Origin of the sequence: Brevundimonas sp. (assembly GCF_029946145.1) — a bacterium.
GTDB lineage: Bacteria > Pseudomonadota > Alphaproteobacteria > Caulobacterales > Caulobacteraceae > Brevundimonas.
Genome location: NZ_JAQSDY010000017.1, coordinates 110,415 through 222,327 on the forward strand (window position 1 = coordinate 110,415; position 111,913 = coordinate 222,327).

Consider the following 111,913-nt stretch of genomic DNA (forward strand, 5'->3'; position numbering starts at 1 on the left):
TCGCGTCGAGGCCCTGCCGGCGAACGCCGCGATGCTGAACCCCGGCCTGCCGGTGGACGTGGCGCCGCTGGGAGACGACCGGTGACGGATCGGCGGAGATCGACTCCCCTTCCCCTCGAGGGGGAAGGGGTCGGGGGATGGGGTGGAGGCACGTCGTCACCGGGTGAGGCGCGGGAGACGTCGTCCAATGACGGCCGGAGTCCACCGGAGGTCCCCGACCACCCGCCTGCCTCCACCCCCTCCCAACCCTCCGCCCTCGAGGGGGAGGGCTCTGAAAAGGTCATCGACGTGCGCGGGCTGAACAAGTCGTTCGGAGCGCTGCATGCGGTCAAGGATTTCGGCATCACCGTGAACCGGGGCCGCATCTGCGGCTTCCTCGGCCCCAACGGCGCGGGCAAGACCACGACCCTGCGCATGCTGTGCGGCCTGCTGACGCCCGACAGCGGCGAGGGGACGGTGCTGGGCTATGACGTCATGCGCCAGTCGCGGCTGATCAAGCAGCGCGTCGGCTATATGACGCAGAAATTCTCGCTCTACGAAGACCTGTCGATCGAGCAGAACCTGACCTTCATGGCCCGGGTGCACGAGCTGGACCGGCGGCGCGAGCGGGTGCAGGCGGCGCTGGACGGGCTGGGGCTGACGGCCCGGCGGGCGCAGCTGGCGGGGCATTTGTCCGGCGGCTGGAAGCAGCGGCTGGCGCTGGCGGCGGCGACCCTGCACGAACCCGACCTGCTGCTGCTGGACGAGCCGACGGCGGGGGTCGACCCGGAGGCGCGGCGCACCTTCTGGGATGAGATCCATGCCCTGGCGGCGGCCGGCATGACGGTGCTGGTTTCCACCCACTACATGGACGAGGCCGAGCGCTGTCACGAGATCGCCTATATCGCCGGCGGCCGGACGCTGGCGCGCGGCACGGCCGACGAGGTGATCGAGGCGTCGGGCCTGGTCACCTTCCACGCCGAAGGGCCGGGCGCAGATCGGCTGGCGGCGGAGCTGCGCGGCAAGCCGGGGGTGGAGATGGCGGCGCCGTTCGGCACGACCCTGCACGTCTCCGGCCGCGACCGGGCGGCGCTGGAGGCGGCGATCACACCGTACCGCAGGGCGCCGCTCGAATGGTCCGAGACGCGCCCGACGCTGGAGGATGTCTTCATCCAGCTGATCCACGACATCGAGACCGAGAAAAAGGCGGCCTGAGATGCTGTCCCTGACGCGCACCTGGGCCGTCATGGCCAAGGAGTTCACCCAGCTGACGCGCGACCGGCTGACCTATGCGATGATCCTGCTGCTGCCGATCATCCAGCTGCTGCTGTTCGGCTACGCCATCAACGACGACCCGCGCAGCCTGCCGACGGCGGTGCTGGTGCAGGACAACGGCGGCTTCTCGCGCTCGATCCTGACCGCGATGAACAACAGCGGCTATTTCGACATCACCGTGCAGGCCCGCAGCCAGTCCGAGCTGGACCGGGCGCTGGCGCGGGGCGAGGTGCAGTTCGCGGTGATCATCCCGGCCGATTTCACCAGGCGGGTGGTGCGGGGGGACGCCGCGCAGATCCTGGTCGAGGCGGACGCCACCGACCCGTCGGCGACCTCGGGCGCGGTGGCTGCGCTGGCCAGTCTGCCGTCACAGGCGCTGACGCGGGAGCTGACCGGACCGCTGGCCATCCGCGCGCAGGGCAGGCCGCCGTTCGAGGTCGTGGTGCACCGGCGCTACAATCCGGAGGCCATCACCGCCTACAATATCGTGCCGGGCCTGCTGGGCGTGATCCTGTCGATGACGCTGGTGATGATGACCTCGCTGGGCATGGCGCGCGAGCGCGAGCGGGGCACGATGGAGAGCCTGCTGGCGACGCCGGTGCGGCCGCTGGAGGTCATGGTGGGCAAGCTGACGCCCTATGTGCTGGTCGGGCTGATCCAGGCGGTGGTGATTCTGGTGCTGGCGCGGCTGCTGTTCCAGGTGCCGATGAGCGGAGGTTGGATCGCGCTGGGGGCGGGGCTGATGCTGTTCATCATCGGCTCCCTGTCGCTGGGCTTCCTGATCTCGACGGTGTCGAAGACGCAGCTGCAGGCGATGCAGATGAGCGTCTTCTACATGCTGCCATCGATCCTGCTGTCGGGCTTCATGTTCCCGTTCAGGGGCATGCCGGAGTGGGCCCAGGCGATCGGCCTGCTTATCCCCGTCACCCATTTCCTGCGGGTGGTGCGGGGATCGTTACTGAAGGGCGTGGGGCTCGAGAACGCCGGGCCCAGCCTGTTCGCCCTCGCCCTGTTCGTACTGGTGGTCGGCGGGCTGGCGATGTTGCGTTACCGGACGACGCTGGACTAGGCGTCGGCCCGACGGCCCGATCTCAGGACGGCGGCGACCGGAAAGCGGCTTCGCGCCCCAGTGCGACGGCGAGATGAACAACGCCGTTCACCACGCCAGAGATATCGAATGTCTGTAGATCAGCATAGCAGGTCGAAGACCAATGTCCTGCGTTGCCCGGCACAGGATATATATTCAGATCATTATTTATCGACATTATTTCACGCGCTCCTGTACGCCATGAAATACTATAACAGCGCCAAGCAATATTAGTTGCTAGAGCGCGGTGATCTATCCCGCCTGAGACAACGATCGGCCGGCTCGCCGCCAGCGCCACAACGATATGCCGCGCCTGGCGGGCGCCCGGCGCGTTAGCCCGCCAGTCCGGCCTTTTTCAGCGTCTTGTAGGCCTTGATGACGCTTTGCAGCTTGGCCTCGGCGCCGCGGTCGCCCTGGTTCAGGTCGGGGTGAAAGCGTTTCAGCATCTCGTGATAGCGCGCCTTGACCCCGGCCTTGTCGGTGCGGGCGTCGAGGTCGAGGACCGTCAGGGCCGCGCGCTCCAGCTTGCCGAGACGGAACGTGTCCTCGCCCGCCGGGCCGGCCTGCTCCCGGGTGCGGCGGCCGAACAGGCCGAAACTGTCCTGCCAGGTGCCGGCGCCCCTGGTGTTGGCCGTGCCCATCTTCGAGGCGAAGGCGGCCGCCTCGCGGCTGAATTTGCCCGCCTTCATCTCCCAGGTCGGACGGCCGCCGGTCATGGCCTCGTTTTCCTTGGCCGCGCGGACCTCGCCGTCGCTCATGCCGGCGTAGAAATTCCAGCCCTTGTTGTATTCGCCGGCGTGGCGCTGGCAGAAATCATAGAAGTCGTTGAGCCGCTCGCGCGACTTGGGAGCGCGGGCCGTGGCGGGCGCCCGGCAGTCCGGCCAGTTGCAGGCCTTTTCGCCGGGCTTCAGATGCAGGACATCGGCCTCCGCCGCCTCCTCTTCGGGGCGCGGCGGCTTGATCCGCATATCCTTGAAGCGGGGCTTGTATTCAAACTCGGATGACATCGGTGCAAGTGTAGGGTCGAATTGGTCACCAACAAGGACACAACCCATGCCGGAAGGCCCGATTGCGAAGATTATCCGGGAAAAACTGACGGCGGGCCTGTCTCCGGACCGGCTTGTGATCGAGGACGACAGCGCCCGGCACGCCGGCCACCATCACGAAGGTGGTCTGGACGGCCGGCCCGGCGGCGAGAGCCATTTCAATCTGACCGTGGTCGCGGCGGCCTTCGAGGGGCAGGGGCGGGTGCAGCGGCAGCGGGCGGTCAATGATCTGCTGCGAGCCGAACTGGCGGGGCCGGTGCATGCCCTGTCGATCCGGGCGCTGACGCCGGCGGAAGCGGACGGCTGACGTTCGTCGAACATCGACCTTGCAGAAATGTCATCGTTCATCTCGTCTTAGAGACTTGGCCATAGCGTTCGGCCCCGGGACTTAACGGGGCTGGGCGCGCGCATGGTGGAATCCGACGGCATCGGCAAGTCGAACAACGGCGAACCGGGCGCCGGCGAGGCCGCGCAGGCGCTTCGCGCGATTCTGCAGACCCAATACCTTCGCTACATGATCATCGGCACGTGGGCCCTGGGCCTGCTGGCCACGGTCGGCCTGGCCATCGCCGCCCTCTGGTTCGTGGGCACGGTGGCCGCCGGCGCCGTCCGGGGCGCGGTCGAGAAACGCATCAGCGACCGGGTCGGCGCGGGCTGGGGACTGGTGTTCCCCGCCGTGGCGACCGCGACCACGGCGGCCTGGGCCACGGCGCCCTTGCTGGCCTGGTTCTCCGGGGCCGAGTTCGGCCATGCCCTGGCCCTGGCCCTGCTGGTGTCGGGCTATGTGCTGGTGTTCGCCCAGCTGCGCAGCTCGCCCCGTCAGGCCATTGTGATTTCCTCACCCTATGGCGTCGCCGCCGTGATCATCGCGGCCAGCCTGTGGGGCACGCCGACGTTCTGGCAATTCCTGGCCGTGGTGCCGTTCACCGGCGCGGGCCTGGTGGTGCTGGTCATGATGACCATGCTGCGGGAAGAGCGCATCCGCGCCTTCCAGGAGCATCAGTCGCATCTGATCGAGGAGCTGGAAACCGCCCGCGACCGGGCCAACGCCGCCAATGACGCCAAGTCCAGCTTCCTGGGCGTCATCTCGCACGAACTGCGCACGCCGATGAATGGCGTCCTCGGCGCCGCCCAGCTGCTTGGCGCCACCCGTCTGGAGCCGACGCAGCGGGAATATCTGTCGATCATCCGCAACTCGGGCGACAATCTGCTGAGCCTGCTGAACGACATCCTGGACATGACCAAGATCGAAGCCGGCAAGATGACCTTCGAGGTCGTGGATGTGTCCATCGAAGACCTGCACAAGCGCGTCACGGGGCCGTTCCAGGCCCAGGCCGAAGCCAAGGGCCTGACTTTCTCGACCCGATTCGAGGGTGATGTCCCCTCCGTGGTCCGCGGCGACCCCCTGAGGGTCTGCCAGGTCATCCACAATCTGCTGTCCAACGCCGTGAAGTTCACGGACCGGGGCGAAGTCACCTACGTCGTTCGTGGCGAGCGCCTGGCCGGGGACAGGGTCCGGTTCGATTTCGCCGTGACCGACTCCGGCGCCGGCATTTCGCCCGAGGATCTGGCGCGGCTGTTCCAGCCGTTCACCCAGGTCGACGGCTCCTCGACGCGCCGCTTCGGCGGCACCGGTCTGGGCCTGACGATCGCCCGCCGCATGGCCAACATCATGAACGGCGACATCAATGTGACCTCGACCGTGGGCGAGGGCTCGACCTTCACCTTCTCGGTCGAGACCGACGTGGTCGAATGGGCGCGCCAGGAGGCGGCGGAGCCTATCGATGCCGAGGTGAGCGACGGTCAGGCGCTGAACGTGTTGGTGGTCGAGGATCACCCGGTCAACCGCATGATCCTGGAAGCCTGGCTGGGCTCGGCCGGGCACGCCTCGGTCAGCGCCGAGAACGGCCAGATCGCCATCGACATGGCCCAGGACCAGACCTTCGACCTGATCATCATGGACGTGAACATGCCGGTGATGGACGGCCTGACCGCCACCCGCGCGATCCGGGCCGGTCAGGGCGCCAACCGGGAGACGCCGATCGTGGTGCTGTCCGCCTCGGCGCGCAGCGAGGATCACGCCGCGGGCCTGGACGCCGGGGCCGACGCCTATCTGAACAAGCCGATCGATTTCGCCGCGCTGGCCCATCTGATGAACCGGGTCGGCCTGGGCCGGGCGGGCGTTCGCAGCTGTATCGAGAATTCCCAGGCCGCCGCGGCCTGACCGGGATCGGCGAATGGCGTCCGAAAGGCGACCCCCGTCTGAACGGGGGATGACCCGCGGTGTTCACACCCGGCTCAAGGGCGGGGGACCAGAGTGAGGCCAAGTCGAAATCTTTCGGCCTCGTCTGGAGACGTCTCATGAAGAAGCTTCTCACCGCCGCCATCGCCGCGACGCTCGCCATGAGCTCGCTGGGCGTGGCCTCCGCCGCCGAAGCCCAGTCGCGCGGCCAGCACGAACATCGCCAGAACGGTCACGATGATCGCCGGGATGATCGCAACGACCGTCGCGAAGACCGCCGTGAAGACCGCCGTGACGACCGCAACGATCGCCGCGAATGGCGTCAGGAGGCCCGCGAGGACCGCCGGGACGCCCGTCAGCAACAGCGCGCCTATGCCCGCTGGCAGCGGGCGGAACGCCGCTACAGCGCCGGCCGATATCAGGCGCCGCGCGGCTATCAGACCCGCCCGTGGGCCTATGGACAAAGCATGCCGTCTTCCTACCGCTCCAGCCAGTATGTGGTGAATGACTACGGCCGCTACGGCCTGCGCGCGCCGCCCCGCGGCTATCAGTACGTCCGCAGCGGCAATGACGTGATCCTGTCCAACTCGAACAACGGCCTGATCGCCGCCGTGATCGCGAGCCTGTTCAACTAACCGGCCCGCGCCGGCAGGAACGACGCCCCGGAGGGAAACCTTCGGGGCGTTTTTCGTTTGGGCCCTGGGCACTTACATGAGGTCCGATGCGCGCCTTCGCCGAATTGCTGGACCGACTGTCGCTGACGGCGTCGCGCAATGCGAAGCTGGTGCTGCTGCGGGACTATCTGCGGGTCACACCCGATCCGGACCGGGGCTGGGCGCTGGCGGCCCTGACCGGCGACCTGACCTTCGACGCCGCCAAGCCGGCGATGATCCGCAAGGCGGTCGAGGCGCGTGTGGATTCGGTGCTGTTCGGCTGGTCGTACGACTACGTCGGCGACCTGGCCGAGACCGTGGCGCTGATCTGGCCGCCGGATCCGGACCACCGGCCCAACCGCGAACCCGAACTCGCCGAGGTGGTCGAGGCCCTGCGCACCGCCGCGCGAGGCGAGGTGAAGGCCCTGCTGGAGGAGTGGCTGGACGCGCTCGAGCCCAAGGGGCGGTGGGCGCTGCTGAAGCTGATGACCGGCGGACTGCGTGTCGGCCTGTCGGCGCGTCTGGCCAGGACGGCGGCGGCGATGATGCGTCCCGAGGCGGTCAGCGAGCCGCCCGATCCTGAAGGCCATGAGGCCAGGACTCGGCTGGAGCCGGTCGACGTCTCGGAGATCGAGGAAATCTGGCACGCACTTGAGCCGCCCTACGCCGATCTGTTCGCCTGGCTGGAAGGCCGGTCCGACCGCCCCAACGGCGACGCCCCGGGGCGATTCCGGCCCGTCATGCTGGCGGTCGCCATCGACGAGGCCGTCGATTTCGCGCGCCTGGCGCCCTCGGACTACGCCGCGGAATGGAAATGGGACGGCATCCGCGTCCAGGCCGTGCGCGAGGGCGGGGTCCGGAAACTCTATTCCCGCACGGGCGACGAGATTTCGGGCGCCTTTCCGGACGTCATGGACGGGTTGGCCTTTGAAGGGGCGCTGGACGGGGAACTGGTGGTCTGGCGCGACGGAGAAGTGGCGCCGTTCGGCGATCTGCAGCAGCGGCTGAACCGCAAGGCGGTCGATGCGAAGACCATGGCGGCCTTTCCGGCGGCGATCGTCGCCTATGACATCCTGGCGGAACAGGGGGAGGACCTTCGGGCCCTGACGCTGCGGGAGCGGCGCACGCGGCTGGAGGCCATGGCCGGGTGGGGCGGGGAGCGGCTGCACCTGTCGCCGGTGGTGTCATATTCGAACTGGGACGACCTGGCCCTTCTGCGCGCCGATCCGCCGGTGGGGGCGGCGGCCGAGGGGCTGATGCTGAAGCGGTGGGACAGTCCCTATGTGGCCGGGCGGCCCAAGGGGCCGTGGTTCAAGTGGAAGCGCGACCCGCACGTCATCGACGCCGTCCTGATGTACGCCCAGCGCGGCCATGGAAAGCGGTCCAGCTTCTATTCCGACTACACCTTCGGGGTCTGGACGGAAGAGGGGCCGCTGACCCCCGTCGGCAAGGCCTATTTCGGCTTCACCGACGAGGAGCTGAAACAGCTGGACAAGTTCGTCCGCGACCACACGGTCGAACGGTTCGGTCCAGTGCGGTCTGTCCGGGCCGAGCGGGATTTCGGCCTGGTGCTGGAGGTCGCCTTCGAGGGGCTGAACCGGTCGACGCGTCACAAGTCGGGGGTGGCGATGCGCTTTCCCCGCGTCAGCCGCATCCGCTGGGACAAGCCGGCGCGGGAAGCGAACACCATGGCCGACGTCATGGACCTGCTCGACGCCATCGAGGGCGGCGGCGGACGGATCGCGACCCCGGCTCAGTCGGCCAGCGGAACCCAGAGCTCGAACCCGCCCAGGCCCGTGCCCGGGTCGAACGACGGGCCATAGTGTTCCAGCACGGGGCCGTCGCCGGCGGCATGGCCGGAGCTTGGGAGCCAGTCCGACCAGATCGTCGCCCAGGTGCGGGTAATGCTGGAAATATGGTCGGGCCGGGAAAAGACCGCATAGCGGCCGGCGGGCACACGGACGCTGGCGTAGCCTGACGACACGTCGCCGGCTCCGCGCACCTCGACGCCCGTGAGATAGTCCATGCCGCCGTCTTCATCGGTGTTGTGGACGACGCCCCAGACGGATTTGTCGACGCGGCCCGGCGTGGAGTCGATGTGAGGACCGAACTCCTGCCACTGCAGCGGAATGGCGGCCTTGTCGTCGCATTGATAGCGCCGCGACAGCCCGGTGATGAGACGTGCGGGGAAGACGTCGAGGCGCGGGGCCGCGAGGTTGGTCAGCAGGGTCGTGTCCATGGCGAGGGGTTCCGTAAGTTTGAGGTGACTGGTGGCGCGTCGGTCGCGAACGCTCTCGGGCGTGACCCCGAAATGATCGCGAAAGGCGCGTGTGAAGGCCTCATGGGAACCGTAGCCGGCGTCCAGGGCCACGCCGAGAATGTCCCCGGGGCGGCTGACGAGCGACCGCGCCGCCTCGGTGAGACGACGCGCCCGGATGTAGCGGACCACCGGCAGGCCGGTGGCCGCCCCGAACGCCCGCGTCAGGTGATGGCGCGAGACGCCCGCGGCCTCGGCGACATCGTCGAGGGTCACGTCCTGATGGAAATGGCTCTCGACATACCAGAGCGCTTTCTTGACCGGGTTCATCGGGTTCCTGCTGAGACCTCGGCCAGGTTACGGAAGGCGTCCGGGCTCCGCTTGATCGCGGTTGCTGCCCGGCGTCAGATGCGGTCGAGGCGGCGCCGCCACTCGGGATCGCGGTCGTCGGTCAAGCCGCACAGCTGCAGGAAGCCGATCACCGGGACTTCGCGACGGGGCTCGGCCTTCGCCAGAAACAGCTGCGGCGGCGCTTCGGCCCGCACGGTCAGCGGCAGCACGACCCACGATCGAGGGAAGGGCCGTACATCAATGTGGGGATCAGCTTTCAGGTGGGGACAGTACCGCAGCGAGCGGGCCGAACAGGCCTTGTGAAGGGGGGCGATGGCGCCGGCGTCGATCAGAATCCGGTCGTCCCCGATATCGGCGGGCAGGGCGCTTCCGCGTCCGGCCGCGCGCAAGGCTCCGGCGGCGAACGGATGCGCAACCTGGGTATAGCGATCCTCGGGCGTCGTCGGCTTGCCGCACATCGGGCACAGCATGTCGCGCACGGTCAGACGCTGCCGGACCGCGTGGTTCTGCGAATACAGCGGCTTGCCGTGGCCGGCGTTGTCGGCCTGGACGATCGCCAGCGCGCCGTTCACCGATGGACAGGGCCGCACGCCCAGCACCGGCTCGCCGGTCCAGCTGGTGACCCAGGGGACGTCGACGCCGACCTTGAGGGCCGACAGTTTCGCGGACTCGCTCATGCAGCCAGTCTAGGGCGGGGGAGCGGGACCACGAAGCCGGAAATGCAGCCTCCGGGGTTCCAAATCGGGACCGAGGCGTTAGACCCGGCTTATGTCTTCCCTCGTCGCTCCCCTGAACGAGGCGGTCGCCGCCGGCCAGAAAGCCGCCGCGGTCGACGCCGCCATGATCGCCAAGCTGACCGACATGGCCGGCGACTTCGCGATCAATCTGACCGTCGCGCTCATCATCCTGATCGTCACGGTTTTCGCCTCCCGCTGGGCGTGCGGGCTTACGCGCCGGGGGCTGTCCCGCCTGCGCGGGTTCCGCCACGACCCGACGGTGCTCAGTTTCGCCGTGCAGGTGGTGCGGGTGCTGGTCTACGTCATCGGCCTCATCGCCGTGCTGCAGCGGCTGGGCGTGCAGACGACCTCGATCATCGCTGTGCTGGGCGCGGCCTCGCTGGCGGTGGGTCTGGCCCTGCAAGGCACGCTGTCGAACGTGGCGGCCGGCGTGCTGCTTCTGGTTCTGCGGCCCTACAAGGTCGGGGACGTGATCGACATCGGCGGCGTGGCCGGCTCGGTCCAGCGCCTCGACCTGTTCACGACCCAGATGTCGAACGCCAACAACCACAAGATCGTGGTTCCGAACTCCAAGGTGCTGGGCGACGTCATCCTGAACCTGTCGGGTCAGCAAACCCGGCGGATCGAGATCAATTTCATGGTCGGCTACGGTGAGGACCTGAACGCCGCGCGCGCCGTTCTGGCCGACATCGCCGAAGGCCACGACAAGGTGCTGCCCGACCCCGCGCCCTGGACAGGCGTGACGGGTCTGCTCGACAGCGCGGTGCAGATCACGCTGCAGGCCTGGGTGAAGTCCGACGACTGGTGGCAGGTTCAGGCCGACCTGATGCAGGGCGGCAAGGAGGCGATAGACGCCGCGGGCATCGAGATTCCATTCCCGCACCAGGTCGCCGTTCCATACGGGGACGAGGACGTCATGCCGCTGGTAACGGTTCGCACCGGACGGAGGGCGACGCCTGGCGGCGCGGACGCCTCGGTTGATGATGGGGAAGAGGGCTGACGATGCGGTACGATTTCGGATCCGACAACACCGCCGGCATGGCCCCGGCCGCGTTGCGGGCGCTCATCGAGGCCAACGAAGGCTTCGCCCGGGCCTATGGATCGGACGACGTCACGGCGCGGGCCGGCGACCTGATCCGGCGACGGCTGGACGCGGACGCGGACATCCGCTTCGTCTTCTCGGGCACGGCGGCCAACGCCATCGCCCTGGCGATGCTGGCCTGGCCGCATGAGGCGGTGCTGGCGCATCACGCGGCCCACATCTGCACCGACGAGACCGGGGCGCCCGGCTTCTTCGGCTCGGGTGTGGGACTGATCGGCCTGCCGGGCTTTTCGGGCAAGATCGATCCGCTGGCGCTGCATGCCGCGCTGGACGAGCCGGAGGTCGGCCATCGCCAGCCGCCGGCGGCGCTCAGCCTGACCCAGTCGACGGAATACGGCGCGGTCTACACCGAGGAAGAGCTGCGCCATCTGATCGAACCGGTGAAGCTGAAGGGCTGCGGCGTGCATATGGACGGGGCCCGGCTGGCCAATGCAGCGGCGGCGGGCTTCGACCTGACGCAGATCGCGCGGCTGGGCGTGGACGTGCTGGTGTTCGGCGGGGCCAAGGCCGGGGCGAACTGCACCGAGGCCATCGTCATGTTCGACAAGAGCCTGTCGCGGCGGATCGACAACCGGCTGAAGCAGGCCGGACAGACAGCATCCAAGGCGCGTTTCCTGGCGGCGCCCTTCCTGGGCCTGCTGGAAACCAACGCCTGGGAGGATGGCGCCGCCCACGCCAATCTGATGGCCCAGCGGCTGGCCGCCGGCATCGCCGCGCGCTCGCCCTTCACCCTGGCCCATCCGGTCGAGGCCAACGCCGTCTTTGTGCGCATGCCCCCGGCGGCTCACCAGCGGCTGAACGACATGGGGTGGGCCTGCTATCGTTTCGATGACGGCTCGGTGCGGTTCGTCTGTTCCTGGGCCACGCGGGAATCGGCTGTGGATGAGGTCATCGAGGCCATCTCCACGCTTTAGGGCGGTGCGAGGCGCTTGAAGCTTCACGGAACGCTTCCTAACTCGGAACAAACCGGGACCGTGGGCCGTTCGAAGCCCGAGCGCCGGTCCGGCGTAAACAGCCAGGGGCGGACCAGATGAACGCGCCATCACGCATCCCGGACGGGATCGCCGGGAATCTGACCCGTTACCGGGAGGTCCGAGCGGCCATGCCCGGCCTGGCGGCCGGCCTCGGCCCCGAGGACCTGTCCGCCCAGTCCATGCCGGACTGCAGCCCCGGCAAATGGCATCTGGCGCACAGCAGCTGGTTTTTCGAAGCCATGATCCTGGGCGAGGAGCCCGGTTATCAGCCTGTCGATCCCTGTTTCCAGACCCTGTTCAACAGCTATTACGAAGCACTGGGCCATCGCGTGGAGCGCGGTGAGCGCGGGCTGATGACCCGGCCGTCGCTGGACGAGGTTCTCGCCTATCGGCGGGAGATCGACCGGCGCATGACGGCCTGGCTGGGGCAGGGGGATATGGACCCCCGGGGCCGCTACCTGTTCACCCTGGGCCTGCATCACGACCAGCAACACCAGGAGCTGTTCCTGATGGACCTGCTGAACCTCATGTCGCGCTCGCCGCTGGATCCCGCGGCGTATGAACGGGCCCCCCGGTTCAGCGATTGCGAAGCCCCACGCGGAGGCTGGACGCGCTGTGACGGCGGCCTCGTCGAGATCGGTCACGCCGGCGCGGGCTTCGCCTTTGACAACGAAGGCCCGGCCCACCGTGTCTGGCTGGAGCCCTACGCCCTCGCCAACGATCTGGTCACCAACGGCGACTGGATCGGCTTCATCGAGGACGGCGGCTATGCCCGCCCAGAGCTGTGGCTGGCGGACGGCTGGGCCGCGGTGAAGACGGAGCAATGGACCGCGCCCCTGTACTGGCGCGGCGAGGGGGGCTGCTGGACGCGGATGACGCTGACCGGCCGCGTCGAGGTCGATCCCGCCGAACCGGTCAGCCACGTCAGCTTTTACGAGGCCGACGCCTATGCCCGCCGGGCGGGCAAGCGGCTGCCCACCGAGGCCGAGTGGGAGCATGCGGTGCGATGCCGTCCCGACGCCTTCTCCAACGCCTTTGGCGAGGTGTGGCAGTGGACCGCCAGCGCCTACGCCCCTTACGCCGGCTTCCGGCCAACCGAGGGCACGGCCTCGGAGTACAACGGCAAGTTCATGGCCAATCAGATGGTGCTGCGGGGTTCGTCCTTCGCCACGCCCGAGAGGCATGCGCGGGTCAGCTACCGCAACTTCTTCTATCCAAATCAAAGGTGGGCGTTCATGGGACTGCGACTGGCCGACGACGCTTCGGCGCCGCTGACGCGAAAATCCGAGCCGGGCGAGACCGCCCGCTTCCGCCGGGATCTGATGGCGGGGCTTTCCCGGTCGCCCAAGGTCGCCTCGCCGAAATGGTTCTATGATGCCGAGGGTTCACGCCTGTTCGAGGCGATCACCCGGCTGCCCGAGTATTATCCGACCCGTCAGGAGGCGGCGCTGCTGCGGCGTGTGGCCCCGGAATGGGCGGGGCGGTTCGGGCCGGACGCGGCGCTGGTCGAGTTCGGATCCGGCGCCAGCGAGAAGACCCGGATCGTGCTGGATGCGGCTTCGGACCTGGCCGCCTATGTGCCGATCGACATCAGCGCCGACGCGCTGAACGCGGCCGCCCAAAGGATCGCCGATGCCTATCCCGCGCTGAAGGTCGCGCCCCTGGTGGGCGACTTCCTGCATCTGGGCGCCCTGCCGGCGGGGATTGGTCAGGGCCGGCGGGTCGGCTTCTTCCCGGGCTCGACCATCGGCAATCTGGAGCCGGACGAGGCGGTCGCCTTCCTCAGGGCCGCCCGCGCGCTGCTTGGCGACGATGCGCTGTTCATTCTGGGCGTGGACCTGGTCAAGGCTCCCGGAATCCTGATCGCCGCCTATGACGATGCGGCGGGGGTGACCGCCGCCTTCAACCGGAACCTGCTGGTGCGGGCCAATCGCGAACTGGGCGCGGATTTCGACGTCGACGCCTTCGCTCATCGCGCCGTGTGGAATCCCTCGGAGTCGCGGATGGAAATGCATCTGGAGGCGACGCGCGACATGGTGGTGAGCCTTGACGGCCAGAGGGTTATGTTTGTGCGGGGCGAGACCATCCACACCGAGAACTCGCGAAAATTCACCGAGGAGGCCGTCCGCCGGCTTGCCGGGGCCGCGGGATGGTCAGTCGCCGCCTTCGAGACGGGCGAGGCTCCCGCCGTGGCGCTGGCGCTGCTGGAAGCCTGAAACGAAAAAGGGACGGCGGCCCTGCGGGCGCCGTCCCTTCGATCGTCCTGATCGCCAATTAGTCCGGGGTCGAACCCGGCTCCCTCACCCGGGCGCCGTGGGACGCTTCTCCGCCCTTGCGGCCGGCCTGGGCGGCGAGACTGCGGTCCTGGGAGAAGCTGCGCTTCTCGCTCGGCACGCTGGCTCCGCCCTTGCGGGCGATCTCGCGCTGGCGTTCCGGATCCATCGAGGCGAAGCCCCGTTTGGACACGCCGGAGGCACGTGTGGGCTGACCTTGAGCCATCTGGGTTTCCTTTCGTGGCGACGGTGGCGGTTGCTGGACTGAACCCTTCCGCCCGCGTCCGGTTCCGGCGGCCCGGTCACGGAATTGCGAACGAATCACAGGGTTTGCGTCGTCATCCATAGGGACGAGCGTCGCCAGGCTCGCCGCCCGGGATATCCTGCTGTGGCATTTCCTCAGGGGTACTGCCGGGATCGAGGTCCGGTCCGGGGGTGTCGGGCGGCATGATCTCGGGCTGGCCCCCGGGGCTGTCGGGCTCGACATAGGTCATGAGCAATCTCCTCTTCTGCAGAGGAAACGTTCCGCGGCGGCACGCTGTTCAATCACGTTTCAGAATCGCGGCGGTTTGCCCGGAACCGGGGTGTGCGGCGGTGGTTTGACGGGCTCGACCCACACAGACCGCAGGAGCCCTTCCATGACCGAGACCTACACCGGCCCGACCAACGTCGAGGATATCGAGGACGATACCGACACCTCAACGGCGCTGGAACGTCAGGCCGACGCCATTCTCGCGAACGACGAGAACCGCAGCTTCGGCGCGCCGCCGCTGCGTCAGGCGGTGCGCGAGGACGCCGCGACGGCGCGCGACTGGAGCCGGAACCGGGTCGCCGGCTTGCGTGGGGCCGTCGAGGCGGAACCGGTCAAGGCCTCGCTTTACGCCCTAGGCATCGGCGTGGTGATCGGTCTTCTGGCCGCGCGCTAGGCCCGGGTCAGGATGGGCCGGACGCCGGGCGCGCGATCGGCGCCCGTCGCATCGCCTCGTCCGAGACGAACGGATTTGTGCGGCGCTCGGCCCCGAAGGTCGAGGTGGGGCCATGACCCGGCACGAAGGCGACGTCGTCGCCCAGCGGCCAGAGTTTGGTGGTGATGGCTTTCAGCAGGCTGGCGTGATCGCTGCGCGGGAAGTCGGTGCGGCCGATCGAGCCCTGGAACAGCACGTCGCCGACCTGGGCGAACCGCCCCGCCCGGTTGAAGAAGATAACATGGCCCGGCGTGTGGCCCGGACAATGGTAGACCTCCCAGGTGGTGTCCCCCAGCGTCAGCACATCGCCGTCGGCCAGCCAACGGGTCGGGGTAAAGCTGCGGGCGTCGGGCAGGCCGTATATCTGGCCCTGGGCCGGGATGCCGTCGATCCAGAACTGGTCGTCGGAGTGGGGGCCGATGATGTCGAGCCCGGTCTTTTCCTGCATCTCGGCCGCGCCGCCGGCGTGATCGAGGTGGCCGTGGGTGATCCAGATGGCGTCCAGGGTCAGTCCCTGCCTGGTCACGGCGGCCAGCAGGGCGTCCACCGAGGCTCCCGGATCGATGATCGCGGCCTTCAGGGTGGCGCGGCACCAGACGAGGGTGCAGTTCTGCTGCAGCGGCGTGACCGGGAAGACGGCGACGCCGATCGGGGCGGGGGAGGAGGTCATTCCCTCCAGATAGCCTGCCCGGGCCCGCACCGAAACCATCCCGCGGCCCGCGTCTCACGTTGACCTTTGGGACCGTCATCGACATAAGGGCGGGCTTCAAAGGCGCCGCCTCCAAAGGGCGGCCCTTGTTGCTTTACCCACACCGCGCAGCGCCTGCCTCAATGGCGCCGCCACAGAGCGTCAGAATCCCGGCCATGCAAGTTGTCGAAAAGTCCAGTGAAGGTCTCAGCCGCGTCATCGCGGTGACCATTCCCGCCGCCGAGCTGAACCAGAAGCTGGACGCCAAGCTGAAGGAAGTCGCGCCGCAGATGAAGCTGAAGGGCTTCCGTCCCGGCAAGGTCCCGATGTCGCACGTCAAGAAGACCTTCGGCCGCGACCTGATGGGTGAAATCGTCAATGATGCGCTGAACAGCTCGAGCCAGAAGGCCCTGGACGACGCCAAGGTGCGTCCGGCCGCGCCCGCCGAGATGAAGCTGACCTCGGACATGGACAAGGTCATCGCAGGCACGGAAGACCTGGCCTATGAAATGGCCCTGGAGGTCATGCCCGACTTCACCCCGACCGACATCAAGAAGCTGAAGCTGGAACGCCCGACCTATGAAGCGTCGGACGCCGATCTGGACGAGGCCCTGACCGAACTGGCCGGCCAGGCCAAGTCGTATGTCGAAAAGACCGGCAAGACCGTGAAGGCCGCCGACGGCGACGAGGTCACCATCGACTTCCTGGGCAAGCTGGACGGCGAACCCTTCGAGGGCGGCGCCGCCGAGGACACCCAGCTGGTGATCGGCTCCAACCGCTTCATCCCGGGCTTCGAAGAGCAGCTCAAGGGCGCCAAGGTCGGCGACGAGAAGGTCCTGAACGTAACCTTCCCGGCGGACTACCAGGCCGCCCATCTGGCCGGCAAGGCCGTGACCTTCGATGTCAAGGTCAAGGCCATCAAGGCCGAGGCCCCCGCCGTGGTCGACGAGGAATTCGCCAAGCGCATCGGCATCGAGTCGCTGGACAAGCTGAAGGAACTGCTGCGCACCAACCTGAACCAGCAGTACACGGGCGCCGCCCGCTTCAAGCTGAAGCGCGCCCTGCTGGACGCCCTGGACAAGGCCCACGACTTCCCCCTGCCGCCCAAGATGGTCGAGGCCGAGTTCGACGGCATCTGGCAGCAGGTCCAGGCCGACAAGGAAGCCGGCCGTCTGCCGGACGAGGACGCCAAGAAGTCCGAGAAGAAGCTCAAGGAAGAGTATCAGAAGATCGCCGAACGCCGCGTGCGCCTGGGTCTGGTGCTGGCCGAGATCGGCCGCGCCAACAACGTCCAGATCACCGATCAGGAACTGAACAACGCCATCATGAACGAGGCCCGCAACTATCCGGGCCAGGAGCGTCAGGTGCTGGACTTCTATCGCCAGAACCCGAACGCCGCCGCCCAGATGCGCGCCCCGATCTATGAGGAGAAGGTCTGCGACCTGATCTTCGACACGGCCAAGGTGACCGATACGCCGATCACCAAGGAAGAGCTGCTCAAGGAAGACGACGACATCTGATTGTATGATTGACGGCGCCCAACCTTGGGGTCAGGGTTGGGCGCCGTCCTCGACAATGCCGGCAGACCGGGAGTTGCGTGATGCTTGACTGGATGACGGCGGGCGCGATCGCGGTCGCGATGATGCAGCCCCAGAGCGCGCCGCCCGCCTCTGCGCCCCCCGTCCAGGAACCCGCCGCCCAGTCGGCCACGATCCTCGAGGACGTGGTGGTGGAACAGCGCCGGCTGGAGGAGTTCGTCCAGGACTTCGTGGGCCAGGTGGCCGCGCCCGCGCCCCGCCGGGGCCTCGCCCGCTGGCAGGGCGGCATCTGCGTGGGCGTCATCAACCTGCGCAACGAGGCCGGCCAGTATATCGCCGACCGCATCTCCCGGGTCGGCATGGATCTGGGCCTCACGCCCGGTGATCCCGGCTGCAAGCCGAACATCGTCGTCGCCTTCACCGCCGACGGCGCCGAACTGGCGTCGAGCCTCGTCGGCAGGAACCGGCGGGCGTTTCGCATGGGCGGATCGGTGAACCGCGACATCGTGGCGTTGCGCGCCTTCGAAACCTCGGATGCGCCCGTGCGGTGGTGGCACGTCAGCATCCCGGTCGACTCGGAAACGGGCGATCGGGCTATCCGGCTTCCCGGCGACGTGAACCCCTCCACGGGCCAGCCCTCCGCGCCGGTGATCTCCGTGTTCGCGGCCTCCCGGCTGAACAGCCAGATCCGCGACGACATGAACAAGGTCATGATCATCGTCGATGTCGACGGCATGGCCGCGACGAACCTGAACCAGCTGGCCGACTATCTGACCTTCGTCGCCCTGGCCCAGGTCGATCCGGACGCACAGACGGCCGGCTATGACACCATCCTGAACGTGTTCAACGCTCCGCAGAGCGTGGACGGGCTGACCGAATGGGACATGTCCTATCTGTCCTCGCTCTACCGCGTGCAGGACGCGCCCCAGCGTCGGGTCAATCCCGCGGCCCAGGCGACGAGCATGGCTTCGGACATGATCCGGGACAGGCGGGCCGCCCAGACCGCCGGCGAGCAGCCGGCCCCGCGGGAGTAGTCCGGCCGTTCGCGGGCGCGCGGTCATCGGCGCCCTCCGCCTTGCGTCAACGCTCTGGCAAGACGATATCCTGTCCAACAGGGCGGCGACCGATGAGTCGCGCCCGGAAACATCCGAGAAGGCCTGAATGCGCGATCCTATCGAACTGATGAACATGAACCTCGTCCCCATGGTGGTGGAGCAGTCCAGCCGGGGCGAGCGGGCCTTCGACATCTTCTCGCGCCTGCTGCGCGAGCGGATCATCTTCCTGACGGGTCCCTTCGAGGACAGCATGGCGTCGCTGATCTGCGCCCAGCTGCTGTTCCTGGAGTCGGAGAACCCGAAAAAGGAAATCAGCATGTATATCAACAGCCCCGGCGGTCAGGTGACCTCGGCGCTCGCGATCTACGACACCATGCAATACATCCGTTCGCCGGTTTCGACGGTGTGCATGGGCATGGCCGCCTCGGCCGGTTCGCTGATCCTCGCCGCCGGCGCCGCCGGCGCGCGCGTGGCCCTGCCGAACGCCCGCATCATGGTGCACCAGCCCTCGGGCGGCTTCCGGGGCCAGGCCTCGGATGTCGAACGCCACGCCGAGGACATCCGCTACACCAAGCGCCGCCTGAACGAGATCTACGTCCACCACACCGGCCGGACGTACGAGGAAGTCGAAAAGACCCTCGACCGCGACCACTTCATGAGCGCCGAGGAAGCCAAGACCTGGGGCATCGTCGACCACGTCTACGACCGTCGCGAACAGGCCGAGGGCGACGGCGTCAAGACGGTCTGACCGGACGTCGTCAGCAAGTTCGGGAGAGGGCGCGCCGTGACCGGTGCGCCCTTTTCTTTTGTGCTATCAGGCCGCCATGGAACAGACGCGCGAAACGAGCGGGACCGTCGAGGTCGACGGCGAGACCTATGAATGGGCGATCCGCCGCCAGCCGCGGCCGCTGGCCGGCGGCAAATGGGACGGCATGGCGTTGAGCCTGCGCCTGAAGGACTTCCCGCGCGAGGCGGTCGTCCTGTTTCCCATGCCGATGCGCCCCAATGGTCGGCCCGACATGGAGAAGCAGCGGGTCAATCTCGACAGCGTGCGCAACGCCGTGGCCGCCGCGATCGAGGCGGGCTGGAATCCCACCTCGCGCGGCAAGTCGATGGTGTTCGACGTGGACGCCGACGGCCGCTGACGGTCAGGTGGTCCAGGCTCAATTGACGTTCGTCGGTGAGGCCAACTCGTGGCACGGTTGCGAATTCGGCGTGCCAACCGTGCCACCGCGCCAAACCCCAAACGGCAGTGAAATCAGTTAGCGGTGTGACGCCTGATGTTCGGGGCGCTCCAACCGCGCCAGATTATCGGAAATTTGACATCTAAAGCGCCGCTGCCCGCCGCGCCCATCGCTGAATTTTTCAAAGACCTTGCCCCCTCACATGGGAGGAGGTGGTCGGCTGTCAAGGTCGTGAAAGGAATAAATTCCTAATCATGCATTGGGCGTACCGAGATTCGCGTTCGGCGGATGAACCGCGTAGCTTGAGCGTGCATGAGCACAGCCAGTCGCCTTTCACTCGTCCAACGGGCCAAGCGCAAAGCCTGAAACCTGAACGTAGGCTTGGTCAGTCTGTCGGTAGGTCAGGCGCTTACCGATCATTCCGAGCGAGGTCAGGATCGTGGTCAGGACCGTTCCTTGAACCGTCGGAAGCCGGCCTCGTCGGCGATGGCCAGCATTTCGGTGTCGCCGGTGGTGTCGCCATAGGCCGCGGCCAGTTTGACATCCTCGCCAAAGGCCGCGCGCAGACGCCGCACTTTTTCCTCACCCCGGCAGTTGGGGCTGGCGAAGGCGCCGGTGACGCGGTCGTCGGCGTCGAAGATCAGCGGCGTGCCCAGCAGGGCTTCCGCGCCCAGACGGCGGGCGAACGGCGCCACCGTCGTCTCCGGAGAGGCGGTGACGATGACCCGGTACGCGTCCCGCGCGCCCCAGTCCTTCCAGCAGGCGAGGGCGTCGTAGCGCAGGAAGCCCGGCCACACCTGGCCTGCGAAGGCCTCGGCGTCGGCCTCCAGCTGCGTCCGGGGGGTCCCCTTGAGGAATTCGCGCACCGAAGCGGCCTTCAGCCGGCCCCGGTCGCGATCCGCGACATAGGCCGCCAGGTCGGGCGCCATCCGCGCCAGACCCGCAAACCAGCCGCCCGAGCCAGCCCGCCAGCGCAGGAATTGGGTGAAGCTGTCGCGAACCGTCAGCGTACCGTCGAAATCGAAGGCGACGATGGCCTGATCCTTGCGAGGCGGCTGGCGAACCAGTGTGGGACTTCCCATGTCAGACATTCGCCGCGATCTCCTTCAACAGTGAACCGTCCGCTTCCTTCTCCGGCCACGCTTGGCCGGGGTTGTGGCGGGCGTCGGTATGGGTGATTGTCAATTTTTGAAGACCTTTGCGCCCATGTTCGGGGAATCAACGCGAAGGATGCGCGTTAGCCCCATATCGGGGTGAACCGCGGGAGTGAGAAGGCTCGATGACCAAAGCCGCCGGCACAGACGCCAAAAGCACGCTCTACTGCTCGTTCTGCGGCAAGAGCCAGCACGAGGTGCGCAAGCTCATCGCCGGGCCGACCGTGTTCATCTGCGATGAATGCGTCGAACTGTGCATGGATATCATCCGTGAAGAGCACAAAATCTCGTTCTCCAAGGCCAAGGACGGGGTTCCTTCGCCCAAGGAGATCCGTGAGGTTCTTGACGACTATGTGATCGGTCAAAGCCACGCCAAGAAGGTGCTGAGCGTCGCCGTCCACAACCACTACAAGCGGCTGAACCACGCGACGAAGAACAACGACGTCGAACTGGCCAAGTCGAACATCATGCTGATCGGGCCGACCGGCTCGGGCAAGACGCTGCTGGCCCAGACGCTGGCGCGCATCATCGATGTGCCCTTCACCATGGCCGACGCCACCACCCTGACCGAAGCCGGCTATGTGGGCGAGGACGTCGAGAACATTATCCTGAAGCTGCTGCAGTCGTCCGACTACAACGTCGAGCGGGCCCAGCGCGGCATCGTCTACATCGACGAGATCGACAAGATTTCGCGCAAGTCGGACAATCCCTCGATCACCCGCGACGTCTCGGGCGAGGGCGTGCAGCAGGCCCTGCTGAAGATCATGGAAGGCACCGTCGCCTCCGTGCCCCCGCAGGGCGGCCGCAAACATCCGCAGCAGGAGTTCCTGCAGGTCGACACCGCCAACATCCTGTTCATCGTCGGTGGCGCCTTCGCCGGCCTTGAGAAGGTGATCGCGGCGCGCGGCGACGGAGCCTCGATCGGCTTCGGCGCCAAGGTCAAGGAAATCGACGAGCGCCGCACGGGCGACATCCTCAAGGGCGTCGAGCCGGACGATCTGATGCGGTTCGGCCTGATCCCCGAGTTCATCGGCCGCCTGCCGGTTCTGGCGACGCTCGAGGACCTGGACGAGGAAGCCCTGGTCACCATCCTGACCGAGCCCAAGAACGCCCTGGTCAAACAGTACAAGCGCCTGTTCGAGATGGAGAACGTCGATCTGACGTTCACCGACGACGCCCTGATCGCGGTGGCCAAGAAGGCCATCACGCGCAAGACCGGCGCCCGCGGCCTGCGTTCCATCCTGGAAGGCATACTGCTGGAGACGATGTTCGAACTGCCCACCTTCGAGGGCGTCGAGGAAGTCGTCGTCAACGCCGAGGTCATCGAGGGCAAGGCCCAGCCGCTGCTGATCTATTCCGAAACCAAGTCCAAGAAGGCCGCGCCCGACAGCGCCGCCTGACCGGGACGCCGGAACGAAACGAGGGCGGGTCCGGCGACGGACCCGCCCTTTTTCATGCCCGCGACGATGCGGCGCGCCGCCATCGCCATCGGTGTGATTTCGCCTCCCTTCCGGCGTCGGGCCTCGCCCGGGCGGGCCGGGAGGGATCCGCGCGGGACGGTCAGCGTTAACCCTTGTGGATGGAAACGGGCCGCGCCAACCGGCAACGCTTGAACCCGGCGTGCGCGGAACCACATACTCAACCGAAGGCCGCTGAACGGCGGGCCGAGTCGGAACGGGGGAGCACAGGCGCTCCCAACGCCGGGGCGGCGGGTCCGAGATTACCGAGGACCCCTGTGAGAGTACGCATCATGTCCGAGACCAAAACCCTGCCCGTCCTGCCGCTGAGAGACATCGTCGTCTTTCCGCACATGGTCGTGCCGCTGTTCGTGGGGCGCGAGAAGTCCGTCAAGGCGCTCGACGAGATCATGAAGGGCGAAAAGCAGATCCTGCTGGCGACCCAGAAGAACAGCGTCGATGACGACCCCCAGGCCGACGCCATCTATCCGATCGGCGTTCTGGCCACGGTGCTGCAGCTGCTCAAACTGCCCGACGGCACCGTCAAGGTGCTGGTCGAGGGCAAGAGCCGCGCGCGCCTGACCAAATTCACCGACCGCACGGACTATTTCGAGGCCGAGGCCGTCGAGATCGCCGACGACCCGGGCGAGCCGGCCCAGTCGGAAGCCCTGCTGCGCGCGGTGATCGAGCAGTTCGAAAACTATGTGAAGCTGAACAAGAAGGTCCCGCCCGAGGCCCTCAGCTCCATTCCCCAGATCACCGACCCGTCCAAGCTGGCGGACTCGGTCGCCGCCCATCTGTCGGTCAAGATCGCCGACAAGCAGGGCCTGCTGGAAACCATCGCCGTGCCCGCGCGGCTGGAGAAGGTCTACGGCCTGATGGAGGGCGAGATTTCCGTCCTGCAGGTCGAGAAGAAGATCCGCTCGCGCGTGAAGCGCCAGATGGAGAAGACCCAGCGCGAATATTATCTGAACGAGCAGATGAAGGCGATCCAGCGCGAGCTGGGCGAGACCGACGACGCCCGCGACGAGATCATGGAGCTGGAGAAGCGCATCCGTAAGACGCGCCTGTCCAAGGAAGCCCGGATCAAGGCCGAGGCCGAGGTCAAGAAGCTGCGCAACATGTCGCCCATGTCGGCGGAATCGACGGTGGTGCGGAACTACCTCGACTGGCTGCTGTCGATCCCGTGGGGCAAGGCCAAGACCAAGCCGATCGACCTGGAGAAGGCCGAGGCCATCCTCGAGGAGGACCACTACGGTCTCGAGAAGGTCAAGGAACGGATCATCGAGTATCTGGCGGTGCAGTCTCGCACCAACAGCCTGAAGGGGCCGATCCTGTGCCTCGTCGGCCCTCCGGGCGTCGGCAAGACCTCGCTGGCCAAGTCGATCGCCAAGGCCACCGGCCGGGAATATATCCGCATGTCGCTGGGCGGCGTTCGCGACGAGGCCGAGATCCGCGGCCACCGCCGGACCTATATCGGCTCCATGCCGGGCAAGATCATCCAGTCGATGAAGAAGGTGAAGACCACCAACGCCTTCATCCTGCTGGACGAGATCGACAAACTGGGCGCCGACTGGCGCGGGGACCCGTCCTCGGCCCTGCTGGAGGTGCTGGATCCGGCGCAGAACAATGCGTTCGGCGACCACTATCTGGAGGTCGACTACGACCTGTCCAACGTCATGTTCGTGACCACGGCCAACAGCCTGAACATGCCCCAGCCCCTGATGGACCGGATGGAGATCATCCGGGTCAGCGGCTACACCGAGGACGAGAAGGTCGAGATCGCCAAACGGCACGTCCTGCCCAAGGTGACGGCCGAGAACGGGCTCACGCCGGCCGAGTTCATCGTGCCGGACAGCTCGATCCGTGACCTCATCCGCTACTACACCCGCGAAGCCGGCGTGCGGTCGCTGGAACGCGCCCTGGGCGGTCTGGCGCGCAAGTCGGTGCGCGAGATGTCGAAGAACAAGACCCTGTCGGTCACCATCGACGACGCCAAGCTGGCCGAGTTCGCCGGGGTTCGTAAGTTCCGCTACGGCGAGACGGACGAGGAGGATCAGGTCGGCATCGTCACCGGCCTGGCCTGGACCGAATTCGGCGGCGAGATCCTGACCATCGAGGCGATCAAGATGCCGGGCCGCGGCCGCATGACCGTGACCGGCAACCTGAAGGAGGTGATGAAGGAGTCCATCTCCGCCGCCGCCTCCTACGTCCGGGCCCGGTCGCTCAGCATCGGCGTCAAGCCGCCGGCGTTCGAGAAGACCGACATCCACGTGCACGTGCCGGACGGCGCGACGCCCAAGGACGGTCCCTCGGCGGGCGTGGCCATGACGGTCGCCATGGTCTCGGTCCTGACCGGCATCCCGATCCGCAAGGACATCGCCATGACCGGCGAGATCACCCTGCGCGGCCGGGTCACCGCCATCGGCGGCCTGAAGGAGAAGCTGCTCGCGGCCCTGCGCTCGGGCATCAAGACGGTGCTGATCCCGGAAGAGAACGAGAAGGACCTCGCCGACGTGCCCGACAATGTGAAGTCGGCGCTGGAGATCGTCCCGATCAAGACGGCCGACGAGGCCCTGAAATGGGCCCTGACCGGTACGCTTACCCCGGTGGAATGGGATGAGGCGACCGATCCGCTTCCCACCGCCCCGCCGGTTCAGGACCCGGGCACGGTCGTCGCCACGCACTGACGGTCCGAGCGCCAAACAAAAGGACGCCGCCCCGGGTGACCGGGGCGGCGTTTTCCTTGCCCTTCTCCCCTCGGGGGAGAAGGTGTCAGGCGAAGCCTGACGGATGAGGGGGCTGGCGGCGTGAGCCCGGCTGGCGAGGGAGATGGGTCTGGCATCCCCCTCATCCGAGCCGCTTCGCGGCCCACCTTCTCCCCCGGAGGGGAGAAGGGACGCTACAGGCTATCCACCATCACCAGCTCCGCATCCGCCCTGGCCGTGATGGTGATCTCGGCCTCGTCCCTGATGGCGGCGCCGTCGCGGGCGTTCAGCGGCACGCCGTTGACCTCGACCTCGCCGACGGCGGGGACCAGATAGGCGTGGCGGCCTTCGGCGAGGCTGTAGGTGAGGCTCTCGCCCGCGTTCAGCGTCGCGCCCAGCACGCGGGCGTCGGCGTTGATGGTCAGGGCGTCGTCCGTCGGATCGCCGGAGGCCAGGACCGAGAATTTGCCGGTCCGGTCGTGCTTCGGAAACACCTTGGCGCCCCAGCTGGGCGGCGCGCCGCGCACATCGGCCTCGATCCAGATCTGGAACAGGGTGGTGGTCTCGTCCTCCAGATTGAACTCGGAGTGACGCACGCCCGTGCCCGCGCTCATCACCTGGACGTCGCCGGCGCCCGTGCGGCCCTTGTTGCCCAGCGAATCCTCATGGGTGATGGCCCCCGTGCGGACGTAGGTGATGATCTCCATGTCGGCGTGGGGGTGCGGCGGAAAGCCGGACTTGGCGGCGATCTCGTCGTCGTTCCAGACGCGCAGCCGGCCCCAGCTCATGCGGGCGGGGTCGTAGTAGTTGGCGAAGGAGAAATGGTGTCTGGCGTTCAGCCAGCCGTGGTTGGCGCCGCCGAGGCTGTTGAAGGGTCTGACGTCGATCATTGGGGATGCTCCCGGGACTCCGAGGGTTATGAACCTCGCTGACGCCTATATAAGCAACAGTGTTGGTGGCTGAAAGGGGGTCAGCCGATCTGGGCGCGATGCCGCAGCAAGGCGTCCGCCAACAGACAGGCCGCCATGGCCTCGACGACCGGCACGCCGCGCAGGGCGACGCAGGGGTCGTGCCGGCCTTTCGTGCGCAGATCGGTCTCGGCGCCGTCGCGGGTGATGGTCTGGCGCGGCGTCAGGATGGAGGAGGTGGGCTTGAAGGCGATGCGGGCCGTCAGGGGCTGGCCGGTCGAGATGCCGCCCAGCACGCCGCCGGCGTGGTTGGACAGGAAGACCGGCAGGCCGTCGTCGCCCATCCGCATCTGGTCGGCGTTGTCCTCGCCCGACAGCTCGGCCGCGCCGAAGCCCGCGCCGATCTCGACGCCCTTGACGGCGTTGATCGACATCATCGCCGCCGCCAGTTCGGCGTCCAGCTTGCCATAGACAGGCGCGCCCCAGCCGGCGGGAATTCCGGTGACCTCAAGCGCCACGACGGCGCCGATGGACGACCCGGCCTTGCGGACGCCGTCGAGATAATCCTCCCACGCCGGCACGACTTCAGCGGAGGCCGCGAACAGGGCGTTGTCATGGACGGCGTCGAAATCGACCGCCTCGGCCGCGATCCGGTGCGGCCCCAGCTGGACCACGCCGGCGCGGATGCGCACGCCGTCGCCCAGAACCCTGCGCGCCACCGCCCCCGCCGCGACCCTTACGGCCGTCTCGCGCGCCGAGGACCGGCCGCCGCCGCGGTGATCGCGCACGCCGTATTTGGCCTGGTAGGTATAGTCCGCGTGGCCGGGCCGGAAGGCGCGGGCGATCTCGCCATAGTCCTTCGAGCGGGCGTCCTCGTTGTCGATCTGGATGGCGATGGGCGTGCCGGTGGTGACCGGGCCGTTTCCGTCATCGAACACGCCCGACAGGATCCGGGCCGTGTCGCTCTCCTGCCGCTGGGTGACGAACCGGCTGCCGCCGGGCTTGCGCCGGTCCAGCCAGGGCTGAAGGTCGGCCTCGGTCAGGGGGATCAGGGGCGGACAGCCGTCGATGACGCAGCCGATCGCCGGCCCGTGGCTCTCGCCCCAGGTGGTCACGCGAAACAGATGGCCGAAGGTGTTGTGCGACATCCGGCGACGCTAGGCCGCCAGCCGGTCCGGCGTCCAGACGCGCGTGAAACGCACCAGCAGGTCCTCGGCCGCCGACGGCGCGTCCTCGGACGGCTCCAGCATGACGAAAAGATGCCCCCGCGGCCGCGCGCCGCGCGCGGGCAGGCCCAGCCCCTTGAGGCGCAGCCGCAACGGCTGATGGCCGCCGACCAGCCAGGCCGAGCGCGGCCCGGCGTGGGTTTCGATCTCAAGACGGCCGCCGTCCTCCAGCAGCCGGCGGGGGACCGGGCAGGTCATATACAGGTCGTCCCCGACCGCGCTGAGCCGTCCATCGCCGCGCACGAGAACGGGCAGGTAGACGTCGGCGCCGGCCTCTCCCGCCGCCTTGAGCCGCAGATGCTCCCCGCTACGAAGGCCGGCGGGCACCCTGACGCGAAGCTTGCGGCGGCCCAGCCGCACCTCGACCCGGCCGCCGTTCAGGGCCGCGTCCGGGCTCAGGCCGACGACGGGCAGGGCCGGCGCGGACCGCAAGGGCGCGGCCAGGGCCAGCGGAGCGGTCTCCTGCTGGATCAGGCGCCAGGCGGCGATCACCTTGCGGAAGCGGGCCTCGCCGCCGCCCGGCGTATCGGGCCGCGCGGCCTTGACCGCGGTGCGGAACGCGGCCCTCAGGGCGTCGTTGTCCGCCGGGCCGGTCAGGCCGAGCAGGGCGTAGGCCTCGCGGGTCGAGGCGACCTCGGAAAGGGAACGGGCGCGCATGCCGCCACTAGGCGCGACATACGGTCAATGCCCGGTTAACCGTGAAGCTCTCGCCCCCTGGCGCCGGATGCACTATCTGGGTCCCATGACCGCACCCGTGATCCCGTCCAGCCCGACCCGCGAAGACTATGCCCGCGACTACGCCGCCGCCCTGGCCGCGAACGGCGACGAGACGATCTTCGACCGTTCCGAGCCCATCGCCCCGTTCATCGAATGGCTGAACGACGCCACGGCGACCGAACCCAACGACGCCAATGCCATGGCCCTGTCCACCGTCGATGGGAAGGGTGCGCCCGACAGCCGGATCGTCCTGTTGAAGGACGTCGATACGCGCGGGTTCACCTTCTATTCGAACGCCGAAAGCGCCAAGGGCGAGCAGCTGGCCGGGCAGCCGCAGGCCGCGCTTCTGTTCCACTGGAAGTCCCTGCGACGTCAGGTTCGCGCGCGCGGGCGGGTCGAGCCGGTGACCCCGGCCGAGGCCGACGCCTATTTCGCCAGCCGGGCGCGCGAGAGCCGTATCGGCGCCTGGGTCTCGGACCAGTCCCGGCCGCTTGCCGACCGCGCGACGCTTGAGGCTGCCGTGGCGCGGGAAACGGCGCGGTTCGAGGGCCATGAGGTGCCCCGTCCCGAGCGCTGGACCGGCTGGCGCCTGGTCCCGGACCAGGTCGAGTTCTGGCGCGACCGGCCTTTCCGGCTGCACGACCGCCTGCGTTTCGACCGGGACGGCGACGGCTGGACCCGGACCCGGCTTCAGCCGTGATACGTCAGACGCCGTAGCGGGCCAGGAAGGTCTCCACCGCGTCGGCGGCGATCTGGTCCACGGCGCGGACAGGCATGACCTCGTCCCCGGTGACCAGGGGCATGAAGAAGACGGGATGTTCGATCATCCCCATCAGCTGGCCCGCCGCCCAGGATGTCCGTTCGATGCGGAGTTCGCCCCGCTCGACCAACTCGCGCAGGGCGTCGATCAACACCTTGCCGAAGTCGGCCTTGCCACGGTCAAAGAACGTCATGGCCACATCCCGAAACCGCGGCCGCTCGGCCATGACCAGACGGAACACCGAGCGGATGAACGGGTCGGCCATGAAGCCGGCGTAGGTGACGGAGAAATGGGTCAGCCGCTCGCGCGCCGGTCCGTCGACCGCGCGAACGCGCCGCATCAGGCGGTCGAAATCCAGGGCGGCGTCCTCGATCACGGCCGCAAACAGCTCGGCCTTGCCGTCAAAAAGGGCATAAAGGGTGGCGGTTGAGACTCCGGCGTCGCGGGCGATGGGTTCGATCCTGGCCCCGGCGTAACCGTCTGCCGTGAAGGCCCGTCGCGCGTGCCGCAGGATGGTCTCGCGCTTCGGATCGGAGGGGGAGGGTTGGACCGCCGGGGCCTGCATGAAATTCATTGCTCGCTGAAGCGGCCAAGGTGGCCCGTCATGGGACAGCGAGCAAGAGGGAGCGAGCCGCTCCGGACAATCAGCGGTCGAGCAGGGCCGCCAGCAGCGGATGGGCCAGCACCGGCGCGGCCAGCCTGACCACGGCCTGCGGGTCGTCCAGCCGCACCGCGGCGGTGGCGTCGGCCACCACGAAATCGGCGTTCAGGCGGGATGGCTCGGTCAGCCGCTCATGGCCGGGGCGGACGGTCGCCAGATACTGGTCGATGACGGAGTCAGCGGTGCGTCCACGTTCGGCCTGATCGCGCAGAAGGCGGCGGATGAACCGGATGTCGGCCGGCGTGTCCACGAACACCCGGATGTCGAACAGGCTGACCAGGTCGGGCGTGCACAGGACGTGCGTGCCCTCGACGATGACCACCTCGGCAGCCGCGACGGCCTCGCCGCCCGGCTCGCGACCGTGGCGAATGAAGGAATAGATCGGCGCCGTGATTCCCCCGCCGGCCTTCAGCGTGGCCAGGTCCCGGATCATCAGCTCGTGGTCGCGCGCGGCCACGTCGTCGAAGTCGAAGGTGTGCGGGTCGAAGTCCGGCAGGTCCGCCGCGTCGCGGTAGTAGGAATCCTCGCGCAACAGCACGGCGCTGCCGTCCGGCAGGGCGGACACCAGAGCCTCGGCCAGGGTGCTCTTGCCCGAGCCGGAGCCCCCGGTGATGGCGATCAGGATGGACATGGGTCGCTTCTAGGGCCGCGCGGCCGGTTTCGCCAAGCCGGGCGGCCGCCAGGGTGACCTCGCGTCACGTTGCTTATCGGCGATCACGCCGATAGCGTGGCGTTCAAGCGCCTCGAAAAGCAGGCGCAGGCTTGAGGGATCGTGATGCTTGGATTGATGCAGGACTGGCCGCTGACGGTCGACAAGATCCTGGACCACTCGAAGAACTGGCATGGCCACCGCGAGGTGGTGACCCGTTCGATCGAGGGGCCCATCGTCCGCACCACCTATGCCGAGATCCACGCCCGCGCCAAACGGGTCTCCAGCGTGCTGAAGGACTGGGACGTCAAGGTCGGTGACCGTGTCGCCACCCTGGCCTGGAACACCGGCCGCCACATGGAGGTCTGGTACGGCATCATGGGCATCGGCGCGGTCTGCCACACCCTGAACCCCCGCCTGTTCCCCGAGCAGCTGATCTACATCATCAACCACGCCGAAGACCGGATCATCTTCGTCGACCTGACGTTCATCCCCCTGCTGGAAGCGATCCTGCCGCACTGCCCCTCGGTCGAGCGGGTGGTGGTCCTGACGGACGAGCTGACCATGCCGGCGACCGGACTGCCGGGCGCGGAATGCTATGAGGCCCTGCTGGGTTCGGCCTCCGAAGACATCGCCTGGGGCGGGTTCGACGAACAGACCGCCTGCGGTCTCTGCTACACCTCGGGCACGACCGGTAACCCGAAAGGGGTGCTGTACTCGCACCGCTCGAACTTCATCCATACGCTGCTGGGAATGCAGTCCACCGTTCTGGGGGCCTCGCCCAATGAGGTGATCCTGCCGGTGGTGCCGATGTTCCACGCCAACGCCTGGGGCATCGCCTTCGCCGGCCCGGCGGGCGGGACCAAGCTGGTGATGCCGGGCGCCCGCATGGACGGCGCCGCCATCTACGAACTGATCGAGAGCGAGGGCGTCACCTTCTCGGCCGCCGTGCCGACCGTCTGGCAGGGCCTGCTGACACACCTGCGCGAGAACAACCTCAGGATCCCGACGGTGAAGAAGGTCCTGATCGGCGGCTCGGCCGTGCCGGAGAGCCTGATCCGCGCCTTCCATGAAGAGTTCAATATCGAAGTCCTGCAGGGCTGGGGCATGACCGAGACCTCTCCGATCGGCACCCTGTCCAACCTTCCGCCCGAGCTGAAGGCGCTGCCCTACGACGAGCAGATGAAGTGGCGGGTCAAACAGGGCACGCCGCCGCTGGGCGTCGAGCTGAAGCTGAAGAACTACGCCGGTCAGGAGATGCCCCACGACGGGGTCACCTACGGCCGTCTGATGATCAAGGGTCCGACCATCGCCGGCGCCTATTTCAAGGGCGAGGGCGGCGACATCCTCGACCACGAGGGCTTCTTCGACACCGGCGACGTCTCGACCATCGACGAGCAGGGCTTCATGCAGATCACCGACCGCGCCAAGGACGTGATCAAGTCCGGCGGCGAGTGGATCAGCTCGATCGAGATCGAGAACCTCGCCGTGGGCCACCCCGGGGTCGAACTGGCCGCCGTCATCGGCGCGGCCCACCCGAAATGGGACGAGCGGCCGGTCCTGATCATCAAGCTCAAGCCCGGCGAGGCCCAGAACAGGCAGGAGCATCTCGACTTCCTGCAGGGCAAGATCGCCAAATGGTGGATGCCGGACGATGTGGTGTTCGTTGACGACATCCCGCTGGGCGCGACCGGCAAGATCGACAAGAAGCTGCTGCGCGAGCGCATGAAGGACTATCGCCTGCCGACGGCGGGGAGCTGACGCCGTGGCGCGCGGGCGGGTCAAGGGACAGGGGGCGGTCCGAGCCTTGCTGGCCTTCAGTCTGGCCGCGCCCCTTCTGGTGCTGGCCGCCGCGCTGGGGACCCGCTCGGGCGGCCTGTCCCTGGAGACGGGATATGATCTGCTGACGATGCGGGTCGGCTGGTGGCTGGCGATCGCCGGAGCCCTGGCGGCGCTCGCTGCGGTCGTCCTCGCCCTGCGGGATTTCCGCCGGTCGGGTCTGCTGGCCGTTGCGACGGTTCTGGTCGGCGGAGGGACGCTGGCCGGCTACATCTGGCACAACGGTCGCATGGCCGCCGCTCCGCCCGAGGACATCAGCACCGATCTGGCCGAGATCCCCGGCTTCGGCGATCTGAACGACGAGCGGCGAGGTCGGGGGCCTCGCGCCACCGCCGGCGTCGAGGCCTGTCCCGGGGCCCTGCCGATGATGGCGCAGATCGCACCCGGCTCGGCCGCCTGGGCGCTGCAGGAGGCGGGCTTCACGATCCGCGGGGCAGGGGTGGCGCGGGCCGACGGCAGTCGCGAAAGCTTCTGGTTCGGCTTCGACCATGACGCCGTGATCCGCATCCGGCCCGGACGCACGGACATCCGGGTCGCCGCGCGCGACGACCGCCCCCATGGAGGCGACGCCTGCCGCATGGCGTCCCGCATCAGCGAGGCGCTGCGGACCAGCCGCTGAGGCTCAGGTCAGCGTCCACTCGGCGTCGATCCCGGGCCCCGGCCGCCCGACGGCCCGCCCGGTGGCCTCCAGCGCGATCAGATGCGCCCAGACCGACAGGCTGGCGGCAGGCCACAGCCGTCGGTCCACGGCGGCGTACAGATTCGGAACGATCTCCGATATCCGCCGGTCGCCGCCGGTCAGCCGTTCGATGATCTGGGCTTCCCGCGCCAGCCTGTGGGCCTTGTAGGCGGCCAGGAACGGGCCCGGGTCGGTCACCGGCGCCCCGTGGGTCGGCCACAGGGTGGAAAAGCCGCGGGCGATGACCTGATCCAGACTGTCCATATAGGCGGCCATGTCGCCGTCGGGCGGAGCGACGACGGTGGTCGACCAGCCCATGACGTGATCGCCGCTGAACAGGGCGTTCTCCTCGCGCAGGACGAAGGCCATGTGGTTCGAGGCGTGACCCGGCGTGGCCAACGCCTCCAGGGCCCATCCGTCGCCCTCGATCACTTCTCCGCCGGTCAGCACGATGTCCGGCGCGAATGTCTCGTCGTCCTCCTCGTCCAGCGCCGCCGAGGCGTGGATGGTCCGCGCCGGCGGGCGGGCCGCCAGGATCGGCGCGGCGACAGTCTCGGCGAAGGGGCGGGCGAGGGGCGCGTGGTCCCGGTGGGCGTGGGTCACCAGCACATGGCTGACGCGCCGGCCGGCTACGGCGGCCAGCAATGCCGCCAGATGGGCTTCATCCAGCGGCCCCGGGTCGATCACCGCCACGCCCGCCCCTACATCGGAACGGCCGACGATGTAGGTCCCGGTTCCGGTGAAGGTGAACGGCCCCGGATTGCCGGCGATCACCCGCTGGATCAGCGGCGAGACCACGTCCGCCCGGCCGTATTCGAATGGAGGCATCGAAACAAACGGGATCATCCGGCGCGGCCCGGGCCTTGCGTCAGGACTTCGTAAACCTTCTGCGGAGTGCGCATCGTGGCCGTTTCCATCGCCCTGGCTGTTTCAAATCGGCTCCAGCCCGTGGCTGCGGCCTTCCTGTGTCTCATGGCGATGCAACTGGCCGTGGCCTCCTGCACGCCCGAACCCGCCCCCTACGCCGCCCGGGTCGCCATTCTCCGTTGATCCTCAGAGGGGCAACCGGCTGAGGTCGTAGCCGGCGCCGGCCGCCGCGGCGCGCAATTCGTCCGCATCCCGGCCCCGGAGTCGCTCCGCCATCGCCCAGGCCGCGGCCGACCGCGTCCCCGAGCGGCAGAACATCACCGTCGGCCGTCCGTCCGCCAGCAAGGCTCCCACCGCGGCGGCCTGGGCGGGGTTCGGCATTCCGGTCACCGGAATCCAGTCAAAGTCCAGCCCCGCCTGGCGCGCGGCGGCGTCCATCCTGGCGGCCGTCGGCTGACCCGGGTCCTCGCCGTCCGGGCGGTTGCTGATGATCCGCCGCACGCCTGACGCCGCAAGATCCGCCAGATCCTCAATGGCCAGCTGCGGCGAGGTCCAGACGGTCGGCGAAAGGGGACGCGGGGCCATTGCTACTGCCGCCGCACCCGCACGGCGCGGCTGCCGCCGACGGTCATCAGGAAGCTGCCCATGGTGGCCTTGCGCACCCGCACGGCGTCGCCCGGGCGGGGGCGGTGGCGGATGGGGTCGGAATCGATCTGGCGCCAGACCCCGCCGTCGGCCAGGCGGAAGACCCACCGGTTGTCGGCGACTTCGGAGGCGCTTTGAAGCGTGGTCTCGATCGAGTCGATCTCGGCCGCGTTGTCGGCGCCGAACAGCCGGGGCAGGGCGGGCATCTCGAAACCGAACAACTGGCGCCGGGCCTCGCCGATCTGGGCGCGATCCATGACGACGACCTCACCCTGCCGTTCGGCGGAATCCAGCGCGCTGACCGCGGCGTCATAGCAGCCCAGGCGGGCCGCGCTGTCGACGATGGCGCGGCAGGCCGTCAGGCGGGACAGGGTTCCGGCCCGCTCCTGCGGCGGCGCGGCCTGGCCGGACAGGGCCGCGATGGCCGCGGCGGCCGCGAGGCCGGAAATGAATGACATGATGGGTCCTCGTCCGACGGTACGCGCTTCCCGACTTAAGTCGGACAACTCGTTCCCAGCGTCAACCGGATTGGCTGCAACCGGAGCTGTGACCGTATCGTGGCCTAAATACGACAGTCACGCTTCGACGCGGTTACAACCGTGTAATTATGCTGGCGAACGGTACGGCGCAGAGCATAACGTCGGGCAACTGCGGCGGGGGAATCTGTCCGTGGGAGAAGGGAATATTCCATTCTAAGGCCGCGACGCCCCGGAAACGGGCGATGTCGAACATCAGGAGACGACCTTTGAGAACCCAGAAAACCCGTAATCGGCTGTTGTCGACGACGATGATCGGCGGCTTCGCCGCCCTGGCCTTCGCCGCACCTGCCCTTGCGCAGACGGCTCCGGCCCCGCAGGACGAGAGCCAGCTCGACGAAGTCGTCGTCACCGGTTCGCGCATTCCGCAGACCAACCTGGTCACCACCAGCCCCGTCACCCAGGTGACCGGCGAGGACATCGACATCGCGGGCGTGACCCGGGTCGAGGACCTGGTGAACCAGCTGCCGCAAGCCTTCGCCGCCCAGAACTCGACGGTCGCCAACGGCGCCTCGGGCACGGCCACGGTGTCGCTGCGCAACCTCGGCTCGTCGCGCACCCTGGTGCTGATCGATGGCCGTCGTATGGGTTACGGCTCGCCGAACGACGACGCGGCCGACCTGAACCAGATTCCGGAACAACTGGTCGAGCGCGTTGAAGTCCTGACCGGCGGCGCTTCCGCCGTCTACGGTTCGGACGCCGTCGCAGGCGTCGTCAACTTCATCATGAAGAAGGACTTCGAAGGCGTTCAGCTGGACGCCCAGTACGGCTTCTACCAGCACAACAACGACTATGACGGCGTCGGCAACCTGCGTGCGGAAATCGCTCGCCGTGGCGCGACCAACCCGTCGCAGTTCGCCCTGCCGGACGACAACGTCTCGGACGGTGAGAGCCGCTCGATCAACCTGACCGTCGGCGTCTCGGCGCCGGACGGCAAGGGCAACGTGATGGCCTACGCCGGCTATCGCAACAACAACGCGATCCTGCAGCGCGACCGCGACTATTCGGCCTGCAGCCTCGGCGCGCCGGCCGCCGTGCGTCCCACCACCTACACCTGCGGCGGTTCGGGCACGTCCTTCCCGGGTCGTTTCACGAACTTCGCCACCTTCAACTCGACGCTCGGCGCGGGCCGCACGTTCCAGAATTTCAACGCCGACGCCAACAACTACAACTTCGGTCCGGTGAACTACTATCAGCGCCCCGACGAGCGTTACACCCTGGGCGCCTTCGGTCGCTACGAGATCAACCCGCACGCTGAAGTGTTCGCCCAGCTGATGTTCTCCGACTACAAGTCGGTCGCGCAGATCGCTCCGTCGGGCAGCTTCTTCAACACGTCCGATATCAACTGCGACAGCCCCCTGCTGGGCGCGCAGCAAGCCACCACGATCGGCTGTACGGCGGCCGACATCCTCGCCGGCAATCGTCGTACGCTGTACGTCGGGCGTCGTAACGTCGAGGGCGGCGGTCGTCAGGACACGCTGAACTACGAAGCCTACCGCGGCGTCGCCGGCGTCCGTGGCGAGATCGTCCCCGGCTGGAACTATGACGTTGCGGCCCAGTTCTCGCGTGTGAACCTGTCGCGCGTCTATCAGAACGACTTCTCGGTGACTCGTCTGGGCCGGGCCCTCGACGTCGTCAGCGTGGGCGGCGTTCCGACCTGCCGTTCGGTCGTCAATGGCACCGACCCGGCTTGCGTTCCCTACGATGTCTTCATCGCCGGTGGCGTGACCCAGGCGGCTCTCGACTACCTGCAGATCCCGCTGATCCAGACCGGTGAAACGACCCAGCAGGTCGTGACCGCCGCGATCACGGGCGATACGGGCTGGAGCATGCCCACGGCCTCGCGCAACCTGCAGGTCGCGTTCGGCGCCGAGTATCGCCGCGACGCCCTGGGCTCGATCACCGACACCAACTTCCAGTCCGGCGACGGCGCTGGTCAGGGTGGCCCGACGATCGGCTTCACGGGTGACGCGGACGTCGCTGAAGTGTTCGCCGAGTTCCAGCTGCCGCTGGCCGACGATCAGCCCTGGGCCTATTCGGCCTCGATCGACGGCGCCTATCGCCGGTCGGAGTACGAAAACTACGGCACCGACACCTACAAGCTGGGCGCCGACTACGCACCGATTGAAGACATCCGCTTCCGCGCCAGCTACTCGCGCGCGGTTCGCGCCCCGAACGTGATCGAACTGTTCACGGCCCAGGGCTTCAACCTGTTCGACGCCGACTTCGATCCCTGCTCGACCCCCGGTCGTGCGGCGAACGGCGCCGGCGCCCTGCCCGCGAACTGCATCGGCGGCGCGTCGTATCAGGTCACGGCTGGCCAGGCTGCCAGCGGTGCTCTGGACAGCCCGGCTGGTCAGTACAGCTTCCTGCAGGGCGGTAACCCGAACCTGAACCCGGAAGAAGCCGACACCTACACGGCCGGCGTCGTCTGGGAGCCCAGCTTCTTCCCGCGCTTCAACCTCTCGGTTGACTACTTCAGCATCAAGATCGACGGCGCCATCCAGACGCTCGGCGCCCTGAACACGCTGAACCTCTGCTACAACCAGAACGACGCCGCCGCGTGCAGCCGCATCAGCCGCAACCCGGGTGGCGGTCAGCTGTGGGTTGGTTCGGGCAACGTCCAGGACCTGAACATCAACATCGGCGGTTACGAAACCTCCGGCATTGACGTCAACGCCAACTACAGCGTGGACCTGGAAGACTGGGGCGTCGCTGGCTACGGCTCGCTGTCGGGCTCGTTCGTCGGGACCTATCTCAGCGAACTGGTCACCGACACGGGCGCAGGCCAGACTGACTCGGTCTATGATTGCACCGGCTTCTACGCCAACCAGTGCGGCGTTCCGAACCCGGAATGGCGTCACCGCGCCCGTCTGACCTGGTCCACGCCTTGGGACCTGGACGTGTCGGGCACCTGGCGTCACTACGGCGAGGTTGAACTCGCCGTCCTGGGCGCTGGTGGTTCGCTGAACAACGGCGGCGCCCGTCTGGACCGTTACTTCGACGCCGAGAACTACTTCGACCTGGCGGCGACCTGGCAGGTGATGGATACCGTCACCTTCCGCGCCGGCGTCAACAACGTGTTCGATAACGATCCGCAACTGTCCTACAGCGTGGGTACGACCGGCAACGGCAACACCTATCCGCAGCTGTATGATGCGCTGGGCCGTTACGTCTTCTTCGGTGTCACCGCCAACTTCTAAGGCCTGATACCCAAGACCATCTGGGGCGGCGGATCTTCGGGTCCGCCGCCCTTTTTGTTGCCTGGAGCCACGCCGCACAAAAACCATTTGCGGTGTTCAAGCGTTTCCAGCTGACATTCGTCATCCACTGTTCCAGGCGCCTTCATGCTGATCACCCTCGTTTCCGCCCTGATGCTCTCCACCCAGACGCCCGCACCCGCCCGGGACGGCGGCGTCGTGAACACCGCCCCGGGCGCTGAAGCGGTGGAGACCGAGCGGTTCCGTGAAGCGGTCGCCTACGCCAACCCGATGCCGCGCGGTGCGCCCGAGACCGACTATCCGCTGGTGGCGTGGTGCGAGGCGCTGGTGAACGGCCACGTGGCCCTGGGCGAGACCCTGACCGACGCCGATCCGCTGGATCAGGACATCATCCGTCTGGGCAAGCTGGAGGCCGCCGACTTCCGCGCGGCGCTGGACGCCGCCGAGCCGCGCCAGACCGCCGCCAGCCGGGCCGCCGCCCGCGCCGCCGCCGCCGAGGCCACGGCCAAATGGGCGCCGCTGGCCGGGCAGGATGAAACCGTGCGCAGCCAGGCCTTCGGTCTGTTCTTCGGCCTGCCGGGCCGCTGCGAGCACGCCGCGCGGCGTATTCGCGGCAACATCACGACCGCCCCGGCGACGCCGGCCGACGTGGGTCTGGAATAGGCATTCTGTCCTTCTCCCCTTGCGGGAGAAGGTGTCAGGCGAAGCCTGACGGATGAGGGGTCTCTCTGACGGCGCGCATCATCGACCGCCGGTGGCTCGCTCGCCGACCCCGCCGATGCGACCCCTCATCCGACCTCGCTCCGCTCGGCCACCTTCTCCCGCAAGGGGAGAAGGGAAGGCGCCTCACGCCGCGTCGCTGCGGGCGGGCGCGCCCGGATCGTAGTTGAGGATCGGCGACAGCCAGCGCTCGGCCGTCGCCACGTCCCAGCCCTTGCGCCGCGCGTAGTCCTCGACCTGGTCGCGGTCGATCTTGCCGACGCCGAAATAGTGGCTCTCGGCGTGCCCGAAGTACAGGCCTGACACCGACGCCGGCGGCGTCATGGCGAAGCTTTCGGTCAGGGCCATGCCGGCGTGGTCCTCAGCCTGCAGCAGCCGGAACAGCGTCGCCTTCTCCGTATGGTCGGGCTGGGCCGGATAACCCGGCGCGGGCCGAATGCCCTGATATCGCTCGGCGATCAGGTCTTCGACTGTCATCACTTCGTCGGGCGAGTGGCCCCACAGCTCTGTCCGCACCTTCTTGTGCAGCGCCTCGGCGAAGGCCTCGGCGAGGCGATCGGCCAGGGTCGTCGCCATGATGGCGGAATAGTCGTCGCCGGCCTCCTTGAACCGTTTGGCGATCTCCAGCTCGCCGTGACCGGCGGTGACGGCGAAGGCTCCGATATAGTCCCGGCCGGTCTCGGCGACGAAGTCCGACATCGCCAGATTAGGCTTGCCGTTCGACTTCCTGATCTGCTGGCGCAGGGTGTGGAAGCGCGCCACCTCGGCCGTCCGGCTCTCGTCGGCATAGACGGCGATGTCGTCGCCGACGGCGTTGGCGGGCCAGAAGCCGATCACGCCCCGTGCGGTGAACCATTTCTCGTCGACGATCCGCTTCAGCATCGCCTGTGCGTCCTGGAACAGGTCGCGCGCGGCCGAGCCTACGATCTCGTCCTCGAGGATCAGCGGATAGCGGCCGATCAGCTCCCAGCTGGAGAAGAACGGCGTCCAGTCGATGTGGTCGGCCAGGTCCTGCAGGTCCCAGCTGTCGAAGGCGCGCACGCCGAGGAAGGACGGCGCGCAGGGCAGGGGTGTCGCCGGATCGGGCTGGAAGCGGTTCTGGCGCGCGGCGGGCAGGGTCGCCCGGGCCTTGACCTCCTGACCGCGCGCATACTGCTCGCGGATACGGACGTATTCGTCGCGGGTCAGGGCTTCGTTCTTCGCCCGCTCGGTCTTCGACAACAGGCCCGAGACCACGCCCACGGCGCGCGAGGCGTCGATGACATAGGTGGTCGAGCCGGCGCGATAGCCGGGCTCGATCTTGACGGCCGTATGGGTCCGGCTGGTCGTCGCCCCGCCGATCAGCAGGGGAATGTCGAAACCGCGCCGCTCCATCTCCCGCGCCACGAACACCATCTCGTCCAGCGAGGGGGTGATCAGGCCCGACAGGCCGACGATGTCGACCTTGTGCTCGACCGCGGCGTCGAGGATGCGGTCGGCGGGGACCATGACGCCCAGGTCGATGACCTCGTAGTTGTTGCACTGCAGGACCACGCCGACGATGTTCTTGCCGATGTCGTGGACGTCGCCCTTGACCGTGGCCATCAGGATGCGGCCCGCCTGCTGACGGGGTTTGCCGGTCTTTTCCGCCTCCATGAAGGGTTCGAGCCAGGCCACGGCCTGTTTCATCACCCGGGCCGACTTGACCACCTGGGGCAGGAACATCTTGCCCGCGCCGAACAGGTCGCCGACGACGTTCATCCCGTCCATCAGCGGGCCCTCGATGACGTGCAGCGGGCGTTCGGAGGCCAGCCGCGCCTCTTCCGCATCCGCCTCGATGAACTCTGTGATGCCGTTGACCAGGGCGTGCTCGATGCGCTTGCCGACGGGCTGGTCGCGCCATTTCAGGTCCACGACCCGGGCCGCGCCCTTCTCGCCCTTGTAGTTGGGGGCCAGGTCGACCAGCCGTTCGGTGTTGGTGACATTGGTCCGCTGGCGGCGGTTCAGGACCACGTCCTCGACCGCCTCGCGCAGCGCCGGGTCGATGTCGTCATAGACCGGCAGGTCGCCGGCGTTGACGATGCCCATGTCCATGCCCGCCTGGATGGCGTGATACAGGAAGACGCTGTGGATCGCCCGCCGCACCGGCTCGTTGCCGCGGAAGCTGAACGACACATTCGACACCCCGCCCGAGACGCGGACATGGGGCAGGGTCGCCTTGATGGCCTTGGTCGCCTCGATGAAGTCGACGGCGTAGTTGTCGTGCGCCTCGATCCCCGTCGCCACGGCGAAGATGTTGGGATCGAAGATGATGTCCTCGGGCGGGAAGCCGACCTCGTCGACGAGGATGCGGTAGGCGCGGGTGCAGATCTCGATCTTGCGCGCGGCGGTGTCGGCCTGGCCGACCTCGTCGAAGGCCATGACCACCACGGCGGCGCCGTAGCGCAGGCATTTCACCGCCTGTTCGCGAAACTCGGCTTCGCCCGCCTTCATCGAGATCGAATTGACGATCGGCTTGCCCTGCACGCATTTCAGGCCGGCCTCGATGACCTCCCATTTGGATGAGTCGATCATCACCGGCACGCGGGCGATGTCGGGCTCGGCCGCGATCAGGTTGAGGAAGGTGATCATGGCCTGCTTCGAATCCAGCAGGCCCTCGTCCATGTTGATATCGATGACCGAGGCCCCGGCCTCGACCTGCTGACGCGCCACCGACAGGGCGGCGGCATAGTCGCCGTCGATGATCAGCTTCTTGAATTTGGCCGAGCCGGTGACGTTGGTCCGCTCGCCGACGTTGATGAAGGTGGGACGCATTACAGACTTCCGCTCATCCCGGCGAAAGCCGGGACCCAGTGCTTTCGTGAGGCACTGTGTGTGGGATTGAGGGCGGTTTGAGCCGGGCGCCGGTCATCGCCCAAAGAACTGGGTCCCGGCTTTCGCCGGGATGAGCGGAGAAGGGTGAGCATCACGCTACCAGTTCAAAGGGTTCGAGGCCGGAGAGGCGCATGGCCACGGGCCGTTCGGGAATTTCGCGGGTCGGCAGTTTCGACACCGCCTCGGCCGTATGCCGGATATGGTCCGGCGTCGTGCCGCAGCAGCCGCCGACGATGTTGACCAGGCCGGACGCCGCCCATTCCTCGATGAAGTGGGCGGTCTGGTGCGGTTCCTCGTCGTACTGGCCCATGGCGTTGGGCAGGCCGGCGTTGGGATAGGCGGCGACCAGGGTGTCGGCCACCCGGCTCAGCTCGGCGATGAAGGGCCGCATCAGATCGGCCCCAAGGGCGCAGTTGAAACCGATGGCGAAGGGTTTGGCGTGGCGCACGCTGTTCCAGAAGGCTTCCGCCGTCTGGCCCGACAGGGTCCGGCCCGAACGGTCGGTGATGGTGCCCGAAATCCAGATCGGCAGGGCCTCCATGCCCTCGTCCTCGAGGTCCTTGATCGCCTTGATCGCCGCCTTGCAGTTGAGCGTGTCGGTGATGGTCTCGATCAGATAGAGGTCGACCCCGCCCTCGTTCAGCGCCCGAGCCTGCTGCTTGTAGGCGTCATAGACCTGATCGAACGTCACCAGACGCGCGCCGGGGTCGTTCACGTCCGACGACATCGACAGCATCTTGTTCAGCGGCCCGATCGAACCGGCGGCGAAGCGCGGCTTGTCCGGGGTCTTCGCGGTCCAGCGGTCGGCGGCGGCGCGGGCCAGTTTGGCGCCCTCCAGATTGATGTCCCACACCGACTGTTCGTCCAGCTTGTAGTCGTCCTGGGCGATGACCGTGGCCGAGAAGGTGTTGGTCTCGGAGATGTCGGCCCCGGCGGCGAAATACTGGTCGTGCAGGCCGGCGATGATGTCGGGCCGGGTCAGGCACAGGATGTCGTTGTTGCCCTTCATCTGGCCGTTGTGCGCGGCGAAGCGGTCGCCGCGGAAATCCTCTTCCGACAGCTCGCTGCGCTGGATCATCACGCCCCAGGCGCCGTCGAGGACGAGGATGCGCTCCTTCGCGGCCCGGTGCAGGGCGGCGATGCGTTCGCTGCGGGGGAGGGAAGAACTCATACTGTGGCGGCCTTCGTCTCACGCACGCCCAGCACCCGGCAGATCGCATAGACCAGGTCGGCGCGGTTCAAGGTGTAGAAGTGGAAGTCGGCGAAGCCCTCTTCCTGGAGGCGGGCGCAGGTCTCGGCGGCCACCGAGGCCGCGATCAGCTTGCGCGTCTCCGGGTCGTCGTCCAGCCCGTCGAAATGGGCTGCCAGCCAGTCGGGCACGGCCGCGCCGCAAGCCGCCGACATCCGCTTGAGGCCGTTGAAATTGGTGACCGGCATGATGCCCGGCGACATCGGAATGGTGATCCCGGCCGCCCGTACCCGGTCGCGGAAGCGCAGGAAGGCGTCGATGTCGAAGAAGAACTGGCTGATGGCGCGCGTGGCTCCGGCGTCGATCTTGGCCTTCAGAACATCGATGTCATGGTCTGTCGACGGGCTTTCTGGATGGCCCTCGGGATAGCAGCCGACGATGACGTCGAAGCCGCCCTTCGCCGTGATCGCGGCGGTCAGTTCGGTGGCGTTTGCGTAACCGTCCGTACGCGGAACATAGGTTCCACCGATGCCGTTTCCGCCCGGCGGATCGCCGCGCAGGGCCACGATGTGACGCACCCCGGCGTCGCGATAGCCTTCGATGACCGCATCCACATCCTCACGGCTGGCCTCGACGCAGGTCAGGTGGGCGGCGGGGGTCAGGGCGGTTTCCGCCAGGATGCGCTCGACCGTCCGGTGCGTCCGCTCCCGCGTGGAGCCGCCGGCGCCATAGGTCACAGAGACGAACTCGGGCTGCAGCGGCGCCAGACGGGTCACCGCCTTCCACAGATTGGCCTCGGCCTCGTCGGACCTGGGCGGGAAGAATTCGAACGAGACGCGGGGGCGCGAGGAATCCTGCCCGGCGCGCGCCACGGGCCCCAGCGGCGACAGCAACAGGGCGCGGGCCTCGGCGAGACTGCGGGGGGCGATGCTCATGCGACCTTGGCCTTGGCTGCGGCTGGACGTTCGGCGGTCCAGATCGAGACGGTCAGGCCGTCGGTATCAGGGGGAAGGGCGATCGGCGCGCTCGGCTTCAGGCCCGCGCCGGAGAGCCAGCGCTGCATCTCGGGGTCGGAGAAGCCAAGGTGGCGATGCTGATGTTCCTCGCGCAGATGCCCCAGCTGATGCGGCGCGAAATCGACGATCAGCAGCCGGCCGCCGGGCATGACCAGCCGCGCCGCCTCGGCCACGGCCGCGGCCGGATCGGCGAGGTAGTGCAGGACCTGATGCACCAGCACCAGATCGGCGCTGTGCTCGGGCAGGCGGGTGGCGAAAATGTCGCCGTGGCGTAGTTCGACCTTCTCCAGCCCGGCCCTCGTCACATTGGCGCGGGCGATGTTCAGCATGTTCTGGCTCAGGTCCAGTCCGACGGACATCTTCGCTGACTTGCCCAGCAGGGTCAGCATCCGGCCCGAGCCGGTGCCCAGGTCGACGACCCGCTCGAACGGCCCGTCACCGGCGGCGCGCTTGATCGCCGCCTCGACGGCGGTTTCACTGACATACAGCGAGCGGATGCGGTCCCACTGGGGCGCGACGCGCTCGAAATAGGCGCTGGCCGCCGCGCCGCGGTCGCGCCTCACGTCCTCAAGGCGGCGGTCGTCGGCCTCATGGGCGGCGGCGTCCAGCAGGTCCAGCACGGTGTCGACCAGCCGCCGCGCCAGAGCGTCCGACGACAGGCGGTAGAAGACCCGCGCACCGTCGGGAAATCGCTCGATCAACCCGGCATCGGCCATCAGCTTCAAGTGCCGGGACACGCGCGGCTGGCTCTGGTCCAGAATCCGCGACAATTCCATCACCGACAGCTCTTCGCCGGCCAGCAGCGACAGCACGCGCAGGCGAGTGGGCTCGCCCGCGGCGCGCAGCGCTTCGATAACCTGATCTGCAGTCAATGACATAAGCTTATATAAAGATATCCTTATATGATTTGGCAAGTGAATTGCGACGCGCGACACGACCGGGGAAACGGGCGTACACTGTCTGATCCCGTGGAACCCGGCCGGAGAGACGCCATGATCCGCACCGCCTTCGCCTCGTCAGCCGCGCTTGTGGTGCTCGCCGTGGCCGGCGCCGCAGCCGCCCAGACCCCGCCGCCCGGCATGGCCGGCATGGGCGGTCCGCAGACCCTGGAAGCCATGCAGGCGCGTCAGGACCAGATGTTCGACCGCCTCGACGTCAACACCGACGGCATGATCACCGGCAATGAGCTGGCGGTTCTGACCCAGCCGCCGATGAACCAGGCGGGCGGACCGCGGATGCGGTCGATGATCACCCGCGCCGACGCCGACCGGAACGCCCGCATCAGCCGCGACGAGATGCGCAACGCCGCCGCCGCCCTGTTCGCCAGCCTGGATGCCGATCACGATGGTCTCGTCAGCCCGACCGAGCGCGCCGCCATGATGCCCGCCGCCGCCGCGCCGGCGCCCGCGCGGATGACGGTCCCCTCGACGGTCCCGGCCGACCAGACCGGCATGGACGTCCCGAACGGCGGCTAGTCCGGCGTCGGAGTCTTCAGCGGCTCGCCCGCGAAGGCGGCCGTCAGGTTCTGCATCAGCAGCATCAGCATGCCCTGCACGGCCTCGGTCGTGGCGCCGGCCGTGTGCGGGGTCAGCACCGTATTGGGCGTCTCGGCCCAGCGGGCCACATCCGTCGGTTCGTCCTCGAACACGTCCAGCGCCGCCTGACCCAGCCGGCCGTCCTTCAGGGCGGCGATGAGGGCGTCCTCGTCGACCAGCTGGCCGCGCGCGACATTGACCAGCAGCCCCTGCGGTCCCAGCGCCTCGATGACTTCCCGCGAGATGAGGCCGATATTGCTGTCGTCGGCCTTGCAGGCCACCACCAGAATGTCGCTGTCCCGCGCCAGTTCGAGCAGGGAGGCGGCGCGCGGCCAGGCGGCGGTCTTCTCGCGCGGCCCCCACCATTTCACCGTCATGCGCAGGGCCTCGGCCCGGCGCGCCACGGCCTCGCCGATGCCGCCGAGACCGACGATCCCGACCCGCTGCCCGTGCAGCGACGGCGTGATCATCTTCGAATCCACGGTCCATTCGCCGGCCCGCAGCGCCCGGTCTCCGGCCGCGATCTGCCGCCGCGCGGCGAGGATCAGGCCGATGGCATGGTCGGCCACGTCCTCATGGTTCACCCCGGGCGCATGGGTGACCGGCAGGCCCCGCCCCCTGCACCATTCGGTGTCGATGCGGTCATAGCCCGAGGTGAAACAGGCGATCAGCTGCAGCTTCGGCAACTGTTCGATCAGCGCCTTGTCGAGCGGGAACTCCCCGGCCACGACCAGGGCCCGGATCTCGGCCTGCGCCTCCAGCGGCGGCCCTTCCCAGAAGCGGTAGACGGTCCACTGGCTCTCGAGAAAGGCTGTCAGCGGCGCGAGATGCCGCTGCATGATGAGGAGGGCGGGGCGGTCGGTCATGCGCCGACACTAGTCCACTCGCGCCCAATGAAAAACGGCCTCCCGATGGATCGGAAGGCCGTTTCTCGAAGAGTTGGGTTTAGCGCCCGAACTTCTGGAACTTGATCCGGTGCGGGATCAGGCTGTCGACGCCCAGACGACGCTTCTTGTCTTCCTCATAGGCCTCGAAGTTTCCTTCGAACCATTCCACGTGGCTGTCGCCCTCGAAGGCCAGGATGTGGGTGGCCAGACGGTCAAGGAACCAGCGGTCGTGGGAGATGACCACGGCGCAGCCGGCGAAGCCTTCCAGGGCCTCCTCGAGGTTCTGCAGCGTCTCGATGTCCAGGTCGTTGGTCGGTTCGTCGAGCAGCAGCAGATTGCCGCCGGTGGCCAGGGTCTTGGCCAGGTGGACGCGGTTGCGTTCCCCACCCGACAACTGACCCACCTTCTTTTGCTGGTCGCCGCCCTTGAAGTTGAAGCTGCCGACATAGGCGCGGGTGTTGATCTCGCGCTTGCCGACCATCATCACGTCGGTGCCGCCCGAGATGACTTCCCAGATGGTCTTGTTGGGCTCCAGGTCGTCGCGGCTCTGGTCGACATAGGCCAGCTTGACCGTCTCACCGACCTTGATCGTGCCGGCGTCGGGCTGTTCCTGGCCCGTGATCAGGCGGAACAGGGTCGACTTGCCTGCGCCGTTGGGCCCGATGACCCCGACGATGCCGTTGGGCGGCAGTTTGAAGGTCAGGTCCTTGAACAGCAGCTTGTCGCCATAGGCCTTCTCCAGCCCCTCGGCCTCCAGCACGACATTGCCGAGGCGCGGGCCGGGCGGGATCTGGATCACCGCGTGGGTCTGGGCCCCGCGCAGGCTCTCCTGTTCGTCGACCATCCGCTCATAGGCGGCCAGACGGGCCTTGGACTTGGCCTGACGGGCCTTGGCGCCCGAGCGGACCCATTCCAGTTCGCGGGTCAGGGCGCGCTGGCGGGCTTCGGATTCCGACTGCTCCTGCACGACGCGCTTGGTCTTGGCTTCCAGCCAGCTGGAATAGTTGCCCTCGTGCGGGTGGCCCTTGCCGCGGTCCAGCTCCAGCGTCCACTTGGTCACCAGATCCAGGAAGTAGCGGTCGTGGGTCACCAGGATGACGCAGCCGGGGAAGGCCTCGAGGTGATGCTGCAGCCAGGCCACCGACTCGGCGTCCAGGTGGTTGGTCGGTTCGTCAAGCAGCAGCATGTCGGGCTTGGACAGCAGCAGCCGCGCCAGGGCCACGCGGCGCTTCTCACCGCCCGACAGATTGGCGGTCGCCCAGTCGTCGGGCGGGCAGCGCAGGGCGTCCATGGCCATTTCGATGCGGCTGTCGATGTCCCAGACGTCGCCGGCGTCGATCTTTTCCTGCAGGGCCGTCATCTCGGCCATCAGCTCGTCGGTGTATTCCTCGGCCATTTCCATGGCGATGGCGTTGAAGCGGTTGACCCACTGCTTCTCCTCGCACCAGGCCTCGACGTTCTCGCGGACGTTCAGGCTGTCGTCGAGCTGGGGCTCCTGCTCCAGATAGCCGCGCTTGATCCCTTCGGCGGCGCGGGCCTCGCCGGTGAACTCGGTGTCCAGCCCGGCCATGATCTTCAGCAGGGTCGACTTGCCCGAGCCGTTGACCCCGACGACGCCGATCTTGGCGTCGTTGTAGAAGCTCAGCCAGATGTTCTCGAAGATCTTCTTGCCGCCGGGAAAGGCCTTGGTCAGGCCCTGCATCTGGAAAATATATTGCTGCGCCATGAGGTGCGGTGCGCCTTGTCGTCCGGGGTTCAGGGGAGATTGGCGCGGGATGTAGCCGCCCGCCGCCAAGAGGGCAAATGAGGCGGGAATAGTGGCGCCTTCGGCGGTGACCCGGGAACCGCGATCCCTGACCGGCATTGACCGCCGGACCCGCCATTCAAGCCGCAGGTGCGCCCTTCGGCGCCTCGCGCCCGCGGCTCACCCCAGGCGGATCGGCCAGAATGCGCCGGGCGGGGAGTCGGGATCGGGCAGGTAGAGGGCGCCGAGGTAGGAAACCCCGAGCCAGAGCGAGGTCCACAGGCCCCACATCACCATCGCAAGAGGGATGTCGGTCCCGGCGTCTCCCGCCGCGTCGATCTGACCTATCAGCCCGACCGCCGCCGCCGCCAGGGCGGTCGCGTAGACGACGATCCGCGACCACGGCCGGCACGCCAGCAGCGCCGTGGCTCCGATCACCAGCAAGGAGCCGGTCAGCAGCCACGGAAACTGGGGCACCCACATGCCGATGACCATGTGGAAGCCGCTGTAGAGCAGCAGGATCACGCCGGTGGCGCGGGGGAGGAACATGACCGGGTCAATCGCGAAGGTCTGAACAAGCGTCCGTCCATGTTGCGCCGACAGTCTTTATCGTTGCCCTAACCCACAGGCTTAACGCCGCGGTCTCGCCCCGGCCGGCCGTTCGGCTCAGGCGTAGTTGAAGCTGACCGATATCCGCTCGCTCTTCGCGGCGTTCGGCGGCACCTCATGACGCAGCCAGCTCTCCCACATCAGCACCGTGCCGGCCTGGGGGGCCAGATAGACGAACGGCTTCTCGGCCTCGGGCGCATCGGCGTGGACGCCCGGGCGGGCCATCATCATCGGCAGGCGGGGGTCTTCCAGCTTCAGGGCCGAGGCGCCGTCCGGCACCTCGACATAGACCGTCCCGCTCAGGAAGGCGTGCGGGTGGATGTGGCTGCTGTGGCCGCCGCCGGGCTTGAGAATGTTGACCCACAGACTGTCCAGCCGCGGCTTGCGCGCCAGATCGAAATTCAGCGCCTTGGCATAGACGAGGGCATGCCGGTCGAGATGGCGTTTCAGCTCGGCGAACTCGGGCATCCGGTGCGGCAGGTCGGCCAGCGAACCATAGGAGGTATAGCCGCGATACCCGTGCTCGCGGCACCAGGCCCGCCCGGCCTGATCCTCGAGGGCGAGGATGCGACAGGCGTCGGCCAGCGCGGCGTTGAAGGCCGCGAAGCCGGGGCCGGTGGCCAGGGAGGCCTCATAGACCTGGGTGACGAAGAGGGGGCGCAGGGACATGGGGAAATCTGAGTGGCTAGTGGCTAGTGGCTAGTGGCTAGTGGCTGGTGGTGAGTGATGAGCAAACCGGGTTCGGGCCGACGCTGGCCGCTCCTGGGACAACCACTAACCGCTAATTGCTCACTAGCCACTAGCCACTAGCCACTAGCCACTCCTTCACCACCCCAGCGCCGCTTCCCCCCGCAGGATCGCCTCCGCCTCCGCCGTATGCTTCGCTCCGCCACGTTCATGCAGCACCAGCGGCGGCAACAGCCTCAGCGGCGCCTTGCCCGTCCGGATCGCGCTGACCAGCACGCGCCTGGCGGGTTCATCCGCATACGGATGAATGCCGCGTACGGCGAACGATCCGGCCTTCTCGCTCAACAGGATCAGCAGGTCGGCCAGCCGGTCCGCCCGGTGGATGACCACGACCCGGCCGCCCTCGCGCACGCCCTTCAGCAGGAAGTCCGTCCACGCCTTCAGCCCGTCGTCCGCCATCCAGGCCCCGCGCTTGCCGGGCGCCGGCGCCCTCAACGCCCCCGGGTCGTCGAAGAAGGGCGGATTGGACACCGCCCAGTCGAAGGGTGCGATCTCCAGCGTCCGGAAGCCCGCCGCCACGTCGCCGGTCACGATCGTCGCCTCCGCCCCGTTCAGCGCTGCATTCTCCCGCGCCAGCGCCGCCATGGCCGGATCGCGCTCCAGCCCGGTCAGGCGGACGCCCCGCCGCCGCGCGGCGATCTGCATCAGCACCGCGCCGGCGCCGCAGCCCGCCTCCAGCACCCGCTGCCCCGGCGTCGCGTCCACGGCCGCCGCCAGCAGGGCCGCGTCCATGCCCGCGCGATACCCCTTCGCCGGCTGGCGCAGGCGGACGCGGCCGCCCAGCAGGGCGTTCTCGACGATTTCGACGCCGTCGGATTGAGATGGTGCGGCGGTCACGCGGCTTGACCCTTCATGGCCCGATCACCATTGTGCGCCGCATCGCCGCCCGGCAAGGCGGCGGCTGGATTTTCCGGTGCGATCCTCCCCCCGCGCCGCGCCGAGTGAGTTTTCCGTTGGACGCTGTCACCGTCGCCGATCCCCGCTCGAAGGGAGACGTCGAGCCGCTGGTTCGGCTGGCGAAGGGCGACATGGCGGCCGTCGACGCCCTGATCATCGCGCGGATGCAGTCCCAGGTGCCGGTGATTCCCCTGCTGGCCGACCATCTGGTCAGCGCCGGCGGCAAGCGGCTTCGTCCCCTGCTGACCGTGGCCGCCGCCAGAGCAAGCCAGGACGGGGCGGCGGGCGCCACGGGCGACATCACCGCCCCGGTCAAGCTGGCCGCCGCGGTCGAGTTCATCCACACCGCCACCCTGCTGCACGACGACGTCGTGGACGGGTCCAACCTGCGCCGGGGCAAGACCGCCGCCCATCTGATCTGGGGCGCGCCGTCCAGCGTCCTGGTCGGCGACTTCCTGTTCGCCCGCGCCTTCGAGCTGATGGTCGAGACCGGCCAGATGCGCGCCCTCGGCATTCTCGCCCGCGCCTCCAGCGTCATCGCCGAGGGCGAGGTGCTGCAGCTGACCCGCGCCCACGACCTGAATCTGGATCAGGAAACCTATCTGCGCATCATCTCGGCCAAGACCGCCGAACTGTTCGCCGCCGCCGCCGAAGCGGGCGCGGTCGGGGCAGGGGCGGGCGAGAAGGCCGTTCAGGCCCTGCGCGCCTATGGCCTGAACCTCGGTCTGGCCTTCCAGCTGGCCGACGACGCCCTCGACTACGGCGGCGTGTCCGAGGAACTGGGCAAGAACGCCGGCGACGACTTCCGCGAGGGCAAGGTGACCATGCCCCTTCTGCTGGCCGCCGCCCGCACGCGCGGCCGCGAGGACGCCTTCTGGGACCGCACCATCAACAAGGGCCAGCGCACCGAGGACGACTTCCGCCGCGCCCGCGAACTGGTCGTCGGCACGGGCGCCGTCAGCGCCACGCTCGACACCGCCCATCAATACGCCGACGCCGCCAAGGCCGCGCTCAAGGGCCTTCCCGCCGGCGAGTGGCGCGCCGCCCTGGAACAGCTGGCCGACTTCGCGGTCAGCCGCGCGGCGTAAGCGGCTTCAACAGGCGATTGCTGCAACCTGACCCGATGCGGCGAAGTCCAGAAGGGGACGGTCCCGCGTCATAAGTCGGTAGCCCATGGCACGCGCCGTCGCTGCGATGATGCGATCGGCCGGATCGCGCAAAAGCGGACCGGGAAGCTGGGACGAGGCTATCAGGATGTCCGGCGTTAACGGGGCCAGATCGACGCCGAGGTCCAGCACCTGCTCAAACCAGTTCGACGGCGGCAAGCTAAGGATCAGGCGTCCCCTGGAGACCAGAAGGCCGATTTCCCAAGCCGTGATGGGCGACACCAGAACCTGTGTTCCAATCTCCTGGGCTTCCTGCAGCGCCGCTTCGCTCTCCGGTCTGAATACGGAACCGGCCTGTAGCCAGATCACAGCACAGGTATCCAGCAGGATGGGCCGAGCCTTCACCGCTCGGCATCCCAGGCCTCTCCGGTCGGGGCGGTGATATCCACGCCCTCGGGAATGGTCACCGTGCCACCCAGCTGTGCCCGGATGCGGTCAAGGAATCCGATGCTGCGCGCGGGGCGGACCGCGGTTTTCATTGGGGCCGGAGTGGTGTTCGACTTCCGGAACACCAGCCGCCGCGAACCCATGTCAACGCGTTCGGTGATGAAGCCTGCCGCGAGCCATGCCTTGGTCATTACATTGTTGGACGGGTTGTTGCTCCACCACGCTCGAATGCCGCTGGCCTTTTCCGGCAGAGGGAAACCGAGCACCCGCTCGATCTCGCTGAAACTCATAGGCACTTCCTGAGCGCGTTGCGCCGACAGAAACTGTGTTAGCGGCTCATATTTGGACATGGGTCACCTGCTCGTCGATGACGAGATCAAAACACACTGTGTGTTTATTTCAAGGTGTAAGTTTTTACCTCAGCCCGGCGCAGAACCGCTGGATGCGGCGGCAAGCCTCCTCCAGCACCGTCTCCGAGGTCGCATAGCTGATGCGGAAATACGGGCTCAGGCCGAAGGCCGAGCCCTGCACCACGGCCACGCCCTCGGCGTCCAGCAGCGCCGTCGCGAACGTGTCGTCACCGTCGATCACCACGCCCGTTTCCGTCGTCTTGCCGATCAGCCCCTCGATCGACGGATAGACGTAGAAGGCCCCCTCGGGCGTGGCGCAGCGGATGCCCGTCGCCTGGTTGAGCATCGACACGACCAGATCGCGCCGCGCCTCGAAATGGGTCGCCCGCTCGGCGATGAAGTCCTGCGGCCCGTTCAGAGCCTCGACCGCCGCCCACTGGCTGATCGACGAGGGGTTGGACGTGGTCTGCCCCGCGACCTTGCGCATCAGGTCGATCAGAGGCTTGGGCCCGCCGGCATAGCCGATGCGCCAGCCGGTCATGGCGTAGGCCTTGGACACCCCGTTCACCGTCAGTGTCCGCTCGTAGAGGTCGGGCGCGACCTGGGCGATCGTCCTGTAGTCGAAGTCGCCGTAGATCAGGTGCTCGTACATGTCGTCGGTCATCACCCAGACCTGCGGGTGGCGACGCAGCACCGCGGCCAGGGCCTCCAGCTCGGCGCCGGTATAGGCCGCGCCGGTGGGGTTGGACGGGCTGTTCAGGATCAGCCATTTCGTGCGCGGCGTGATCGCCGCCTCCAGCGCCCCGGGCTTCAGCTTGAAGCCGTCGGCCTCGTGCCCGACCACCCGCACGGGCTCGCCGCCCGCCAGCAGCACCATGTCGGGATAGCTGACCCAGTAGGGCGCCGGCACGATCACCTCGTCGCCGGGCGACAGGGTGGCCAGCAGGGCGTTGTAGATCACCGTCTTGCCGCCCGGGGCGACATGGATCTGGTTCACCGCATAGGTCAGGCCGTTCTCGCGCGCGAATTTGGCCGCCACGGCCGCCTTCAGCTCGGGCAGGCCGTCGACGTCGGTGTATTTGGTCTCGCCCCGGCGGATGGCCGCGATGGCGGCCTCCTTGATGTTCTCGGGCGTGTCGAAGTCCGGCTCGCCGGCGCCCAGGCCGATCACGTCGCGGCCCTCGCGCTTCAACTCCCGGGCGCGGGCGGTGACCGCCAGGGTGGCCGACGGCTTGACGCGGGACAGGGCGGCGGACTGCAGGCTGGACATGGGAGATTCTCGCGCGGGGAGGCGAGGGTTGTTTACGGGGGCCACAGGGTGCGTGCAAATGGTGAAGCCGAAACGAGGAGCTGACCATGACCCTGATCGCGCTGGCCCTCGGGGCGATTCTGGGCATGCAGGATCCGGACATCCCGCGCGACTGCCTCGACGATGACCACAACAATCGCTGCGACGCCGAGGTTCTTGCGCGCAGTCGCGCGTTGCTGAGTGTCGCGTCGATCGAGGACGAGGCGGGCTCCGGAGCCGAGGTGTATCGGACCTTCTTCGTCGACGGCTATGGTCGGGACCAACCTGTCGTCAGTTTTGAACGGCGGTCCGGCGGATCGCCAATGGTCGTGGTGCGCGGTCAGGAAGGACGTTCGGCCAACGCGCCCGTGCACCTCGAGGTCTGGGAGAGGGTTCGGGATCAGTCACGCTTTGCCGACCGGCTGCTCGTAGCCACCCCCTCGGACAACGAACGGCTCTGCCTTCACTCTTGGGTGGCGACCGTCGAGATGGCCAACTCACAGGTAGATTTCGAGCCTGTTCCGGTGCGTCGGAGAACCGAGAACGCCTGCAGCCGCGGACTGACGCTCGATTTCGCCTTTGATCTGGCCACGCTGGCGGTCCAGGCCATCCCGGCATGCAAGGCCTTGGAACTGCCCTATCGGAACGACGTCGCCAAACTCGAATCCTGCCTGACCCTGCAGGGTGACCTTGTCGCGGCCGCGACCCTCATGAACGAAAAGGGGCGCGTCACCGGGTTTGGCGTTCAGGAAATCAGCGAGACCGATTGGTCCCTTTGGGTCGGGCATGCCAATCAGAATGCTCGTCTGGATTGGAACGGGGAGATCATTCAGGAAACCAACAGCTTTGGGCCGGGAGATTCCTTGCCGCGGACGATCTCGGAATTCATGACCGGTCAAGCGAGCCGTCTGGGGGGCGTGCACGTGGAAGTCCGGACAGTCGGGGCTCTGAGTTCATCGTCCGGATGGATCGAGGGAGCCGTCATCCACTACCGCGACCATAAAACCTACAGGGCGGCCTCCCGTCAGGAATGGGTCCGGCTCAACGGATTCGACTGGGCGCTCAAATCATGGACGGTGGGACCGTTCGCGCCCGTGGCGGATTGAGTGCAGATGCGCCGCCTCCTCGACTTCATCCTCAACATGGAGGCCCATCGCTGGCGGGCCGTGCTGGCGACGGCGCTGCTGCTCGGCGCGACGGTCACCCTGCTGGCGGTCGGCAAGAGCCAGCTGGGGCTGGCGGCCGAGGAGAATCTCGAGGCCTGGCTGCAGGGTTATTCCGGCAGTCCCTGGGCCTTCGCGGCCACGGTCATCCTGTTCATCGCCGCCGCCTTCATCGGCGCGCCGCAGTTCATCCTGATCGCCGCCTGTGTCGTCGCCTTCGGGCCGTCGCTGGGCTTCTTCTACAGCTGGGCCGCCACCGTCATCTCCGCGGGCGTCACCTACTGGATGGGACGCGGGCCGACGGCGCGGCTGGTCGACCGGTTCGGCGGCCGGACCATGGGCCGGCTCAAGGGTTTCGTCGGCAAGAACGCCTTCTACGCCAGCTTCATGATCCGCAACGTGCCCTCGGCCCCGTTCATTGTCGTCAACATGGCCTTCGGCGCGACCCGGGCGTCGTTCTGGCGCTATCTGGCGGGGTGTGGCCTGGGCATCCTGCCCAAGACCGCCCTGGTGTCCTTCTTCGGCGGGGCGGTGGTTTCGGCGGTCAGCGGCGACGGCGTGTGGACCTCGCTGATCCTCGCCGGGGTCGCCGTGGTGTGGCTGGGCCTGATGCTGGGCGTGCGCGAGATGGTGAAACGGCGCGAGGCCGCGTCGGGCGCCGACTGAACCGCCGGTCACGGCTTCGACAGCACCGCTTGGAAGGGCTTGTATTCGCCCTCGCACACGGGCAAACGAGCCGTAAGGTCGGTCAGGCGATAACGATCAGGAGGCGGTGCGTGGGGATGCGCATGGCCGGGGCGTCGCCGAAACGGATCGAGACTGACTAAACGCCCCTCCAAGGCCCGAACGAACGGTATCCCGGACCCATGTTCTCCAGCATTTTCGGCGCGATCTCCAACGACATCGCCATTGATCTCGGCACCGCCAACACCCTGATCTATATGAAGGGCAAGGGCATTGTCCTGAACGAACCGTCCGTGGTCGCCCTGCGCAACGTCGGTGGGCGGAAGATCGTCCACGCCGTGGGCCTCGAGGCCAAGCAGATGCTGGGCCGCACCCCGGGCCACATGGAAGCCATCCGTCCCATGCGCGACGGGGTCATCGCCGACTTCGAAGTCGCCGAGGAGATGATCAAGCACTTCATCCGCAAGGTTCATAACCGCAAGGGCTTCGTGAACCCCAAGGTCATCGTCTGCGTGCCGTCGGGCGCCACCGCCGTCGAGCGCCGCGCCATCAACGATTCCTGCCTCAACGCCTCGGCCCGTCGCGTCGGCCTGATCGACGAGCCCATGGCCGCCGCCATCGGCGCCGGCCTGCCGATCCACGAGCCGACCGGCTCCATGGTCGTCGACATCGGCGGCGGCACCACCGAGGTGGCCGTGCTGTCGTTGTCGGGCATCGTCTATTCGCGCTCGGTCCGCGTCGGCGGCGACAAGATGGACGAGGCGATCATCTCCTACATGCGCCGCAACCATAACCTTCTGATCGGCGAGACCACCGCCGAACGCATCAAGAAGGACATCGGCACCGCCCGCATCCCGGCCGACGGCGAAGGCCTGTCGATCGACGTCAAGGGCCGTGACCTGATGCAGGGCGTCCCGCGCGAGGTCCGCATCTCCGAACGCCAGGCCGCCGAGGCCCTGGCCGAGCCGGTCTCGCAGATCGTCGAGGCCGTCAAGGTCGCCCTGGAAGCCACACCGCCCGAACTGGCCGCCGACATCGCCGACAAGGGCATCATGCTGACCGGCGGCGGCGCCCTGCTGCGCGGCCTGGACGCCGAGATCCGCGATCACACCGGCCTGCCGGTCTCGGTCGCCGACGATCCGCTGTCGTGCGTCGCCATCGGCTGCGGCCGGGTGCTCGAGCACCCGCGCTGGATGAAGGGCGTGCTCGACTCGGCCCTCTAGGGGTCAGGTCGAAACATCGCCTTGAATCCCTGCCATCACGGGGTTCGCGCCGGTTCCCAACGGGCCCGGATTTTGCGATAGGCTGCAGACGTCGGCGGGGGGCTCCCGCTGATTCCCTCTTTTCCAGGAAGGCGCGCCGTGGCGTTTCGCGACGGACCGTTCGAAAACATCAAGGTGCCGCTGGTCTGGACCGCGGCGGTCGCTGTCGTGCTTGCCGCGATCGGCTGCATCCTGCTGCTGATCAGCGACGCCCGGGCCCAGACCTCGCCCTACCAGCCCGTCCGCTCGGGGGCCGAGGCGGTGGCAGGTCCGGTCGGCGGAGTCTTCGCCGCCCCGGTCCGCTGGTTTGGCCACGCCACCGACTATGTCGGCGGCTATTTCTTCGCCGTCTCCGAGAACCGTCGGCTCAAGCGCGAGCTGGCCGAACTGGCGCCCTGGCGCGACCAGGCCATCGCCCTCAAGAACGTCAACGGCCGCTATGAGGCCATGCTGGGCATCCGGCCCGAGCCGCCGGTGGCCATGCAGACGGCCCGCTCCATCTCCGACACCCGCGGTCCGTTCTCGCGGGCCCGGCTGATCGACGCCGGCTCGGCCAAGGGCGTGAAGGTCGGCAATCCCGTGATCAATGAGCACGGCCTGGTCGGCCGCATCGTCGGAACCTCGTCGGGCGTCAGCCGGATGGTGCTGCTGACCGACGTCGCCAGCCGCACGCCGGTGCTGGTCGACCGCACCGACGCCCGCGCCCTGCTGACCGGCGACGGCAGCGACAATCCGCGGCTCGAATTCGTCCGCGGCGTCGGCGCCGTCCAGGCCGGCGACCGCATCCTGTCCTCGGGCGACGGCGGCGGCTTCCCGCGCGGCGTGCCGATCGGCGTCGCCGCCAAGGGCATCGACGGTTCCTGGCGGGTCAAGCTGTTCAGCGACCGGGGCGCCATCGACTATGTCCGCGTCATGCTGTTCGAGGACTTCGGCCAGCTGATCGGTTCCGACGACCTCAACGCCCCGCCGCTGGCCGGTCTGGGCGCCCTGTCGGAGGCCACCCCCGCCCAGGCCGCCGCCATCACCGATTCCGCCGCCCGCCGCGACGCCGCCCGCGCGCGTTCCGAGCAGGCCGCCGCGGATACGGCCCGCGCCGACGCGGCCGAGGCCGCCCGGCCCCGCCCCGCCGCGCCCGCGCCGGCGGCCGCTCCGCCGCCCGAAGCCGCCCCGCCCGCGGGAGGGACCGAATGAGACGCCCCGTCGCGGTCCGCATCGTCGGGCCGATGCAGTGGATCGTCTATCCGGCCCTGATCACGGTCGCGGTCACCATCATCCTGGGCACCCCGGTCGAGATTTTCGGCCTGAACCTGCCCGAGCCGGTCATCCCCATGGTGCTGGCCTTCGCCTGGCCGTTGATCCGGCCCTCGGTCGTCGCGCCGCTGGCGTTGACCAGCCTGGGCCTGGGCCTGGACATCTTCACCTATGGCCCGCTGGGTCTGTGGGCCCTGTCGCTGCTGGCCATCTATGCGGTGGTCCTGGCCTCGCGCAGCTTCCTGATCGGCCAGGACACGGCCGTCCTGTTCGTCTGGTACGCGGCCTGCTGCGGCCTGGCCTTCCTGCTCGTCTATGTCGTGCGGATCTTCATCGACCACAACGCCGCCAGCCTCCTGGCCCTGATCGGCCAGATCGTCCCCACCCTGCTGCTGTTCCCGTTCGCCCACCAGATGATCGAGCGGTTCGAAGACGGCGACGTGAGGTTCCGATGAGCTCGGAACCCTCCATCTTCTTCTCCGACGTCAACGAGCGGCAGGGGTCCTTCCTGCGCCGCACCTTCGTCTTCGGCGGGCTGACGGCGCTCGGCGGGCTGGCCCTGACCGGCCGCCTGGCCCAGCTTCAGGTCGTCCAGGCGGGCGAATACGCCACCCTGGCCTCGAACAACCAGTTCAACTTCCGCCTCGTGCCGCCGCCGCGGGGCCGTATCCTCGACCGCAACCGCGTCGTCATCGCCGGCAACCGTCCCAGCTTCCGCGTCCTGGTGGTGCGCGACGAGACCAAGGACCTGGACCAGACCCTGGACCTGCTGGGCCGTCTGCTGCCCGACACCGTGGACCGGCGCCGGTCGATCATCCGGGACGTCAACGCCGCGCCGCGCTTCTCGCCCGTCCCGGTCAAGAGCGACCTGACCTGGGAAGAGTTCGCCAGGGTCAATCTGTACGCCAACGAGCTGCCGGGCGTCATGGCCGACATGAACGAGGCCCGCTACTACCCGTTCGGCGGCGCCTTCGCCCACGTCATCGGCTATGTCGCCAAGCCCAACGACCGCGACATCAAGGCGATCGAGGACAGGGGCGAGAAGGTCCCCGAGATTCTCTACAACCCCGGCTTCCGCATCGGCCGCCAAGGGGTGGAAAAGTCCTTCGACACCGACCTTCGCGGCGAGGCCGGCGGCACCCGGGTCGAGGTCGACGCGCGGGGCAGGGTGGTGGCCGAGGATGTCGGCGGCTCGCGCCCCGCGGTCCCTGGCAAGGACGTGGTCCTGACGCTCGACGCCGACGTCCAGAACCGGGCGCTGGAAGTCATGGGCGAGGAGTCCGGCGGCTGCGTGGTCATGGATGTCCGCAACGGCGACATCCTGTGCATGGTCTCGTCACCGTCATTCGACGCCAACCTGTTCGTCGGCGGGGTGCCGTCGCACATCTACAACGCCCTGCGCGACTACGAGCGCAAGCCCCTGCTGGACAAGACGCTGAACGGCGTCTTCCACCCCGGCTCGACCTTCAAGATGACCACGGCCCTGGCTATCCTCCAGGCCGGCGTGGATCCGACCGAGCGTGTGACCTGCACCGGCGGCTATCGCTTCGGCAACCGCGTATTCCGTTGCTGGCAGGCCGGCGGCCACGGCCCCCAGGACATGCACAACGCCATCAAGAACTCGTGCGACGTCTATTTCTACCACATGTGCAACCGCGCCGGCGTCGACCTGATCCAGGAGACGGCGAAGAAGATCGGCTTCATGCAGACCTATGACATCGGGGTCGGCAACCAGAAGGCCGGCTCGGTGCCCAGCAAGGCGTGGAAGGCTGAGTACAACCGCCGCAACCCCAATCCGGAATCGCGCGTCTGGTTTCCGGGCGAGACCCTGTCCGTCGCCATCGGCCAGGGCGACGTGAACGTCACCGCCCTGCAACTGGCCGTCATGACCGCGCGCATCGCCAATGTCCGCAAGGCCATCAACCCCCGCCTGGTCAAGTCGGTCGGCGGCGTGGAGCAGCCGTCGGGCGCCGCCGTCCCGGACCTGCCGTTCCCGCCGGAACACGTCGAGATCGTGCGGCAGGGCATGATCGCCGTGGCCAACGACCGTTCGGGCACCGCCTATCGCCAGAGCCAGCTGGGGCTGGGCGACATCCAGATGGCCGGCAAGACCGGCACCGCCCAGGTCCGCAGCTACGGGTCCGGCCCGCGCACCAGCAACGTCTGGGCGCTCAAGGACCATAACCTGTTCGTGGCCTTCGCCCCCATCGACGCACCCCGCTATGCGGTGGCGGTCATCATCGAACACGGGGGCAAGGGCGGGGCCACCGCCGGCGCCCCGCGGGCCCGCGAAATCATGCGCACGACCCTGCTCAAGGATCCCGAGATGCTGGAGCGGATCCAGCGCCCGCCGCCGCCCGAGGCCCTGGGCCCCGAGACCGAGGCGGACGAACTGGCCGGCGCCGCGCCCGAGGATCCGGTCGCCCAGGCCCCGACCGGGACTCCGGGTCCTGCGCCGTCGGCCACGCCGCCCGCCCCCCCCGCCGCCGGCCCGCGTCCCTATCTGCCCGAGGCCCCGCGATGACCGCCTCCGCCCTGACGCGCCCCGGCGAGCGCGACCGCCTCTCGACCAAGATCAGCGAACTGGACTGGCGCCTGATCGGCCTGCTGAGCCTGGTCGCCATGGTCGGCGCCGCCATGCTCTATTCGATCGCGGGCGGAAACTGGCAGCCCTGGGCGGCCAAGCACGTGATCCGTTTCGCGGCCTTGCTGACGATCATGCTGGGGCTGGCGATGGTGCACCCGAAATGGTGGTTCCGCGCCGCCTATCCGCTCTACGGCCTGCTGCTGGTCCTCGTCCTGATGATCGAGTTCACACCGCTGGGCTATACGGCGGGGGGCGCGAGGAACTGGCTGAACCTCGGCTTCATGCGCATCCAGCCGGCCGAATTCATCAAGATCGGCCTCGTCCTGGCCCTGGCCCGCTGGTACCACAATCATACGGCCCAGGAGGCGCGCTGGTCGTGGAAGCTGCTGATCCCGGCCGGCATGATCGGTGTTCCCTTCATTCTGGTGGCCAAACAGCCTGACCTGGGCTCGGCCATGGTCATCGGCCTGACCGGCGCCGTGGTCATGTTCGTGGCCGGCCTCAGCTGGCGCGTCATCGCCGCCGGGGCGGCGGCCGCCGTCGCCATCATTCCGCCCTTCGTCATGTTCGGCATGCACGACTATCAGCGCAACCGCGTGCTGACCTTCCTCAGTCCGGAGTCCGACCCGTCGGGCACGGGCTACAACATCATCCAGTCCAAGATCGCCCTTGGCTCGGGCGGATTGCTGGGCAAGGGCTATGGTCTGGGCAGCCAGAGCCAGCTGGAGTTCCTGCCGGAACGGCACACGGACTTCATCTTCTCCACCGTGGCCGAGGAGTTCGGCTTCGTCGGATCGTTCACGGTGCTGGCCTGCTATGTCACCATCATCCTGATCGCCCTGCGCATCGCATCGCTGGCGCACAGCCATTTCGGCCGGATCGCCGCAGCCGGCATGACGGCCTTCTTCGCCCTGTTTGTCCTCATCAACGGCGCCATGGTCATGGGAATGGCCCCGGTGGTCGGGGTGCCGATGCCGCTGCTGTCCTATGGCGGATCGTCGATGATGACCGTCATGCTCGGCTTCGGCCTGGTGCTGGCGACCCGGGTGCACCGCTACGTCGAACTGCCCAAGGGCCACGGACTGTTCTGATCCGGCCTTCGTGCGTTAGGCTCTGATGATGAGCAAATCCAAAGCCGCCGCTGTCGCCACGCCACCCGTCTTCGTGCCGGACTGGGGAGACAAGCCGTGTCCGAAGCCGGTCCTGCCCGCGGCCTCCGCAGCGCAGACCGCCGCCCTGATGGATGGCGTGCGCATGCGCGAGAACCCGGCGGAGTGGGCCTTCGTCCGCCTGTCCAAGCTGATCGAGGATTTCGAGAAGGGTCTCGACAAGGATGAGGAGATCGGGGCCCGCATCGTCGGCCTGCCGGGCGACGGCACCATGTCGATCGAGGACCTCGGCTTCTGGGGGCCGGACTTCATCATGTTCCTGGGCAAGAACGCAGACGGCAAGCCGGTGCGCCTGATACAGCACTATCAGCAGATCAACGTCCTGCTCGACGTGCGCAAGAAGCCCGAGGAACGCGAGGCCCGCCGGATCGGCTTCCAGCTGTCGGAAATGGTCGCGAAGACCAACCCGAAATAGGGGGAGGAGGGGCTGTTAGGCCTCTGTTTTCTCCCTCCCCCTCCGGGGGAGGGTCGCCGCCGCGTCAGCGGCGGCGGGGCGGGGGCGGCTTGGCGACCCAGGCGCCGGCATCCGCCCCGCCGAGCCCCTCCCACCCTGTCGTCGCTACGCGCCGACATCCCTCCCTCAAGCGGGAGGGAGAAAATCGCTACCGGTCGGCCTCCGCCGCCCAGTCCGTGCCGCGCACCAGGCTGTCGATGATGCCCGGTTCGGTCGAGGCGTGGCCGGCGTCCTTGACGATGTCCAGCTTCGCCTCGGGCCAGGCCCGGTGCAGGGCCCAAGCGCTGGCGATCGGCGTCACCACGTCGAACCGTCCCTGGGCGATCCAGCAGGGGATGTGCTTGATCCGGCCTATGTTCTTCAGCAGCCAGCCTTCCTCGGGGAAGAAGCCGCCGTTCATGAAGTACCAGCATTCGATACGGGCGAAGGCGACGGCGAACTCGGGCTCGGCGAACTTGTCCGGACACGCGTCCGGGCCCTCGACGCTGACGGTCTCTCCCTCCCAGCTCGACCAGGCGATGGCGCAGCGCTCGCGCTCGGCCTTGTCGTCGCCGGTCAGCCGCTTGTAGTAGGCGCCCATCAGGTCGTGGCGCTCATCCTCGGGGATCGGGGCCAGGAACCGCTCCCAGGCGTCGGGGAAGATGTTGGACGCGCCGTCCTGATAGAACCAGTGCAGTTCCGGCTTTGTCAGCAGGAAGATGCCGCGCAGCAGCAGGGCAGCGGTCCGCTCGGGATGGGTGATGGCGTAGGCCATCGACAGGGTCGAGCCCCAGCTGCCGCCGAACACCACCCATTTGTCGATGCCCAGCAACTCGCGCAGGCGTTCGATGTCCTCAATCAGCGTCCAGGTCGTATTCTCTTCCAGCGACGCATTGGGCCGGCTCTTGCCGCAGCCCCGCTGGTCGAACAGGACGATCCGGTATTTCGCCGGATCGAAATAGCGGCGCATGCCGGGATTGACCGCGCCGCCCGGGCCGCCGTGCAGCACGACGACCGGACGGCCCTGCGGGTTGCCGCATTCCTCATAGTAGATATTGTGCACTCCGCCGGTCGGCATATAGCCGGTGGCGTAGGGCTCGATCTCCGGGAAAAGTTCACGACGGGACGTTTCGGGCACAGGGAAAGCCATACGGTAATCGGGTCTCTGTTCGCGCCGGTCAGGCGGCGGTGGTGATTTGTGACCGCAATGCGGCAACGGCGAGTAAAAGCCAAGCTGAGATCATCAGTACACCGCCGATGGGGGCGACCGCGCCCATGGCGGGCAGGCTCAAAAGGGCGATGGCTGACAGAGCGAGGCAGAATACCAGCCCGCCCGCGGCCGCCAGCCAGCCGGCGACCACGACAAGGCGCGACCGGGACGGCCAGACCGCGCAGACCAGGGCCAGCACCGCATGGACCATCTGATAGTGACCTCCCGTGGTCAGCAGGGTCTTGATCTGCGGGCCCGCGCCATGGGCGGCGAAGGCGCCGATGGCCACCGCAAGGGCCCCGTTCAGGGCGGCGAAGACCGCCAGACTACGCGTCACTCTCATGCTGACGAGGCTAGCCGACAGAATCCCGCGAGTCTGCTATTGCCCGGCGCATGACCGCCGCCCAGCGCCTGGCTTTGCAGTATGTGTTGCTCTTCGGCGCCACCGGGGTCAGCCTTCCGTTTGCAGGCTTATGGTTAAGCTCGCGGGGGTTGAGCGGCGCGCAGATCGGAACGCTGCTGGCCGTCCCCATGCTGGCCCGAATCATCACCGGCCCGCTCCTGGCGGTCTGGGCGGACGGTTTCAGACTGAGACGCACGCCCATCGCCCTGCTGGGTGTGGTCATGACGCTCGGCTATGGCGCGGCCGGGCTGGTGGACGGCTATCTCGCCTGGGCCGCGTGCTGGTTCGTCGGGGCGACCGCCATGGGGATTCTGGTGCCCCTGACCGACGTGCTGAACCTGCGGCTGGCCGGCCGGCTGGGCTACACCTTCGCCCTGCCTCGCGCCTTCGGGTCCGTGGCCTTCGTCGCCGCCAACATGATCATGGGCGCGATGCTGCTGACCATGCCCGCCGACGCGATCATCGTCTGGCTGGTCGTCGCCTCCCTCGGCCTCGCCGTGGTCGCGGTCCTGGCCCTTCCACCGGAGCAGGTGGCCGATGGGGAGCCCTTGCGGGGCCGCGAGCGGTTCCGCGGCCTTGGGCGGCTGGTCAGGGACCCGACCTTCATGATCGCCATCTTCGCCATCGGCGCGGTTCAGGCGGCCCATGCCTACCAGTACGGATTCTCGGCCATCCTGTGGAAGGCCGAGGGGATCAGCGAGGCCGTCACCGGCCAGCTCTGGGCCTTCGGCGTCGTGGCCGAGATCGCGCTGATGTGGCTGTTCGAACCCTGGCGCCGCCGCGTGGGCATAAGCCCCTGGAGCATGCTGGTCGTGGGCGCGGCCGCCGCCGTCCTGCGCTGGAGTGCGATGGCCCTGGCGCCGCCGTTGTGGATGCTGTGGCCCCTGCAGGCGCTGCACGCCCTGACCTTCGCGGCGACCTTCCTGGCCGGGATCCAGATCGTCGAACAGCTGGCGCCGCGCGACAGCCAGACGGCGGGGCAGATGCTCAGCTCGGTGCTCTCGGCCGGGGTGCTGATCGGGCTGGCTACGGCCGCGTCGGGCACGCTCTTCGACCGGTACGGCGCCGGCGGCTACTGGGCGATGGCGGCGATGGCGGCTGCTGGCCTTCTGGCGGCGCTTCCGCTGAGGCGTCAGCTGGCCCGCGAGCGGGGCATCGGCGCCAGGTGACGCGCCATGGCCTCGGCGGCGGTCTTGACCGCGCGCTGGACGGTGGAGGCGGGCGTGTTCTCGGGGGCGCGCAACAGGCCGACGGCCGGCGTGTCCAGTCCTTCTGGCAGGCTGGAGAGCACCCGGTACAGAAGATAGCTGCCGGCGTCGTCTTCCGCGTCCGAGCTGGTATCGACAGCCAGCCCGGCCTCGTTCAGCGCACGGACGATGTCCGCCGCCGGCGCCGTGGCTCGGGCAACGGCGGGACCGACGCTGGTTAGCCGATGCACGCCGTCGAGTGAGCGGTTCTCGGCCCGGATCTGCAGTCTGAAGTGCGCGCTGCGGCGGGTGCGTCCGACCAGCAACAGGGCCCGGCAGTACTGATCCCCGAGATGGGCGGTCAGGGTTTCGGCAAGGGCGTCCGGCTCGCCGCCCGGTACGGCGATGGTGCGGGCGCCGACGGGATTCCACGGCTGACCGGACAAGTCCTCGATCGGATCCCAGACAGCGTCCTCGGGGTCCCAGGCACAGATCACGATCGCGGGGCGATGATCCGGCGGCGTCTCGGCGGCTGTCTCGAGCATGAACCCTGCTTACGCGTGACGGATGCGTGACGGGCCGGACGGTGTCGCCATCCAGCAACCGCCGTCAAGACGAAATCGGCCAGGGAGCCCGTCCGTACCCGTCGATTTCCTCGTCAGGCGAGATCGCCGATGGCTGCGTCCAGCAGCATATAGGCCCGGCCGCCGTCGGAGGTCAGCCGTCCCTGGATGCCCGAGGCGTCTCCCGCGGCGGCTCGGGCCGTCAGGTCCCGGACAACGGCCCGGACATAGGCCTCGGCGTCCGCCCGCAGTTCCGGATCCGTCAGAACACGGCGCGAGACGCTGCGCACGGCGGCGGGGGCCACGCGGCGGACGATCTGGCGCGCCCGGTCCGGATCCCGCCCGGCGACCGCCTGGGCCGCTTCCTCGATGCGGGACCGGGGCAGGAGGGCGTTGGGATCAACGCCCATGCGCCGGATCGCGGCGGTGACGCGCTCCTCCAGTCCTTCGATGTCGGCGACCGGCATGATCGGCGTATCCAGGTCCAGGGGCGCTTCACCCGGCCCGTCGTCAACCAGATCGCTCCAGCCCAGTCGATCGGCGGCGGGCGTCGCAGGCGGCGTCGATCCCGGCATCGGCTCCAGCTTCAGCCGTCCCCGCAGGCCGAAACCGCGCGATTCCTCGGCCTTGGCGGGCCGTTCGCGGGGCGTGTCAGCTTCGACCGGCGGCGGGACCGGCGCGGGCTCGCGGCGGCGGATGGCGGGGGTATCGCCTGACACCACCCCCATAAGCCTGACAGCCTCGGTCAGCATATCGTAGTTGCGGCGCACCCGCTCCTGGAAGCCGGAGTCCAGCGCCTCCGTGTCGGCGGCGGCCTTCTGCGAGGCGGCTGACAGCGCGGCGAGACCTTCCTCGACGGATGCCCGCACGGCGTCGACCCGCTTCTGCGCCTCTTCCGGCAGGCGGGCGGCGCGTTCGTCCAGATCGCCGATCGTCTCGTCGATCTGGGTCAGGGCGGCGTTCATGCGTTCGAGCGTGGATTCCAGACGCTCAAGGGCGCGTTCACCGGCCTCGTCGACCAATCCACCGGTCTCGACCACGATCTTGCGCGCGCTGTCGACGCGGGCGTCGGCGGCCTGATCGGCCTTCTGCGCCGCCTCGAACAGGGTTTCCCCCAGACGGTCCGCCCGCATCCGGGCTTCCTCGGCGGCGGCGGCGGCGGCGGCGCGTGATTCCTCGGCCGTGGCCTGCAGCGCCGACAGCGCCAGCCGGGTTTCCTCGACGAGGGCGTCACGGGCTTCGGCGGCGAGGGCCTCGAACCGGTCCAGCGCCAGCTTGGTGGCCGCGTCGAACCCGTCGGCCTCGCGCTGGGACATCTCGACGAGGGCGCGGAATTGATCGGTCGCGGCCTCGACGAGATCGCGGATCGTCTCCGCCGTGCGGGTCGAGGTGTCGCCCAGTTCGCCGGCCGCGGCGCGGCTGGCCGACAGCTGTTCCGTCAGCTGGGCCCTTTGGCTTTCGACCTGGGCGGAGAAGTCCTCCTGATCGGTGCGCAGGGCGTAGGCGGCTGTGACCAGGGCGGCGCGTTGCTGGCCCAGGCCTTCCTCGACCGACTGGATCTGTTCGGCGACGCCGGAACCGGCGTTTTCGAGCCTCAAGGTCTGACGGGCCAGATCGTCGGCGGCGATGCGGGCGGCGTCCTGGGCCTCTCCGGCGGCCGCGGCCAGATCAGCGGCCCGGGCGGCCAGCGCCGCCTCGGCCTCCCGAAGCTGCGTCTGGGCCAGGTCGGAGGCGTCGATCACCATCCGCGACTGACGCTCGACGGCATCGACCACGCCGGACGCCTGCGCATCGAGCTGGGTTCCCAGCGCCGCCATCTGGACGCGTTCGCCGCCCAGTTGTTCGGCCAGCCGGCGCGCGGTGCGGCTCGCGGTCTCCGCGGCCTCGTTCAGGCGGGTGGTTTCCTGGGACAGGGCCTCGCGCAGCAGGGCCATGTCGTTGCGGGCCCGCTCGGCCGCCAGCGACGCCTGGTCTATGTCGTTGCGCAAGGACTGCAGAACCTCGCCGGTCTGCTGGGCCGCGAGCGCGGTGGGGGCGACCAGGGCTTCGGACAACTCACGGGCGCGGCGGGTCTCGACCGCCAGGCCAGCGCCCTGGCGGACGGCGTGGGCCAGCATGATCGCCATTCCCGCCGGGGCCAGGGCGATCAGGGCGTAGACCGCGAGACGCAGAGGCTCGAGCTCCACGGAACCGGCGCCGAATTCGTACATGAACGCCGCCGCGACGCCGCCGATCCACAGGGCCGAGGCGACGCCGGCGACCAGATAGGCGTGCCGACCCGATGGCGCGGCAAGCTCGCGCCGGCCAACCGGCACAGGCATTGGCGCGGGCTCAAAGGCGACCGGCGGCGTGTCGGCGGAAACCGCCAGCTCGGCCGCCGCACCCGTGGGCCATGGATCCGGGCGGGCGGCGTCGGCGACGGACCGTTCCTCGGCGCGGCGCTGTTCCTCGGCCAGCCGGCGTTTGCGGCGTTCGGACATGGGGCGCTCGGCCAAAGGCTCCGCCATCGGCTGAACCCCTTCCGGCGCGGAGTCGGCGGCGCCGACCTCCGGATCCGGTTCGGTCAGGTTCAGCGGGGGCCGTTGGCGGGGTGGTTTCATGGTGCGGCGATCTCGTCACGGAGCGGCGTCGGCGACCGACGCGCGAGAGGACGTTTTGACCCTAACGAGTCAATCGCGGCGCGCAAAGACGAGGATAAAGGAATCCCGCGCGAGTCTACACGCGGAGGATCAGCAGTCCCGCTTGCGCTCGGACGAGGCGGCGAACATCGCGGACGATGCGCCGTCGTTGCAGTCACGCACCCGATGGATTTCGCGTTCCGATTTCTGCGGCGGGTCGAGGTTCAGCCCGAACTGCGACAGAGCCGCAGCGGCCAGAATGGCGACGAACCCCGCGATAAATTCGATCAGCGCCTGCATCGCCGATCTCCCTGTCCCGACTGCAACCGAACTTATGCGCCCAAAACCGCGTTCGGACAATCCGGGGGCGCATGAACAAAGCGTCACCATTGACCATTTGCGCCGCAAGGTGGAACGGAAAGGGCCGGCGCGCGTCCTGTAGAGCTTGAGGCGTCCGGCGCCCGCCACGCGAATGGGCCAATCCAACGCCATGACAGATTTTGGGGACGAACACAGTCAGAGCCTGCTGAGACCCGGGGCCAATTGCTGGCGGGTCGAGACGGCCGACCGCTTCGCCGTGCTGATGGAGAACGCCGCCTATTTCGAGGCCTTGCGCTCGGCCCTGGCCAAGGCGCGCCGCTCCATCGTCATCCTCGGCTGGCAGTTCGACCCGCGCACCCGGCTGGATCCCGAAAGCGCCCACAATGACCACCAGGCCCAGATCGGCCACCAACTGCGCATGCTGGTGAAGTCCAATCCCGAGCTGGACGTCCGGTTGCTGATCTGGAAGTCACCCCTGCTGATCGCGGCGTCGCAGGGGTTCTATCCGCACAGGGCGCAAGGCTGGTTCCGCAAGCGGCTGGTCGAGTTCCGGCTCGACCAGCCCGGCCCCATCGGCGCCTGTCACCATCAAAAGGCGGTCATCATCGACGACGCCGTGGCGTTCTGCGGCGGCGGGGACATCTCGACCGACCGCTGGGATTCCGAAGAGCATCTGGACGGCGACCCGCGACGTTGCCAGCCGTCAGGAGAAATCCCTTCGCCGCGCCACGAGGTCATGACGGTCATGGACGGAGCCGCTGCGCGGGCTCTGGGCGACCTGGCGCGCGAACGCTGGTTCCGCTCGACCTGGGAGCGGACGGTGCCGGACACTGTGGACACCGATCCCTGGCCCGACGGCGTGGAACCTGTCATGCGCGATGTGCCTGTGGCGATCTCGCGTACCGAGCCGGCCACCGGTGGGCGGTCCGAAGTGCGCGAAAATGAGGCGCTGCACCTCGACGCCATCCGCGGCGCGAAGAAGCTGATCTATTTCGAGAACCAGTATTTCACCTCGCCCGTCATCGCCACGGCCCTCGCCGAGCGGTTGGCGGAGGAGAACGGGCCGGAAATCGTTCTGGTCTCGACTGGCAGCAGCCCCAGCTGGTTCGACCGCATGACCATGGACACCGCCCGGTCGGAAATCCTGTTCCGGCTCGAACAGGCGGATCGGCACAACCGCTTCTGCGCCTTCACACCCTACACCAAGGGCGGCGAGCGAATCATCGTCCACGCCAAGGTGTCGATCTACGATGACGCGGTCCTGCGCGTCGGCTCGACCAATCTGAACAACCGCTCCTTCGGCTTCGACACGGAGTGCGACGTTGCGGCCGAACCCCGCGACCAGGCCGGCCGCGACGCCATCCGCGCTTTCCGGCACCGAACGATCGGCCACTGGATCGGTATCGAGGGGGGTGAGTTCGCGGCGGCCGAGGCGATAGCCGGATCGGTCGGCCACGCCATCCACCGGTTTGACAATGGCCGGATGCATACGCTGGGCGCTGAGCCCCCGTCACGCGCCGAGCGGATCATCGCCGAATTCCAGCTGGGCGATCCGACCTCGACCCGGGACGCCTTCAGGCCGTGGAAGCGCCGGACCCGCTCGCATCGGACCCTGCCGGCCCCCGGGTCGGCCTGATCTCGAAATCGATGATCAGGGGCAGATGGTCCGACGCCATCCGGGCCAGCGGCGAGAACGGCGCCTTGACCGCCGTCACCACGACTTCCGGACTGGTGAAACAGTGGTCGATGCGAATGGCCGGGAAGCTGGAAGGGAAGGTCTTGACCGACGGCCGCAGGCCCAGGGTGCGCTGGCAGTCCGCGAGCTTCGAGGCCAGCGCCTGATAGGGGCGGGTAACGGAGGTGGCGTTGAAGTCGCCGGTCAGCAGGGTGGGGCCCGTGCAGTCCGGATGACTCAACCAGTCCGGTCCGACCAGCGCCGCCGCCTGAAGCCGCTGCTCGCGCGGAACCAGTCCCAGATGGGTGTTGATGACGTTCAGGGTGGCGCCGTCGATATCGATAGCCGCCCACAGGGCGCCGCGCGGCTCCAGACCGGGCACGCCGCGGATCGTGGGCAGCGGACCTGATTTCACCAGCCGTTCGGGACGGGCGGTGAGGATGGCGTCGCCATACTGTTCGGCTTCCACGCGCATCGCGGCGTGGAAGTGGAAGGTCATGGCCAGCTGGTCTGCGATGGACTGGGCCTGATCGACGAACCCGGTCCGCTTCCGCCCCACATCCAGCTCTTGCAGGCAGACAATATCGGGCTCGTGCTCGGCGATGACGCCCGCGATACGGGCGACGTCGAGCCTGCGGTCGACGCCGACGCAGCGATGCACATTGTAGGTCAGCAGGCGGGGCATGGAGTCAGGAGCAGGTCCAGCGGGTGTGGCGGCGAGCCAGCCAATACCACGGTGAATGCGACGGCACAGCGGCGGCGCGTCCGGATCAGATCACAACCAGCTTGTCCTCGACCTCGTTCCGATTACGCGGATCGGGCGGGAAATGCTCGGCCAGAACGGCGCCGCAGAGCCCAACGGCGTCGATGAAGCCACCGGCGGGGTCTCCGCCTCGCAGGCCCTTGGCGAGAACCTCGACGGCGTCCGCCCAGACCGCATGATCGACCTTGCTGTAGATGCCCTCGTCGGCGACAACCTCGACCTGATGATCGCCCAGGGCGGCGAAGATCAAGACGCCGGTTCGCGCCTCGGTGACGTGAAGGCCGTGCGCGAGGAACTGCTCCAGCGCCGCCTTGCGGACCCGCGCCCGCCGTATGCTGCGCGGCGTGACGACCCGCGCCACGACGGGAATGGACGTCAGCAGGAAGACGATCAGGAAGAGCGTCGCCTGGATCAGGGCGTAGGCGCCCAGCGCCTGGCCCACCGTCACGTCGCGGGCGGCCAGATGCGCGGCCTCCCAGCTGCCGCCCAGCCCCGGCACCCAGGCGGGCTCAAAGCCGAACGGTATCAGACCGAGAGGCAGGATCAGGGCCGCCGCCGCCGACCAGCCCAGCGAGACGTCGCGGTATGACGAGACGCGCCGCGCCATGACGCAGAAGATTTCGCCAGAGGTGCGGGCTTCCGCGGCCCTGATCGCCTCGGCGACGCGGTCATGCACATCGGGGGTCAGTTTGATCACCATCCGCCTGAAGCGCCCCCGCCGCCGAAACTGCCTCCGCCGCCGCCAAATCCGCCGCCTCCGCCACCAAAGCCGCCTCCACCGCCGCGACCATTGTTGCGCATGGCCTCGGACGCCGCCCAGATCAACACAGGGCCGAGGCCGCTGGGCCGTCTGCGTCCCCGTCCGCCGCCGCCGATCAGCCGCAGCATCAGCATGATGAAGATCATGGCGATGACGGCGGCGACGCCGATGGGAGGCGAGGATTTCGGCCGTTCGGCGGCCGCGGCCCGAGCCTGGGCCTCGGCCGGGTCAAGCCGCAGCTGCCGGTCGATGGCGTCCACGCCCTGTTCGATGCCGCGCTCGTAGAAGCCTTCCTTGAACGACGGCAGGATCTCGTTCTGGATGATCAGCGCCGACAGGGCGTCGGTCAGGACTCCCTCGAGACCATAGCCGACCTCGATCCGGACCTTGCGTTCGTTCGGCGCGATGATCAGCAGCACGCCGTTGTTCCCGCCGGCCTGGCCGATGCCCCAGGCGCGGCCCAGCTGATAGCCGTAGTCCTCGATCTCGTAGCCCTGAAGATCCGGCACGGTCACGACCACCACCTGATCGGTGGTGTCGCGCTCAAGCGCCGCCAGCTTGTCGGCCAGCGCCTGTTCCTTCGTATCGGAGATCAGGTCGCCGTGGTCGATGACCCGGCCGTTGAGAGGCGGAAAGGTCGGGCCCGTCTGGGCCAGCGCCGCCGTGGCGAACAGCCAGACCGCGGCCAGCAGGACCGTCAGGAAGGCGGCGGCCCGGCTGATCGATGGCGCCGGAAGGATGCGGCTCACTGGGCCGTCGGCGCTGCTGGCGGGGTTGCGCCGGGAGCGACGGTGGGCGCCGCTCCGCCGGGCTGTGCGGCGGGGTTCAGGGCGTCGAAATTGACGTTGGGCGCGGTCTGCGCGGCCTCCGTGGCCGTGAACAGCTGCATCGGCTCGGATCCGCCGTGGATGGTCTTGGCCCAGATCACCGTCGGGAAGGTCCGCAGGCTGGTGTTGTAGTCGCGCACGGCCTCGTTGTAGTCGCGCCGCGCCACGGCGATGCGGTTCTCGGTGCCTTCGAGCTGCGACTGCAGGGCGATGAAATTCTGGTTCGACTTGATGTCGGGATAACGCTCGACCACCAGCAGCAGCCGGGACAGGGCCTGCGACAGCTGGCCTTGCGCGGCCTGATAGCGCTGGAACGCGGCCGGGTCGCTGAGCGTGTCGGGCGTGACCGTCACGCCGGTGGCCCGGGCGCGCGCCTCGATGACCTGGGTCAGGGTGGTGCGCTCGGCGATCGCGGCGCCCTGGACGGTCGCCACCAGGTTGGGGACCAGGTCGGAGCGGCGCTGGTACTGCGACTGGACGTCGGCCCAGCGCGCCTTGGCGGCCTCTTCCTTGGTGGGAATGGAGTTGATTCCGCAACCCGCAACCGCGGGTGTCAGGACCACGACGGCGGCGAGAGCCGAAAGGCGGGGCGAAAACCGGATCATGGATATCTCCTGACAGACCAGAGTCCGAGTATCGGGGTTGAGCGGTGGCGGTTCAAGCGTCCAGCGTTTCAGGCGTGACGCCCGCAGCCCGACATGCGGCCGTATAGGTGTTGGCCAGCAGGCAGGCGATGGTCATGGGGCCGACGCCGCCGGGCACCGGGGTGATCCGTCCGGCGACGGCGCGGGCCTCTTCGAAGGCCACGTCGCCGACGACGCGGGTCTTGCCCTCGGCCGCCTTGACCGGATCGCGCGACGGCACGCGGTTGATGCCCACGTCGATCACTGTCGCTCCGGGCCTGATCCAGTCTCCGCGCACCATCTCGGGACGACCCACGGCGGCCACCAGGATGTCGGCGGTACGGCACAGTGCGGGCAGGTCGCGGGTGCGCGAGTGGGCGACTGTCACCGTGCAGCTCTCGCCCAGCAGCAACTGGGCCATCGGCTTGCCGACGATGTTGGAGCGACCGACGATCACCGCGTTCAGGCCCGACAGGTCGCCCAGCTCCGCCTTCAACAGCATCAGGCAACCCAGGGGCGTGCACGGGACCAGCCCCGGGAGACCGACCGCCAGCCGTCCCGCATTGACGACGTGAAACCCGTCGACGTCCTTGTCAGGGTCGATCGCGCCCAGAACCGCGGCGGAGTCGATGTGGGCGGGCAGGGGCAGCTGCACCAGAATGCCATGTATGCCGGCGTCGGCGTTCAGGTCGGCGATCAGGGCCAGCAGTTCGGCCTGGGTCGCCGCATCGGACAGGCGATGGGTGTCGGATCGCATGCCGGCGCGCAGGGTCGTCTCGCCCTTGTTGCGGACGTAGATCTGGCTGGCGGGGTCCTCGCCGACGATGACGACGGCCAGGCCCGGCGTTACGCCCTGGGTCTGTTGTAGCCGGGCGGAAGCGGCCGCCACCCGGTCGACCAGACCGGCGGCGAAGGCCTTGCCGTCGATAAGGGTCGCGGGGGCGGGATCGGCCGTCATGGAAATCGGCTCCGGTTGCGGGGAAAGGCGCGCTCGCCGCGATTTACAGAGGGCGCGGTTCGGCGTCTATGATAACGGGCCGCAATCGGGGGATTTCCATGCGCCGTTACACCATACTGACCGCCGTCAGCGCGCTGACGCTGTTGATCGCGGCCCCGGCGCTGGCCCAGACGCCGGCCCAGCTGACGCCCGGAGACAGCGTCACCGGCCAGATCGCCGATGGCGACGCGACCGGGCCCGAGGACGGGTACCGGTATGACAGCTATGCAATCAGCGTGCGCGCGGGCCAGCGGCTGGAGGCGGTCATGCGTTCGGCCGCGTTCGATACCTATCTGGAGGTCTACGGCCCCGAGGCCGCCGCGGAGCCGCTTTTCACCGACGACGATGGTCTGGGCGAAGGCACGGATTCGCGGCTGCGCTTCACCGCTGATCGCGACGGGGTCTATGTGCTGCGGGCCAGAACCCTGTCGGGGCTCGAAGGCGGCGCCTACACCCTGGGCCTTACCCAGCGGCCGCAGGCCCGGTCCGCGCCGCGCCCGGCCCGGGTCCGACCGGGGCAGAGCCTGCAGGGCCGGCTGGCGTCGACCGATCCCGAGACCGACGACGGCGGGAACTATGACGCCTTCGCCGTCCGGGCGCGCTCCGGCGAACGATTCGCCATCGACCTGACGTCCGAGGACTTCGACCCGGTGCTGCGCGTCGGGCGGATGGAGAACGGCGCCTTCACCGAACTGGCCATGAATGACGATGGTCCGGACACCGGCCTGAACTCCAGACTGGTCTTCACGGCGCCCGCGGCTGGCGACTACGTCATTCGGGCAGCCTCGCTGAACGCTGCGGGTCAGGGGGGCTACACCCTCGCTGTGGCCCAGGGCCCCGAACCTGCTCCCACCCAGGCCATCGAGATCGGGGCCACGGTCCAGGGCGAACTGACGGCCAGCGACGGCAAGAGCGAGTCCGGCCGGGCCGCCGACGCCTACAGATTCGCGGGCCGCGAAGGACAGCGGGTCCGTATCGACATGAGTTCCTCGGACTTCGACACCTATCTGCAGCTGTTCGATGACAACCGCGTCAGCCTGGCCGAAGACGACGACGGCGCCGCCGAGGGCACGGACTCGCGCCTGACCTTCACCCTGTCGCGCACGGGCGACTACATCGTCGAGGCCCGCGCCTTCTCTGAGGACACCGGCGGCTACTCGCTCAGCATCACCGAGATCGAGCCCGAGCGGCCGCCCCAGGCCCTGGCCTTCGGCGAAACGCTTCAGGGCGAAATCGGCGACGGCGATTCGATCGACAGCGAGAATCGCGGTTTCGACGCCTATGCCCTGACCGGTCTGGCCGGCCAGCGGATCCAGGGGATCATGCGCTCGGGCGACTTCGACACCTTTCTGCAGATCGGCCGCGCCGGGGCGGAGTTCGAAGCCCTGGCTTCCGACGACGACGGGCTGGGCGAAGGGACCGATTCCCGGCTCAGCTACACCCTGCCGGACGATGGGGACTACGTGCTGCGCGCCCTGCCGTTGGGAACGGAGGGCAAGGGTCTCTATTCACTGGAACTGGTCGACAGGGGTCCGCAGCCCCGGCCGGGCAGCCTGCTGGTCGGGGCGACCGCGCGCGGAACCCTGACCGAGGCGGACGCCACCGCCGAGGACAACAGCTTCTATGACGCCTACCGGGTCACACTGAAGGAAGACGAGAAGCTGCTGATCACAATGGTCTCGAACGAGGTCGACAGTTTCGTCGTGGTCGGCAGCGACAAGGACGGCGCGTTCGAAGTGCTGGGATCGGACGACGACAGCCTGTCGGACACCCACGCCAAGCTGGAATGGACCGCGCCGGCGGACGGCATCTATGAGATCCGGGCCGGCACCTTCCAGCAGGGGCAGACAGGCGCCTATGCGCTGAACGTCGAGAAGCAGCCTTAAGCCCTTCGCGGGACGTGCTAGACCCGGGGCATGGCGCGGCCGGCTGACGATTTCGACCTGATCCTCGTCGGTGGCGGTCTGGCCGCCTGCCTGACTGCATGGCGGCTGGCGCTGGACCGGCCCGAGGTGCGGGTCGCCGTGGTCGAACGCGAGGCCCAGCTGGGCGGGCGGCACACCTGGTCGTTCTTCGACAGCGATCTCGACGAGGCGGATCGCGCCTGGTTGACGCCGGCCGTCGCGCATCGCTGGTCCGCGGGGCACGAGGTCTATTTTCCCGGCCGCAGCCGCACGCTCTCCACGGCCTACAACAGCCTGACCTCTGAAGCGCTGCACGAAGCGGTGGCGCCGCTTCTGGGCGACCGGCTGGTCCTGGGCGAGGCGGACTCCGTGGATCAGGAGGGCGTTGTCCTCACCGACGGGCGCCGGCTGTCGGCGCGCGGCGTGATCGATGCGCGGGGCCCGCGGGCTACGGCCCATCTCGACCTGGGATGGCAGGTGTTCCTGGGGCGCACCCTGCGTCTGCGTGAACCCCACGGCCTCATCCGGCCGACGATCATGGACGCCACCGTAGCCCAGACAGGGGGCTATCGTTTCGTCTACCTCCTGCCGTTAGACGCGCGCACTGTCATGGTCGAGGACACCTGTTACAGCGATAGCCCGAAACTGGATCGGGCGGCGCTGGGTGGCCGCATCGACGCCTATGCGCGATCTCGCGGCTGGACCGTCGAGGCGGTGATCTGTGAGGAGGAGGGCGTGCTGCCCATCGCTCTCGACGGCGACATCGACGCGTTCTGGGCCGAGGGTCCGCCCGCCGCCCGCGCGGGACTGATGGCCGCCCTGTTCCATCCGGTGACCGGCTATTCCCTGCCAGACGCGGTCGGACTGGCGCGCGAGATCTCGGCGGCCGCCGATCTCGGCTCGGCTTCGCTGAGGGCGTTGACCGAGGCGCGATCGAAGCGGCTGTGGCGGGAACGGGGCTTCTATCGCCTGCTGAATCGCATGCTGTTCCGGGCGGCGGATCCTGGCCAGCGCTGGCGAGTATTCCAGCGGTTCTACGGCCTGCCCGAGGGCGTGGTGCGGCGCTTCTACGCAGGGCGCTGCACCGTGCTCGACAAGGTCCGCATTCTCGCGGGAAAACCACCCGTGCCGGTCGCGGCGGCCCTGCGGCAGTTGCGCGAATCCGGACAAGGATCATCAGCGTGAGAGACCGGGCGGCGAAACGGGCGGTGGTGATCGGCGCGGGCTTCGGCGGGCTGGCCCTGGCCATCCGGCTGCAGCGGGCGGGCGTGAAGACGACGCTGGTCGAGAAACGCGACAAGCCAGGCGGCCGGGCCTACGTCTGGAACGATCAGGGCTTCGTTTTCGACGCGGGGCCCACGGTGATCACCGATCCGGGTTGTCTGGAGGAGTTGTTCGTCGGCACGGGCAGCCGGCTGTCCGACTATGTCGAGCTGTTGCCGGTCGATCCCTTTTATCGCCTGCTCTGGGAGGACGGGCGCAGCTTCAACTACGCCAACGATCAGGCGGTGCTGGACGCCGAGATCGCGAAATTCAATCCGGCCGATGTCGAGGGTTATCGCCGCTTCCACGCCTATTCCGAGGAGCTGTTCCAGGAGGGTTACGTCAAACTGGGTGCGGTGCCCTTCCAGAGCTTCTGGTCGATGATCCGGGCGGCGCCCGAACTGGCCCGGCTGGAGAGCTGGAACAGCGTCCATGCCATGGTCGCGCGGCACATCAAGGACCCGCAGCTGCGGCAGGCCTTCAGCTTCCACACGCTGCTGGTGGGCGGCGATCCGTTCAAGACCAGCTCGGTCTACGCCCTGATCCACGCGCTGGAGCGGCGCGGCGGCGTCTGGTTCGCCAAGGGTGGCACCGGCGCCCTGATCGCCGGGCTGGCGCGGTTCTTCACCGATCTGGGCGGCGATCTGAGGCTGAACGCGCCGGTGGGCTCGATCGACATGGCCGACGGACGGACCTCGGGCGTGACGCTGGAGGGCGGCGAGGTCATTCCGGCGGACATGGTCGCCTCCAACGCCGACGTGGTTCACACCTATGAGCGGCTGCTGGGCCATACGCCGCGCGGCAAGGCCAAGGCGAAGTCCCTGAAGGCCAGGCGGTTCTCCATGTCGCTGTTCGTCTGCCATTTCGGGCTGAAGACGCCGCAGCCGCAGCTGGCGCATCACTCGATCTGCTTCGGTCCGCGCTACCGCGATCTGATCGGCGAGATCTTCAAGGGGCCGACGCTGCCTGACGACTTCTCCCTTTATCTGCACAGCCCCTGCGCCACCGACCCCGGCATGGCGCCCCCGGGGTGCTCGACCCACTATGTCCTGTCGCCGGTCCCGCATCTGGGGGCGGCGGACATCGACTGGGAGGTCGAGGGGCCCAGATATCGCGACAGGATCCTCGACTATCTGGAGGCGCGCTACATCCCGAACCTGAAGCGCGATCTGGTGACCAGCCGCATCTTCACCCCGGCCGATTTCAAGGGCGAGTTGAACGCTCATCTGGGCAGCGCCTTCTCGCTGGAGCCGATCCTGACCCAGAGCGCCTGGTTCCGGACGCACAACCGCGACGACCGCATCCCGAACCTGTATGTTGTCGGGGCCGGGACCCATCCCGGCGCGGGCATTCCCGGCGTCGTCGGCTCGGCCAGGGCGACCGCGGGCCTGATGCTGGAACAGGGAAGCTGATGGCCACGGCCGACGCCATTCTGGAAGCTTCGCGGGTCTCGATCGTCAAGGGCTCGAAGAGCTTCCGCTCGGCTTCGCGGCTGTTCGATCCGGAGGTGCGCGAGGACGCCTGGCTGCTTTACGCCTGGTGCCGGGCCTGTGACGACGCCATCGACGGGCAGGACCATGGCCACGGCCACGAGGAGATCACGCCGGAAGAGCAGCGCCGTCGGCTCGAAGATCTGTACGACCAGACGCGGCGGGCGCTGGCGGGAGAGCCGATGGCGGACCCGACCTTCGCCGCCTTCCAGCGGGTGGCCCAGCGCCATCATCTGCCCGAGCGCTGGCCGCTGGACCTGATCGACGGCTTCGCCATGGACGTGGACCATCGCCAGTACCGCACCATCGACGACGTCATGGCCTATTGCTGGCATGTCGCGGGCGTCGTCGGCGTGATGATGGCGCGGGTCATGGGGGCATCGGACCCCGAGGTGCTGCGCCGGGCCCAGGATCTGGGTCTGGCCTTCCAGCTGACCAACATCGCCCGCGACGTGGTCGAGGACGCGGAGAACGGGCGGGTCTATCTGCCGGCCGACTGGCTGGTCGAGGCGGGTCTGAAGCCGACAGCCGATGCGGTGGCCGATCCGGCCAATCGGGCCAGGGTCCATGCCGTCACGACGCGGCTGCTGAAGCTGGCCGAGCCCTATTACGACAGCGCCCGCGACGGGCTGCGGGGCCTGCCGTTCCGGTCGTCCATGGCGATCGCGGCGGCGCGGGGCGTGTATCGCGAGATCGGCCGCAAGGTGCGCCGGCGCGGACCCGGCGTCTGGGCCCGGCGGGTGGTGGTGCGAAAGCCGATGAAGCTATGGCTGTTCGGCCGCGGGTTCCTGATCGCGATCTGGACCCAGGCCCTGGACAAGGGCCGCGTCCCGCCGCCGCGCGCTGCTCTCTGGACCCGGGTCTGACCGCGTCGTGCGCAGCCGCTTCAGCTCGGCATGCAGGGCCCCGGGGTCAGGCGCCATCAGGAAGCCGAAAGAGACCGCGCCGCCCCGGCTCATGACCGCATGGTGCAGGCGGTGGGCCTGGATCAGGCGGCGCAGATAGCCATGGCGCGGCACCCAGCGGAACGGCCAGCGCTGGTGCACCAGGCCGTCGTGGAAGATGGCGTAGGCCGCGCCGTACAGGGTCACCCCCGTGGCGACGGCGTAGATCAGCCAGGAGCCCGTCCACCAGCCCAGGGCGAACAGACTTACTCCGGCGATCGAGCCCACGACGGCGTAGAGATCGTTGGCCTCGAAGACGCCGGTGCGGGGTTCGTGATGGCTGCGATGCCAGACCCAGCCCCGGCCGTGCATGACGTAGCGGTGCGACCACCAGGCGACGCCCTCCATCAGGGCGAAGACGCCGAGGGCGACGGCGATGAAGGCGGCGGGGATCATGGCTGGAGGATACGCCGCGCCGCAGGGCGTTCCAACCGGGACGCGACGCCGCTAGGGTCGCGGGGAGAGTGGAGTGAAGCCGCGTGACCGACATCACCGCCCGCAAGGACCAGCATCTGGACGTGATCCTGTCGGGCAGGGCGCGCCATGGCCTGGACAGCGGCCTGGCCGCCGTGCGCTTCGTCCATGAGGCGCTGCCCGATCTGGATCACGGCAAGATCGATCTGGGCGCTGACTTCCTCGGCCGGCGGCTGAAGGCGCCGCTGCTGATCAGCTCGATGACCGGGGGACCGGCGCGGGCCGAGGCGATCAACGCCCGGCTGGCCGAGGCGGCGCAGCAGCTGGGCATCGCCCTGGCCGTCGGTTCGCAGCGCGCGGCGCTGGAGAGCGGCGGGGCGCCGGGGCTGGACATGGCGCTGCGGCTCAGGGCGCCCGACACGCCGATCCTGGCCAATATCGGGGCGGCCCAGCTGACGCGCGGCTTTCGCGTCGATGAGGCGCGGCGGGTGCTGGACATGATCGCCGCCGACGCCCTGATCGTACATCTGAACCCGCTGCAGGAGGCCTGCCAGCCCGAGGGCGACCGCGACTGGTGGGGCGTCGGCGCGGCGCTGGAGGCCCTGGTGAAGGCGCTGGACGCCCCGGTGGTGGTCAAGGAGACCGGCGCGGGCATGTCGGCGGCGACGGCGAAACGGCTGCTGGGGATGGGGGTGGCGGCGGTCGATGTGGCAGGGGCCGGGGGCTCGAACTGGGCCACGGTCGAGGGGGAGCGGTCGGCAGGCGAGGTCGACAAGGCCCATGCCGCCGCCTTCGCCGACTGGGGCATCCCCACCGCGCGGGCGATCGCCGAGGTCCGGGCGGCCTGTCCGAAGGCCACTATCATCGGTTCAGGCGGCGTGCGTGACGGCGTGGATGCCGCCAAGGCCATCCGGCTGGGGGCCGACATGGTCGGTCAGGCGGCGGGGGTGCTGGCCGCCGCGACGGTCTCGACCGAGGCGGTAGTCGAGCATTTCCAGACCGTGATCCGCCAGATGCGCACCGTCTGCTTCTGCACCGGGTCGGCCAATCTGACGGCCCTGCGGAAGGCGCCGCTGCAGGACTAGAAGGGGCGGGAGTCTCGTATGCGCCCCGAAAAATTGTGCGGAAAATTTCGGCCGCGGTCGGGCCGGCTGCCTGGCCTTCAAACCGGGCCTCCGAGGCGGCGCGGCGTGTCGTGCATGATGTCAAAGACCCAGGCCCTGCGGACGTTGGAGGACTACAACGCGGGGGTGCGTCAGAAGCGGACGCAGGGCGTCCGGACCGCTCGAATTCCGCTTTTCGAAGGGGCGAAAGTAGCGGAATCCGGGGGCGAGAGTAGCGGGTCGGGAGGGGCGAGAGTCTCGATGATGCGCCCTCCTGCTTTCGTCATCCTCCGGCAAGCCGCGTCTTCGCGGCGCAGACCGGGGGACCCAGCGGCGCCGAAGGCGACCTGTATAGCGGTGCTTCCGGCAGCTTCGCGCTCACGCGCGCCGCTGGGTCCCCCGGTCTCGCTACGCTCGCCGGAGGATGACGAAAGGAAGGGTGGGCTACGCCGACGGCAGGAGATCGCCCGCGAACGTCCGGTAGCGGCCCGCCCGGACGCCGTCCGTGGCGCGGGCGATGTCCGGCGCGAAATAGTGGTCCGAGCCGTAGGCGGCGGCGGCCTCGCGGACGATGGCCCAGACCTTTTCCAGATCGGGCGAGGTGGTCAGCGGGCGGTGGAACTCGATCCCCTGGGCGGCGGCCAGAAGTTCGATCCCGACCACGGCGGCGGTATTCTCGGCCATGTCCAGCAGGCGGCGCGCGCCATGGGTGGCCATGGAGACGTGGTCCTCCTGATTGGCCGAGGTGGGCACGGTGTCGATGCTGCACGGGTGGGCGACCATCCGGTTCTCGGCGACGAGGGCGGCGGCCGTGACCTGGGCGATCATGAAGCCGGAGTTCAGGCCGCTCTCCCTGACGAGGAAGGCGGGCAGTTCACTCATCTTCGGATCGACGAGGATGGAGGTGCGGCGCTCGGAGATATTGCCGATCTCGCACAGGGCCATGGCGATCATATCGGCTGCGAAAGCAACAGGTTCAGCATGGAAATTCCCGCCGGAGATGACGTCGCCTTCCTCGATGAAGACCAGCGGATTGTCGGTGACGGCGTTGGCCTCGCATTCCAGCGTCGTGGCGGCGTTGCGCAGCACGTCCAGCACGGCGCCCATGACCTGGGGCTGACAGCGCAGGGAGTAGGGGTCCTGGACCTTGTGGCAGTGCTCGCGGTGGCTGTCGCGGATCGCCGAGCCGGCCATCAGGGCGCGCAGGCGGGCGGCGACGGCGACCTGGCCCGGCTGGCCGCGCAGGGCGTGGATGCGGGCGTCGAACGGGGCGTCCGAGCCCTTGAGCGCATCCACCGACAGGGCGCCGGCGGCGATGCCGGCGGCGAAGGCGGCCTCGGCCGCGAACAGGCCGGCGAGGGCGAGGGCGGTCGAGCACTGGGTGCCGTTGAGGAGGGCGAGGCCTTCCTTGGGGCCGAGCACGAGCGGCTTGAGGTCGACGCGTGCGAGGGCGTCTTCGGCGGACAGGGTCTCGCCGTTGTGCCGCGCCTCGCCGACGCCGATCAGGACGCACGACATATGGGCCAGGGGGGCGAGGTCGCCCGAGGCGCCGACCGAGCCCTTGGACGGAATGCAGGGCAGGACGTCGGCGTTGACGAGGGCGATCAAGGCTTCGAGCGTCTTGCGTCGAATGCCCGAGGCGCCCTTCGACAGGCTGGCGATCTTCAGCACCATCAGCAGGCGGACGACCCTGTCGTCCAGCAGGGGCCCGACGCCGCAGGCGTGGCTGAGGACGAGGTTCTTCTGCAGGGTCTCGAGGTCCTCGGTGGCGATGCTGGTGTTGGCCAGCAGGCCGAAGCCGGTGTTGACGCCATAGACGGTGCGACCCTCGGCCACGATGGCGGCGACCACGGCCGCGCCGCGCTCGACGGCGGTCCAGGCGGCGGGGGCGAGGGAGACGGTGGTCGGGGTGTCGAGGGTTTGCCGCAGCTGACTCAGGGTCAGCGGGCTGGAGCCGATTGTGATCTGGGTCATGCTTTTTCTCCCTTCTCCCCTTGGGGGAGAAGGTGGGCGGCGGAGCCGCTCGGATGAGGGGGATGGTGAGGCGAGACTGGGTGGGTCGACGGTGAGGGCGGTTTGGCGGCGATATACCCCTCATCCGTCTCGCGCCGCGAGACACCTTCTCCCCCAAGGGGAGAAGGAAGATGCGCGTGCTGCCTTATGGCGTCGAGGACGAGGTTGGGATTCGTCGTGAAGGCGTTGTTGCGGAAGCGCAGGACAGTGTAGCCGGCGAGGCGGATTCGTTCGTCCCGCGCGGCGTCTTCGGCTTCCCGGAGGTCATGGACGCCGCCATCCAGTTCGATGACCAGCCGCAGATCAGGACAGAGAAAATCGACGACGAAGCCGGCGACAGGCGCTTGCCTGCGGAACTTCAGATCCTCGAAGCGACGGCCCCGCAGCATCTCCCAAAGAATGTCTTCAGCGCCGGTCATGTCCGAACGCAGGCGGCGCGCGCGGCGGGTCCGGTCCGGCGATTGATGCATGGCGGGAAGCCCCCTCATCCGTCTCGCTTCGCGAGCCACCTTCTCCCGCAAGGGGAGAAGGGAAGTCAAACGAGGCTCGGCAGGTTGAGGCCGTGTTCGCGGGCCGCTTCTTTCGCGATCTCATAGCCCGCGTCGGCATGGCGCATGACGCCGGTGGCGGGGTCGTTCCAGAGGACGCGTTCGAGACGTCTGGCGGCCTCGGGCGTGCCGTCAGCGACGATGACGACGCCGGAGTGCTGGGAGTACCCCATCCCCACCCCGCCGCCGTGGTGCAGCGATACCCAGCTGGCGCCCGAGGCCGTGTTCAGCAGGGCGTTCAGCAGGGGCCAGTCGGAGACGGCGTCTGACCCATCAATCATTGATTCCGTCTCCCGGTTCGGACTGGCGACCGAGCCGGAGTCGAGGTGGTCGCGGCCGATGACGATCGGGCCGCTGAGCTCGCCCGAAGCGACCATGTCGTTGAACATCAGGCCGGCGCGATGGCGGTCGCCGAGGCCGATCCAGCAGATGCGCGCGGGCAGACCCTGGAAGGCGATGCGCTCGCCGGCCATGTCGAGCCAGCGGTGCAGGCCGGCGTTGTCCGGGAACAGCTTTTTCATCGCCGCGTCGGTCTTGCGGATATCCTCGGGATCGCCGGTCAGGGCGGCCCAGCGGAACGGGCCAATGCCGCGGCAGAACAGCGGGCGGATGTAGGCGGGGACGAAGCCGGGGAAGTCGAAGGCGTTCTTCACGCCGGCGTCGAAGGCGACCTGGCGGATGTTGTTGCCGTAGTCGGTGACGGGAATGCCGGCGGACTGGAAGTCCAGCATGGCCTGGACGTGGACGGCGCAGGAGGCCCGGGCCGCGGCCTCGACGGCGGCGGGGTCGGAGACGCGCCTGTCCTCCCATTCCGCCACGGTCCAGCCCTGCGGCAGGTAGCCGTTGACGAGGTCGTGGGCGCTGGTCTGGTCGGTGACCAGATCGGGCCGCACGCCGCGTTTGACCAGTTCAGGCAGAACATCAGCCGCATTGCCCAACAGGCCGACGGAGATGGCTTTTTTGCCTATCTTCGCCTGTTCGATCAGGGCAAGCGCTTCGTCCAGCGTCTCGGCCATGACGTCGAGGTAGCGGGTCTTGAGACGCATCTCGATCCGGCTGCGCTGGCATTCGACGGCGAGGCAGGAGGCGCCGGCCATGGTCGCGGCGAGGGGCTGGGCCCCGCCCATGCCGCCGAGGCCGGCGGTCAGGATCCAGCGGCCCGACCAGTCGCCGCCATAGTGCTGGCGTCCGGCCTCCATGAAGGTCTCGTACGTGCCCTGAACGATGCCCTGGGTGCCGATGTAGATCCACGAGCCGGCCGTCATCTGGCCGTACATCATGAGGCCCTTGCGATCGAGTTCGTTGAAATGCTCCCAGGTCGCCCATTTGGGCACCAGGTTGGAGTTGGCGATCAGCACGCGCGGGGCGTCAGTGTGGGTGCGGAAGACGCCGACGGGCTTGCCCGACTGGACCAGCAGGGTCTGGTCGGCCTCGAGATTGCGCAGCTCGGTGACGATGCGGTCGAACGACGGCCAGTCGCGCGCGGCCTTGCCGATGCCGCCGTAGACGACGAGGTCCTCGGGCCGCTCGGCCACCTCGGGGTCGAGGTTGTTCATCAGCATGCGCAGGGCGGCCTCGGCGGCCCAGGTCTTCGCCGTCATCTCGAGGCCGCGCGGGCTGCGAATGACGCGGGTGTTGGGGGTGGTGTGAGTCGTCATGGAGGGTTCATAGCCCCTTCTCCCCTTGCGGGAGAAGGTGGCCGAGCGCAGCGAGGTCGGATGAGGGGTCATACCGGTGGGGGCGCAGAGGAGCGTTCGACCGGACGTCCAGGCTGGTTCGACCCCTCATCCGTCAGCCCTGTGGGCTGCCACCTTCTCCCGCAAGGGGAGAAGGGGTTATGTGGATGGATGACAGACTCAGAAGCCCTTCGCTGGACGAGCCTCGCAGATCTCGTCGGCTGCCACCCCGACGCTCCGGTCGCCCTGATCGGCGCCGGGCTGAACGAGCGGTCGCTGACGCCGGGCCGGTGCGATCTGGGGCCGAAGGCGTTCCGGGCGGTGTTGCCGCGGTTCTCGACCTATGACGTGGAGACCGGGGGCGAGCTGTCGACGCGGGTGCATGACGCGGGCGACGTGGCCTTGAAGGGCGTATCGCCCGCCGACGCCTTCGCTCCTGTGCGGGATGCTGCGGCGGCGCAGAGGTCGCGCGCCCTCACGGTTCTGATCGGCGGAAACAATGCGATCACCCGTCCGGGCGTCCATGCCCTGGGTCTCGGGAAGGCGGGCGTTCTGACGTTGGACGCCCATTTCGACCTGAGGGACACGGATCAGGGCCTGACCAACGGCAATCCGATCCAGGCGCTGCTGGAGGACGGGCTGGACGGACGGCGGATCAGCCAGGTTGGGCTCGCGCCGTTCGCCAATACGCGCCGCGCGCATGACAAGGCGAAGGCGGCGGGAATCTCCGTGCGCACGGCCCGGGAATGCCGGGATGAGGGTCTGGCGACGGTGGTCGGGCAGGAGCTGTGGCGGTTGTCGGAGGTGTGCGAGGTCATCTACGTCGATTTCGACATCGATGTGATCGACCGAAGCCAGTGGCCGGCGTCGCCGGGGGCGCGGCCGGGCGGGGTTTCGGCGCAGGACTTCTTCGACGCGACGCGGGTCATCGGGGCGCATCCGAAGGTGCGGGCGGTGGACCTGACGGAATACGATCCGTCCCTGGAGGTCGGCGACCTTGGCTCGCTGACGGCGGGGCGGTGGTTCTGCGAACTGCTGGCGGGGTTCGAGGCGCGATGACTTTTCCATCCGTGCATCCCGGCGAAAGCCGGGACCCAGTTCTTTGGGCGATCGGTGGCGGCCGGCTCAAGCGGCGCGACGTCCTTGAACGCCGGCGTCACGCTGGACAGAACTGGGTCCCGGCTTTCGCCGGGATGAGCGGAAAACGATGATCCGCGCGGACAGGCTCATCACCGACTGCCGGCTGGCGACCATGGTCGAGGGCGGCGAGGCCTATGGGGCGATCGAGGACGGGGCGATCCTGATCCGCGACGGGCGGATCGTCTGGGTCGGGGCGCGGGCGGACCTGCCGGCGCATGAGGCGGCGGAGACCGACCGGCTGGGCGGGCGCTGGGTCACGCCGGGACTGATCGACTGCCATACCCATCTGGTGTTCGGCGGCGACCGGTCGGGTGAATTCGAGCAGCGGCTGAACGGCGCCACCTATGAGGAGATCGCGCGGGCCGGGGGCGGCATCGTCTCGACCATGGCGGCGACGCGGGCGGCGTCGGAGGAGGCGCTGTATGCGAGCGCGCTGGACCGGCTGGCGGGGCTGAAGGCGACGGGGGTGACGACCGTCGAGATCAAGTCGGGATACGGGCTGGACCGCGAGACCGAGCTGAAGATGCTGCGCGTCGCGCGGCGGATCGGGCGCGAGGCGGGGGTGCGGGTGCGGACCAGCTATCTGGGCCTGCACGCGGTGCCGCCGGAACACCGCACGGACCGGGCCGCCTATGTCGATCTGGCCATCGACGACATCCTGCCGGCGGCGCATGCCGAGGGGCTGGTCGACGCGGTCGACGCCTATTGCGAGCCCATCGCCTTTTCGGCGGACGAGGTGGCGCGGTTGTTCGACAAGGCGCGGACGTTGGGTTTGCCGGTCAAGCTGCATGCGGACCAGCTGTCGGACGGCGGCGGGGCGGCGCTGGCGGGGCGGTACGAGGCCCTGTCGGCGGACCATGTCGAGCACACCACCGAGACGGGGGTGCGGGCCATGGCCGAGGGCGGGGTGGTCGCGGTGCTGCTGCCGGGGGCCTGGCTGATGCTGCGCGAGACGACACTTCCGCCGATCGATCTGTTCCGCGCGCACGGGGTGGCCATGGCCGTGGCGACGGACTGCAATCCGGGCACCTCGCCGGTGACCTCGATGACGGCGGCGATCACCCTGGCCTGCGTGCAGTTCCGGCTGACGCCCGAAGAGGCGCTGGCGGGGGCGACGCGGCACGCGGCGAAGGCGCTGGGGCTGGGCGGCGAGATCGGGACGCTGGAGGCCGGCAGGGCGGCGGATCTGGCGGTGTGGGATATTACCCGCCCGGCCGAACTGGCCTACTGGCTGGGCAAGCCGCTGCTGGACCGGACGTATGTCTCGGGGGAGCGGCGATAGCGCCGAATCCCTGTACCCTTCGGGCAGGAGAGCGACATGAGCCGACGCCCGGACGCCATCGAATGCCTGCTGATCGCCGCCCTGGTCGCGACGACGCTGCTTATGGGCGTCGCCACGATCCTGCTGACAACGAGCCTGCAGGGCTAGGGCCGGTACGTCACCTTGTCGGTCAGATCGGGCCGGGGCCGTTCCAGCGGCGCCTCCGCCAGCGTTCCGATATGGATGAAGCCCGCCACCCGCTCGCCGCCGCCGACGTCGAGGACGTCCAGCGCCTGGGGATCGTAGCTGTACCAGTCGGTGATCCAGCTGGCGGCGTAGCCGAGGGCGTTGGCGGCGTGTTCGAGGTTCATGCAGACGGCGCCGGCCGACATCTGCTGTTCCCACTCGGGGACCTTGGCGTTCGGGACCGGGGCGGACACGACCATGAGGGTGACGGGCGCGGCGATCAGCTTGCCCAGGGTGGCGCGGGCCTGATCGGGCTGGGGCTGGAAGGCGGCCAGGGGAGTCAACGCCTCTGCGAGCGCGGCGCGGGTCCCGCGGCCCAGGACGACGAAACGCCACGGAAACAGCTTGCCGTGGTCCGGGCTGCGAGCGCCGAGGGTCAGGATTTCCTCGATCTCGGCGGCGGAGGGACCGGGACCGATCAGGGCCTGGGCCTGGGCCGAGCGGCGGGTCGCCAGCCTGAGACGCATTTCGTCCGAGGCGGTCGGGGCAGGCAGGGAATCGCCGAGGGCGAAGCGTGGCAGGGCGGGGCGTGTCATGCGGCTCACATGGCGTCGCCAGCGCGCGAGGTCAAACGGCGGGCGCCGTTGCGGGAGCAACGGTCCGCCGCCATACGCACGTCATGACCGATTCCCGCGCCGCCTTCGACGCCGACCGCCCGCTGCCCGGCTGGGACGACGGAAGCGACCAGCCGCCGCCATGGACCGACCATGGCTCCAGCGTCCTGTTCGAAAGCCCGTGGATGCGGCTGACGCGGCATGACGCGACGGCGCCGACCGGGTTCAAGGCGGACTATGCCGTCATGCGGCCGCGCAATCTGTCGGTCGGGGTGCTGCCCGTGCACGAGGACGGGACGGTGACCCTGGTCGGGCAGCAGCGCTTCGCCCTGATGAACTGGTCGTGGGAGATGCCCGAAGGCGGCGCGCCGTTCGACGAGGACCCGATCGAGGGCGCGCGGCGCGAACTGATGGAGGAGGCCGGGCTGGAGGCGGCGACGTGGATCCCCGCCTACAAGGCCGAGATGAGCAACTCCGTCACCGACGAACGCGCCATGGCGTGGATCGCCTGGGGCCTGACGCCGGTTCCGGTCGCCCCCGATCCGACCGAGATCATCCGCGTGGTCCGCGTGCCGTTCGGCGATCTGCTGCACGAGATCGGCACGGGGGCGATCCGGGATATGTTCACGCTGGCGACGGCGCTCAGGGCCTACCATATGGCGCGGGAAGGCGAACTGCCGCCCGAACTGGCGAAGGCCATGCTGGCGAGCGTATGATGCAGGCGATGGAGACTCCGATGCCCAAGCTGGAAGTCGTGGCCGCGCGCAATGAGCCATGGGCGTTGCTGCGCGCCGCCGCCGAGGACACCGTGCGCGCCGAGCCGCATCTGGCCTCGCAACTGAACGCGGTGATCCTGTCGCATAACGACCTGGCCTCGGCTCTCAGCTTCCAGATCGCGCGCAAGCTGGGCGACAGCGAGCTGGGCGCGATGTCGGTGCGCGAGATCTGCCGCGACGCCTTCGACGGCGATCCCGCGATCGTCGCCTCCGCCGAGGCCGACCTGCAGGCGGTGGCCGAGCGTGATCCGGCGATCAAGACGCTGTTGCAGCCGTTCCTCTACTTCAAGGGCTTCCAGGCGCTGCAGGCGCACCGGGTGGCGCACTGGCTCTGGGGGCAGGGGCGCGAAGCGCTGGCCTTCCACTTCCAGAGCCGGATTTCCGAGCTGTTCCAGGTCGACATCCACCCGGCGGCGCGGATGGGCTCGGGCCTGTTTCTCGACCACGGCACCGGAATCGTCATCGGCGAGACCGCCGTGGTGGGAGACGAGGTGTCGATGCTGCACGCCGTCACCCTGGGCGGCACCGGCGCCGAGCGCGGTGATCGTCATCCCAAGATCGGCAAGGGCGTCCTGCTGGGCGCGGGCGCGAAGGTGCTGGGCAACATCACCGTCGGCGACTACGCCAAGGTGGCCTCCGGCTCGGTGGTGCTGAAGGACGTGCCGGCCGGATGCACGGTCGCGGGCGTGCCCGCGCGGCTGGTCAACTGCCCCACCGGGGCGACGCCGGCGCGGACCATGGACCATACGCTGGCCGACATCGTCTACGACTTCGTCATCTGACACGTCTCCTCCCCACGTCGTGGGGAGGTGGCGCGGCGCGCCTTCGCGCCGTGACGGAGGGGGCGACGCCAGCGGGGCCGGTGGATCGCCGATTCCCGTCATCGAGTCGCCCCCTCCGTCTCGTCGGCTTCGCCTCCGATCCACCTCCCCATCTGCGATGGGGAGGAGACAGCAATCCGGGGTTTCCCTGCCGGGCGGGTTTCTCTAGGGTCCGCGGCTTCACGAGACCACCGAGGCCGACCATGAACACCGCCGACATGAAGCGCGTCGAGACGCACCTGAAGCGCACCTTCAACACGGGCGGCATCATCCTGAAGCCGCGCGGCAAGCCCAATGACTCGTGCGAAGTCTATGTCGGCGACGAGTTCATCGGCGTCGTCTTCGAGGACGAGGACGAGGCCGGCAGCTTCATGTTCGAGATGGCGATTCTGGCCGAAGACCTGCCGCAGGACTGAGTTTTCCGGCGCAGGCCGGGCACGAAAAAGCGCCGGTGGAGCGATCCGCCGGCGCTTTGTCGTTCAGGCGTCGGCGGCTACTTCTTGCCGAAGATCGCGTCGAGCAGGCCGGACAGGAAGCCCTTGCTCTCGGCAGGCTTGGGAGCGGCCGGTTTCGGAGCCGCAGCCGGAGCGGCGGCGACGGGCCTGGGAGTGGGTGCGGCGGTGGCGGCGGCCGGCTTCGGCGCGGCGGCCGGAGCGGCCGCCGGTTTCGCGGCGACGGGCTTCGGCGCGGCAACCGGTTTGGCGGCGGGCTTCTTCGCTGCGGGTTTGGCGGCGGCTTTCGGCGCGGCCTTCACAGCCGGTTTCGCGGCGGCCTTCTTCACGGCGGGCTTCTTGACCGCGGCGGGCTTGGGCGCAGCGGCCCTGGCCGGAGCGACCGTCTTCGTCGCGGGCTTCTTGACCGCGGCGGCCTTCGGCGCAGCCTTCACGGCCGGCTTGACGGCAGCCTTGGGCGCAGCGGCCTTGGCGGCGGGTTTCGCAGCGGCTTTCGGCGCGGCGCTCGACTTTGTCGCCGGTTTCGGCTTGGAAGCGGCCACGGCCGCCTTCGGTTTGGCGGTACTCGGCTTGGATGGTGCTTTAGCCATGGATTCCCCGACCCCTCGGTTTAGTTGGTTGATGCTGGCGCAGGAGAGCGCGCCAGCGCGCGTCTCGATTCGTTATGATACCGGTGTTTGAGAAATGTCCGAGTCCGCAGTTCAAATAATCGCCAGAGGCCCGCGTAGCGTCGCCGAAGCCGCCGCCGCATCGCTGGATTCCGATCCCTTGCTGGAAGGCGCCACCTATTCGATCCTCGAGGAAGACGAGGACCGCAGCATATGGCGGATCGACGCCTTTCCGAATGATGAAGATGACGCGCGCGGCATCGAGGCCCGACTGAAGGCGCACGACGGCCTGAGCGTCGTGGTCGAGAAGCTGGCCGACGCCGACTGGCTGGCCATGTCCCTGTCGGGCCTTCCGCCCGTGCGGGCGGGACGGTTCTTCGTCTATGGCGCCCACGACCAGGGCATTGTGCCGAGCAACACCGTCAATCTGAAGATCGACGCCGGCGCGGCCTTCGGCACCGGCCACCACGGCACGACGGTGGGCTGTCTGGTCGCCTTCGACGAGCTGTTGAAGCGCGAGCGGTTCGAGCGGGTCCTGGACGTGGGTTGCGGCACGGGCGTTCTGGCCATCGCGGCGGCGAAAACGGGATCGAAGGTCGCAGTCGGCACCGACATCGACCAGCCGTCCGTGCGCATCGCCAACGAGAACGCGAAACTGAACCAGGCCAACGCCCGCTTCGTCCACGCCTTCGGCCTCAACGACCGCAAGGTGCGGGGGCAGGGGCCCTACGATCTGGTGTTCGCCAACATCCTGGCCCCGCCTCTGGTTTCGCTGTCGCAGGACATCAAGGAAGCGCTGAGCCTCGGCGGCGTCGCCATCCTTTCGGGCCTGTTGCGGACCCAGGAGCGGCGCGTGTCGGCGGCCTATCTGTCGCGCGGCTTCATTCTGGAACGGCGCATCCATAGAGACGCGTGGAGCGCCCTGGTTCTGAGGCGGGTGGGTTAACGGGAACGGAGGCGAAGCGCAGCCGTTCCGGCAGTTCATTGGAGGACTGCCTTGTGACCCATTACGATCCGAACGACCCCAACAGCGTACCCCCCGGCACGCCGGTCTATACCGAGACCGTGACGACCACCGCGCCCGTCTCTACCGAAACCGTGGAGACCACGGTGGTTCGTGAGTCCAACAACACCGGCTGGTGGATCGCCGGCATCCTCGGCGGGCTCGTCATCATCGCCGTGCTGTTCATCCTGTTCGCGCGTGGCGGAGAGCCGCAGACGGACGAGGCCTTGCTGCAGGCCCAGGCCGATGCGGCGGCCGCCCAGGCCCAGGCCGATTCGGCCCTGATCCAGGGCCAGGTCGCGGGCGCGCAAGCGAGCGTCGACATCGCCCGCGCCGACGCCGCCCGCTCGCAGGCCGAGGCGGTCCGCGCCGCCAGCGAGGCCCGCGCCGCCGAGGCGCGTTCCTCCTCGCCGGTGATCATCGAACGCCAGGTCCAGGCGCCTGCGCCCGCGAACGGCGGCGTCGCCGTGGTCACGCCGACCGCGCCGCAGAACTAGAGGCGTCCAAATCCTTCTCCCCTCCGGGGGAGAAGGTGGCGCGCGTAGCGCGACGGATGAGGGGGATGCCCAGGTAAATCGGCTGGTCCGAGTTTGTCTTCGACCCCCCCCTCATCCGTCCCTTCGGGACACCTTCTCCCCCAAGGGGAGAAGGATGGGTTGCCTCTCCCCATCACCGTGGCCGCAGTGCTATGCCTCGCCCATGCGCCAGTCCTTCGATGAAACCACCGATCCGTCCTTCGGGGCCAAACACCTTCCCCGCGTCCGCGCGAAGATGGCCGAGCAGGGCCTCGACGGCCTGCTGGTCCCGCACGAGGACGAACACCAGAACGAATATCTGCCCGCCGCCAACGACCGGCTGGCCTGGCTGACCGGCTTCACGGGCTCGGCCGGCGCGGGCGTGGTCATGAAGGACCGCGCCGCCGTCTTCGCTGACGGGCGCTACACGGTTCAGGTCCGGGCCCAGGTCGATGCGCAGCAGTTCGAGATTCTCGACCTCGAGGGCGGCGGCGTGGCCAGCTACCTGGAACGCGCGCCGAAAGGCTCCGTGATCGGCTACGATCCGCGGCTGCACAGTCCCGATGCGCTGGCGCGGCTGAAGCGGGCCGCGGCGAAGGCCGGCGCCGAGCTGAAAGCGGTCGAACCGAACCCTCTGGATCTGGCCTGGGCCGATGAACGCCCGGGCCAGCCGACCGCGCCCGTCGTGCCGCACGAGGATCGTTATGCCGGCGAAAGCAGCGCGTCCAAGCGCGCGAGAATCGGCGAGGCGGTGGCGAAGGCCGGAGCCGACGCGGCGGTGCTGACGGCGCCCGCCTCGCTGGCCTGGTTGTTCAATATTCGCGGCGGCGACGTGATCCGCACGCCCCTGCCGTTGGGGCAGGCGGTGGTGAAGGCGGACGGCACGGCCAGGCTGTTCCTCGACCCGCGCAAGGTGACCAATGAGCTGCCCGGCTGGCTGGGCGACGCGGTGACGGTCGAGGCGCCCGAGGCGCTGGAGGGCGCGCTGGACGCCCTGTCGGGCCGGAAGGTTCTGGTCGATCCGGGCCAGTCCCCGGCCTGGTATTTCGACCGCCTGACGGCCGCCGGCGCGACCGTGGTGCGCGGCATGGACCCCTGCACCCTGCCGCGCGCGACCAAGAATCCGGTCGAGATCGAGGGGACCCGTCAGGCCCATATCCGCGACGGCGCCGCCCTGACCCGCTTCCTGCACTGGATCGACACGGTCGGACAGGAGACCCTGCCCGACGAGCGTCAGGTGGCCGAGGCGCTGGAGGGCTTCCGCGAGGCCACCGGGGCGCTGAAGGACCTGTCGTTCGACACCATCGCCGGGGCGGGGCCGAACGGCGCCCTGCCGCACTACAAGCCGGTCACCCGCACCATCCGCCGGATGGAGAAGGGCAGTCTTCTGCTGGTGGACGGCGGCGGCCAGTATCTGGACGGCACCACGGACGTGACCCGCACGGTCGCCGTGGGCGAGCCGACGGCCGACCAGCGGCGCATGTTCACCCTGGTGCTGAAGGGCCATATCGCCATGGCCGTGGTGCGCTTCCCCGCCGGTACGACGGGGCATCAGCTGGACGCCCTGGCGCGGCTGCCGATGTGGATGGCGGGCCTCGACTACGACCACGGGACCGGCCACGGCGTGGGTTCGTATCTGGGCGTCCACGAGGGGCCGCAGCGCATCGCCAAGGCGGTCAACACCCAGCCGCTGCTGACCGGCATGATCCTGTCCAACGAGCCCGGCTATTACCGCGAGGGCCACTGGGGCATCCGCATCGAGACCCTGCAGGTTGTCACGCCGCCCGCGCCCATTCCCGGCGGCGAGCGGCCGATGCACGGCTTCGAGCAGCTGACCCTGGCGCCGCTGGACCGCAAGCTGATCGGCGTCGCCCTGCTGACCCCGGACGAGCGGGCCTATGTCGACGCCTATCACGCGGAGGTGCTGGCCAAGGTCGGGCCGCTGCTGGACGGGGCAGCGCTGGACTGGCTGAAGGCGCAGGCGGCCCCCTTGAAATAAGGCCGAACGGCGCCCATATGCGTCGGGTCGGCGGATGCGTCGCCGGCCCCCCACATTTCAAGGAGAGCGCTCATGAAGACGCGCACGCTGGGCCGTTCGGGTCCCGAAGTTTCGGCCATCGGCCTGGGCTGCATGGGCATGGCCGCCTTCTATGGGAAGCCCTCTGACGAGGGGCAGGCGACGGCGGTGATCCATCGCGCGCTCGACCTCGGCGTCACCTTCCTCGACACGGCCGAGATGTACGGCCCGCATACCAATGAGATCCAGGTCGGAAAGGCCCTGGCCGACCGCCGCGACCGCGCGTTCGTGGCGACCAAATTCGGCATCGGCTACAACGCCGATCGCACCGCCCTGGCCGTCGACGGCACGCCGAAGAACGTACGACGCGCCATCGAGGGCAGCCTGAAGCGGCTGGGGATGGACCACGTCGATCTCTACTATCTGCACCGCGTCGATCCGAACACGCCGATCGAGGAGACGGTCGGTGCGATGGGCGAACTGGTGAAGGAGGGCAAGGTGCGCTTCCTCGGCTTGTCGGAGGCCTCGCCGGCGACCCTGCGCCGCGGGCATGCCGAGCATCCGATCACGGCGCTGCAGACCGAATATTCGCTGTGGAGCCGCGAGCCCGAGGATGAACTGCTGGCCACCTGCGAGGAACTGGGCATCGGTTTCGTGCCGTACAGCCCGCTGGGGCGTGGCTTCCTGTCCGGCGAGATCAAGTCGGTCGACGATCTGGCCCCGGACGATTTCCGTCGTTCCAACCCGCGCTTCCAGGGCGACAATTTCCAGAAGAACATCGATCTGGTGAAGGCCGTGGCGGAGATCGCGGCGGACAAGGGCGTGACGGCGGCGCAGCTGGCCCTGGCCTGGGTGCTGGCGCAGGGCGACCACCTGGTTCCGATACCCGGCACCCGTCGCATCCGGACTCTGGAAGAGAATGCGGCGGCGACCGACATCGTGCTCAGCGCCGACGATCTGGCCCGCATCGACGCGGTCTTCCCCAAGGGCGCGGCCTCGGGTCATCGCTACGCCGAGGCGGCGCGGGCGGCCCTGAATCGCTAGGCTAAACCGCTGGTCGGAGCCGGGCCCGGCGCCGGCGCGCGCCGGGCCGCCAGGCTGGCGTGGGTGGCGCCGGCCAGGCCGGCCAGACCGAGATATTCCGGCCCTGACAGACCATGGATGATCACCGAGCGGGTGACGCGCCGCGCATTGGTGATCGCCCGTTCGGCCCAGACCGAGAACTCATTCGGTTCCAGCGGATGCTGGCCGGCCTCGAAGGCCACGCCCTGAAGGCGAACGCCGCGCAGATCTTCGGGCGTGCGGCCGGGCGCGTCGCGCAGCTTGCCGACCACGATCACGCAGAACGGCTTGATCAGCACGGTCACGGCGGCCAGGGCGCTGCCGGGCACGCCCTCGATGTCGTTGATCTCGCAGATCAGACCCTTTTCGACACCCCGCGTCGCCTCCTTGAAGCGGGCGATCAGCGGGCCTCGTCCGCGCTGACTGGACAGGGTCGTATAGGAGACCGGCAGAAAGAGGGTCGGCTGTTTGGCGTTGCCCTGCTCCGACTGCAGGCGGCTGACGCCCCGCGCGATCGTGGCGAGGTCGACCTTCTCGATGTCGGCGGTGGTCAGGTTCCGCAGTTCCTGGGTGTTGAGCTCGATCTCGCCGGGCATCATCAGGACGCGGCGGACGATGCGGAAGCCGATCTGGGCGAAGGTCTTCAGCTCGAACACCGGCTCCAGATGGCAGGACACCCGCAGGGTCCGTCCATCCGCCGCGACGAAGGGGTTCCAGGGCGTGGGGAGGTTGTCCGACTCCGGCAGGACGACAGGCGGTTCGGTCCTGGCGGCCGCGATGGCGTGGGCCCGGTCGATCTCGGCGGCGAAGATGCGGCCGCCGCTCAGGCTGGTGACCTCCAGAACATCGGCGGCCTCGGGCGCGGCGCCGCCAAGGAAATGGCTCAACAGCTCGCGCAGATATAGCAGGCAGGAGACCTGGGCGTTGAACTTGCCCAGCCCGGGCTGGACCACGAGGTAGTCGGTCGGGGACACCCTCTGAAAGAAGCCGCCGCCCTCGAGGTGGCGGGTCAGCGAGCGTTCAACGTGGTCGTAGATCTGTTCCTGACGGACTTCCCATTTGTCGCCGAGCCGCTCGGCGATGGCGTCCAGGCCGATCAGATTGATGCGGCCTTCCTCAAGCATGCCCGAGGCCTGAAAGCGTTCGAGCGTGGGTCCGAGCTCATGGGTGGAGAAGCGCTCGACGCTCGCGCGGGCCTCCAGCCCGTCGGCGACAAGGGTACTGGCCATGAAGCCATTGAAACCAGTTTCGGTGATTTATTGATTAAGGTTGTGCGGAGGCTCCGCTCAAATCTTCTGCTTCGCCGCCCGTTCATGGTTTTCCCGCGCCTTAACCTTGGCCATTCTAGAAATCAGTTCGTACGGAAGCGGACGATCCTTGGGAAACTGGACCGCCGATTTCGAAACGGCGTACGCCGAGAGCTCGTCCCTGAACCCTTCGAAGAACGGCGGCGGACAGGACAGGCTGTAGTGGTTGGTGAAGGCGGAGATATAGAAAATCCAGCCGTCGGCCTTGTACGCAGGCAGCTGGTAGCTGATCACCGCCTCCGCCTCCGGCACGGCGGACAGGATGGCGGCCTGCATCTTCAGCAACACGGCGCGCTCTTCCTCGGACCGGGTGGCGAGATAGTCCTCGACAGTGCGGAAATCGGTCTTCGCCATGTCGGCCCCGGAATCTTTATTTAACCGAAATGTTAAATAACGCCATTCGAAGCGGCGATCAAGTCAGCTGATCAGGGCCAGCCATTCGTCCTCGGTCAGGACGGTGACACCGTGCTTGAGGGCGTCGGCCATCTTGGAGCCGGCGCCGGGACCGGCCACGAGGTAGTCGGTCTTCCTCGACACCGAGCCGGACACCTTGGCGCCGAGGCCTTCGGCGCGGGCCTTGGCCTCGTCGCGGGTGAAGCGTTCCAGGGCGCCGGTGAAGACGACCGTCTTGCCGGCGACGGCGGTGTCGGACTTCGGCTTCTCGGCGTCCTCGATCCGGTCCATCTCGGCCACCAAGGCGTCGACCATGGCGCGGTTGTGGGTCTCCCGGAAGAACAGGGCCAGCGCCCGCGCCGCCACCGGGCCGACGCCCGAGACGCCGGCGATCTGGCCGAGACCTTCGGAGGGACCCTCGTGGCGGGCCACGGCCGCCAGCCGGACCAGACCGGCCCAGTCGTCGGCGAGGGTCGCGAGACCGCGCCGGGCGGGGGCGGCGAGGCCGGGGAAGGCGAGGGCGATCTTCTGGTCGATCGGCGCCTCGGGCCAGGGATCGGCGGCGGGCGGCGAGGCCTCGGCCAGCGTCGCAACGACGCGCGGCGAGACGGCGTGGGCCTCGTTCAGCCGGACCCAGTCCTCGCTCGGAATGCCCTCGGCGGCGGCGAGACAGGCGGCCTCGAAGGCGGGCCAGGTCTCGAAGGCGCGGGCCAGGACGATGGAGGTCTGTTCGCCGATGTCGCGGACGCCGAGGCCGTAGATGAAGCGGTCCAGGGCGATGGTGCGGCGGGCGTCGATGCCGGCGACAAGATTACGCACGCTGGTCTCGCCATAGCCGTCCTCGCCGCGCAGGGCGTTCAGCTTTTCCGGGTCGCGGGCGAGACGGAAGATGTCGGCAGGTTCGTTGACCCAGCCGCGCTCGTGGAAGGCGATCAACTGCTTCTCGCCCAGTCCCTCGACGTCGAAGGCGCGGCGGCTGCAGAAATGCTTGAGGTGCTCGATGCGCTGGAAGGGGCAGGCCAGTTCGCCCGTGCAACGGCGCACCACGCTCTCGACGCCCGAGGCGTTGGTTTCCTTCACCAGCGCCGTCTTCAAGGGGCAGATGCAGAGGTGAGGGAAGACCCACGGTTCGCCACGCCCCGGGCGGTCCGCGTCGACGACGCCGAGGATCTGCGGGATGACGTCGCCCGCCCGCTGCAGGGTCACGGTGTCGCCGAGACGCACATCAAGCCGGGCGATCTCGTCGGCGTTATGCAGGGTGGCGCTGCGGACGACCACGCCGCCGACGGTGACGGGCTGCAGCCGCGCCACCGGCGTGTGCGAGCCGGTGCGGCCGACCTGGATGTCGATGTCTTCCAGCACGGTCTGCGCCTGCTGGGCCGGGAATTTGTGGGCGATGGCCCAGCGGGGCGTGCGGGCGACGAAGCCCAGCCGCGCCTGCCAGTCCAGCCGGTCGACCTTGTAGACCACGCCGTCTATGTCATAGCCGAGGCCGGCCCGGTCGCGCTGCAGGCCGTCATAGAGGGCCAGCAGGCCCGTCTCGTCCTCGACGCGGCGCGACCTGTCGTTGACCGGGAAGCCCCATCCCTTCAGGGCCTCGAGCGCGCCGGCCTGGGTTTCGGCGAGGGGCTCCGACGTCTCGCCCCAGGCATAGGCGAAGAAGCGCAACGGCCGGGCGGCGGTGATGGTCGGGTCCTTCTGGCGCAGCGAGCCGGCGGCGAAATTGCGCGGGTTGGCGTAGGTCCGCGTTCCGGCCGCCTCGGCCGCGGCGTTGAAGGCGTCGAAGGCCTCGTTGGGGGCGTAGACCTCGCCCCGCACCTCGACCACGGCGGGCCAGCCCGAGCCGGCCAGACGTTCGGGAATGTCCTTCAGGGTGCGCAGGTTGGCGGTGACGTCCTCGCCGGTGCGCCCGTCGCCGCGTGTCGCGCCCGTGACGAGCGCGCCATCTTCGTAGCGAAGGTTGGCGGACAGGCCGTCGATCTTGGGCTCGGCGACAAAGGCCACCGGCTCGTCGGCGGGCAGTTTGAGGAAGCGCCGGATGCGGGCCACGAAATCGGCGACCTCGGCCGCGTCGAAGGCGTTGTCCAGCGACAGCATCGGGACGCCATGGCGCACCGGGGCGAACTGGCTGGAGCCGGCGGCGCCGACGACCTGCGACGGCGAGGCCGGGCCGGTCAGATCGGGGAAGCGCTCCTCGATCTCCAGCGCGCGGCGCTTGAGTGCGTCGTAGTCGGCGTCCGAGATCTCGGGCGCGTCCTGGCGGTGATAGAGGGCGTCGTGCCGGGCCAGTTCGGCGGCCAGCCGGTCGAGTTCCTCGCGCGCGGCGGACTCGGTCAGCTGATCGGCGGGGGTCTCGGACATGCGCGGCTCGTCAGAAGGATTGCGGTCCCCGTTCTAGCATCGCCTCCGCGCGGCTTTCGAGAGGCGACGGTCGATTGCGGCCGAACGGTCCGGCATGACGGCGAGTTAATCTGACAGCGCCGCCGCGCCCCGCTAGCGTCTCGCCGATTCCAAGGAGCCCCCATGCTGCACGTCCGCCTTCTCGCCCTGTCGACCGCCCTCGGGGGCGCCCTGATGCTTTCGGCCTGCGGCGGGGCATTGGGAACGGGCGAAACCGCGCCGCCCGTGGTGGCCGCGCCGGCGCCCTCGGTCATGCATACCCGGCTGCTGGAGGACGTCCGCATCCTGGCCGCTGACGACATGCAGGGGCGCGATACAGGCGCGCCGGGCGGCGAGATGGCGCGCAACTACATCGTCGGCCGGCTGGACAGCCTGGGCGTCGTGGCCCCGCCGATGGGCCGGCTGCAGCCGTGGGAAATGCAGGGCCGCACCCGGGCGGGACCGAAGACGTACAACGGCGTCAACGTCATCGGCCTGATCCCCGGGACGCGCGTCACGGACCGCTACATCGTCGTCACGGCCCACTACGACCACGTCGGGACGAACGCCGAGGGTCAGGTCTTCAACGGCGCCGACGATAACGCCTCCGGCGTCGCCACCATGCTGGCCCTGGCGGCGGAGCTGAAGCGCCAGGCCCCGGAGCACAGCGTGCTGATCGTCGCCCTGGACGGCGAGGAGCATGGCCTGCTGGGAGCGAAGCATTTCGTCGAGGCCCCGCCGGTGCCCTTGGCCTCCATCGCCATGAACCTGAATTTCGACATGACCGCCCGCGCCGAAACGGACGGCAAGCTGTGGGTCACGGGCACCTGGCAGCACCCGAATTTCCGCCCGATTCTGGAAACCCTTCCCGCCAATGGCGCCGTCGCCCTGGCGTTCGGAAAGGACACGCCGCAGGACACGGGCGAGGACAACTGGGTCGAGTCGTCGGACCACGCGGCCTTCCACAGGGCGCAGGTGCCGTTCCTTTATCTGGGCGTGAACTATCACCCCGACTATCACCGCCCGTCGGACGATCTCGAGCGTATCACGCCCTCGGTCTTCATCAGCGCGACCGAGCTTTCGATCGCCTCGTTCCGGGCCCTGGACGCAGCGCTGGACCGATAGGGCTCGACACTGACCGAAACGCGTGCTCGGCTCGGCGCCGGAGGATCCCATGCGCATCAGAACTCTCGCCGCCGTCTTCGCCGTGCTCGCCGTCACCGCCTGCGACCGGCCCGCCGAGCCGGCCGGCGCGCCGGCGGTTCCGGCTCCGGCCGCCAGCGCGTCCAGCTACGCCGTGACATCCGACGTTTCGGGCTACTACATGCCCGCCAGCGAGGTGCGGATCGGCAAATGGGCCTTCGACCACATCTTCGTCGGCCAGGCGTTCGAGTTCGAGGCCTGGAAGGGCGCCGACTCCGGGACGACCTTCGCCCCGGTCATGCTGCAGTTCAACGACGCCACCAGTCCGATGGTCGAGACCGAGCTGGGCGAGGCCCGCAGCGTGACCGCCCGGGTGCTGCCGACGCGATACGCCGTCTCCGACGACCGGATCGAGTTCGAGGGAACCTCGACCGAACTGGGCCCCGTGCGCTTCGAAGGCCGGATCAATCAGGGCGCCCTGGCGACCTCGCGGCGCAATCTCGGCGACGAGGGCGTCGTCGTGACCGGAACCCTGACCGCCGGGGGCCAGACCGTGCGCGACCTGCGTCTGCGCTGGTGGATGGGCGACTGAGCCTCAGCCGCCGTTGCGGATATCGAGTTTCAGCCCCAGGGCTTCGGCCAGCGCCTTGCCGCGCCGCCGCGTCTGTTCGCCCAGCAGCACGTCGGCGTAGCCGTCGGACGCCGTCAGCATCAGCATCCCGTCCTTCACCGTGGCGCGGGCGTTGGCCAGCAGCTGCGGCGCGCGCCCGGACAGGTCGCAGGCCAGCCGGATCGCCAGCCCGAGCGCGCGCGCGCCCTGCCGCTGTTCCTCGGTCAACAGGCGCGTCACCGTGTTGGGCTCGGGCGTCCCGCCGGGGCCGCCGTAGCGGGCGTTGACCGCCGTCGCCAGGTAGGCGCGCTCGGCGTGGGTCTGGCCGGGCACCGGGGCGCGCAACACCTGGTCGAAGGCCAGTTCGACGCGGTGGTCCGGATGCAGCCGGGCGCCGAGGTCGGCCAGACGGCAGGCGGCGTCGGCCAGGACGTCGTCGCGGACCTTGTCGAAGGTCACGGGCATGGCCGCGAGAAGGGGCGCGATCCAGCCCTTCAGCGCCCCGGGAAGGGTTGGGGAAATGCCCTGCCGGGCGCCCAGGGCCGACGAACCGGCCAGCAAAGGGTCAGCGGCGGCGATCTCCGGCTCCAGCGCCTCATACAGCATGCCTTCGCGCACGCCCCAGGCCGAGACGACGACACGCTTCAGCTGCAGGGTCTCGATCAAGGCTTCGAGCACCAGGGCGGCATGGGGCAGGGTGTCGGCCCGCTTCTTCGACACGCCGGGCCATTTTTCCAGCGACGGCCGCGAGGCCCTCGCGATCAGCCGGGCCGTGGCCAGCAGTTCCTCGGCGCCCATCGCATACTGATGGACGATGCGCAGAGGATAGCTCGTCAGCTCCATATGCACCTGGGCCAGCGTCCGCCAGGCGCCGCCCACGGCGTAGAGGGTGTCGGCCTTGTAGTCCGCCGCCGGCTTCAGCCGTTTGCCGATCGCGCCGCGCAGGCGGTCGGCGTCGAATCCGTTCTCGTCGGCCAGGGCGAAGGGACCCAGCGGCAGGGTCACGCCGCGCCCGACCTCGCCCCCCGAGATGCGCACCAGTTCAAGGCTTGAGCCGCCCAGATCGCCCGCCACGCCTTCCGCGTCCGGGATGCCCGCCAGAACGCCGAGGGCGGCGTAGCGGGCCTCTTCCTCGCCGGACAGGACGCGGATCTTGAGGCCGGTTTCGGCTGCGACCCTGTCGCAGAAGGCCTGACCGTCGGAGGCCTCGCGCACGGCCGCCGTGGCCGCCACGAAGACCAGGGCGGGACGCACGCCCTCGATCACGGCGGCGAACCGCTTGAGCGCCGTCAGGGCCTGGGCCGCGCCTTCGACCGACAGCTGGCCGGTGGCCGCCAGATCCCGACCGAGACCGGCCAGGACCTTCTCGTTGAACACGGTCCAGATCGCCCGGCCTTCCAGCCGGTACAGGACCAGGCGGACCGAGTTCGAGCCGATGTCGATGGCCGCGACGTCGCGCGGCTCGCCGATGGCCGACAGCAGGGCCTCGGGCATCAGCGTTTCTTCCGCGAGGGCTCGTAGCTGAGCTGGCCGGGCAGGGTCTTCACCTTGCGGCCGCGACCCGACAGGCTGGGGTTGGTCATGAAGTATTTGTGCGCCGAGAAGGGACGCTCGGGGTCGGCGGGCTGAACCCGCTGATAGGCGCCGTCAGCGGACAACACCCAGCTCTGGGCGTCGTCCTTCAGATTGGCGACCATGATCTGGTCCAGCACCTGGTCATGAACGGTGGCGTTCAGCACAGGGGTCATAAGCTCGACCCGGCGGTCGAGGTTCCGGTTCATCCAGTCTGCCGACGAGATGAAGACCTTGGCCTTGTTGTGCGGCAGGTCGCGGCCGTTGGCGAAGGCGACGATGCGGCTGTGCTCCAGGAAGCGGCCGACGATGGACTTGACCCGGATGTTCTCGCTCAGGCCCTCGACGCCGGGCCGCAGGCAGCAGATGCCCCGCACCACCAGTTCGATGCGCACGCCCCATTGGCTGGCGCGGTACAGGGCGTCGATGACCTCGGGATCGACCAGGGAGTTCATCTTGGCCCAGATGGCCGCGGGTTTCCCCTGCGCCGCCGCCGCCATCTCCTTGCCGATCAGGTCGATCAGCGTGGTCTTCATGTTCAGGGGCGAGACGACCAGCGCCTCCAGCTCGTCGGGCTGGGCGTAGCCGGTGATGTAGTTGAACACCCGCGATGCGTCGCGCCCCAGCATGGGATCGCAGCTGAACAGGCTCAGGTCGGTGTAAACCCGCGCCGTCACCGGGTGATAGTTGCCGGTGCCGAAGTGGCAGTAGGTCCGCAGGGCCTCGCCCTCGCGCCGCACGACGACGCTCAGCTTGGCGTGGGTCTTCCATTCGACGAAGCCGAAGACGACGTGGACGCCGGCGCGCTCCATGGCGCGGGCCCAGCGCAGGTTCGCTTCTTCGTCGAAGCGGGCCTTGATCTCGACCAGGGCGGTGACGTTCTTGCCGTTCTCGGCCGCCTCGATCAGGGCGGCGACAATGGGGCTGTCCTTGGATGTCCGGTACAGCGTCTGCTTGATGGCGATGACGTTGGGGTCGCGCGCGGCCTGGCGCAGGAACTGGACCACCACGTCGAAGCTCTCGAACGGGTGGTGGATCAGCATGTCCTTCTCGCGGACCGCCGCGAAGATGTCGCCGCCATTGTCGCGGACGCGCTCGGGATAGCGCGGCTCATAGCCCTTGAACTTCAGGTCGGGGTGGCCCGAGGGGATCAGGTCGGCGACCTGGGCCAGCCCCAGCATGCCGGCGACCAGAACGATGTCCTGCGGCGCGGCGTCCAGCTGGTCGGTGATGAAGGTGCGCAGGTCGTCCGGCATGGACGCCTCGATCTTGATGCGCACCACCGAGCCCAGGCGGCGTTGCTTCAGCGCCTCCTCGAACTCCATGACCAGATCCTCGGCCTCTTCCTCGATCTCGATGTCACTGTCGCGGATCAGGCGGAAGACGCCGCGTTCCAGCACGTCGCAGCCGGGGAACAGGTGGTCGATGAACAGGGTCAGCAGGCTTTCCAGGCTGACGTAGCGCCTCTTGCCCGGTTTGGAGCGGCCGTCGGTGGCCAGCGGCCAGAACCGCTTCACCTGTGTCGGCACCGGCACCAGGGCGTAGAGGGCGCGGTTGTCCGAGCGCCGCTTCAGCTTGAGCGCCAGCGAGAAGCCGAGGTTGGGCAGGAAGGGGAAGGGGTGGGCCGGGTCGATCGCCATGGGCGTCAGCACGGCGAACAGCTGGTTGAGGAATTCGGGCTCGAGCCGGTCCCGCTCGGTCCTGGTGATCTTGTCGGCGTCGACCACCTCGATGCCGGCGATGGTCAGTTCCTTGCGCAGCTTGCGCCAGCGCCGCTGCTGCTCGGCCATCAGGGCGCCGGCGGCGACATTGACCTTGTCCAGCTGTTCGGCGGGCGTCAGGCCGTCGGACGACAGGACCCGCACACGCTCACGGACCTGGCCCTTCAGGCCGGCGACGCGGGTCATGAAGAACTCGTCCAGGTTATTGGCCGAGATCGACAGGAAGCGCAGGCGTTCCAGCAGCGGGTGGGCGGGATTGGCGGCCTCTTCCAGCACCCGGCCGTTGAAGGCCAGCCACGAGATCTCGCGGTTGAAGAACCGCGTCGGCGACTGCATCAGCTCTTCGGACAGGTGCAGCTGGGGGGCGCGGGAAGAGGGGACTTCCTCGCCGCGTGTCTTGTCGCTGATCGCCGCGTCGGTCATGCGCCGGTTCTGGCCCGTCGCGCGCGCCGCCGCAACCTTCCATCCGGATGCGAAAACGCCGCCCGATCTCGCGATCGGACGGCGCTTGTTCCGTGGGCTGACGAACTACCAGCGCCAGGCGTCGTAGATGACGTCGATGATGTAGCCGTCGTAGGCGTCGATCAGATAGATGTGGTTGTCCACCAGCACCCAGCGCGTCCCCTCGGGCGGATAGCCCAGGCCGTAGGTGCGCCAGTCGTTCAGCTGGTAGCGCCAGAAGATCGAAGGCAGGTACTGGCCTTCGTGATAGCGCTGGCCCCAGTAGTTCCGCGGCACCTGGTAGTAGCCATGGCCAGGCGCGAAATAGAAGCCGATCCGCAGGCCGTTATAGCCCCGGAAACGCCGGTCGTTGCGCCACCAGTCGGACCGGTGGCTGCGGTTCCAGTCGCGCCGCCATGAACCGCTGTCGAAGCGCTGGCGGAACTCGCGGTATTCGCGCCGGTCCTGACGGTTCTCGCGGCGGTCCTCACGTCGATCCTGGCGATTCTCCTGCCGGTCTTCGCGTCGGTCCTGACGGTTCTCGCGACGTTCCTCGCGGTTCCGGGGCGGGGTGTCGGGACGGTCGGCGCGGCGTTCCTGCCGGTCTTCACGGCGGTCTTGCCGATCCTCCTGCCGGTTCTGCTGCCGGGCCTCGCGGGCGCGGGCGTCGAGGATGTCCTGGTGGTTGCGGAACAGGGGCTGGTTCGGATCGCGAGGCGGCTGCGCGCGGTTCTCCTGCCGGTCTTCCCGACGCTCCTGCCGGTTCTCCTGCCGCTGCTCGCGGTTCTCGGACGGCTGGGGGCGAGCCTCCTGCCGCTCTTCGCGGCGTTCCTGCCGGTTCTCCTGGCGTTGTTCGCGGTTTTCCTGCCGCTGTTCGCGGTTCTGGCGCGGCGCTTCCGCCTGCGCTTGCGCCCGGGCTTCCGCGCGGGCCGCGGCGCGTTCCTCGCCGCCGTTCTGGCGGGCGGCGCCCCGGCGGCCGCCGGCCTGTTCGCCGTCCTGGGCCAGAGCCGCCAGCGGCGCGACCGCGGGCAAGGCGAAGGCCGCCACGGCTGCGGCCATCATGAGTGAGCGTTTCATTCTCGTATTCTTCCCCGCACGTCCCTGTCAGACGGCTTGATCCAAAGGTCGCGCCTGGTCGATGAACCGTGACTGAACGAACGCCGTCTCAAGGTTAACTTTCGGACAGAAAAGCGCCCCGCCGGACGAACCTGCGGGGCGCTTCCCAGGTGATGGTCGAGGTTCTAGTACGCGCCGGACAGGACGCTGGCGATCAGACCCGTGGCGATGGCGATCATGACGATGTCATTGCCGGCGTGGACGTAGCGATAGCCGCGCGGCGCGGGGCGCAGACCGTAGGTGTAGGGATCGCGAACGTAGTAGCTGCGGTAGGCCGACGGCAGATAACCGCCCCGCGACCAGCGCTGATTATAGTAGCGCGGCTCTACCCGATAATAGCCGTAGCTTGGGGCATACCAGTAGCCGCTGCGGGCGCCGCGATAGTCGCGGAAGTCGGCCCGGCCACGCCACCAGTCGCGATTGTCGCGGTCCCAGCGCTGGTCCCGGCGGAAATCCTGACGGTCGTCGCGGCGCTCCTCGCGAAAGTCGCGTCGATCGTCCCGCCGGTCCTGGCGGAATTCGCGGCGGTTGTCGTACTCGCCGTTGCGCCAGTCGCGGCGGTCGTCGCGGCGTTCCCGGCGGAAGTCCTGACGGTCGTCCCGCCGATCCTCGCGATATTCGCGGCGGTTCTCTCTGCGGTCGCCGCGGCTCTGGGCCTCAGCGACCAGCGGGGCGGCGGTGGCCAGCACCAACCCCAGCACGGCGGCCTTGGTGAAGCGGTTCATGATCAGTCTCCAGGGTGGGCAGGAAAGGTGATTTCCCGCCGTTAATCATGACTCACGCTCTGCCCGCGGCGATGAACTCATCCTGAACGCGGTTGTCAGGTTCGCCGTTGTGCGGGGCGGCCAGGGCGCCCACCTGAGGCGCTGCCGTTTCAGGAACCCCTCATGCCTCGTCCGATCGAACTCTGGTACTGGCCCACGCCCAACGGCTGGAAGATCTCCATCGCGCTGGAGGAGATGGGCCTGGCCTATGAGATGAAGCCGGTGAACATCGGCGCGGGCGAGCAGTTTTCCCCGGCCTTCCAGGCCATCAGTCCGAACGGCCGCATGCCAGCCATCGTCGATCCGGACGGACCCGACGGCCGGCCACTGTCGATCTTCGAGTCGGGGGCCATCCTGCAGTACCTGGGGGTGAAGTCAGGGAAATTCTATCCGCAGGATCCGCGCGGCAAGGCCGAGGTCGACCAGTGGCTGTTCTGGCAGGTCGGCGGACTGGGGCCGATGGCCGGTCAGACGCACCATTTCCGCCAGTACGCCCCCGCCCTGATCAAGGATCAGCGCCAGATCGCCTATGGCGTGCGCCGCTACACCGACGAAACGCACCGGCTTTACGGCGTTCTGGACCGAAGACTGGCCGACCGTGACTTTTTGGCCGGCGACTATTCCATCGCCGACATGGCCAGCTGGCCGTGGATCCTGCCGGACCATCAGGGGCAGAGTCTGGACGAGTTTCCCCACCTCGCCGCCTGGATGAAGCGCGTCGGCGAACGCCCCGGGGTGATCGCCGGCCGGGCGCTGGGCGAGGCCCTGCGAGGAAATCTGGCGGCCTCGGGCAGGTCGGCCGAGGCGGCGCGCAAGGTCCTGTTCGGTCAACGGGCCCGGTGACTCTTCGTTAGCCGGTATGACCGGGAGATTTACGAGAGATTTCAGAGATCTGAATCGTTTCGTGAGTATTCATTCCTGCTTTACTGAAAAGTTTGGCGGGCCGTTTCGCTGTTAACTTTAACTTCAAACCGCGGGTATTTGATCGCTGTCAGAGGGCAGGGCCAGAACGGCCCCAAACCCGGGAGATACGGTGATGAACGCGCAAGAAATGGCGCCGGAAGTCGATCAGGAGCAGGGGCTTCCCCTGCCGACCGCCGACATGAACGGCGATGATCTGTTCCGGCTGGGCATGATGTATTCGAGCGGCCAGGGCGGTTGCCCGATGGATCGCGTCTCGGCCCATATGATCTTCAACCTCGCCGCCATGAAGGGCAGCATCGAAGCGCGCGTCTATCGCCGCGAGATGAGCCAGGAGATGGAGCAGGACGAGATCGCCGAGGCCCAGAAAGCCGCCCGCCGCTGGATCGACGCGGGCGTGGTTAGTCTGGCTGCGTGATTGCCGGGAAGTGGCTAGTGGCTAGTGGCTAGTGACTAAAGGTTGTATCGGTTGTCGTCCGTTGGAGGGGCGAATGACCGAGGGAACCGTCACCAGCTATCGGGACCTCAAGGTCTGGCGGCGCGCCCTGGATTGGGCCGAAGCGATCTACGAAACCACGGCGCATTGGCCCCGCGACGAACGCTTCGGACTTATCAGCCAGATCAGGCGTTCGGCCATTTCAGTCGCGTCAAACATCGCCGAAGGCGCGGCGCGGCGGAGCACCGGAGAGTTCATCCAGTTTGTCGGCATCGCCCAAGGGTCGCTTGCCGAGGCTGAAACCCAGTTATTTCTCGCACAACGACTTGGCTATGTTCCGGCCAGCGACGCGAACGCGCTTCTCGCAACGGCAGATGAAATCAGCCGAATGCTTGCGGCCCTTTCAGGATCCCTTGCAAGGCGCAAACAGGGCGGACAACCTGGCCACTAGCCACTAGCCACTAGCCACTAGCCACTAAAAGCTCTGATACTGCCCGCCGATGGCGTAGCTGAACCCGACGGGCAGGGCGTTGCGGAACAGGCTGACGAAATTGGCCACCTCGCCCAGCGTCGAGCGCGGCACGAAGATGATGTCGCCGCGCCGCAGGGCCACCACCTCGCCTCGCCGGGGCCGCAGATCCACCGCCCGCATCATCCGCACCCCGCCGGGCCCCCGCCGGATCAGCGCCACCTCGTTCTGGCGCGCCGTCGGCAGGAAGCCGCCAGCCTGGATGACAGCCTGATACGCATCGATGTCGCCCGCCATGTCGTAGACGCCGGGGGTCCGCACCTCGCCATCGACCCAGACCTTCAGGGGGCCCGCCGTCTTCAGCGTCACCTCCACCACCGGCCGGCGCAACTGGCTGGCGTAAGCGGCTGATGCATCGGCCTCGACCTCGGCGATCGTGCGGTCAGCGGCCATGATCTGGCCGACCAGCGGCAGCGAGATCCGCCCGTCCGGCCCGATCTTCTGCGTCCGCGTCAGCTCGACCGCGGTCGGGGTGGCGATTTCGATCTCGTCGCCCGGATAGAGCACGTATTCCGGCTCGGCCTCGGTCCAGTCGGCGAAGCCGATCTCCGGGAAGGAGGTCCGGCCCACATTCCTGACCCGATCGCCGCGCGAATCCTGCGGCAGGGGCATGCGGGAGCCGTAGTCGCCGCCGCCGGTCAGCCCGTTCGCCACGCCGCCGCAGCCGCCGACCATCGCGCCGACCCCGGCAAGGCCCAGCAGCATCAGACGGCGGTCGATGGACATGGTGGATTCGTTCCTGAAAGCGACGTTGAGGGCAGGGTCGTCGGTTATGGGTAACCATGGGTTAACGCCGCTGGCCCAAGGCTTGTCGGGTCAGTCCTGTTCCATGGAATCAGTCCGCCCGCATGCGTACGACGGCCTACACCACAGTCCGCCCGCGCTACGGCTTCCTTGACGTCGTCGGCCTGCTGTTCCGCGAACTGCTGCTGATGGTCGTGATCTTCCTGGCCGTGTTCGCCATCGGCGCGGCGGCGATCCTGACGCTCAAGAAATCCTACACCGCGAACGCCAGCGTCTATGCCGGCGCCGGGTCGGAATATGTCTATCAGCCGCGCGTGGGCGCCTCGGAGCGCAGCCAGCCGCTGGAGGCCGACGCGATCGCGGGTTCGGAAGCCCAGATCCTCGGCAGCCTGGAGGTCAAGCGCCGCGCGGTCCGGGCCGTCGGCGCCGACACCGTTCTGGGGCCCGACGCTTCGGGCACGGCGGCCGAGAAGGAAGCGGCGGCGCTGAAGGTTCTGGACGCCAGCCTGGGCGTCGGCACCACGGCCGGCAGCGCCATCATCTCCGTTTCCTACAAGGCCGACGATCCGGTGCGCGCGGCCCAGGTGCTGAACGCCGTGGTCGACCAGTATCTGGTCCAGCGTCGCGTGGTGTTCCGCGACCGGACCACGCCCGCCCTCGCCCAGCAGCGCGAGGCGTTCGAGAACGACCTGGCCGAGGCGGACGCCGCCTACAACGCCTTCATGACCTCCAATGACATCGGCGACTTCGCCACCGCCAAGGCGACGCTGGCCGCGACCTATCAGACCACCTACGCCGAGGCGCTGTCGCTGCGGGCCCAGCTGAACCAGGCCAGCCAGCGGCTGTCGACGCTGGAGGCCCAGCTGGCGCAGCAGCCCGCCGAGGTGGTGCTGCAGCAGGATCTGAACATTTCGGCCCAGGACCAGATCCTGCAGCTGCGGACACAGCGCGAAGCCCTGCTGTCGCGCTATACGCCCGACGCCCAACCGGTGAAGGACATCGAGCAGCAGATCGCCGACCTTCAGGCCTATGTCGCCACCGGCACCACCGTGGGGGCCAAGGAGGTCCGCACGGGCCCCAGCGTCATCTTCACCGAGATCGAGACCGCGCGGATCACCGCCGCCGCCGACCGCGACGGACTGGCTGCCCGGCTGGCCGTGGCCAACAATCAGCTGGCGCAAATCCGCTCTCGCCAGGCGGAACTGACCCGGCTGGAATCGACCAACGCCAACCTGGCCGGCAACCGTGAAGTCCTGACCGCCAACATCCGAGACTTCCAGCAACGCGAGAGCGCCGCCCGCGCCGACAGCGCCCTGGTCGCCGCCGGGGCCGACAATGTCACCGTCATCGAACGCGCCCAGGCCCCAACCAGGGGCACCAGCCTGAAGGCTCCGATGCTGGCCCTGGTCTTCCTGTTCGCCGCCTTCACGGCCCTGTGCGTCGGCCTGCTGCGTATCTTCACCCGCAAGGGCTATGTCACCCCCGCCTCGACCGGCCGGACACTGGAGATGCCCGTGCTGGCCGTCGCGCCGATGAAGGCCGCCCGGTGATCTCACAAGGCATGGTAGCGTAGGGGCCTGTAGCCGGGCGCGTAGCGATTCGATGGTCGATCTGACAACCGAAATGGCGGCTCTCTGGGCCGCGCTGGGGCCGGCGCCCGGCCACCGCGGCCGCGTGGTGCAGATCGCCGCCGCCAACTCGGGCGAGGGGGTCTCGACCGTGGCCCGCGAATACGCCCGCCTGGCCGCCGTCCGCGCGCGCCGTCCCGTCTGGCTGATCGACGCCGACCTGTCCCAGCAGGGTCAGATGGAGGCCGTGGCCGCGGAACCCGACCGGTTCGGCGTGCTGGGCAAGGCCGCGATCGCCACGCCCGACGGATCGATCTTCTTCGCTGTCACGCCGCGTCTGATGGATCGCGCCGGCAAGCCCGTGCATCCGGCGCGCCTGCTGACGGCGCGCCCCTGCCTGGGCGGGCGGCTGTGGGTCACCCGGTTCGCGGCCGAGCATCTCCGGTCGGGCCAGCGCGCCGAGGCTGTCGGCGACGCCCGCTACTGGGACGCCCTGCGAAAGCACGCCGACACGGTGGTGATCGACGCCCCGGCGGCAGACCGCAGCGACATGGCCATCACCCTGGCCCCGTTCGTCGATGCGACGGTGCTGGTCGTCGCCGCCGAAAGCACGGCGGCCAACGAGCCGCTGATGCTGCGCGACGAGATCGAGGCGGTGGGGGGCAAGATCGCGGGGGTCGTGGTCAACCGCTCGACGTACAAGCCGCCGGCCTTCCTGAGGCGTCTGACGGGCTAGGCGGCGTCGAGCCGGGCCAGCTCGCGCGCGCCGTAGAAATGCGGCTCGAAACCACGGGTCCACAACACCTTGCCCAGACCGCGCGCGGCGCGATCGTACATCTCGACGCGTCCGGGCCGGGCCGCGACGGTCAGGACCGCGGCCGCAGCGCCCCATACGACCGTCTGGCCCGCGCCGATCAGCATCCAGCGGGCGACCCCCGGCCAGTTCCGCGCCGCCGCCGCCGTCTGGCTGGGTCCCTGACCATAGGCGAAGGCCCGGGCGAGGGCGTATTTCAGCGTGGCCCGGTGCGCCGGGGCGAACTCCTCGACCCGGGCGTCGGCGGCCCAGCCGAACCGGCCGCCCCGCGCCGCCAGCGCCGCGAAAAGGGCGTCGTCCTCGCCACCGGCCTGATCGGCGGCCACAT

General features: G+C 68.5%; 108 protein-coding genes (2 of these 108 only partly in view). 57 read left to right on the forward strand and 51 right to left on the reverse strand.

The window, feature by feature from the left end:
- From PSV23_RS07680 to PSV23_RS07690, 3 genes are all read left to right on the forward strand, one after another.
- Window positions 1–85, forward strand: partial view of an HlyD family secretion protein gene (locus PSV23_RS07680; RefSeq protein WP_300467536.1) — the final stretch only. Its footprint begins 905 nt before the window's first position; the window shows 85 of its 990 coding nt (coding positions 906–990); the start codon falls outside the window, past its left edge; its stop codon occupies window positions 83–85.
- Window positions 86–288: 203 nt separating this feature from the next.
- Complete coding sequence (locus PSV23_RS07685; RefSeq protein WP_370461021.1) at window positions 289–1,194, forward strand: ABC transporter ATP-binding protein; 906 nt, start codon at window positions 289–291, stop codon at window positions 1,192–1,194.
- A gap of 1 nt (window position 1,195) precedes the next feature.
- Complete coding sequence (locus PSV23_RS07690; protein ID WP_300467538.1) at window positions 1,196–2,323, forward strand: ABC transporter permease; 1,128 nt, start codon at window positions 1,196–1,198, stop codon at window positions 2,321–2,323.
- A 350-nt stretch (window positions 2,324–2,673) separates the two neighbouring features.
- Here the strand turns inward: PSV23_RS07690 and PSV23_RS07695 are convergent, their stop codons facing one another.
- Window positions 2,674–3,348 carry a J domain-containing protein gene (locus PSV23_RS07695; RefSeq protein WP_300467540.1) on the reverse strand — a complete coding sequence of 225 codons (675 nt, stop codon included), beginning with the start codon at window positions 3,346–3,348 and terminating at the stop codon, window positions 2,674–2,676.
- A gap of 46 nt (window positions 3,349–3,394) precedes the next feature.
- Between PSV23_RS07695 and PSV23_RS07700 the strand changes: the two genes are divergently transcribed.
- The 4 genes from PSV23_RS07700 to PSV23_RS07715 all read left to right on the forward strand — a co-directional run bounded on the left by PSV23_RS07700 (window position 3,395) and on the right by PSV23_RS07715 (window position 8,105).
- Window positions 3,395–3,694 carry a BolA family protein gene (locus tag PSV23_RS07700; RefSeq protein WP_300467542.1) on the forward strand — a complete coding sequence of 100 codons (300 nt, stop codon included), beginning with the start codon at window positions 3,395–3,397 and terminating at the stop codon, window positions 3,692–3,694.
- Window positions 3,695–3,796: 102 nt separating this feature from the next.
- On the forward strand, window positions 3,797–5,611 hold the full coding sequence (locus PSV23_RS07705) for an ATP-binding protein (protein WP_300467544.1): 1,815 nt from the start codon (window positions 3,797–3,799) through the stop codon (window positions 5,609–5,611).
- Window positions 5,612–5,748: 137 nt separating this feature from the next.
- Entirely contained in the window at window positions 5,749–6,264 is a 516-nt protein-coding gene (locus PSV23_RS07710) for an RcnB family protein (RefSeq protein WP_300467546.1), read from the forward strand.
- 86 nt (window positions 6,265–6,350) lie between these two features.
- Entirely contained in the window at window positions 6,351–8,105 is a 1,755-nt protein-coding gene (locus PSV23_RS07715) for a cisplatin damage response ATP-dependent DNA ligase (RefSeq protein ID WP_300467548.1), read from the forward strand.
- On the opposite strand, the gene PSV23_RS07720 is transcribed toward PSV23_RS07715, so the two are convergent.
- Together PSV23_RS07720 and PSV23_RS07725 are read right to left on the reverse strand one after the other, a co-directional pair.
- Window positions 8,036–8,869: an AraC family transcriptional regulator gene (locus PSV23_RS07720; RefSeq protein WP_300467550.1), complete on the reverse strand. Its 834-nt coding sequence runs from the start codon at window positions 8,867–8,869 to the stop codon at window positions 8,036–8,038. The two genes, PSV23_RS07715 and PSV23_RS07720, sit on opposite strands and share 70 nt — an antisense overlap.
- Window positions 8,870–8,943: 74 nt before the next feature.
- Window positions 8,944–9,567 carry a hypothetical protein gene (locus PSV23_RS07725; RefSeq protein WP_300467551.1) on the reverse strand — a complete coding sequence of 208 codons (624 nt, stop codon included), beginning with the start codon at window positions 9,565–9,567 and terminating at the stop codon, window positions 8,944–8,946.
- Window positions 9,568–9,658: 91 nt separating this feature from the next.
- Between PSV23_RS07725 and PSV23_RS07730 the strand changes: the two genes are divergently transcribed.
- From PSV23_RS07730 to egtB, 3 genes are all read left to right on the forward strand, one after another.
- Complete coding sequence (locus PSV23_RS07730) at window positions 9,659–10,627, forward strand: mechanosensitive ion channel family protein (protein ID WP_300467553.1); 969 nt, start codon at window positions 9,659–9,661, stop codon at window positions 10,625–10,627.
- A 2-nt stretch (window positions 10,628–10,629) separates the two neighbouring features.
- Complete coding sequence (locus tag PSV23_RS07735; protein ID WP_300467555.1) at window positions 10,630–11,643, forward strand: low specificity L-threonine aldolase; 1,014 nt, start codon at window positions 10,630–10,632, stop codon at window positions 11,641–11,643.
- 116 nt (window positions 11,644–11,759) lie between these two features.
- A complete protein-coding gene (gene egtB / locus PSV23_RS07740; protein WP_300467557.1) occupies window positions 11,760–13,919 on the forward strand; it encodes an ergothioneine biosynthesis protein EgtB in 2,160 nt (719 codons plus the stop codon).
- A gap of 58 nt (window positions 13,920–13,977) precedes the next feature.
- Here the strand turns inward: egtB and PSV23_RS07745 are convergent, their stop codons facing one another.
- Together PSV23_RS07745 and PSV23_RS07750 are read right to left on the reverse strand one after the other, a co-directional pair.
- Window positions 13,978–14,202, reverse strand: coding sequence for a general stress protein (locus PSV23_RS07745; RefSeq protein WP_300467559.1), 225 nt, complete (start codon window positions 14,200–14,202; stop codon window positions 13,978–13,980).
- A gap of 112 nt (window positions 14,203–14,314) precedes the next feature.
- Complete coding sequence (locus PSV23_RS07750) at window positions 14,315–14,470, reverse strand: hypothetical protein (RefSeq protein ID WP_300467562.1); 156 nt, start codon at window positions 14,468–14,470, stop codon at window positions 14,315–14,317.
- 144 nt (window positions 14,471–14,614) lie between these two features.
- Between PSV23_RS07750 and PSV23_RS07755 the strand changes: the two genes are divergently transcribed.
- Complete coding sequence (locus PSV23_RS07755) at window positions 14,615–14,902, forward strand: hypothetical protein (protein WP_300467564.1); 288 nt, start codon at window positions 14,615–14,617, stop codon at window positions 14,900–14,902.
- A 7-nt stretch (window positions 14,903–14,909) separates the two neighbouring features.
- On the opposite strand, the gene PSV23_RS07760 is transcribed toward PSV23_RS07755, so the two are convergent.
- Window positions 14,910–15,611, reverse strand: coding sequence for an MBL fold metallo-hydrolase (locus PSV23_RS07760; RefSeq protein WP_300467566.1), 702 nt, complete (start codon window positions 15,609–15,611; stop codon window positions 14,910–14,912).
- A gap of 194 nt (window positions 15,612–15,805) precedes the next feature.
- Here PSV23_RS07760 and tig point away from each other — a divergent pair, with 194 nt between their 5' ends.
- The 4 genes from tig to PSV23_RS07780 all read left to right on the forward strand — a co-directional run bounded on the left by tig (window position 15,806) and on the right by PSV23_RS07780 (window position 19,367).
- Window positions 15,806–17,149: a trigger factor gene (tig, locus tag PSV23_RS07765; protein WP_300467568.1), complete on the forward strand. Its 1,344-nt coding sequence runs from the start codon at window positions 15,806–15,808 to the stop codon at window positions 17,147–17,149.
- A gap of 80 nt (window positions 17,150–17,229) precedes the next feature.
- Window positions 17,230–18,201, forward strand: coding sequence for a hypothetical protein (locus tag PSV23_RS07770; RefSeq protein WP_300467570.1), 972 nt, complete (start codon window positions 17,230–17,232; stop codon window positions 18,199–18,201).
- Window positions 18,202–18,328: 127 nt separating this feature from the next.
- Entirely contained in the window at window positions 18,329–18,970 is a 642-nt protein-coding gene (locus PSV23_RS07775; protein WP_300467572.1) for an ATP-dependent Clp protease proteolytic subunit, read from the forward strand.
- 43 nt (window positions 18,971–19,013) lie between these two features.
- Window positions 19,014–19,367: a hypothetical protein gene (locus PSV23_RS07780; RefSeq protein WP_300467574.1), complete on the forward strand. Its 354-nt coding sequence runs from the start codon at window positions 19,014–19,016 to the stop codon at window positions 19,365–19,367.
- A gap of 482 nt (window positions 19,368–19,849) precedes the next feature.
- Here PSV23_RS07780 and PSV23_RS07785 read toward each other — a convergent pair whose 3' ends face one another.
- Window positions 19,850–20,497, reverse strand: a complete 648-nt coding sequence (locus PSV23_RS07785) for an HAD-IB family hydrolase (RefSeq protein WP_300467576.1) — start codon at window positions 20,495–20,497, stop codon at window positions 19,850–19,852.
- Between the two features lie 188 nt (window positions 20,498–20,685).
- On the opposite strand from PSV23_RS07785, the gene clpX reads away from it, so the two are divergent.
- Both clpX and lon read left to right on the forward strand, forming a co-directional pair.
- Window positions 20,686–21,960: an ATP-dependent Clp protease ATP-binding subunit ClpX gene (gene clpX / locus PSV23_RS07790; protein WP_055832584.1), complete on the forward strand. Its 1,275-nt coding sequence runs from the start codon at window positions 20,686–20,688 to the stop codon at window positions 21,958–21,960.
- 350 nt (window positions 21,961–22,310) lie between these two features.
- Window positions 22,311–24,707 (forward strand): endopeptidase La, encoded by a 2,397-nt coding sequence (gene lon / locus PSV23_RS07795; protein ID WP_300467579.1) that lies wholly within the window; start codon window positions 22,311–22,313, stop codon window positions 24,705–24,707.
- A gap of 212 nt (window positions 24,708–24,919) precedes the next feature.
- Here the strand turns inward: lon and PSV23_RS07800 are convergent, their stop codons facing one another.
- From PSV23_RS07800 to PSV23_RS07810, 3 genes are all read right to left on the reverse strand, one after another.
- Window positions 24,920–25,615: a pirin family protein gene (locus PSV23_RS07800; protein WP_300467581.1), complete on the reverse strand. Its 696-nt coding sequence runs from the start codon at window positions 25,613–25,615 to the stop codon at window positions 24,920–24,922.
- Between the two features lie 80 nt (window positions 25,616–25,695).
- Window positions 25,696–26,781, reverse strand: a complete 1,086-nt coding sequence (gene aroC / locus PSV23_RS07805; RefSeq protein WP_300467583.1) for a chorismate synthase — start codon at window positions 26,779–26,781, stop codon at window positions 25,696–25,698.
- A gap of 9 nt (window positions 26,782–26,790) precedes the next feature.
- Window positions 26,791–27,516 (reverse strand): J domain-containing protein, encoded by a 726-nt coding sequence (locus tag PSV23_RS07810; protein ID WP_300467585.1) that lies wholly within the window; start codon window positions 27,514–27,516, stop codon window positions 26,791–26,793.
- Between the two features lie 85 nt (window positions 27,517–27,601).
- Here PSV23_RS07810 and pdxH point away from each other — a divergent pair, with 85 nt between their 5' ends.
- Window positions 27,602–28,276 carry a pyridoxamine 5'-phosphate oxidase gene (gene pdxH, locus PSV23_RS07815; RefSeq protein WP_300467587.1) on the forward strand — a complete coding sequence of 225 codons (675 nt, stop codon included), beginning with the start codon at window positions 27,602–27,604 and terminating at the stop codon, window positions 28,274–28,276.
- A 4-nt stretch (window positions 28,277–28,280) separates the two neighbouring features.
- Here pdxH and PSV23_RS07820 read toward each other — a convergent pair whose 3' ends face one another.
- Window positions 28,281–28,910 (reverse strand): TetR/AcrR family transcriptional regulator, encoded by a 630-nt coding sequence (locus PSV23_RS07820; RefSeq protein ID WP_300467589.1) that lies wholly within the window; start codon window positions 28,908–28,910, stop codon window positions 28,281–28,283.
- Between the two features lie 70 nt (window positions 28,911–28,980).
- Window positions 28,981–29,628, reverse strand: a complete 648-nt coding sequence (gene udk, locus PSV23_RS07825; protein WP_300467591.1) for a uridine kinase — start codon at window positions 29,626–29,628, stop codon at window positions 28,981–28,983.
- A 144-nt stretch (window positions 29,629–29,772) separates the two neighbouring features.
- Between udk and PSV23_RS07830 the strand changes: the two genes are divergently transcribed.
- Both PSV23_RS07830 and PSV23_RS07835 read left to right on the forward strand, forming a co-directional pair.
- Entirely contained in the window at window positions 29,773–31,407 is a 1,635-nt protein-coding gene (locus tag PSV23_RS07830; RefSeq protein WP_300467593.1) for a long-chain-fatty-acid--CoA ligase, read from the forward strand.
- 46 nt (window positions 31,408–31,453) lie between these two features.
- Window positions 31,454–32,104: a hypothetical protein gene (locus tag PSV23_RS07835; RefSeq protein ID WP_300467595.1), complete on the forward strand. Its 651-nt coding sequence runs from the start codon at window positions 31,454–31,456 to the stop codon at window positions 32,102–32,104.
- 3 nt (window positions 32,105–32,107) lie between these two features.
- On the opposite strand, the gene PSV23_RS07840 is transcribed toward PSV23_RS07835, so the two are convergent.
- The gene (locus PSV23_RS07840) at window positions 32,108–33,010 is read right to left on the reverse strand and encodes an MBL fold metallo-hydrolase (RefSeq protein ID WP_300467597.1); all 903 of its coding nucleotides are present in this window, start codon (window positions 33,008–33,010) and stop codon (window positions 32,108–32,110) included.
- 57 nt (window positions 33,011–33,067) lie between these two features.
- Between PSV23_RS07840 and PSV23_RS07845 the strand changes: the two genes are divergently transcribed.
- A complete protein-coding gene (locus PSV23_RS07845) occupies window positions 33,068–33,214 on the forward strand; it encodes a hypothetical protein (RefSeq protein WP_300467599.1) in 147 nt (48 codons plus the stop codon).
- A 3-nt stretch (window positions 33,215–33,217) separates the two neighbouring features.
- On the opposite strand, the gene PSV23_RS07850 is transcribed toward PSV23_RS07845, so the two are convergent.
- Window positions 33,218–33,616: a TIGR01244 family sulfur transferase gene (locus PSV23_RS07850; RefSeq protein ID WP_300467601.1), complete on the reverse strand. Its 399-nt coding sequence runs from the start codon at window positions 33,614–33,616 to the stop codon at window positions 33,218–33,220.
- A gap of 2 nt (window positions 33,617–33,618) precedes the next feature.
- Window positions 33,619–34,134 carry a hypothetical protein gene (locus PSV23_RS07855; RefSeq protein ID WP_300467603.1) on the reverse strand — a complete coding sequence of 172 codons (516 nt, stop codon included), beginning with the start codon at window positions 34,132–34,134 and terminating at the stop codon, window positions 33,619–33,621.
- Between the two features lie 287 nt (window positions 34,135–34,421).
- On the opposite strand from PSV23_RS07855, the gene PSV23_RS07860 reads away from it, so the two are divergent.
- Window positions 34,422–37,415, forward strand: a complete 2,994-nt coding sequence (locus PSV23_RS07860; protein WP_300467605.1) for a TonB-dependent siderophore receptor — start codon at window positions 34,422–34,424, stop codon at window positions 37,413–37,415.
- 144 nt (window positions 37,416–37,559) lie between these two features.
- Entirely contained in the window at window positions 37,560–38,096 is a 537-nt protein-coding gene (locus tag PSV23_RS07865; protein WP_300467607.1) for a hypothetical protein, read from the forward strand.
- Window positions 38,097–38,279: 183 nt separating this feature from the next.
- Here the strand turns inward: PSV23_RS07865 and metH are convergent, their stop codons facing one another.
- The 4 genes from metH to PSV23_RS07885 form a co-directional block, all read right to left on the reverse strand.
- On the reverse strand, window positions 38,280–40,946 hold the full coding sequence (metH, locus tag PSV23_RS07870; protein WP_300467609.1) for a methionine synthase: 2,667 nt from the start codon (window positions 40,944–40,946) through the stop codon (window positions 38,280–38,282).
- Between the two features lie 151 nt (window positions 40,947–41,097).
- Window positions 41,098–42,177 carry a homocysteine S-methyltransferase family protein gene (locus PSV23_RS07875; RefSeq protein WP_300467611.1) on the reverse strand — a complete coding sequence of 360 codons (1,080 nt, stop codon included), beginning with the start codon at window positions 42,175–42,177 and terminating at the stop codon, window positions 41,098–41,100.
- On the reverse strand, window positions 42,174–43,130 hold the full coding sequence (metF, locus tag PSV23_RS07880; protein ID WP_300467613.1) for a methylenetetrahydrofolate reductase [NAD(P)H]: 957 nt from the start codon (window positions 43,128–43,130) through the stop codon (window positions 42,174–42,176). Before metF ends, PSV23_RS07875 begins: the two co-directional genes overlap by 4 nt.
- Entirely contained in the window at window positions 43,127–44,089 is a 963-nt protein-coding gene (locus tag PSV23_RS07885; protein ID WP_300467615.1) for a metalloregulator ArsR/SmtB family transcription factor, read from the reverse strand. Before PSV23_RS07885 ends, metF begins: the two co-directional genes overlap by 4 nt.
- A 114-nt stretch (window positions 44,090–44,203) precedes the next feature.
- Between PSV23_RS07885 and PSV23_RS07890 the strand changes: the two genes are divergently transcribed.
- Entirely contained in the window at window positions 44,204–44,686 is a 483-nt protein-coding gene (locus PSV23_RS07890; protein WP_300467617.1) for a hypothetical protein, read from the forward strand.
- Here the strand turns inward: PSV23_RS07890 and PSV23_RS07895 are convergent.
- The 5 genes from PSV23_RS07895 to PSV23_RS07915 all read right to left on the reverse strand — a co-directional run bounded on the left by PSV23_RS07895 (window position 44,683) and on the right by PSV23_RS07915 (window position 49,570).
- Window positions 44,683–45,612 (reverse strand): 2-hydroxyacid dehydrogenase, encoded by a 930-nt coding sequence (locus tag PSV23_RS07895; protein ID WP_300467619.1) that lies wholly within the window; start codon window positions 45,610–45,612, stop codon window positions 44,683–44,685. The genes PSV23_RS07890 and PSV23_RS07895 overlap by 4 nt on opposite strands.
- 79 nt (window positions 45,613–45,691) lie before the next feature.
- Window positions 45,692–47,359 carry an energy-dependent translational throttle protein EttA gene (gene ettA, locus PSV23_RS07900; protein WP_300467621.1) on the reverse strand — a complete coding sequence of 556 codons (1,668 nt, stop codon included), beginning with the start codon at window positions 47,357–47,359 and terminating at the stop codon, window positions 45,692–45,694.
- A gap of 198 nt (window positions 47,360–47,557) precedes the next feature.
- Window positions 47,558–47,926 (reverse strand): hypothetical protein, encoded by a 369-nt coding sequence (locus PSV23_RS07905; protein ID WP_300467623.1) that lies wholly within the window; start codon window positions 47,924–47,926, stop codon window positions 47,558–47,560.
- A 117-nt stretch (window positions 47,927–48,043) separates the two neighbouring features.
- Window positions 48,044–48,655, reverse strand: coding sequence for a TIGR02466 family protein (locus tag PSV23_RS07910; RefSeq protein ID WP_300467625.1), 612 nt, complete (start codon window positions 48,653–48,655; stop codon window positions 48,044–48,046).
- 156 nt (window positions 48,656–48,811) lie between these two features.
- Window positions 48,812–49,570: a tRNA1(Val) (adenine(37)-N6)-methyltransferase gene (locus tag PSV23_RS07915; protein ID WP_300467627.1), complete on the reverse strand. Its 759-nt coding sequence runs from the start codon at window positions 49,568–49,570 to the stop codon at window positions 48,812–48,814.
- Window positions 49,571–49,686: 116 nt separating this feature from the next.
- Here PSV23_RS07915 and PSV23_RS07920 point away from each other — a divergent pair, with 116 nt between their 5' ends.
- On the forward strand, window positions 49,687–50,718 hold the full coding sequence (locus tag PSV23_RS07920) for a polyprenyl synthetase family protein (protein WP_370461023.1): 1,032 nt from the start codon (window positions 49,687–49,689) through the stop codon (window positions 50,716–50,718).
- Window positions 50,719–50,724: 6 nt separating this feature from the next.
- On the opposite strand, the gene PSV23_RS07925 is transcribed toward PSV23_RS07920, so the two are convergent.
- The 3 genes from PSV23_RS07925 to PSV23_RS07935 form a co-directional block, all read right to left on the reverse strand.
- Window positions 50,725–51,141: a type II toxin-antitoxin system VapC family toxin gene (locus PSV23_RS07925; RefSeq protein WP_300467629.1), complete on the reverse strand. Its 417-nt coding sequence runs from the start codon at window positions 51,139–51,141 to the stop codon at window positions 50,725–50,727.
- The gene (locus PSV23_RS07930; protein ID WP_300467631.1) at window positions 51,138–51,533 is read right to left on the reverse strand and encodes a hypothetical protein; all 396 of its coding nucleotides are present in this window, start codon (window positions 51,531–51,533) and stop codon (window positions 51,138–51,140) included. Before PSV23_RS07930 ends, PSV23_RS07925 begins: the two co-directional genes overlap by 4 nt.
- 64 nt (window positions 51,534–51,597) lie before the next feature.
- Window positions 51,598–52,803: a pyridoxal phosphate-dependent aminotransferase gene (locus PSV23_RS07935; protein ID WP_300467633.1), complete on the reverse strand. Its 1,206-nt coding sequence runs from the start codon at window positions 52,801–52,803 to the stop codon at window positions 51,598–51,600.
- Between the two features lie 86 nt (window positions 52,804–52,889).
- On the opposite strand from PSV23_RS07935, the gene PSV23_RS07940 reads away from it, so the two are divergent.
- The 8 genes from PSV23_RS07940 to PSV23_RS07975 all read left to right on the forward strand — a co-directional run bounded on the left by PSV23_RS07940 (window position 52,890) and on the right by PSV23_RS07975 (window position 61,352).
- Window positions 52,890–53,927, forward strand: coding sequence for a hypothetical protein (locus PSV23_RS07940; RefSeq protein WP_300467635.1), 1,038 nt, complete (start codon window positions 52,890–52,892; stop codon window positions 53,925–53,927).
- 6 nt (window positions 53,928–53,933) lie between these two features.
- The gene (locus tag PSV23_RS07945; protein WP_300467637.1) at window positions 53,934–54,650 is read left to right on the forward strand and encodes a TVP38/TMEM64 family protein; all 717 of its coding nucleotides are present in this window, start codon (window positions 53,934–53,936) and stop codon (window positions 54,648–54,650) included.
- A 200-nt stretch (window positions 54,651–54,850) separates the two neighbouring features.
- The gene (locus tag PSV23_RS07950) at window positions 54,851–55,891 is read left to right on the forward strand and encodes a rod shape-determining protein (protein WP_055832642.1); all 1,041 of its coding nucleotides are present in this window, start codon (window positions 54,851–54,853) and stop codon (window positions 55,889–55,891) included.
- Window positions 55,892–56,029: 138 nt separating this feature from the next.
- Window positions 56,030–57,121, forward strand: coding sequence for a rod shape-determining protein MreC (gene mreC / locus PSV23_RS07955; RefSeq protein WP_300467640.1), 1,092 nt, complete (start codon window positions 56,030–56,032; stop codon window positions 57,119–57,121).
- Window positions 57,118–57,636 (forward strand): hypothetical protein, encoded by a 519-nt coding sequence (locus PSV23_RS07960; protein WP_300467642.1) that lies wholly within the window; start codon window positions 57,118–57,120, stop codon window positions 57,634–57,636. Before mreC ends, PSV23_RS07960 begins: the two co-directional genes overlap by 4 nt.
- The gene (gene mrdA, locus PSV23_RS07965) at window positions 57,633–59,705 is read left to right on the forward strand and encodes a penicillin-binding protein 2 (RefSeq protein ID WP_300467644.1); all 2,073 of its coding nucleotides are present in this window, start codon (window positions 57,633–57,635) and stop codon (window positions 59,703–59,705) included. The genes PSV23_RS07960 and mrdA overlap by 4 nt, the downstream gene beginning before the upstream one ends.
- On the forward strand, window positions 59,702–60,859 hold the full coding sequence (gene rodA / locus PSV23_RS07970; RefSeq protein ID WP_300467646.1) for a rod shape-determining protein RodA: 1,158 nt from the start codon (window positions 59,702–59,704) through the stop codon (window positions 60,857–60,859). Before mrdA ends, rodA begins: the two co-directional genes overlap by 4 nt.
- A 28-nt stretch (window positions 60,860–60,887) precedes the next feature.
- Complete coding sequence (locus PSV23_RS07975) at window positions 60,888–61,352, forward strand: DUF6173 family protein (RefSeq protein ID WP_300467648.1); 465 nt, start codon at window positions 60,888–60,890, stop codon at window positions 61,350–61,352.
- A gap of 187 nt (window positions 61,353–61,539) precedes the next feature.
- Here the strand turns inward: PSV23_RS07975 and pip are convergent, their stop codons facing one another.
- Entirely contained in the window at window positions 61,540–62,520 is a 981-nt protein-coding gene (gene pip, locus PSV23_RS07980; RefSeq protein WP_300467650.1) for a prolyl aminopeptidase, read from the reverse strand.
- Window positions 62,521–62,548: 28 nt separating this feature from the next.
- Window positions 62,549–62,923: a DUF423 domain-containing protein gene (locus PSV23_RS07985; RefSeq protein ID WP_300467652.1), complete on the reverse strand. Its 375-nt coding sequence runs from the start codon at window positions 62,921–62,923 to the stop codon at window positions 62,549–62,551.
- A gap of 50 nt (window positions 62,924–62,973) precedes the next feature.
- Between PSV23_RS07985 and PSV23_RS07990 the strand changes: the two genes are divergently transcribed.
- Window positions 62,974–64,152 (forward strand): MFS transporter, encoded by a 1,179-nt coding sequence (locus tag PSV23_RS07990; RefSeq protein WP_300467654.1) that lies wholly within the window; start codon window positions 62,974–62,976, stop codon window positions 64,150–64,152.
- On the opposite strand, the gene PSV23_RS07995 is transcribed toward PSV23_RS07990, so the two are convergent.
- From PSV23_RS07995 to PSV23_RS08005, 3 genes are all read right to left on the reverse strand, one after another.
- A complete protein-coding gene (locus PSV23_RS07995; RefSeq protein WP_300467657.1) occupies window positions 64,116–64,715 on the reverse strand; it encodes a hypothetical protein in 600 nt (199 codons plus the stop codon). The two genes, PSV23_RS07990 and PSV23_RS07995, sit on opposite strands and share 37 nt — an antisense overlap.
- Before the next feature lie 113 nt (window positions 64,716–64,828).
- The gene (locus tag PSV23_RS08000) at window positions 64,829–67,333 is read right to left on the reverse strand and encodes a tipN (RefSeq protein WP_300467659.1); all 2,505 of its coding nucleotides are present in this window, start codon (window positions 67,331–67,333) and stop codon (window positions 64,829–64,831) included.
- A 129-nt stretch (window positions 67,334–67,462) separates the two neighbouring features.
- On the reverse strand, window positions 67,463–67,651 hold the full coding sequence (locus PSV23_RS08005) for a hypothetical protein (RefSeq protein ID WP_300467661.1): 189 nt from the start codon (window positions 67,649–67,651) through the stop codon (window positions 67,463–67,465).
- Window positions 67,652–67,841: 190 nt separating this feature from the next.
- Here PSV23_RS08005 and PSV23_RS08010 point away from each other — a divergent pair, with 190 nt between their 5' ends.
- Entirely contained in the window at window positions 67,842–69,308 is a 1,467-nt protein-coding gene (locus tag PSV23_RS08010; protein WP_300467663.1) for a phospholipase D-like domain-containing protein, read from the forward strand.
- Here PSV23_RS08010 and PSV23_RS08015 read toward each other — a convergent pair.
- The 5 genes from PSV23_RS08015 to PSV23_RS08035 all read right to left on the reverse strand — a co-directional run bounded on the left by PSV23_RS08015 (window position 69,247) and on the right by PSV23_RS08035 (window position 73,278).
- Window positions 69,247–70,032: an endonuclease/exonuclease/phosphatase family protein gene (locus PSV23_RS08015; protein ID WP_300467665.1), complete on the reverse strand. Its 786-nt coding sequence runs from the start codon at window positions 70,030–70,032 to the stop codon at window positions 69,247–69,249. The two genes, PSV23_RS08010 and PSV23_RS08015, sit on opposite strands and share 62 nt — an antisense overlap.
- An 85-nt stretch (window positions 70,033–70,117) precedes the next feature.
- Window positions 70,118–70,810, reverse strand: coding sequence for a TPM domain-containing protein (locus tag PSV23_RS08020; protein ID WP_300467667.1), 693 nt, complete (start codon window positions 70,808–70,810; stop codon window positions 70,118–70,120).
- On the reverse strand, window positions 70,804–71,619 hold the full coding sequence (locus tag PSV23_RS08025) for a TPM domain-containing protein (RefSeq protein WP_366524229.1): 816 nt from the start codon (window positions 71,617–71,619) through the stop codon (window positions 70,804–70,806). Before PSV23_RS08025 ends, PSV23_RS08020 begins: the two co-directional genes overlap by 7 nt.
- On the reverse strand, window positions 71,616–72,302 hold the full coding sequence (locus PSV23_RS08030) for a LemA family protein (RefSeq protein WP_300467669.1): 687 nt from the start codon (window positions 72,300–72,302) through the stop codon (window positions 71,616–71,618). Before PSV23_RS08030 ends, PSV23_RS08025 begins: the two co-directional genes overlap by 4 nt.
- 52 nt (window positions 72,303–72,354) lie before the next feature.
- Entirely contained in the window at window positions 72,355–73,278 is a 924-nt protein-coding gene (locus PSV23_RS08035) for a bifunctional methylenetetrahydrofolate dehydrogenase/methenyltetrahydrofolate cyclohydrolase (RefSeq protein WP_300467671.1), read from the reverse strand.
- Between the two features lie 98 nt (window positions 73,279–73,376).
- Between PSV23_RS08035 and PSV23_RS08040 the strand changes: the two genes are divergently transcribed.
- From PSV23_RS08040 to PSV23_RS08055, 4 genes are read left to right on the forward strand one after another with little or no spacing between them, the layout of a single operon-like run.
- Window positions 73,377–75,203 carry a PPC domain-containing protein gene (locus PSV23_RS08040; protein WP_300467673.1) on the forward strand — a complete coding sequence of 609 codons (1,827 nt, stop codon included), beginning with the start codon at window positions 73,377–73,379 and terminating at the stop codon, window positions 75,201–75,203.
- A 30-nt stretch (window positions 75,204–75,233) separates the two neighbouring features.
- Entirely contained in the window at window positions 75,234–76,406 is a 1,173-nt protein-coding gene (gene crtY, locus PSV23_RS08045) for a lycopene beta-cyclase CrtY (protein ID WP_300467675.1), read from the forward strand.
- Window positions 76,403–77,896, forward strand: a complete 1,494-nt coding sequence (locus PSV23_RS08050; protein ID WP_300467677.1) for a phytoene desaturase — start codon at window positions 76,403–76,405, stop codon at window positions 77,894–77,896. Before crtY ends, PSV23_RS08050 begins: the two co-directional genes overlap by 4 nt.
- Entirely contained in the window at window positions 77,896–78,840 is a 945-nt protein-coding gene (locus tag PSV23_RS08055; protein WP_300467679.1) for a phytoene/squalene synthase family protein, read from the forward strand. The genes PSV23_RS08050 and PSV23_RS08055 overlap by 1 nt, the downstream gene beginning before the upstream one ends.
- On the opposite strand, the gene PSV23_RS08060 is transcribed toward PSV23_RS08055, so the two are convergent.
- Window positions 78,739–79,314: a sterol desaturase family protein gene (locus PSV23_RS08060; protein WP_300467681.1), complete on the reverse strand. Its 576-nt coding sequence runs from the start codon at window positions 79,312–79,314 to the stop codon at window positions 78,739–78,741. The two genes, PSV23_RS08055 and PSV23_RS08060, sit on opposite strands and share 102 nt — an antisense overlap.
- 83 nt (window positions 79,315–79,397) lie before the next feature.
- Between PSV23_RS08060 and fni the strand changes: the two genes are divergently transcribed.
- Window positions 79,398–80,417, forward strand: a complete 1,020-nt coding sequence (fni, locus tag PSV23_RS08065) for a type 2 isopentenyl-diphosphate Delta-isomerase (protein WP_300467683.1) — start codon at window positions 79,398–79,400, stop codon at window positions 80,415–80,417.
- Between the two features lie 462 nt (window positions 80,418–80,879).
- Here fni and hutH read toward each other — a convergent pair whose 3' ends face one another.
- The 3 genes from hutH to hutU form a co-directional block, all read right to left on the reverse strand.
- On the reverse strand, window positions 80,880–82,409 hold the full coding sequence (gene hutH, locus PSV23_RS08070) for a histidine ammonia-lyase (RefSeq protein ID WP_300467685.1): 1,530 nt from the start codon (window positions 82,407–82,409) through the stop codon (window positions 80,880–80,882).
- Entirely contained in the window at window positions 82,406–82,918 is a 513-nt protein-coding gene (locus PSV23_RS08075; RefSeq protein WP_300467687.1) for an endonuclease domain-containing protein, read from the reverse strand. Before PSV23_RS08075 ends, hutH begins: the two co-directional genes overlap by 4 nt.
- 65 nt (window positions 82,919–82,983) lie before the next feature.
- Entirely contained in the window at window positions 82,984–84,654 is a 1,671-nt protein-coding gene (hutU, locus tag PSV23_RS08080) for a urocanate hydratase (RefSeq protein ID WP_300467689.1), read from the reverse strand.
- 189 nt (window positions 84,655–84,843) lie between these two features.
- Between hutU and PSV23_RS08085 the strand changes: the two genes are divergently transcribed.
- Both PSV23_RS08085 and hutI read left to right on the forward strand, forming a co-directional pair.
- Window positions 84,844–85,731 (forward strand): agmatinase family protein, encoded by an 888-nt coding sequence (locus tag PSV23_RS08085; RefSeq protein ID WP_300467691.1) that lies wholly within the window; start codon window positions 84,844–84,846, stop codon window positions 85,729–85,731.
- Window positions 85,732–85,882: 151 nt separating this feature from the next.
- Window positions 85,883–87,094 carry an imidazolonepropionase gene (hutI, locus tag PSV23_RS08090; RefSeq protein WP_300467799.1) on the forward strand — a complete coding sequence of 404 codons (1,212 nt, stop codon included), beginning with the start codon at window positions 85,883–85,885 and terminating at the stop codon, window positions 87,092–87,094.
- Between the two features lie 143 nt (window positions 87,095–87,237).
- Here the strand turns inward: hutI and PSV23_RS08095 are convergent, their stop codons facing one another.
- Window positions 87,238–87,855, reverse strand: coding sequence for a nitroreductase (locus PSV23_RS08095; RefSeq protein WP_300467693.1), 618 nt, complete (start codon window positions 87,853–87,855; stop codon window positions 87,238–87,240).
- 83 nt (window positions 87,856–87,938) lie between these two features.
- On the opposite strand from PSV23_RS08095, the gene PSV23_RS08100 reads away from it, so the two are divergent.
- The 8 genes from PSV23_RS08100 to PSV23_RS08135 all read left to right on the forward strand — a co-directional run bounded on the left by PSV23_RS08100 (window position 87,939) and on the right by PSV23_RS08135 (window position 95,109).
- Window positions 87,939–88,589 (forward strand): NUDIX hydrolase, encoded by a 651-nt coding sequence (locus PSV23_RS08100; RefSeq protein ID WP_300467695.1) that lies wholly within the window; start codon window positions 87,939–87,941, stop codon window positions 88,587–88,589.
- Between the two features lie 20 nt (window positions 88,590–88,609).
- Window positions 88,610–89,431, forward strand: coding sequence for a serine O-acetyltransferase (cysE, locus tag PSV23_RS08105; protein ID WP_300467697.1), 822 nt, complete (start codon window positions 88,610–88,612; stop codon window positions 89,429–89,431).
- 242 nt (window positions 89,432–89,673) lie between these two features.
- Entirely contained in the window at window positions 89,674–89,886 is a 213-nt protein-coding gene (locus PSV23_RS08110) for a DUF3126 family protein (RefSeq protein WP_055832479.1), read from the forward strand.
- An 84-nt stretch (window positions 89,887–89,970) separates the two neighbouring features.
- Window positions 89,971–90,603: a hypothetical protein gene (locus PSV23_RS08115; RefSeq protein WP_300467700.1), complete on the forward strand. Its 633-nt coding sequence runs from the start codon at window positions 89,971–89,973 to the stop codon at window positions 90,601–90,603.
- A 3-nt stretch (window positions 90,604–90,606) separates the two neighbouring features.
- Window positions 90,607–91,476, forward strand: a complete 870-nt coding sequence (locus tag PSV23_RS08120) for a 50S ribosomal protein L11 methyltransferase (protein ID WP_300467702.1) — start codon at window positions 90,607–90,609, stop codon at window positions 91,474–91,476.
- Window positions 91,477–91,529: 53 nt separating this feature from the next.
- Window positions 91,530–92,030, forward strand: coding sequence for a hypothetical protein (locus tag PSV23_RS08125; RefSeq protein WP_300467704.1), 501 nt, complete (start codon window positions 91,530–91,532; stop codon window positions 92,028–92,030).
- A gap of 202 nt (window positions 92,031–92,232) precedes the next feature.
- On the forward strand, window positions 92,233–94,047 hold the full coding sequence (locus PSV23_RS08130) for an aminopeptidase P family protein (RefSeq protein ID WP_300467706.1): 1,815 nt from the start codon (window positions 92,233–92,235) through the stop codon (window positions 94,045–94,047).
- 72 nt (window positions 94,048–94,119) lie between these two features.
- Window positions 94,120–95,109 carry an aldo/keto reductase gene (locus tag PSV23_RS08135; protein ID WP_300467708.1) on the forward strand — a complete coding sequence of 330 codons (990 nt, stop codon included), beginning with the start codon at window positions 94,120–94,122 and terminating at the stop codon, window positions 95,107–95,109.
- On the opposite strand, the gene PSV23_RS08140 is transcribed toward PSV23_RS08135, so the two are convergent.
- The 3 genes from PSV23_RS08140 to ligA form a co-directional block, all read right to left on the reverse strand.
- On the reverse strand, window positions 95,106–96,356 hold the full coding sequence (locus PSV23_RS08140; RefSeq protein WP_300467710.1) for a hypothetical protein: 1,251 nt from the start codon (window positions 96,354–96,356) through the stop codon (window positions 95,106–95,108). The genes PSV23_RS08135 and PSV23_RS08140 overlap by 4 nt on opposite strands.
- Before the next feature lie 57 nt (window positions 96,357–96,413).
- On the reverse strand, window positions 96,414–96,788 hold the full coding sequence (locus tag PSV23_RS08145) for a DUF1801 domain-containing protein (protein ID WP_300467712.1): 375 nt from the start codon (window positions 96,786–96,788) through the stop codon (window positions 96,414–96,416).
- 63 nt (window positions 96,789–96,851) lie between these two features.
- Window positions 96,852–99,188 carry an NAD-dependent DNA ligase LigA gene (ligA, locus tag PSV23_RS08150; RefSeq protein ID WP_300467714.1) on the reverse strand — a complete coding sequence of 779 codons (2,337 nt, stop codon included), beginning with the start codon at window positions 99,186–99,188 and terminating at the stop codon, window positions 96,852–96,854.
- Window positions 99,189–99,350: 162 nt separating this feature from the next.
- Between ligA and PSV23_RS08155 the strand changes: the two genes are divergently transcribed.
- Window positions 99,351–100,331 (forward strand): M28 family peptidase, encoded by a 981-nt coding sequence (locus tag PSV23_RS08155; RefSeq protein WP_300467716.1) that lies wholly within the window; start codon window positions 99,351–99,353, stop codon window positions 100,329–100,331.
- Window positions 100,332–100,380: 49 nt separating this feature from the next.
- A complete protein-coding gene (locus PSV23_RS08160) occupies window positions 100,381–100,941 on the forward strand; it encodes a hypothetical protein (RefSeq protein WP_300467718.1) in 561 nt (186 codons plus the stop codon).
- Window positions 100,942–100,944: 3 nt separating this feature from the next.
- Here the strand turns inward: PSV23_RS08160 and PSV23_RS08165 are convergent, their stop codons facing one another.
- From PSV23_RS08165 to PSV23_RS08180, 4 genes are all read right to left on the reverse strand, one after another.
- Window positions 100,945–102,453: a Ppx/GppA phosphatase family protein gene (locus PSV23_RS08165; RefSeq protein ID WP_300467720.1), complete on the reverse strand. Its 1,509-nt coding sequence runs from the start codon at window positions 102,451–102,453 to the stop codon at window positions 100,945–100,947.
- Window positions 102,453–104,675: an RNA degradosome polyphosphate kinase gene (locus tag PSV23_RS08170; RefSeq protein WP_300467722.1), complete on the reverse strand. Its 2,223-nt coding sequence runs from the start codon at window positions 104,673–104,675 to the stop codon at window positions 102,453–102,455. Before PSV23_RS08170 ends, PSV23_RS08165 begins: the two co-directional genes overlap by 1 nt.
- 105 nt (window positions 104,676–104,780) lie before the next feature.
- A complete protein-coding gene (locus PSV23_RS08175) occupies window positions 104,781–105,770 on the reverse strand; it encodes an RcnB family protein (RefSeq protein WP_300467725.1) in 990 nt (329 codons plus the stop codon).
- Between the two features lie 164 nt (window positions 105,771–105,934).
- Window positions 105,935–106,534 carry an RcnB family protein gene (locus PSV23_RS08180; RefSeq protein ID WP_300467728.1) on the reverse strand — a complete coding sequence of 200 codons (600 nt, stop codon included), beginning with the start codon at window positions 106,532–106,534 and terminating at the stop codon, window positions 105,935–105,937.
- Window positions 106,535–106,696: 162 nt separating this feature from the next.
- On the opposite strand from PSV23_RS08180, the gene PSV23_RS08185 reads away from it, so the two are divergent.
- The 3 genes from PSV23_RS08185 (at window position 106,697) to PSV23_RS08195 (ending at window position 108,381) form a co-directional block, all read left to right on the forward strand.
- Window positions 106,697–107,416, forward strand: coding sequence for a glutathione S-transferase family protein (locus PSV23_RS08185; protein ID WP_300467730.1), 720 nt, complete (start codon window positions 106,697–106,699; stop codon window positions 107,414–107,416).
- Between the two features lie 193 nt (window positions 107,417–107,609).
- Window positions 107,610–107,912, forward strand: a complete 303-nt coding sequence (locus tag PSV23_RS08190) for a sel1 repeat family protein (protein ID WP_300467732.1) — start codon at window positions 107,610–107,612, stop codon at window positions 107,910–107,912.
- Window positions 107,913–107,985: 73 nt separating this feature from the next.
- Window positions 107,986–108,381 (forward strand): four helix bundle protein, encoded by a 396-nt coding sequence (locus PSV23_RS08195; protein WP_300467734.1) that lies wholly within the window; start codon window positions 107,986–107,988, stop codon window positions 108,379–108,381.
- Between the two features lie 24 nt (window positions 108,382–108,405).
- On the opposite strand, the gene PSV23_RS08200 is transcribed toward PSV23_RS08195, so the two are convergent.
- Window positions 108,406–109,185 (reverse strand): polysaccharide biosynthesis/export family protein, encoded by a 780-nt coding sequence (locus tag PSV23_RS08200; RefSeq protein WP_300467736.1) that lies wholly within the window; start codon window positions 109,183–109,185, stop codon window positions 108,406–108,408.
- 122 nt (window positions 109,186–109,307) lie between these two features.
- Here PSV23_RS08200 and PSV23_RS08205 point away from each other — a divergent pair, with 122 nt between their 5' ends.
- Complete coding sequence (locus PSV23_RS08205) at window positions 109,308–110,753, forward strand: chain-length determining protein (RefSeq protein ID WP_300467738.1); 1,446 nt, start codon at window positions 109,308–109,310, stop codon at window positions 110,751–110,753.
- A 52-nt stretch (window positions 110,754–110,805) separates the two neighbouring features.
- A complete protein-coding gene (locus PSV23_RS08210) occupies window positions 110,806–111,507 on the forward strand; it encodes a hfsB (RefSeq protein WP_300467740.1) in 702 nt (233 codons plus the stop codon).
- Here PSV23_RS08210 and PSV23_RS08215 read toward each other — a convergent pair.
- Window positions 111,504–111,913: the 3' end of a glycosyltransferase family 2 protein gene (locus PSV23_RS08215; protein WP_300467742.1), read on the reverse strand. The gene runs 526 nt beyond the window's last position; only the last 410 of its 936 coding nucleotides appear in the window; its start codon lies off the right edge, out of view; its stop codon occupies window positions 111,504–111,506. The genes PSV23_RS08210 and PSV23_RS08215 overlap by 4 nt on opposite strands.

Bases quoted from the DNA above. Each gene is read 5' to 3' on its own strand.
- pip (WP_300467650.1), bottom strand. From the start codon at position 62,520: ATGGCTTTCCCTGTGCCCGAAACGTCCCGTCGTGAACTTTTCCCGGAG.
- PSV23_RS08165 (WP_300467720.1), bottom strand. From the start codon at position 102,453: ATGCCCGAGGCCCTGCTGTCGGCCATCGGCGAGCCGCGCGACGTCGCG.
- PSV23_RS07905 (WP_300467623.1), bottom strand. From the start codon at position 47,926: ATGTTCCTCCCCCGCGCCACCGGCGTGATCCTGCTGCTCTACAGCGGC.
- egtB (WP_300467557.1), top strand. From the start codon at position 11,760: ATGAACGCGCCATCACGCATCCCGGACGGGATCGCCGGGAATCTGACC.
- PSV23_RS07855 (WP_300467603.1), bottom strand. From the start codon at position 34,134: ATGTCATTCATTTCCGGCCTCGCGGCCGCCGCGGCCATCGCGGCCCTG.
- PSV23_RS08180 (WP_300467728.1), bottom strand. From the start codon at position 106,534: ATGAACCGCTTCACCAAGGCCGCCGTGCTGGGGTTGGTGCTGGCCACC.
- PSV23_RS07850 (WP_300467601.1), bottom strand. From the start codon at position 33,616: ATGGCCCCGCGTCCCCTTTCGCCGACCGTCTGGACCTCGCCGCAGCTG.
- PSV23_RS08095 (WP_300467693.1), bottom strand. From the start codon at position 87,855: ATGACACGCCCCGCCCTGCCACGCTTCGCCCTCGGCGATTCCCTGCCT.
- PSV23_RS07700 (WP_300467542.1), top strand. From the start codon at position 3,395: ATGCCGGAAGGCCCGATTGCGAAGATTATCCGGGAAAAACTGACGGCG.
- PSV23_RS07770 (WP_300467570.1), top strand. From the start codon at position 17,230: ATGCTTGACTGGATGACGGCGGGCGCGATCGCGGTCGCGATGATGCAG.
- ligA (WP_300467714.1), bottom strand. From the start codon at position 99,188: ATGTCCGAGACCCCCGCCGATCAGCTGACCGAGTCCGCCGCGCGCGAG.
- crtY (WP_300467675.1), top strand. From the start codon at position 75,234: ATGGCGCGGCCGGCTGACGATTTCGACCTGATCCTCGTCGGTGGCGGT.
- PSV23_RS08060 (WP_300467681.1), bottom strand. From the start codon at position 79,314: ATGATCCCCGCCGCCTTCATCGCCGTCGCCCTCGGCGTCTTCGCCCTG.
- PSV23_RS08175 (WP_300467725.1), bottom strand. From the start codon at position 105,770: ATGAAACGCTCACTCATGATGGCCGCAGCCGTGGCGGCCTTCGCCTTG.
- cysE (WP_300467697.1), top strand. From the start codon at position 88,610: ATGCCCAAGCTGGAAGTCGTGGCCGCGCGCAATGAGCCATGGGCGTTG.
- PSV23_RS07990 (WP_300467654.1), top strand. From the start codon at position 62,974: ATGACCGCCGCCCAGCGCCTGGCTTTGCAGTATGTGTTGCTCTTCGGC.
- PSV23_RS07885 (WP_300467615.1), bottom strand. From the start codon at position 44,089: ATGTCATTGACTGCAGATCAGGTTATCGAAGCGCTGCGCGCCGCGGGC.
- PSV23_RS08140 (WP_300467710.1), bottom strand. From the start codon at position 96,356: ATGGCCAGTACCCTTGTCGCCGACGGGCTGGAGGCCCGCGCGAGCGTC.
- PSV23_RS07930 (WP_300467631.1), bottom strand. From the start codon at position 51,533: ATGTCCAAATATGAGCCGCTAACACAGTTTCTGTCGGCGCAACGCGCT.
- PSV23_RS07695 (WP_300467540.1), bottom strand. From the start codon at position 3,348: ATGTCATCCGAGTTTGAATACAAGCCCCGCTTCAAGGATATGCGGATC.
- lon (WP_300467579.1), top strand. From the start codon at position 22,311: ATGTCCGAGACCAAAACCCTGCCCGTCCTGCCGCTGAGAGACATCGTC.
- PSV23_RS07810 (WP_300467585.1), bottom strand. From the start codon at position 27,516: ATGCGCGCCCGTTCCCTTTCCGAGGTCGCCTCGACCCGCGAGGCCTAC.
- PSV23_RS07940 (WP_300467635.1), top strand. From the start codon at position 52,890: ATGACCCTGATCGCGCTGGCCCTCGGGGCGATTCTGGGCATGCAGGAT.
- PSV23_RS08075 (WP_300467687.1), bottom strand. From the start codon at position 82,918: ATGCATCAATCGCCGGACCGGACCCGCCGCGCGCGCCGCCTGCGTTCG.
- PSV23_RS07720 (WP_300467550.1), bottom strand. From the start codon at position 8,869: ATGAACCCGGTCAAGAAAGCGCTCTGGTATGTCGAGAGCCATTTCCAT.
- PSV23_RS07690 (WP_300467538.1), top strand. From the start codon at position 1,196: ATGCTGTCCCTGACGCGCACCTGGGCCGTCATGGCCAAGGAGTTCACC.
- PSV23_RS08130 (WP_300467706.1), top strand. From the start codon at position 92,233: ATGCGCCAGTCCTTCGATGAAACCACCGATCCGTCCTTCGGGGCCAAA.
- PSV23_RS08205 (WP_300467738.1), top strand. From the start codon at position 109,308: ATGCGTACGACGGCCTACACCACAGTCCGCCCGCGCTACGGCTTCCTT.
- PSV23_RS08110 (WP_055832479.1), top strand. From the start codon at position 89,674: ATGAACACCGCCGACATGAAGCGCGTCGAGACGCACCTGAAGCGCACC.
- PSV23_RS07755 (WP_300467564.1), top strand. From the start codon at position 14,615: ATGACCGAGACCTACACCGGCCCGACCAACGTCGAGGATATCGAGGAC.
- PSV23_RS07785 (WP_300467576.1), bottom strand. From the start codon at position 20,497: ATGTCTGACATGGGAAGTCCCACACTGGTTCGCCAGCCGCCTCGCAAG.
- PSV23_RS07735 (WP_300467555.1), top strand. From the start codon at position 10,630: ATGCGGTACGATTTCGGATCCGACAACACCGCCGGCATGGCCCCGGCC.
- PSV23_RS08005 (WP_300467661.1), bottom strand. From the start codon at position 67,651: ATGCAGGCGCTGATCGAATTTATCGCGGGGTTCGTCGCCATTCTGGCC.
- PSV23_RS07750 (WP_300467562.1), bottom strand. From the start codon at position 14,470: ATGACCTATGTCGAGCCCGACAGCCCCGGGGGCCAGCCCGAGATCATG.
- metF (WP_300467613.1), bottom strand. From the start codon at position 43,130: ATGAGCATCGCCCCCCGCAGTCTCGCCGAGGCCCGCGCCCTGTTGCTG.
- PSV23_RS07995 (WP_300467657.1), bottom strand. From the start codon at position 64,715: ATGCTCGAGACAGCCGCCGAGACGCCGCCGGATCATCGCCCCGCGATC.
- PSV23_RS08170 (WP_300467722.1), bottom strand. From the start codon at position 104,675: ATGACCGACGCGGCGATCAGCGACAAGACACGCGGCGAGGAAGTCCCC.
- pdxH (WP_300467587.1), top strand. From the start codon at position 27,602: ATGACCGCACCCGTGATCCCGTCCAGCCCGACCCGCGAAGACTATGCC.
- PSV23_RS08120 (WP_300467702.1), top strand. From the start codon at position 90,607: ATGTCCGAGTCCGCAGTTCAAATAATCGCCAGAGGCCCGCGTAGCGTC.
- PSV23_RS08185 (WP_300467730.1), top strand. From the start codon at position 106,697: ATGCCTCGTCCGATCGAACTCTGGTACTGGCCCACGCCCAACGGCTGG.
- PSV23_RS08015 (WP_300467665.1), bottom strand. From the start codon at position 70,032: ATGCCCCGCCTGCTGACCTACAATGTGCATCGCTGCGTCGGCGTCGAC.
- PSV23_RS08035 (WP_300467671.1), bottom strand. From the start codon at position 73,278: ATGACGGCCGATCCCGCCCCCGCGACCCTTATCGACGGCAAGGCCTTC.
- ettA (WP_300467621.1), bottom strand. From the start codon at position 47,359: ATGGCGCAGCAATATATTTTCCAGATGCAGGGCCTGACCAAGGCCTTT.
- PSV23_RS07820 (WP_300467589.1), bottom strand. From the start codon at position 28,910: ATGAATTTCATGCAGGCCCCGGCGGTCCAACCCTCCCCCTCCGATCCG.
- hutH (WP_300467685.1), bottom strand. From the start codon at position 82,409: ATGACCCAGATCACAATCGGCTCCAGCCCGCTGACCCTGAGTCAGCTG.
- tig (WP_300467568.1), top strand. From the start codon at position 15,806: ATGCAAGTTGTCGAAAAGTCCAGTGAAGGTCTCAGCCGCGTCATCGCG.
- PSV23_RS08030 (WP_300467669.1), bottom strand. From the start codon at position 72,302: ATGATCCGGTTTTCGCCCCGCCTTTCGGCTCTCGCCGCCGTCGTGGTC.
- PSV23_RS07935 (WP_300467633.1), bottom strand. From the start codon at position 52,803: ATGTCCAGCCTGCAGTCCGCCGCCCTGTCCCGCGTCAAGCCGTCGGCC.
- PSV23_RS08160 (WP_300467718.1), top strand. From the start codon at position 100,381: ATGCGCATCAGAACTCTCGCCGCCGTCTTCGCCGTGCTCGCCGTCACC.
- clpX (WP_055832584.1), top strand. From the start codon at position 20,686: ATGACCAAAGCCGCCGGCACAGACGCCAAAAGCACGCTCTACTGCTCG.
- PSV23_RS07910 (WP_300467625.1), bottom strand. From the start codon at position 48,655: ATGTCCCTGCGCCCCCTCTTCGTCACCCAGGTCTATGAGGCCTCCCTG.
- PSV23_RS08040 (WP_300467673.1), top strand. From the start codon at position 73,377: ATGCGCCGTTACACCATACTGACCGCCGTCAGCGCGCTGACGCTGTTG.
- PSV23_RS07730 (WP_300467553.1), top strand. From the start codon at position 9,659: ATGTCTTCCCTCGTCGCTCCCCTGAACGAGGCGGTCGCCGCCGGCCAG.
- PSV23_RS08145 (WP_300467712.1), bottom strand. From the start codon at position 96,788: ATGGCGAAGACCGATTTCCGCACTGTCGAGGACTATCTCGCCACCCGG.
- PSV23_RS08100 (WP_300467695.1), top strand. From the start codon at position 87,939: ATGACCGATTCCCGCGCCGCCTTCGACGCCGACCGCCCGCTGCCCGGC.
- udk (WP_300467591.1), bottom strand. From the start codon at position 29,628: ATGTCCATCCTGATCGCCATCACCGGGGGCTCCGGCTCGGGCAAGAGC.
- PSV23_RS07975 (WP_300467648.1), top strand. From the start codon at position 60,888: ATGAGCAAATCCAAAGCCGCCGCTGTCGCCACGCCACCCGTCTTCGTG.
- PSV23_RS08020 (WP_300467667.1), bottom strand. From the start codon at position 70,810: ATGGTGATCAAACTGACCCCCGATGTGCATGACCGCGTCGCCGAGGCG.
- PSV23_RS07875 (WP_300467611.1), bottom strand. From the start codon at position 42,177: ATGAGTTCTTCCCTCCCCCGCAGCGAACGCATCGCCGCCCTGCACCGG.
- PSV23_RS08000 (WP_300467659.1), bottom strand. From the start codon at position 67,333: ATGAAACCACCCCGCCAACGGCCCCCGCTGAACCTGACCGAACCGGAT.
- PSV23_RS07705 (WP_300467544.1), top strand. From the start codon at position 3,797: ATGGTGGAATCCGACGGCATCGGCAAGTCGAACAACGGCGAACCGGGC.
- PSV23_RS08190 (WP_300467732.1), top strand. From the start codon at position 107,610: ATGAACGCGCAAGAAATGGCGCCGGAAGTCGATCAGGAGCAGGGGCTT.
- PSV23_RS08195 (WP_300467734.1), top strand. From the start codon at position 107,986: ATGACCGAGGGAACCGTCACCAGCTATCGGGACCTCAAGGTCTGGCGG.
- PSV23_RS08085 (WP_300467691.1), top strand. From the start codon at position 84,844: ATGACAGACTCAGAAGCCCTTCGCTGGACGAGCCTCGCAGATCTCGTC.
- mrdA (WP_300467644.1), top strand. From the start codon at position 57,633: ATGAGCTCGGAACCCTCCATCTTCTTCTCCGACGTCAACGAGCGGCAG.
- PSV23_RS08210 (WP_300467740.1), top strand. From the start codon at position 110,806: ATGGTCGATCTGACAACCGAAATGGCGGCTCTCTGGGCCGCGCTGGGG.
- PSV23_RS07960 (WP_300467642.1), top strand. From the start codon at position 57,118: ATGAGACGCCCCGTCGCGGTCCGCATCGTCGGGCCGATGCAGTGGATC.
- PSV23_RS08010 (WP_300467663.1), top strand. From the start codon at position 67,842: ATGACAGATTTTGGGGACGAACACAGTCAGAGCCTGCTGAGACCCGGG.
- PSV23_RS08200 (WP_300467736.1), bottom strand. From the start codon at position 109,185: ATGTCCATCGACCGCCGTCTGATGCTGCTGGGCCTTGCCGGGGTCGGC.
- PSV23_RS07945 (WP_300467637.1), top strand. From the start codon at position 53,934: ATGCGCCGCCTCCTCGACTTCATCCTCAACATGGAGGCCCATCGCTGG.
- PSV23_RS07800 (WP_300467581.1), bottom strand. From the start codon at position 25,615: ATGATCGACGTCAGACCCTTCAACAGCCTCGGCGGCGCCAACCACGGC.
- rodA (WP_300467646.1), top strand. From the start codon at position 59,702: ATGACCGCCTCCGCCCTGACGCGCCCCGGCGAGCGCGACCGCCTCTCG.
- hutU (WP_300467689.1), bottom strand. From the start codon at position 84,654: ATGACGACTCACACCACCCCCAACACCCGCGTCATTCGCAGCCCGCGC.
- aroC (WP_300467583.1), bottom strand. From the start codon at position 26,781: ATGTCGCACAACACCTTCGGCCATCTGTTTCGCGTGACCACCTGGGGC.
- PSV23_RS07710 (WP_300467546.1), top strand. From the start codon at position 5,749: ATGAAGAAGCTTCTCACCGCCGCCATCGCCGCGACGCTCGCCATGAGC.
- PSV23_RS07830 (WP_300467593.1), top strand. From the start codon at position 29,773: ATGCTTGGATTGATGCAGGACTGGCCGCTGACGGTCGACAAGATCCTG.
- PSV23_RS07775 (WP_300467572.1), top strand. From the start codon at position 18,329: ATGCGCGATCCTATCGAACTGATGAACATGAACCTCGTCCCCATGGTG.
- PSV23_RS08155 (WP_300467716.1), top strand. From the start codon at position 99,351: ATGCTGCACGTCCGCCTTCTCGCCCTGTCGACCGCCCTCGGGGGCGCC.
- metH (WP_300467609.1), bottom strand. From the start codon at position 40,946: ATGCGTCCCACCTTCATCAACGTCGGCGAGCGGACCAACGTCACCGGC.
- PSV23_RS08135 (WP_300467708.1), top strand. From the start codon at position 94,120: ATGAAGACGCGCACGCTGGGCCGTTCGGGTCCCGAAGTTTCGGCCATC.
- PSV23_RS08055 (WP_300467679.1), top strand. From the start codon at position 77,896: ATGGCCACGGCCGACGCCATTCTGGAAGCTTCGCGGGTCTCGATCGTC.
- PSV23_RS07895 (WP_300467619.1), bottom strand. From the start codon at position 45,612: ATGACCGACCGCCCCGCCCTCCTCATCATGCAGCGGCATCTCGCGCCG.
- PSV23_RS07890 (WP_300467617.1), top strand. From the start codon at position 44,204: ATGATCCGCACCGCCTTCGCCTCGTCAGCCGCGCTTGTGGTGCTCGCC.
- PSV23_RS07840 (WP_300467597.1), bottom strand. From the start codon at position 33,010: ATGATCCCGTTTGTTTCGATGCCTCCATTCGAATACGGCCGGGCGGAC.
- PSV23_RS07745 (WP_300467559.1), bottom strand. From the start codon at position 14,202: ATGGCTCAAGGTCAGCCCACACGTGCCTCCGGCGTGTCCAAACGGGGC.
- PSV23_RS07950 (WP_055832642.1), top strand. From the start codon at position 54,851: ATGTTCTCCAGCATTTTCGGCGCGATCTCCAACGACATCGCCATTGAT.
- PSV23_RS07985 (WP_300467652.1), bottom strand. From the start codon at position 62,923: ATGAGAGTGACGCGTAGTCTGGCGGTCTTCGCCGCCCTGAACGGGGCC.
- PSV23_RS07865 (WP_300467607.1), top strand. From the start codon at position 37,560: ATGCTGATCACCCTCGTTTCCGCCCTGATGCTCTCCACCCAGACGCCC.
- PSV23_RS07760 (WP_300467566.1), bottom strand. From the start codon at position 15,611: ATGACCTCCTCCCCCGCCCCGATCGGCGTCGCCGTCTTCCCGGTCACG.
- PSV23_RS07715 (WP_300467548.1), top strand. From the start codon at position 6,351: ATGCGCGCCTTCGCCGAATTGCTGGACCGACTGTCGCTGACGGCGTCG.
- PSV23_RS07725 (WP_300467551.1), bottom strand. From the start codon at position 9,567: ATGAGCGAGTCCGCGAAACTGTCGGCCCTCAAGGTCGGCGTCGACGTC.